General features: G+C 71.2%; 113 protein-coding genes. 50 read left to right on the top strand and 63 right to left on the bottom strand.

All coding sequences use genetic code 11. The features are described from left to right. The first annotated feature begins 38 nt into the window (after positions 1 to 38). Together ACGFIS_RS28535 and ACGFIS_RS28530 are read left to right on the top strand one after the other, a co-directional pair. Entirely contained in the window at positions 39 to 1199 is a 1161-nt protein-coding gene (locus ACGFIS_RS28535) for a steroid 3-ketoacyl-CoA thiolase (protein WP_392973163.1), read from the top strand. A 67-nt stretch (positions 1200 to 1266) separates the two neighbouring features. Beyond that, positions 1267 to 2256 (top strand): MBL fold metallo-hydrolase, encoded by a 990-nt coding sequence (locus ACGFIS_RS28530; RefSeq protein WP_392901281.1) that lies wholly within the window; start codon positions 1267 to 1269, stop codon positions 2254 to 2256. 2 nt (positions 2257 to 2258) lie between these two features. Here ACGFIS_RS28530 and ACGFIS_RS28525 read toward each other — a convergent pair whose 3' ends face one another. Then, positions 2259 to 3902, bottom strand: a complete 1644-nt coding sequence (locus tag ACGFIS_RS28525; RefSeq protein ID WP_392901278.1) for an ABC-F family ATP-binding cassette domain-containing protein — start codon at positions 3900 to 3902, stop codon at positions 2259 to 2261. 345 nt (positions 3903 to 4247) lie between these two features. On the opposite strand from ACGFIS_RS28525, the gene ACGFIS_RS28520 reads away from it, so the two are divergent. The 5 genes from ACGFIS_RS28520 to ACGFIS_RS28500 are packed head-to-tail and all read left to right on the top strand — an operon-like array spanning position 4248 to position 10035. Continuing rightward, positions 4248 to 5504: a cytochrome P450 gene (locus tag ACGFIS_RS28520; protein WP_392901276.1), complete on the top strand. Its 1257-nt coding sequence runs from the start codon at positions 4248 to 4250 to the stop codon at positions 5502 to 5504. Between the two features lie 25 nt (positions 5505 to 5529). Further along, positions 5530 to 6777: a cytochrome P450 gene (locus ACGFIS_RS28515; protein WP_392901274.1), complete on the top strand. Its 1248-nt coding sequence runs from the start codon at positions 5530 to 5532 to the stop codon at positions 6775 to 6777. A 28-nt stretch (positions 6778 to 6805) separates the two neighbouring features. Beyond that, positions 6806 to 8113 (top strand): glycosyltransferase family 4 protein, encoded by a 1308-nt coding sequence (locus tag ACGFIS_RS28510; protein WP_392901272.1) that lies wholly within the window; start codon positions 6806 to 6808, stop codon positions 8111 to 8113. 43 nt (positions 8114 to 8156) lie between these two features. Beyond that, complete coding sequence (locus tag ACGFIS_RS28505; RefSeq protein ID WP_392901455.1) at positions 8157 to 8918, top strand: class I SAM-dependent methyltransferase; 762 nt, start codon at positions 8157 to 8159, stop codon at positions 8916 to 8918. After that, positions 8908 to 10035, top strand: a complete 1128-nt coding sequence (locus tag ACGFIS_RS28500) for a prenyltransferase (protein ID WP_392901270.1) — start codon at positions 8908 to 8910, stop codon at positions 10033 to 10035. The genes ACGFIS_RS28505 and ACGFIS_RS28500 overlap by 11 nt, the downstream gene beginning before the upstream one ends. 70 nt (positions 10036 to 10105) lie before the next feature. Here the strand turns inward: ACGFIS_RS28500 and ACGFIS_RS28495 are convergent, their stop codons facing one another. Continuing rightward, a complete protein-coding gene (locus ACGFIS_RS28495; RefSeq protein WP_392901268.1) occupies positions 10106 to 10831 on the bottom strand; it encodes a class I SAM-dependent methyltransferase in 726 nt (241 codons plus the stop codon). A gap of 172 nt (positions 10832 to 11003) precedes the next feature. On the opposite strand from ACGFIS_RS28495, the gene ACGFIS_RS28490 reads away from it, so the two are divergent. The 3 genes from ACGFIS_RS28490 to ACGFIS_RS28480 all read left to right on the top strand — a co-directional run bounded on the left by ACGFIS_RS28490 (position 11004) and on the right by ACGFIS_RS28480 (position 13530). Next, entirely contained in the window at positions 11004 to 11195 is a 192-nt protein-coding gene (locus ACGFIS_RS28490; RefSeq protein WP_392901266.1) for a ferredoxin, read from the top strand. 119 nt (positions 11196 to 11314) lie between these two features. Further along, positions 11315 to 13162 carry an endonuclease/exonuclease/phosphatase gene (locus ACGFIS_RS28485; RefSeq protein WP_392901264.1) on the top strand — a complete coding sequence of 616 codons (1848 nt, stop codon included), beginning with the start codon at positions 11315 to 11317 and terminating at the stop codon, positions 13160 to 13162. A 182-nt stretch (positions 13163 to 13344) separates the two neighbouring features. Further along, positions 13345 to 13530 carry a hypothetical protein gene (locus ACGFIS_RS28480; RefSeq protein WP_358454906.1) on the top strand — a complete coding sequence of 62 codons (186 nt, stop codon included), beginning with the start codon at positions 13345 to 13347 and terminating at the stop codon, positions 13528 to 13530. Between the two features lie 217 nt (positions 13531 to 13747). Here the strand turns inward: ACGFIS_RS28480 and ACGFIS_RS28475 are convergent, their stop codons facing one another. Both ACGFIS_RS28475 and ACGFIS_RS28470 read right to left on the bottom strand, forming a co-directional pair. Then, positions 13748 to 16309 carry a hypothetical protein gene (locus ACGFIS_RS28475; RefSeq protein WP_392973161.1) on the bottom strand — a complete coding sequence of 854 codons (2562 nt, stop codon included), beginning with the start codon at positions 16307 to 16309 and terminating at the stop codon, positions 13748 to 13750. Positions 16310 to 16420: 111 nt separating this feature from the next. After that, positions 16421 to 16987 carry a DUF1707 domain-containing protein gene (locus ACGFIS_RS28470; RefSeq protein ID WP_392901259.1) on the bottom strand — a complete coding sequence of 189 codons (567 nt, stop codon included), beginning with the start codon at positions 16985 to 16987 and terminating at the stop codon, positions 16421 to 16423. A 202-nt stretch (positions 16988 to 17189) separates the two neighbouring features. Here ACGFIS_RS28470 and ACGFIS_RS28465 point away from each other — a divergent pair, with 202 nt between their 5' ends. From ACGFIS_RS28465 to ACGFIS_RS28455, 3 genes are all read left to right on the top strand, one after another. Beyond that, the gene (locus tag ACGFIS_RS28465; protein ID WP_392901257.1) at positions 17190 to 17774 is read left to right on the top strand and encodes a Uma2 family endonuclease; all 585 of its coding nucleotides are present in this window, start codon (positions 17190 to 17192) and stop codon (positions 17772 to 17774) included. Between the two features lie 18 nt (positions 17775 to 17792). After that, positions 17793 to 18122: a helix-turn-helix domain-containing protein gene (locus ACGFIS_RS28460; RefSeq protein WP_392901255.1), complete on the top strand. Its 330-nt coding sequence runs from the start codon at positions 17793 to 17795 to the stop codon at positions 18120 to 18122. 216 nt (positions 18123 to 18338) lie between these two features. After that, entirely contained in the window at positions 18339 to 18908 is a 570-nt protein-coding gene (locus tag ACGFIS_RS28455) for a peptide deformylase (protein ID WP_392901253.1), read from the top strand. Positions 18909 to 19026: 118 nt separating this feature from the next. On the opposite strand, the gene ACGFIS_RS28450 is transcribed toward ACGFIS_RS28455, so the two are convergent. From ACGFIS_RS28450 to ACGFIS_RS28440, 3 genes are all read right to left on the bottom strand, one after another. Next, positions 19027 to 19290, bottom strand: a complete 264-nt coding sequence (locus tag ACGFIS_RS28450) for a DUF397 domain-containing protein (protein ID WP_392901251.1) — start codon at positions 19288 to 19290, stop codon at positions 19027 to 19029. Then, a complete protein-coding gene (locus ACGFIS_RS28445; RefSeq protein WP_392901249.1) occupies positions 19287 to 19493 on the bottom strand; it encodes a Scr1 family TA system antitoxin-like transcriptional regulator in 207 nt (68 codons plus the stop codon). The genes ACGFIS_RS28450 and ACGFIS_RS28445 overlap by 4 nt, the downstream gene beginning before the upstream one ends. 82 nt (positions 19494 to 19575) lie before the next feature. Continuing rightward, on the bottom strand, positions 19576 to 19815 hold the full coding sequence (locus ACGFIS_RS28440; RefSeq protein WP_392901247.1) for a helix-turn-helix domain-containing protein: 240 nt from the start codon (positions 19813 to 19815) through the stop codon (positions 19576 to 19578). Positions 19816 to 20208: 393 nt separating this feature from the next. On the opposite strand from ACGFIS_RS28440, the gene ACGFIS_RS28435 reads away from it, so the two are divergent. The 3 genes from ACGFIS_RS28435 to ACGFIS_RS28425 all read left to right on the top strand — a co-directional run bounded on the left by ACGFIS_RS28435 (position 20209) and on the right by ACGFIS_RS28425 (position 21909). Next, positions 20209 to 20574: a hypothetical protein gene (locus ACGFIS_RS28435; protein ID WP_392901246.1), complete on the top strand. Its 366-nt coding sequence runs from the start codon at positions 20209 to 20211 to the stop codon at positions 20572 to 20574. Then, positions 20571 to 20843 carry a hypothetical protein gene (locus ACGFIS_RS28430; protein ID WP_392901244.1) on the top strand — a complete coding sequence of 91 codons (273 nt, stop codon included), beginning with the start codon at positions 20571 to 20573 and terminating at the stop codon, positions 20841 to 20843. Before ACGFIS_RS28435 ends, ACGFIS_RS28430 begins: the two co-directional genes overlap by 4 nt. Before the next feature lie 370 nt (positions 20844 to 21213). Continuing rightward, positions 21214 to 21909, top strand: a complete 696-nt coding sequence (locus tag ACGFIS_RS28425; RefSeq protein ID WP_392901240.1) for a cupin domain-containing protein — start codon at positions 21214 to 21216, stop codon at positions 21907 to 21909. Between the two features lie 138 nt (positions 21910 to 22047). Here ACGFIS_RS28425 and ACGFIS_RS28420 read toward each other — a convergent pair whose 3' ends face one another. From ACGFIS_RS28420 to ACGFIS_RS28355, 14 genes are all read right to left on the bottom strand, one after another. Beyond that, on the bottom strand, positions 22048 to 23052 hold the full coding sequence (locus tag ACGFIS_RS28420; protein WP_392901238.1) for a sugar phosphate isomerase/epimerase family protein: 1005 nt from the start codon (positions 23050 to 23052) through the stop codon (positions 22048 to 22050). A 1-nt stretch (position 23053) separates the two neighbouring features. Then, positions 23054 to 24193 (bottom strand): Gfo/Idh/MocA family protein, encoded by a 1140-nt coding sequence (locus tag ACGFIS_RS28415; protein ID WP_392901236.1) that lies wholly within the window; start codon positions 24191 to 24193, stop codon positions 23054 to 23056. Between the two features lie 71 nt (positions 24194 to 24264). Then, positions 24265 to 25341 carry an ABC transporter substrate-binding protein gene (locus ACGFIS_RS28410; protein WP_392901234.1) on the bottom strand — a complete coding sequence of 359 codons (1077 nt, stop codon included), beginning with the start codon at positions 25339 to 25341 and terminating at the stop codon, positions 24265 to 24267. A 38-nt stretch (positions 25342 to 25379) separates the two neighbouring features. After that, positions 25380 to 26531: an ABC transporter permease gene (locus ACGFIS_RS28405; RefSeq protein WP_392901232.1), complete on the bottom strand. Its 1152-nt coding sequence runs from the start codon at positions 26529 to 26531 to the stop codon at positions 25380 to 25382. Then, a complete protein-coding gene (locus ACGFIS_RS28400) occupies positions 26528 to 28057 on the bottom strand; it encodes a sugar ABC transporter ATP-binding protein (RefSeq protein ID WP_392901230.1) in 1530 nt (509 codons plus the stop codon). Before ACGFIS_RS28400 ends, ACGFIS_RS28405 begins: the two co-directional genes overlap by 4 nt. A gap of 25 nt (positions 28058 to 28082) precedes the next feature. Continuing rightward, entirely contained in the window at positions 28083 to 29270 is a 1188-nt protein-coding gene (locus ACGFIS_RS28395; protein ID WP_392901228.1) for an ROK family protein, read from the bottom strand. 196 nt (positions 29271 to 29466) lie between these two features. Next, positions 29467 to 30066, bottom strand: a complete 600-nt coding sequence (locus ACGFIS_RS28390; RefSeq protein ID WP_392901226.1) for an ATP/GTP-binding protein — start codon at positions 30064 to 30066, stop codon at positions 29467 to 29469. After that, positions 30047 to 30448: a DUF742 domain-containing protein gene (locus ACGFIS_RS28385; RefSeq protein WP_392901224.1), complete on the bottom strand. Its 402-nt coding sequence runs from the start codon at positions 30446 to 30448 to the stop codon at positions 30047 to 30049. Before ACGFIS_RS28385 ends, ACGFIS_RS28390 begins: the two co-directional genes overlap by 20 nt. Position 30449: 1 nt before the next feature. After that, a complete protein-coding gene (locus ACGFIS_RS28380) occupies positions 30450 to 30896 on the bottom strand; it encodes a roadblock/LC7 domain-containing protein (RefSeq protein WP_392901222.1) in 447 nt (148 codons plus the stop codon). Continuing rightward, positions 30893 to 33505 carry a nitrate- and nitrite sensing domain-containing protein gene (locus ACGFIS_RS28375; RefSeq protein ID WP_392973158.1) on the bottom strand — a complete coding sequence of 871 codons (2613 nt, stop codon included), beginning with the start codon at positions 33503 to 33505 and terminating at the stop codon, positions 30893 to 30895. Before ACGFIS_RS28375 ends, ACGFIS_RS28380 begins: the two co-directional genes overlap by 4 nt. A gap of 78 nt (positions 33506 to 33583) precedes the next feature. Then, entirely contained in the window at positions 33584 to 34222 is a 639-nt protein-coding gene (locus ACGFIS_RS28370) for an ATP/GTP-binding protein (RefSeq protein ID WP_392901218.1), read from the bottom strand. Then, complete coding sequence (locus ACGFIS_RS28365; RefSeq protein WP_392901216.1) at positions 34203 to 34583, bottom strand: DUF742 domain-containing protein; 381 nt, start codon at positions 34581 to 34583, stop codon at positions 34203 to 34205. The genes ACGFIS_RS28370 and ACGFIS_RS28365 overlap by 20 nt, the downstream gene beginning before the upstream one ends. Before the next feature lie 3 nt (positions 34584 to 34586). Beyond that, entirely contained in the window at positions 34587 to 35045 is a 459-nt protein-coding gene (locus ACGFIS_RS28360) for a roadblock/LC7 domain-containing protein (RefSeq protein ID WP_392901453.1), read from the bottom strand. Continuing rightward, positions 35045 to 37723, bottom strand: coding sequence for a nitrate- and nitrite sensing domain-containing protein (locus ACGFIS_RS28355; protein ID WP_392901214.1), 2679 nt, complete (start codon positions 37721 to 37723; stop codon positions 35045 to 35047). The genes ACGFIS_RS28360 and ACGFIS_RS28355 overlap by 1 nt, the downstream gene beginning before the upstream one ends. A 436-nt stretch (positions 37724 to 38159) precedes the next feature. Between ACGFIS_RS28355 and ACGFIS_RS28350 the strand changes: the two genes are divergently transcribed. After that, the gene (locus tag ACGFIS_RS28350; RefSeq protein ID WP_392901212.1) at positions 38160 to 39002 is read left to right on the top strand and encodes a sirohydrochlorin chelatase; all 843 of its coding nucleotides are present in this window, start codon (positions 38160 to 38162) and stop codon (positions 39000 to 39002) included. 55 nt (positions 39003 to 39057) lie between these two features. On the opposite strand, the gene ACGFIS_RS28345 is transcribed toward ACGFIS_RS28350, so the two are convergent. Beyond that, positions 39058 to 39855: an enoyl-CoA hydratase/isomerase family protein gene (locus ACGFIS_RS28345; protein WP_392901210.1), complete on the bottom strand. Its 798-nt coding sequence runs from the start codon at positions 39853 to 39855 to the stop codon at positions 39058 to 39060. Positions 39856 to 39859: 4 nt separating this feature from the next. Next, on the bottom strand, positions 39860 to 40762 hold the full coding sequence (locus ACGFIS_RS28340) for an SDR family oxidoreductase (protein WP_392901208.1): 903 nt from the start codon (positions 40760 to 40762) through the stop codon (positions 39860 to 39862). Between the two features lie 260 nt (positions 40763 to 41022). Between ACGFIS_RS28340 and ACGFIS_RS28335 the strand changes: the two genes are divergently transcribed. The 7 genes from ACGFIS_RS28335 (at position 41023) to ACGFIS_RS28305 (ending at position 49777) form a co-directional block, all read left to right on the top strand. Beyond that, entirely contained in the window at positions 41023 to 42090 is a 1068-nt protein-coding gene (locus tag ACGFIS_RS28335; RefSeq protein ID WP_392901206.1) for a dihydrodipicolinate reductase, read from the top strand. Between the two features lie 78 nt (positions 42091 to 42168). After that, positions 42169 to 43080, top strand: a complete 912-nt coding sequence (locus ACGFIS_RS28330; protein ID WP_392901204.1) for a glutathione S-transferase family protein — start codon at positions 42169 to 42171, stop codon at positions 43078 to 43080. A gap of 61 nt (positions 43081 to 43141) precedes the next feature. After that, positions 43142 to 43813, top strand: a complete 672-nt coding sequence (locus ACGFIS_RS28325) for an AIM24 family protein (protein WP_392901202.1) — start codon at positions 43142 to 43144, stop codon at positions 43811 to 43813. Positions 43814 to 44048: 235 nt separating this feature from the next. Continuing rightward, positions 44049 to 47774: a multifunctional oxoglutarate decarboxylase/oxoglutarate dehydrogenase thiamine pyrophosphate-binding subunit/dihydrolipoyllysine-residue succinyltransferase subunit gene (locus ACGFIS_RS28320; RefSeq protein WP_392973156.1), complete on the top strand. Its 3726-nt coding sequence runs from the start codon at positions 44049 to 44051 to the stop codon at positions 47772 to 47774. Between the two features lie 132 nt (positions 47775 to 47906). Further along, the gene (locus ACGFIS_RS28315; RefSeq protein WP_392901197.1) at positions 47907 to 48086 is read left to right on the top strand and encodes a DUF6104 family protein; all 180 of its coding nucleotides are present in this window, start codon (positions 47907 to 47909) and stop codon (positions 48084 to 48086) included. A 94-nt stretch (positions 48087 to 48180) separates the two neighbouring features. Continuing rightward, the gene (locus ACGFIS_RS28310) at positions 48181 to 49005 is read left to right on the top strand and encodes a DUF4097 domain-containing protein (RefSeq protein WP_392901195.1); all 825 of its coding nucleotides are present in this window, start codon (positions 48181 to 48183) and stop codon (positions 49003 to 49005) included. Positions 49006 to 49015: 10 nt separating this feature from the next. Next, positions 49016 to 49777, top strand: a complete 762-nt coding sequence (locus ACGFIS_RS28305; protein ID WP_392901193.1) for a PadR family transcriptional regulator — start codon at positions 49016 to 49018, stop codon at positions 49775 to 49777. Positions 49778 to 49813: 36 nt separating this feature from the next. On the opposite strand, the gene ACGFIS_RS28300 is transcribed toward ACGFIS_RS28305, so the two are convergent. The 3 genes from ACGFIS_RS28300 to ACGFIS_RS28290 form a co-directional block, all read right to left on the bottom strand. Then, positions 49814 to 50782: a zinc-binding dehydrogenase gene (locus ACGFIS_RS28300; RefSeq protein WP_392973154.1), complete on the bottom strand. Its 969-nt coding sequence runs from the start codon at positions 50780 to 50782 to the stop codon at positions 49814 to 49816. Positions 50783 to 50947: 165 nt separating this feature from the next. After that, entirely contained in the window at positions 50948 to 51145 is a 198-nt protein-coding gene (locus ACGFIS_RS28295; RefSeq protein ID WP_392901189.1) for a DUF397 domain-containing protein, read from the bottom strand. Next, positions 51142 to 51945, bottom strand: a complete 804-nt coding sequence (locus tag ACGFIS_RS28290) for a Scr1 family TA system antitoxin-like transcriptional regulator (protein WP_392901187.1) — start codon at positions 51943 to 51945, stop codon at positions 51142 to 51144. Before ACGFIS_RS28290 ends, ACGFIS_RS28295 begins: the two co-directional genes overlap by 4 nt. 139 nt (positions 51946 to 52084) lie before the next feature. Here ACGFIS_RS28290 and ACGFIS_RS28285 point away from each other — a divergent pair, with 139 nt between their 5' ends. The 5 genes from ACGFIS_RS28285 (at position 52085) to ACGFIS_RS28265 (ending at position 54144) form a co-directional block, all read left to right on the top strand. After that, positions 52085 to 52504: an ATP-binding protein gene (locus ACGFIS_RS28285; RefSeq protein WP_392901185.1), complete on the top strand. Its 420-nt coding sequence runs from the start codon at positions 52085 to 52087 to the stop codon at positions 52502 to 52504. A 56-nt stretch (positions 52505 to 52560) separates the two neighbouring features. Then, positions 52561 to 53049, top strand: a complete 489-nt coding sequence (locus tag ACGFIS_RS28280; RefSeq protein ID WP_392901183.1) for a hypothetical protein — start codon at positions 52561 to 52563, stop codon at positions 53047 to 53049. Between the two features lie 104 nt (positions 53050 to 53153). Beyond that, the gene (locus ACGFIS_RS28275; protein ID WP_392901181.1) at positions 53154 to 53393 is read left to right on the top strand and encodes a hypothetical protein; all 240 of its coding nucleotides are present in this window, start codon (positions 53154 to 53156) and stop codon (positions 53391 to 53393) included. Continuing rightward, positions 53390 to 53812: a hypothetical protein gene (locus ACGFIS_RS28270; RefSeq protein ID WP_392973152.1), complete on the top strand. Its 423-nt coding sequence runs from the start codon at positions 53390 to 53392 to the stop codon at positions 53810 to 53812. Before ACGFIS_RS28275 ends, ACGFIS_RS28270 begins: the two co-directional genes overlap by 4 nt. Positions 53813 to 53940: 128 nt before the next feature. After that, positions 53941 to 54144, top strand: coding sequence for a BldC family transcriptional regulator (locus ACGFIS_RS28265; protein ID WP_392901177.1), 204 nt, complete (start codon positions 53941 to 53943; stop codon positions 54142 to 54144). A 66-nt stretch (positions 54145 to 54210) separates the two neighbouring features. On the opposite strand, the gene ACGFIS_RS28260 is transcribed toward ACGFIS_RS28265, so the two are convergent. The 3 genes from ACGFIS_RS28260 to ACGFIS_RS28250 all read right to left on the bottom strand — a co-directional run bounded on the left by ACGFIS_RS28260 (position 54211) and on the right by ACGFIS_RS28250 (position 56868). After that, the gene (locus ACGFIS_RS28260) at positions 54211 to 54963 is read right to left on the bottom strand and encodes an amino acid ABC transporter ATP-binding protein (protein ID WP_392901451.1); all 753 of its coding nucleotides are present in this window, start codon (positions 54961 to 54963) and stop codon (positions 54211 to 54213) included. A gap of 83 nt (positions 54964 to 55046) precedes the next feature. Then, positions 55047 to 55955, bottom strand: a complete 909-nt coding sequence (locus tag ACGFIS_RS28255) for an amino acid ABC transporter permease (RefSeq protein ID WP_392901174.1) — start codon at positions 55953 to 55955, stop codon at positions 55047 to 55049. 4 nt (positions 55956 to 55959) lie between these two features. Then, entirely contained in the window at positions 55960 to 56868 is a 909-nt protein-coding gene (locus ACGFIS_RS28250; protein ID WP_392901172.1) for an ABC transporter substrate-binding protein, read from the bottom strand. Positions 56869 to 57238: 370 nt separating this feature from the next. Between ACGFIS_RS28250 and ACGFIS_RS28245 the strand changes: the two genes are divergently transcribed. Continuing rightward, positions 57239 to 58429 (top strand): NADP-dependent malic enzyme, encoded by a 1191-nt coding sequence (locus ACGFIS_RS28245; protein WP_392901170.1) that lies wholly within the window; start codon positions 57239 to 57241, stop codon positions 58427 to 58429. Positions 58430 to 58640: 211 nt separating this feature from the next. Continuing rightward, positions 58641 to 59204, top strand: coding sequence for a CGNR zinc finger domain-containing protein (locus ACGFIS_RS28240; RefSeq protein ID WP_392973150.1), 564 nt, complete (start codon positions 58641 to 58643; stop codon positions 59202 to 59204). Here ACGFIS_RS28240 and ACGFIS_RS28235 read toward each other — a convergent pair. After that, positions 59105 to 59578, bottom strand: coding sequence for a S24 family peptidase (locus tag ACGFIS_RS28235; RefSeq protein ID WP_392901166.1), 474 nt, complete (start codon positions 59576 to 59578; stop codon positions 59105 to 59107). The genes ACGFIS_RS28240 and ACGFIS_RS28235 overlap by 100 nt on opposite strands. A 156-nt stretch (positions 59579 to 59734) precedes the next feature. On the opposite strand from ACGFIS_RS28235, the gene sodN reads away from it, so the two are divergent. Then, a complete protein-coding gene (gene sodN, locus ACGFIS_RS28230; RefSeq protein WP_392901164.1) occupies positions 59735 to 60169 on the top strand; it encodes a superoxide dismutase, Ni in 435 nt (144 codons plus the stop codon). 63 nt (positions 60170 to 60232) lie between these two features. On the opposite strand, the gene ACGFIS_RS28225 is transcribed toward sodN, so the two are convergent. The 12 genes from ACGFIS_RS28225 to ACGFIS_RS28170 all read right to left on the bottom strand — a co-directional run bounded on the left by ACGFIS_RS28225 (position 60233) and on the right by ACGFIS_RS28170 (position 74245). Next, entirely contained in the window at positions 60233 to 60703 is a 471-nt protein-coding gene (locus ACGFIS_RS28225; protein ID WP_392901162.1) for a GNAT family N-acetyltransferase, read from the bottom strand. 9 nt (positions 60704 to 60712) lie between these two features. Then, complete coding sequence (locus ACGFIS_RS28220; RefSeq protein WP_392973148.1) at positions 60713 to 61948, bottom strand: enolase C-terminal domain-like protein; 1236 nt, start codon at positions 61946 to 61948, stop codon at positions 60713 to 60715. 32 nt (positions 61949 to 61980) lie between these two features. Further along, positions 61981 to 65097, bottom strand: a complete 3117-nt coding sequence (locus ACGFIS_RS28215) for a glycoside hydrolase family 38 C-terminal domain-containing protein (protein ID WP_392901158.1) — start codon at positions 65095 to 65097, stop codon at positions 61981 to 61983. A gap of 30 nt (positions 65098 to 65127) precedes the next feature. Then, positions 65128 to 65982, bottom strand: coding sequence for a carbohydrate ABC transporter permease (locus tag ACGFIS_RS28210; RefSeq protein ID WP_392973146.1), 855 nt, complete (start codon positions 65980 to 65982; stop codon positions 65128 to 65130). Beyond that, positions 65979 to 66953 (bottom strand): carbohydrate ABC transporter permease, encoded by a 975-nt coding sequence (locus ACGFIS_RS28205; RefSeq protein ID WP_392973144.1) that lies wholly within the window; start codon positions 66951 to 66953, stop codon positions 65979 to 65981. The genes ACGFIS_RS28210 and ACGFIS_RS28205 overlap by 4 nt, the downstream gene beginning before the upstream one ends. Positions 66954 to 66960: 7 nt before the next feature. Further along, positions 66961 to 68232: an ABC transporter substrate-binding protein gene (locus ACGFIS_RS28200; protein ID WP_392901152.1), complete on the bottom strand. Its 1272-nt coding sequence runs from the start codon at positions 68230 to 68232 to the stop codon at positions 66961 to 66963. A 165-nt stretch (positions 68233 to 68397) separates the two neighbouring features. After that, positions 68398 to 69099, bottom strand: coding sequence for a FadR/GntR family transcriptional regulator (locus ACGFIS_RS28195; protein ID WP_392901150.1), 702 nt, complete (start codon positions 69097 to 69099; stop codon positions 68398 to 68400). A 30-nt stretch (positions 69100 to 69129) separates the two neighbouring features. Next, a complete protein-coding gene (locus ACGFIS_RS28190; protein WP_392901148.1) occupies positions 69130 to 70092 on the bottom strand; it encodes an alpha/beta hydrolase in 963 nt (320 codons plus the stop codon). Between the two features lie 116 nt (positions 70093 to 70208). Beyond that, positions 70209 to 71519, bottom strand: a complete 1311-nt coding sequence (locus ACGFIS_RS28185) for a DUF5005 domain-containing protein (RefSeq protein WP_392973142.1) — start codon at positions 71517 to 71519, stop codon at positions 70209 to 70211. Positions 71520 to 71623: 104 nt separating this feature from the next. Further along, a complete protein-coding gene (locus ACGFIS_RS28180) occupies positions 71624 to 72421 on the bottom strand; it encodes an SDR family NAD(P)-dependent oxidoreductase (RefSeq protein ID WP_392901144.1) in 798 nt (265 codons plus the stop codon). Beyond that, a complete protein-coding gene (locus ACGFIS_RS28175; RefSeq protein ID WP_392901142.1) occupies positions 72418 to 73467 on the bottom strand; it encodes a DUF4432 family protein in 1050 nt (349 codons plus the stop codon). Before ACGFIS_RS28175 ends, ACGFIS_RS28180 begins: the two co-directional genes overlap by 4 nt. 10 nt (positions 73468 to 73477) lie before the next feature. Further along, positions 73478 to 74245: a phytanoyl-CoA dioxygenase family protein gene (locus tag ACGFIS_RS28170; RefSeq protein ID WP_392901140.1), complete on the bottom strand. Its 768-nt coding sequence runs from the start codon at positions 74243 to 74245 to the stop codon at positions 73478 to 73480. Between the two features lie 149 nt (positions 74246 to 74394). Here ACGFIS_RS28170 and ACGFIS_RS28165 point away from each other — a divergent pair, with 149 nt between their 5' ends. From ACGFIS_RS28165 to ACGFIS_RS28155, 3 genes are all read left to right on the top strand, one after another. Continuing rightward, on the top strand, positions 74395 to 75369 hold the full coding sequence (locus ACGFIS_RS28165; protein ID WP_392973140.1) for a sugar kinase: 975 nt from the start codon (positions 74395 to 74397) through the stop codon (positions 75367 to 75369). A 145-nt stretch (positions 75370 to 75514) separates the two neighbouring features. Next, complete coding sequence (locus ACGFIS_RS28160; RefSeq protein ID WP_392901136.1) at positions 75515 to 75943, top strand: anti-sigma factor; 429 nt, start codon at positions 75515 to 75517, stop codon at positions 75941 to 75943. A 62-nt stretch (positions 75944 to 76005) separates the two neighbouring features. Then, a complete protein-coding gene (locus ACGFIS_RS28155; RefSeq protein ID WP_392901449.1) occupies positions 76006 to 76764 on the top strand; it encodes an RNA polymerase sigma factor SigF in 759 nt (252 codons plus the stop codon). A gap of 51 nt (positions 76765 to 76815) precedes the next feature. On the opposite strand, the gene ACGFIS_RS28150 is transcribed toward ACGFIS_RS28155, so the two are convergent. Next, positions 76816 to 77397: a hypothetical protein gene (locus tag ACGFIS_RS28150; protein ID WP_392901134.1), complete on the bottom strand. Its 582-nt coding sequence runs from the start codon at positions 77395 to 77397 to the stop codon at positions 76816 to 76818. Between the two features lie 100 nt (positions 77398 to 77497). On the opposite strand from ACGFIS_RS28150, the gene ACGFIS_RS28145 reads away from it, so the two are divergent. Further along, positions 77498 to 78439 carry a diacylglycerol/lipid kinase family protein gene (locus tag ACGFIS_RS28145; protein ID WP_392901132.1) on the top strand — a complete coding sequence of 314 codons (942 nt, stop codon included), beginning with the start codon at positions 77498 to 77500 and terminating at the stop codon, positions 78437 to 78439. 316 nt (positions 78440 to 78755) lie between these two features. Continuing rightward, positions 78756 to 79010, top strand: a complete 255-nt coding sequence (locus ACGFIS_RS28140) for a WhiB family transcriptional regulator (protein ID WP_358454760.1) — start codon at positions 78756 to 78758, stop codon at positions 79008 to 79010. 197 nt (positions 79011 to 79207) lie between these two features. Here ACGFIS_RS28140 and ACGFIS_RS28135 read toward each other — a convergent pair whose 3' ends face one another. Next, positions 79208 to 80863: a sensor histidine kinase gene (locus ACGFIS_RS28135; protein WP_392901129.1), complete on the bottom strand. Its 1656-nt coding sequence runs from the start codon at positions 80861 to 80863 to the stop codon at positions 79208 to 79210. Between the two features lie 75 nt (positions 80864 to 80938). Between ACGFIS_RS28135 and ACGFIS_RS28130 the strand changes: the two genes are divergently transcribed. The 3 genes from ACGFIS_RS28130 (at position 80939) to ACGFIS_RS28120 (ending at position 83742) form a co-directional block, all read left to right on the top strand. Next, positions 80939 to 82111 (top strand): 8-amino-7-oxononanoate synthase, encoded by a 1173-nt coding sequence (locus ACGFIS_RS28130; RefSeq protein WP_392901127.1) that lies wholly within the window; start codon positions 80939 to 80941, stop codon positions 82109 to 82111. 112 nt (positions 82112 to 82223) lie between these two features. Continuing rightward, on the top strand, positions 82224 to 82952 hold the full coding sequence (locus ACGFIS_RS28125) for a GntR family transcriptional regulator (protein ID WP_392901447.1): 729 nt from the start codon (positions 82224 to 82226) through the stop codon (positions 82950 to 82952). A gap of 133 nt (positions 82953 to 83085) precedes the next feature. Then, positions 83086 to 83742, top strand: coding sequence for a Uma2 family endonuclease (locus ACGFIS_RS28120; protein ID WP_392973138.1), 657 nt, complete (start codon positions 83086 to 83088; stop codon positions 83740 to 83742). Positions 83743 to 83774: 32 nt separating this feature from the next. On the opposite strand, the gene bioB is transcribed toward ACGFIS_RS28120, so the two are convergent. Further along, positions 83775 to 84770, bottom strand: a complete 996-nt coding sequence (gene bioB / locus ACGFIS_RS28115) for a biotin synthase BioB (protein ID WP_392901123.1) — start codon at positions 84768 to 84770, stop codon at positions 83775 to 83777. Between the two features lie 3 nt (positions 84771 to 84773). Then, entirely contained in the window at positions 84774 to 85499 is a 726-nt protein-coding gene (bioD, locus tag ACGFIS_RS28110) for a dethiobiotin synthase (RefSeq protein WP_392901121.1), read from the bottom strand. 123 nt (positions 85500 to 85622) lie between these two features. On the opposite strand from bioD, the gene ACGFIS_RS28105 reads away from it, so the two are divergent. Continuing rightward, positions 85623 to 86417 (top strand): hypothetical protein, encoded by a 795-nt coding sequence (locus ACGFIS_RS28105; RefSeq protein ID WP_392973136.1) that lies wholly within the window; start codon positions 85623 to 85625, stop codon positions 86415 to 86417. A 1-nt stretch (position 86418) separates the two neighbouring features. Here the strand turns inward: ACGFIS_RS28105 and ACGFIS_RS28100 are convergent, their stop codons facing one another. Beyond that, entirely contained in the window at positions 86419 to 88131 is a 1713-nt protein-coding gene (locus ACGFIS_RS28100) for a carotenoid oxygenase family protein (RefSeq protein WP_392973134.1), read from the bottom strand. Positions 88132 to 88205: 74 nt separating this feature from the next. On the opposite strand from ACGFIS_RS28100, the gene ACGFIS_RS28095 reads away from it, so the two are divergent. Then, positions 88206 to 89870, top strand: coding sequence for an acetolactate synthase (locus ACGFIS_RS28095; protein WP_392973132.1), 1665 nt, complete (start codon positions 88206 to 88208; stop codon positions 89868 to 89870). Next, a complete protein-coding gene (locus ACGFIS_RS28090; protein WP_392901112.1) occupies positions 89863 to 90357 on the top strand; it encodes a GNAT family N-acetyltransferase in 495 nt (164 codons plus the stop codon). Before ACGFIS_RS28095 ends, ACGFIS_RS28090 begins: the two co-directional genes overlap by 8 nt. Before the next feature lie 10 nt (positions 90358 to 90367). Here ACGFIS_RS28090 and ACGFIS_RS28085 read toward each other — a convergent pair whose 3' ends face one another. Then, positions 90368 to 90565 (bottom strand): hypothetical protein, encoded by a 198-nt coding sequence (locus tag ACGFIS_RS28085; RefSeq protein ID WP_392901110.1) that lies wholly within the window; start codon positions 90563 to 90565, stop codon positions 90368 to 90370. Further along, positions 90558 to 91922: an acetyl/propionyl/methylcrotonyl-CoA carboxylase subunit alpha gene (locus ACGFIS_RS28080; protein WP_392901108.1), complete on the bottom strand. Its 1365-nt coding sequence runs from the start codon at positions 91920 to 91922 to the stop codon at positions 90558 to 90560. Before ACGFIS_RS28080 ends, ACGFIS_RS28085 begins: the two co-directional genes overlap by 8 nt. Positions 91923 to 92326: 404 nt before the next feature. Between ACGFIS_RS28080 and ACGFIS_RS28075 the strand changes: the two genes are divergently transcribed. Both ACGFIS_RS28075 and ACGFIS_RS28070 read left to right on the top strand, forming a co-directional pair. Beyond that, entirely contained in the window at positions 92327 to 93280 is a 954-nt protein-coding gene (locus ACGFIS_RS28075) for a hypothetical protein (RefSeq protein WP_392973130.1), read from the top strand. Continuing rightward, positions 93277 to 93711 carry a DoxX family protein gene (locus ACGFIS_RS28070; protein WP_392901103.1) on the top strand — a complete coding sequence of 145 codons (435 nt, stop codon included), beginning with the start codon at positions 93277 to 93279 and terminating at the stop codon, positions 93709 to 93711. The genes ACGFIS_RS28075 and ACGFIS_RS28070 overlap by 4 nt, the downstream gene beginning before the upstream one ends. Positions 93712 to 93858: 147 nt before the next feature. On the opposite strand, the gene fusA is transcribed toward ACGFIS_RS28070, so the two are convergent. Further along, positions 93859 to 95895, bottom strand: a complete 2037-nt coding sequence (gene fusA, locus ACGFIS_RS28065) for an elongation factor G (RefSeq protein WP_392973128.1) — start codon at positions 95893 to 95895, stop codon at positions 93859 to 93861. A 110-nt stretch (positions 95896 to 96005) separates the two neighbouring features. Continuing rightward, positions 96006 to 96674 carry a GntR family transcriptional regulator gene (locus tag ACGFIS_RS28060; protein WP_392901098.1) on the bottom strand — a complete coding sequence of 223 codons (669 nt, stop codon included), beginning with the start codon at positions 96672 to 96674 and terminating at the stop codon, positions 96006 to 96008. A 45-nt stretch (positions 96675 to 96719) separates the two neighbouring features. On the opposite strand from ACGFIS_RS28060, the gene ACGFIS_RS28055 reads away from it, so the two are divergent. Beyond that, entirely contained in the window at positions 96720 to 97481 is a 762-nt protein-coding gene (locus ACGFIS_RS28055; RefSeq protein WP_392901096.1) for a DUF1932 domain-containing protein, read from the top strand. Here the strand turns inward: ACGFIS_RS28055 and ACGFIS_RS28050 are convergent. The 5 genes from ACGFIS_RS28050 to ACGFIS_RS28030 all read right to left on the bottom strand — a co-directional run bounded on the left by ACGFIS_RS28050 (position 97478) and on the right by ACGFIS_RS28030 (position 102388). Then, a complete protein-coding gene (locus ACGFIS_RS28050; protein ID WP_392901094.1) occupies positions 97478 to 98425 on the bottom strand; it encodes a catechol 2,3-dioxygenase in 948 nt (315 codons plus the stop codon). The two genes, ACGFIS_RS28055 and ACGFIS_RS28050, sit on opposite strands and share 4 nt — an antisense overlap. Then, positions 98422 to 99474 (bottom strand): 4-oxalomesaconate tautomerase, encoded by a 1053-nt coding sequence (locus ACGFIS_RS28045; protein WP_392901091.1) that lies wholly within the window; start codon positions 99472 to 99474, stop codon positions 98422 to 98424. Before ACGFIS_RS28045 ends, ACGFIS_RS28050 begins: the two co-directional genes overlap by 4 nt. Further along, complete coding sequence (locus ACGFIS_RS28040; RefSeq protein WP_392973126.1) at positions 99471 to 100166, bottom strand: 4-carboxy-4-hydroxy-2-oxoadipate aldolase/oxaloacetate decarboxylase; 696 nt, start codon at positions 100164 to 100166, stop codon at positions 99471 to 99473. Before ACGFIS_RS28040 ends, ACGFIS_RS28045 begins: the two co-directional genes overlap by 4 nt. Beyond that, positions 100163 to 100903, bottom strand: coding sequence for a PIG-L deacetylase family protein (locus ACGFIS_RS28035; protein ID WP_392901087.1), 741 nt, complete (start codon positions 100901 to 100903; stop codon positions 100163 to 100165). The genes ACGFIS_RS28040 and ACGFIS_RS28035 overlap by 4 nt, the downstream gene beginning before the upstream one ends. 270 nt (positions 100904 to 101173) lie before the next feature. After that, positions 101174 to 102388 (bottom strand): YncE family protein, encoded by a 1215-nt coding sequence (locus ACGFIS_RS28030; RefSeq protein WP_392973124.1) that lies wholly within the window; start codon positions 102386 to 102388, stop codon positions 101174 to 101176. A 138-nt stretch (positions 102389 to 102526) separates the two neighbouring features. Here ACGFIS_RS28030 and ACGFIS_RS28025 point away from each other — a divergent pair, with 138 nt between their 5' ends. Next, a complete protein-coding gene (locus ACGFIS_RS28025) occupies positions 102527 to 103174 on the top strand; it encodes a TetR/AcrR family transcriptional regulator (protein WP_392901083.1) in 648 nt (215 codons plus the stop codon). Positions 103175 to 103334: 160 nt separating this feature from the next. Then, positions 103335 to 104225, top strand: a complete 891-nt coding sequence (locus ACGFIS_RS28020; protein WP_392901081.1) for an alpha/beta fold hydrolase — start codon at positions 103335 to 103337, stop codon at positions 104223 to 104225. Here ACGFIS_RS28020 and ACGFIS_RS28015 read toward each other — a convergent pair. Together ACGFIS_RS28015 and ACGFIS_RS28010 are read right to left on the bottom strand one after the other, a co-directional pair. Beyond that, the gene (locus tag ACGFIS_RS28015) at positions 104211 to 104672 is read right to left on the bottom strand and encodes a tetratricopeptide repeat protein (RefSeq protein ID WP_392973122.1); all 462 of its coding nucleotides are present in this window, start codon (positions 104670 to 104672) and stop codon (positions 104211 to 104213) included. The two genes, ACGFIS_RS28020 and ACGFIS_RS28015, sit on opposite strands and share 15 nt — an antisense overlap. After that, entirely contained in the window at positions 104645 to 105493 is an 849-nt protein-coding gene (locus ACGFIS_RS28010) for a tetratricopeptide repeat protein (RefSeq protein ID WP_392973120.1), read from the bottom strand. The genes ACGFIS_RS28015 and ACGFIS_RS28010 overlap by 28 nt, the downstream gene beginning before the upstream one ends. On the opposite strand from ACGFIS_RS28010, the gene ACGFIS_RS28005 reads away from it, so the two are divergent. After that, the gene (locus ACGFIS_RS28005; RefSeq protein WP_392901077.1) at positions 105432 to 105731 is read left to right on the top strand and encodes an SLATT domain-containing protein; all 300 of its coding nucleotides are present in this window, start codon (positions 105432 to 105434) and stop codon (positions 105729 to 105731) included. The genes ACGFIS_RS28010 and ACGFIS_RS28005 overlap by 62 nt on opposite strands. A 14-nt stretch (positions 105732 to 105745) precedes the next feature. After that, entirely contained in the window at positions 105746 to 106243 is a 498-nt protein-coding gene (locus tag ACGFIS_RS28000) for a hypothetical protein (RefSeq protein WP_392901075.1), read from the top strand. Between the two features lie 6 nt (positions 106244 to 106249). On the opposite strand, the gene ACGFIS_RS27995 is transcribed toward ACGFIS_RS28000, so the two are convergent. The 5 genes from ACGFIS_RS27995 to ACGFIS_RS27975 form a co-directional block, all read right to left on the bottom strand. Next, positions 106250 to 107047: a VOC family protein gene (locus ACGFIS_RS27995; protein WP_392901073.1), complete on the bottom strand. Its 798-nt coding sequence runs from the start codon at positions 107045 to 107047 to the stop codon at positions 106250 to 106252. A gap of 98 nt (positions 107048 to 107145) precedes the next feature. Then, the gene (locus tag ACGFIS_RS27990) at positions 107146 to 107700 is read right to left on the bottom strand and encodes a hypothetical protein (RefSeq protein ID WP_392901071.1); all 555 of its coding nucleotides are present in this window, start codon (positions 107698 to 107700) and stop codon (positions 107146 to 107148) included. A gap of 94 nt (positions 107701 to 107794) precedes the next feature. Beyond that, entirely contained in the window at positions 107795 to 109045 is a 1251-nt protein-coding gene (locus ACGFIS_RS27985; protein ID WP_392901069.1) for an alpha/beta hydrolase-fold protein, read from the bottom strand. A gap of 144 nt (positions 109046 to 109189) precedes the next feature. Further along, positions 109190 to 110791: an FAD-dependent oxidoreductase gene (locus ACGFIS_RS27980; protein WP_392901067.1), complete on the bottom strand. Its 1602-nt coding sequence runs from the start codon at positions 110789 to 110791 to the stop codon at positions 109190 to 109192. A gap of 310 nt (positions 110792 to 111101) precedes the next feature. Continuing rightward, a complete protein-coding gene (locus ACGFIS_RS27975; RefSeq protein ID WP_392901065.1) occupies positions 111102 to 111581 on the bottom strand; it encodes a hypothetical protein in 480 nt (159 codons plus the stop codon). Between the last annotated feature and the right edge of the window lie 694 nt (positions 111582 to 112275).

Below are 112275 nucleotides of genomic sequence, written 5' to 3'. Positions count from 1 at the left end.
TACAGTTGTAAGCGAATCTCATTCTAGAAGGAGACCGCATGGGCACCCCGGTGATCGTCGAGGCGGTACGCACACCGCTCGGAAAGCGCAACGGCCGGCTGGCGGGCATGAAGGCCCAGGCCGTCCTGGCACACGCCCTGAACGCCGCCGTCGGACGCTCCGGCATCGACGCCGCCGAGGTCGAGCAGGTCTTCGCGGGCTGCGTGACGCAGGCCGGCGAGCAGGGCGGGCACGTGGGCCGCTACTCCTGGCTGTACGCGGGCCTGCCCTGGCAGACCGGGGTCACCACGATCGACGCCCAGTGCGGGTCGGCGCAGCAGGCCGTCCACCTCGCCGCGTCGCAGATCGCCGCCGGCGTCGTGGACGTCGCGATCGGCTGCGGCGTCGAGGTGATGAGCCGCGCGCCGCTCGGCAGCAACGTCCTGCCCGCCAACCCGCGCCCGGACGACTGGTCGATCGACATGCCGAACCAGTTCGAGGCCGCCGAGCGGATCGCCGCCCGCCGCGGCGTCACCCGCGCCGACCTCGACGCGTTCGGCGCCCGCTCGCAGCAGCTGGCCGCCAAGGCGTGGGCGGACGGCCGCTTCGACCGCGAGATCGCCCCGATCACGGCGCCCGTCCTGGACGCCGAGGGCAACGTCACCGGAGAGACCCGCGAAGTCACCCGCGACCAGGGCCTGCGCGAGACCACCGCCGACGGCCTGGCCAAGCTCAAGCCCGTCGCGGGCCCCGAGGGCCTGCACACGGCGGGCACCTCGTCCCAGATCTCCGACGGCGCCGCGGCCGTCGTGCTGATGTCGGAGGAGAAGGCGAAGGCCCTCGGGCTGCGTCCCCGCGCCCGCATCAAGACCCAGGCGCTGGTCGGCTCCGAGCCCTACTACCATCTGGACGGCCCGGTGCAGTCGACCGAACGCGTACTCCAGAAGTCCGGCATGACGATGAACGACATCGACATCACCGAGATCAACGAGGCGTTCGCATCGATCGTGCTGTCGTGGGCATCGGTCCACAAGCCGGACATGGACACGGTCAACGTCAACGGCGGCGCGATCGCCCTCGGGCACCCGGTCGGCGCGACCGGCTCGCGGCTGATCACCACGGCGCTGCACGAACTGGAGCGCCGCGACGCCGGGACGGCCCTGGTCACCATGTGCTGCGGCGGCGCACTGTCGACCGCGACCATCCTCGAACGGATCTGACCGGAACACGACCACGGCCCCGGCCTCCACCGCCGGGGCCCTTTCACAGGCGCGAAAGGCGGTCTCCTTGCAGCCCGAACCCGAAGACCTGGGCGGAGGACTCTGGAGCGTTCCAGTTCCGATCCCGGACAATCCGCTCGCCTACACGCTCGTGTACGCGGTGGAGAGCCCGCGGGGCCCCGTCCTCATCGACGCCGGCTGGCAGCACGAGGACGCCTGGACGGCCCTCCGCGACGGCCTCGGCACGTTCGGCATCGACGTCGCCGACGTCCGCGGGGTGGTCGTCACCCATTACCACCCCGACCACGCGGGACTGGCCGGCCGCGTCCGCGAGACGTCCGGCGCCTGGATCGCCATGCACCACCTGGACGTCGACATCGTCCGGCTCTTCCGCTCCACCGACCAGGGCGGCCGCCGCTCCTTCGAGCTGACGGCCCTGCGCCGCGCCGGAGCGTCCGAGCCGGAGCTGGCCGCGCCCGCCGAGAGCCGCCGGGTCGATCCGCCCGCCCTCCCGGACCGCGAACTGTCCGACGGCGACCTGATCGACCTGCCGGGACGCAGACTGCGGGCCATCTGGACGCCGGGCCACTCCCCCGGCCACATCTGCCTGCACCTTGAGGACGGCGACCGCATCTTCACCGGCGACCACGTCCTGCCGCGCATCACCCCGCACATCGGCCTCTACCCCTACGACATCCCGGACGTCGACCCGCTCAGCCAGTTCCTCGGCTCCCTGGACAAGGTCTCCGCGATGTCCGTGGACGAGGTCCTGCCGGCCCACCAGTTCCGCTTCAACGGCCTCTCCGGCCGCGCCCGGGAGATCATCGACCACCACGAGGAGCGCCTCGCCGAGGTGACCGCCCTCCTGTCGTCGCGTCCCACCACCCTGTGGGACATCACGGCGGCCCTGACCTGGCGCAACCCGTGGCCGGAGATGTCGCAGTTCGCCCGCCGCATGGCCGCCGCCGAGGCCGCCGCCCACATCCGCACCCTGGAGACCCGGGGGGTCGCCCGCCGCGAAGGCACGGACGACCCCCTGCGCTACACACTCCGCTAGGGCTAGGCCCCCGGCCCATCGGTGGCGACCGGAAGGCGGGGCCAGGCTGCGGTGTCCCGCTGAAGCCGCCGGTCGTGGGTCGCGAGGACGACGGCCGCTCCGGTGGCGTGCAGCGCGTCGGTCAGCTCGTCCACCAGGGCGATCGACAGGTGGTTGGTCGGCTCGTCCAGCAGGAGGACGTGCGGACGCGCCGCCAGCGCCATCGCCAGGTCGAGCCTGCGCCGCTGCCCCATCGACAGCTCGCCCACCGGCCTGCCCAGGTCGGCGGGCGACAGCAGGCCGAGAGCCGAGAGCGGGACCGCCTCGTCCTCCGTGAGGACGCCCGTGGTGATCAGGCGCCCGACGTGCGCGGCGAACACGTCGTGGGCGCGCCTGCCGCCGGCGTGCGGCGACTCCTGCGCGAGAAGCTGCACGCGGACGCCGGGAGCGCGTCGCGTCGTCCCGCTCGTGGGGGTCAGGCGTCCCGCGAGCACCGCCAGGAGCGTCGACTTCCCGGCTCCGTTGGGGCCGGTGACGACGAGGCGCGAGCCCGGCTCCAGGGACAGCGACACCTCCCGGTGCAGCCGTGACTCCACGCGAACGCCGTCCGCGGTCAGCAGCGCGGCGCCGGGCCGGGCGGGAAGTTCCGGCATCCTGAAGCGCTGCGGCGGCACCGGCGCGGTCACCGCGTACTTCTCCAGGTCGTCGCGGCGCCGGTGCACGGCCCTGACGACGCCGGGGGCGCGGGTGGCGCGCTGGTGCCTCCCGGTCCCCTTGTCGGGCCGCCAGCTCGTCACGAGCCGGTTCTGCGCCTCCGACAGGTCCCGGGACAGCCGCGCGTGCTCGGCCCTCTGCTGCTCGTATTCGGCCTCCCAGCGCCGCAGTTCCGCCTCGCGGCCCTCCCGGTAGCCGGCGAACCCGTCCCCGTAGACGCGCGGCCGGCCGTCCCGGCTGGGGTCGAGGTCGAGAATCGTCGTCGCCACGTCGGACAGCAGCTCCCGGTCGTGGCTGACGACCACGACACCGCCCGGATGCCCGCGCAGCCTCGCGGTGAGGAATTCCAGGCCGGCCGCGTCCAGGTGGTTCGTCGGCTCGTCCAGGAGCAGGAAGTCGTGCTCGGCGCCGAGCAGGCACGCGAGCCGGACCCGGTAGCGCTGCCCGACGGACAGTTCGGCCAGCGGCCTGCTCCGGTCGGTGACCGCGCCCAGGCTCTCCAGGGCGAGGTCGACGCGCCGGTCGGCGTCCCAGGCGTCGAGCGCCTCCGCGGCGTCCAGGGCACGGACGTAGTCCTCCCCGGCGCCGGGGCGATCCTCCGCCAGGGCCTGCGTGGCGTCGTCGAACGCCTTCAGCGCCGCACGCGCGTCGGCGAGTTCCGTGTCGATGGCCTCGCCGACCGTGGCGCCGGCGCCGGCTTCCATGGCCTGCTCGGCGACCCCGAAGGTTCCGACACGCTGGACGTCGCCTTCATCGGGCACCAGGGCGCCGCTCAGTACGTGGAGCAGAGTCGTCTTCCCTCGGCCGTTCTCTCCGACGACGCCCCAGCGTGCCTGTGGGGAGACCGTGAGGTTCACGCCGTCGAGAACGGCACGCCCACCGCGGACAACGCGGATGCCCTCGGCGGTGAGCTGCGCGCGAGCGCGCGCGGGCAGGGTGATGGAGATGGTCATTCTTCCTCCGGACGGAGGCGCGCACGTGGAGACACGTGTACAGAGGCGCCTTCGAGCTGATCAGGGCAGCGTCAGACCGCCCGCGGCTCGCTCGGCGCGAGGGACGGGCCGTCCGGAGTGGGATCAGAGAAAGAACAGGCGTGGCACGCGATCGAGGTTACCGGCCGTGTCCGAGGACCTCGCAACCCATTTCCGGCTCGGTGGATCAGCTCATTGGGTGTGCCGTGACCCTTGATGAGACTGGAGTCTCATGTTAGAACGTGTTCTAGGTCTGCAGGCCAAGCAAGCGCTCTGTTCACAATCTTGTCGCCTCGAGTTCCGGCGCCGGCACGAAGGATCTTCCCCATGGCACTTGCGACGTCCACCGCCTCGGCAACCCGGACGTTCCGAGCTCCCGAGATCGACATCATCGACCCCGGCGTGTACGAGCGCGGAGGGATCCCGCACCGGCAGTTCGCGTGGCTGCGCGACAACGATCCCGTCCACTGGCATCAGGACCCGAACGAGGGGGTGCCCGGGTTCTGGGCGGTGACCCGGCACGAGGACGTGGTGCAGGTGTCGCGGCGCGCGGACCCGTACTCGTCGCACGCGCGGACGGCGATGTTCGAGGAGTTCACCGACGACGACATCGCCCTGTACGGGCAGATGATGCTGTTCCAGGACCCGCCGGACCACACCCGCCTGCGGGCCCTGGTGAACAAGGGGTTCACCCCCCGCATGATCGGCAAACTGCAGGACCACATCCGGCAGATCTGCCATCAGCTCATCGACGAGGCGGCGCCTTTGGGCGAGTGTGACTTCGTGGAGTACTTCGCCGCGCCGCTGCCCCTCTACACGATCTGCGAGCTGCTCGGCGCACCGCTGGAAGCCCGTCAGAAGATCTTCCACTGGTCGAACAAGCTGGTGGCGTTCAACGACCCGGACTACATCGGGGACCGGACGGAGTCGCAGGTGTGCGCGGCCGAGTTCGCCGGCTGGGCCGGGGAACTGGCGCGCAGCCGCGAGTCGACGCCGCGCGACGACATCGTGACCAAGCTGCTCACGCCGGACGCCGACGGGACGCGGGTCAGCGAGGAGGAGTTCCAGCTCTTCGTGATCATGCTGTCGATCGCCGGGAACGAGACGACGCGGACGGCGACGGCGGGCGGCATGCAGGCGTTCTTCGAGCGGCCCGAGCAGTGGGCGCGGCTGAAGGCCGACCGGAGTCTGCTGCCGGCGGCGGTGGAGGAGATCGTCCGCTGGGTGAGCCCGATCAACCAGTTCCGCCGGACGGCCCTCACCGACGTCGAGCTCGGCGGCAAGCAGATCAAGGCCGGCGACAAGGTCGTGATGTTCTACGGGTCGGCCAACCGGGACGAGCGGGTGTTCGACGACCCGTTTGCGTTCGATGTGGGCCGCGACCCGAACCCGCACCTCGGATTCGGGGGCGGCGGGCCGCACTTCTGCCTGGGCACCCATCTGGCCCGGATGAACCTGAAGATCATCTTCGAGACCATCCTGGACCGGATGCCCGATATCGCGCCGGCCGGCGAGCCCCGCCGGCTCCGGTCGAACTTCGTCAACGGGCTCAAGGAGCTGCCGGTGCGCTTCACCCCGTCCTGATCTTCAGGGACCCGAGGAGGTTCAGGTGACCGCGACCCCCGACATCACCCCCGACATCGAGCTGGTCGATCCCGGCGCGTACGAGCACGGAGGCATTCCCCACGGGCAGCTGGCCTGGCTGCGCGAGCACGATCCGGTGCACCGGCACCACGGGGACCCGGGCAGGGACTTCCCGCCGTTCTGGGCGATCACCCGGCACGAGGACGTCGTGCACGTGTCGCGGCACCCGGAGCTGTTCTCCTCGTGGCGGCGGCTCGCGCTGTTCGAGGAACCGGAGGAGGAGCATCTCGCCCTGCAGCGGATGATGATGCTCAACCAGGACCCGCCGGAGCACTCGCGCAAGCGGAGCATCGTCAACCGGGGCTTCACCCCGCGTGCCATCGGCGCGCTGGAGCAGCACATCCGGGAGATCTGCCGGGAGCTGGTCGCCGAGACCGTGGAGCGGGGGGACGAGGCCGACTTCGTCCGGGATCTGGCGGCCCCGCTGCCGCTGTACGTGATCTGCGAGCTGCTCGGCGCCCCTCCGGAGGACCGGGAGAAGATCTTCCACCTGTCGAACACGCTGATCGGCGGGGACGACCCGGAGTTCCAGCGGACGCCGGAGGAGGGCCAGGCCGCCGCGACGGAGCTGTACACGTACGCGAACGTCCTGGCCGCCGACCGGAGGGAGAACCCGCGCGAGGACATCGTCACCAGGCTGCTCCAGCCGGACGCCGACGGGGAGATCCTGAGCGGGGACGAGTTCGAGCTGTTCGTGATGCTGCTGTCGGTCGCCGGCAACGAGACCACCCGCAACGCGGCGACCGGCGGCATGCTGGCACTGCTGGAGCATCCGGAGCAGTGGGAGCGGCTGAAGGCCGACCGGTCCCTGGTCCGGACGGCGGCGGACGAGATCGTCCGCTGGGTCACCCCGGTCAACCTGTTCAGGCGGACGGCCACCCGGGACACCGAGATCCGCGGCCGCAAGATCGCCGAGGGCGACAAGGTCGTGGTGTTCTACGCGTCCGCCAACCGCGACGAGGCCGTGTTCGCGGACCCGGGCACCTTCGACGTGGGACGCGACCCCAACCCCCACCTGGGGTTCGGCGGCGGCGGGCCGCACTTCTGCCTCGGGTCCCACCTCGCCCGACTCGAGCTCAGTGTGCTTTTCGAAACACTTTTGGACACTGTGCCCAATATTGAACTCAACGGTAACGTACGGAGGCTAAGGTCTAGTTTCATCAACGGCATCAAGGAGATGCCGGTACGCGTGCGGCCGGCGTTCCTCGACTGACGGGAGTGGTGCGTGGGCAGGGGATGGCGTGGGTGAAGCAGGCGAGCCGGGCGGTGATCCACTGAGCCCGGCCGGTTCGTTGCGGATCGCCCTGCTCTCGTACCGGAGCAAGCCGCACTGCGGCGGCCAGGGCGTGTACCTCCGGCATCTGAGCCGGGAACTGGTCGATCTCGGCCACACGGTGGAGGTGCTGTCCGGCCAGCCGTATCCGGAGCTGGACCGCGAGGAGATCGCCCTCACCAAGATCCCGAGCCTGGACCTGTACCGGGACGAGGACCCGTTCCGCATCCCGGCCCTCGGCGAGTTCCGCGACTGGATCGACGTCCTGGAGTTCGCGCACATGAAGACGGGCGGCTTCCCCGAGCCGCTGACCTTCAGCCTGCGCGCGCTGCGGCTCCTGAAGCAACGCTGCCGCGACTTCGACGTCGTGCACGACAACCAGGTCCTCGGCCTCGGCAACCTCGGCATCGCCCGGCTGGGGCTGCCGCTGGTGACCAGCATCCACCACCCGATCAGCGTCGACCGTCGGATCGAGCTGGAGGCGGCGCGCGGCATCAAGCAGAAGCTCGGCAAGTTCCGCTGGTACGGCTTCGTCGGCATGCAGTCGCAGGTGTCGCGGCGGATCGGCCCGGTCATGACGGTGTCGGAGTCGTCCAAGGTCGACATCGTCAAGGACTTCAAGGTCGACCCGCGCGACATCGAGATCCTGCCGCTCGGCGTCGACACCCGCGTCTTCCACCCGCGCGGCGAGCGCGTCCCCGGCCGGATCGTGGCGATGGCCAGCGCCGACGCGCCGATCAAGGGCGTGGACGTGCTGCTGCGCGCGGTCGCCAAGCTCGCCACCGAGCGGGACGTGCACGTCATCGTCGTCAGCAAGCCGCAGAAGGACGGCCCGACCGAGAAACTCGTGCGGGAACTGGCCCTCGGCGACCGCGTCCGGTTCGTCAGCGGCATCAGCGACGGCGACCTGGGCGACCTGCTGGCGTCCGCGGAGATCGCCGTCGTCCCGTCCCGCTACGAGGGCTTCTCGCTGCCGGCCGTGGAGCACATGGCGTCCGGGACGCCGCTGGTCGCGAGCCGCGCCGGCGCGCTGCCGGAGGTGGTCGGCGACGCGGGCGTCCTCGTCCAGCCCGGGGACGTGGAGGAGCTGGCGGCGACCCTGCGCCGGCTGCACGACTCCGCCGGCGAGCGCGCGCGTGCCGGCGCCGCCGGCCTGGCCCGCGTCCAGGAGCGTTTCGCCTGGCCCGCGGTGGCCAAGGCCACGGTGGAGCACTACCGGGCCGCCATCACCCAGCAGAACTACCTGCGGCTCGCCGCGGGCAAGGCCAAGGGCTGAGGGACGTCCCGACGGCGTTCCCCTGTATGGAAGGAGCACGACCCTGCTGACCGTGGATTTCCAGCGGTTCCGCGTCACCCCCGGAGACCGCGTCCTCGACATGGGATGCGGCGCCGGACGGCACGCTTTCGAGCTGTACCGCCGGGGTGCGCACGTCATCGCCTTCGACCAGGACGCCGAGGAGCTGTCCGCCGTCGAGAAGATGTTCGGGGCGATGAGCCTCGAAGGCGACGTGCCCGAGGACGCGACCGCAGAGACCGTGCAGGGTGACGCGCTCGACCTGCCGTTCCCCGACGACCACTTCGACGCGATCATCGCGTCGGAGGTGCTGGAGCACATCCCCGACGACATGCGGGCGATGCGCGAGCTGCTGCGCGTCCTGAAGCCGGGCGGCAGGCTCGCGGTGACGGTGCCGAGCTGGCTGCCCGAGCGGGTGTGCTGGGCGCTGTCGGAGGACTACCACACCGCGCCCGGCGGGCACGTGCGGATCTACACCCGCGCCGAGCTGGAGGCCAAGCTGAAGTCCGTCGGCTTCCGGGTCGGCGGCCACCACCATGCGCACGGGCTGCACGCCCCGTACTGGTGGATCAAGTGCGCGGTCGGGGTGAACAACGACGGCAACCCGCTCGCCAAGGCCTACCACCAGATCCTCGTCTGGGACATCATGAAGCGCCCCCTCGCCACCCGGCTGGCCGAGCGCGCACTGAACCCGGTGATCGGCAAGAGCGTCGTCGTCTACTTCGCCAAGCCCGCGGCGCCGGGCACGCCTGCGGCTCCGGCCAAGGAGACCGCGGATGCGGTCTGAGACCGGCCCGCCTTCCGTGAGCGGGGTCCTGTCGACGGACGACGTCGTCGCGACGGCCCAGAGCATCGCCGCGCAGCAGGAGGAGTCCGGCGCGATCCCCTGGTTCTCCCCCACCGGCGGCGTCCCGGGGCACGTGGACGCCTGGAACCACATCGAGGCCGCGATGGCGCTGTCGGCGGCCGGGCTGGGCGCGGAGGCCAGGCGGGCGTACGAGTGGCTGCGGAGCGTCCAGCGGCCGGACGGGTCGTGGCCCGCGAAGTGGGTGCTGGGCGAGGTCACCGAGCCGGGCGGCGAGTCCAACCACGCCGCCTACTTCGCGGTGGGCGTCTGGCACGAGCTGCTGATGACCGGGGACGAGGAGTTCGCGCGGCGGATGTGGCCCGCGGTCCGGCGGGCGATCGAGTTCGCCCTCGGCCTGCAGACCCGGCGCGGGGAGATCATCTGGATCCGGCACGAGAACGGCGAGGCGTCCGACCACGCGCTGCTGACCGGCTGCTCGTCGATCCACCAGTCGCTGCGGTGCGCGGTCGCGCTGGCCGAGCATCTCGGCGAGCACCAGCCGGAGTGGGAGCTGGCCGCCGACCAGCTCGGGCACGTCGTCGCCGCGCATCCGGAGGCGTTCGCCGACAAGAGCCGCTGGTCGATGGACTGGTACTACCCGGTGCTCGGCGGCCCCGTCCGCGGTGAGGACGCGGCACGGCGGTTCGACGAGGGCTGGGACACGTTCGTCGTGCCGGGCCTCGGCTGCCGCTGCGTGTCCGACCAGCCGTGGGTGACGGCGGCCGAGAGCTGCGAACTGGTGCTGGCGCTGGACGCCGCCGGCGAACGCGACCGGGCGCTGGAGCTGTTCCGCACCATCCAGCATCTGCGGCACGAGGACGGCTCGTACTGGACGGGCTGGCAGTTCGAGAACCGGCGGCACTTCCCCGGGGACCGTTCCACCTACACGGCCGCGGCGGTCATCCTGGCGGCGGACGCGCTGGCGGACGCCTCCCCCGGCGCCCGGCTGTTCAAGGAGATCGCGGGACGGCCGCTGGGGCCGTCCGAGGCGTCCGACCCGCTCGCGTGCGGCTGCGCCCTGGTCTCGGTCGCCAACCCGATGCGAACGAACCTCTAGGACGGTCCGAGAGCCGCGAAGGGCCGCACCGGACTCCCGTGCGGCCCTTCGCCGTGGCCTTCGTCCAGCGTCAGGCGTCCGGGCGGCGGGGGTGGACCGGGTCGGTGTCGTTGACGCGTTCCAGGACGCGCAGCGAGCCTTCGGCGCGGCGTTCCTCGAACGCGCCGCTCTCCAGTGCCCGCAGGTACACGTGGTACGGCGGCTGTCCGCCGTCCTCGGGGTCGGGGAAGACATCGTGGATCACGAGGGCCCCGCCGACGGCGACGTGCGGGACCCAGCCCTCGTAGTCGCCCTGCGCGTGCTCCTCGGCGTGGCCGCCGTCGATGAACAGCAGCGCCAGCGGTGTCCGCCAGAAGGCCGACACGGTGCGGGACTGCCCGACGACGGCGACGACCTCGTCTTCGAGCCCGGCGGCCGCGATCGTCTTCCGGAAGGCGGGGAGCGTGTCCATCCGCCCTGTGCTCGGGTCGACGAGGGAGGGGTCGTGGTGCTCCCAGCCCGCCTGGTTCTCCTCCGAGCCGTGGTGGTGGTCGACGGTGACCAGGATCGTTCCCGCCGCCCGGGCCGCGGCCCCCAGGTAGACGGCGGACTTGCCGCAGTAGGTGCCGACTTCCAGCATCGGGCCGGCGCCGGCGAGGCGCGCCCCGTACTCCAGGGCCGTCTCGTACAGCGCGAGGCCCTCGCCGTCCGGCATGAAGCCCTTGGCGTAGCGCGCGGCCCGCAGCAGGTCGGCGGGGATTCCGGGGGTGGGCGTGCCGGTCGTCCCCGGGCCGGTGGACGCCTTGGTGTGGGTCATCGATTCCTCCCAGTCCGGCACCTTATCCGAGATCCGCTCAGTGGGACCCGCCCTTGCCGCCCCATATGGAACCTGTTCTACTTTCGGGGTCGGGAGACCACCCCGAATCACATTCGGTAAGTTGGCGGGCGAAGGTGGTACCGGCATGCTCACGGCGGGAACGGAGAAGGCGATGAGAGTACGAGTCGATCCTCTGGTGTGCGAGGCGAACGCCGTGTGCGTCGGGCTCGCACCCGAGGTCTTCGACCTGAACGAGGATGACGAACTGGAGATCCTGAAGCCGGACGTCCCGCCGGAGGAAGAGGACCGCGTCCGGCATGCGGTCCGCTCGTGCCCGAAGGCCGCGCTGACGCTGGAGGAGTAGGCCCCGGCGGCGCGGTGTGCCGCCCCGGGGCGCGTTCACGAGGGCGGCACGCGGTGCCGGGACGCACGCGTATCATCCTTGTCGTTCGGTCGGACTCCCTAGTCGATCATGGAGCGCGGGTGGTGCACGGTCTCCGGAGGCTCCTGGCCGCGAGCGTCCTCGTCGCACCGCTGGCCGCGCCGGCCTCCGCGCACGCCGCGGCGCCGTCGGTGCGCATCCGCGACATCCAGGGCGCCGCGCACATCTCGCCGCTGAACGGCTCCGCCGTCGCCCGGGTCCCCGGCGTCGTGACCGCGCTGACCGGCAACGGGTTCTGGATGCAGGACCCCCGCCCCGACAAGGATCACGCGACGTCCGAGGGCGTGTTCGTCTTCACCCGGACCCGGCCGGACGTGGCGGCGGGCGACTCCGTCCGGGTGGACGGCGAGGTCGCCGAGTTCCGTCCGGGCGGCGCCTCGTCCGGCGGGCTGACCCGCACGGAGATCGACGCCACCGCGACCACCGTCGAGGCGCACGGCACGGCGCCACCGCCACCGGTCGTCATCGGCCCGAAGGGCCGCAGGCCGCCCGGGCGGGTGATCGACCGCGGGTACGGCAACGTCGAGCGGGGCGGCGCGTTCGATCCCCGCCGCGACGGCATCGACTTCTACGAGTCCCTCGAAGGGATGCGGATCGAGATCCGCGACGCCGTCGCGGTGGGCCCGTCCCGCTACGGCGAGATCCCGGTGCTGCCCGCGAACGGCGCCGGCTCCGGGACGCGGACGCCGCGCGGCGGCATCCTGCTCCGCGACGGCGACGCCAACCCCGAGCGGATCATCCTGGACGACGCCCTGGCCCCGCTGCCCGGGATGAACGTCGGCGACCGGCTCCCCGGCGCGAACCGCGGCGTCCTCGACTACGAGTACGGCGACTACCACCTGCTGCTCACCACGACCCCGCGCCGCGCGTCCGGCGGGCTGCCCCGCGAGGTCACCCGCCCGCAGAAGCCCGGCGAACTCGCCGTCGCCACCGCCGGGCTGGACGGGCTGAACCCGGACGCGCCGCCCGCGCGGTTCGCCGGGCTCGCCGGCGACATCGTGACCGGGCTGCGCTCCCCCGACCTCATCGCGGTCAGCGGCCTCGGCGACAACAGCGGACCCGACGACGACGGCACCGTCGCCGCCGACCAGACCGTCGCCCAGCTGATCACGGCGATCAGCGCGGCGGGCGGCCCCGCCTACGACTGGCGGTCGGTCGCCCCGCGCGACAACGCCGACGGCGGCGAGGAGGGCGACAACCTGCGGGGCGGGTTCCTGTTCCGCACCGACCGCGGCCTCGCGTTCGTCGACCGCCCCTCCCTCACCGAGCCGCTCCCGGACGAGCCGCCCGAGGGCCCCGACCCGGCCGTGACGCCGGTCCGCGCCGTCCGGCACGGCGGGGCGGCCGGGCTGTCGCTCAGCCCCGGCCGCATCGCGCCGGGCGACGCCGCGTGGGCGGGCACCCGCAAGCCCCTCGCCGGGGAGGTCACCTGGCAAGGCCGCCGCATCATCGTCATCGCCAACCAGTGGTTCCCCCGCACGACCGACGACCAGCCGCTGTTCGGCCGGCACCAGCCGCCGGCCCGCCCCACCGAGTGGCGGCGTGCAGCGCAGGCGCGCATGGTGGCGGGGTTCGTGCATTCGGTCCGGAAGGTGGACACGGACGCACGGGTGATCGTCGCGGGTGAGCTCAACGACGGTGAGACCTCCTCCCCCGTCCGCACCCTCGTCCAGGGCACCGGGCTCACCGACCTGCCGGCGCGGCTGCCCCCGGGCGACCGCTACACGGCGGTCACCGGCGGCAACTCCGAGGTCCTCGACCACATCCTGCTCAGCCCGTCCCTGCGCAAGGACCGGCACGAGTTCGACGTGGTGCACCGCAACGCCGAGTTCGCCGGCCCGGACGACCGCGACCCCACCGTCGTCCGTATCAAGGTGTCGGGCGAATAGCCGCGGCCGCGATCGCGGCATTTCCGGAGAGTGAACACCCACGTTCACACGGTTACGGCAGTCCAATTTGGGATGTGCCAAAAAGATCGTCTGGGACCGGCCCTGAATGCCGCCGGTGTTTTCTCCCGGACCCCCGGGGCAGCGAGTGATCGTCAGACCCCCACCGGGAGGAGACGCCTTACATGGCGACCCGATACCGGCCGCACATCAGCCTGGTCGGCCTCATCTACATCATCATCGGCGTGTTCATCGCCTGGGACCGCGGTTACATCGACGAAAGCCTGATCCGCCGCGTGGGCAGCGCGCTGCTGGCCATATTCCTCTGGGTCCTGATCCTGCTCGGCGTGGACCTCCACATCGACGCCTGAGCCGCGAGCCAGGCACGGGCCGTCCCGAGTTCCCCGCCACGGGACGGCCCGTGTCCTGCACGACAGAGTCACCTCGCGCCGACGGTCATAGACCGCACAGTGCGGCGGACGGTACTTTCCGCGCATGACGAAAAAAGACTGCAGTTGCGGACACGGCGGCGGATGCTCATGCCCGAAGGGATGCTCCTGCGGCTGCAACGGCTGACCGCCCCCGCCGCTACCGCGGGACGCGGGCCTTCCAGAGAAGCGGGATCTCCGAGCGCGGGCCGTCCGTGACTCCTGTGGCCAGGACGGCGGGACCCATGGCGGTCAGGACGGTGAGCCGCTGGTCGCCCGCCCCGGACAGCCCGGGAACCGGGAGCCGCCGCCACGTGCCGCCGTCCGCGGACGCCAGGACCACCGCGTTCCGCGCCGAGGTGACCGCGGCCACGACGAAACCGTCCGGCGTCGACGTGATCGCGGTGGCGTTGAAGTCGCCGCCGAGCCCCCGCGCGCCCCAGGTCGTCCCGCCGTCGGCGGAGACCAGCGGGGCACCGTCCGCGCCGATCGCCACCAGGATGTTCCCGTGGGCGGCGACATCGGTGAGCGGCCCGGTGGCGAGACCGGCCGGAAGTTCGGCGGCCGTCCACGTCACGCCGTCCGCCGACGTCCAGACGGCCGGCGCCTCCCCCCGGGCACCGACCGCCACGTACTTCGCGGCCGCCGCCGCCACATCGGACGGGGCGCCGTCGAGGTCGGTCCGCTTCCACGTTTTGAGATCGGCCGTGCGCCACATCGCACCCGCTCCGGCCGCGACGTAGCCGGCCGGCCCGGTCACGACGGCCACGGGCGGAGGTCCGGCGGGGAACGCGGCCTTCTGCCAGGACGCCCCATCCTGCGAGGTCATCACGAGCGGTGCGGGTTTCGCGCCGGACGTGCGGCCCACCGCGAGCCATCCCTTGCCGCCGTGGACGACGTCCGAAAGCCAACCGCCGGCGCCGGGGAACCGGGCACGCTGCCAGGTGCGGCCGTCCGGGGCCGTCCAGATCGCCGCGCCGCCATTGGTGCCGCCCACCGCGACGGAGCGGCCCGGAACCGCCGCGAGGGACCTGATGGCACGTTCCGGGCGGACGGCCCCCGGCACGGTCCGCAGATCCACGCCGTGCAGGTAGGCGTCGTCGCCCTGCCCCCCGGAGATCGCGATCGTGCCGCCCGAGGCGACCGTCAGCCCGCTGCTCCGCACGGGCGCGGCGACGGTGCCGCCCGGCTTCCAGGTAGCGCCGTCGGTGCTGCGCAGAATCCTGCGGGCGCCCTTCTCGCCCTGCACCAGCACCGCGAAACCGGCCCGCGTCCCACCGAACAGCTCGATGCCGTACCCCGGGAAGCGGCTCGCGACCCGCCACTTCAGGCCGTCCGCCGACGTGAGCAGAACCCCGGAGCGCGCCGTCTTGCGGCGCTTCTTCGGGCCGCTCGTGCGCTTGGCCTCGCGGACGGTCGCGAACCCGCCGGGGCCGGACGTGAGGCCCTTCGCGGGCCCGTAGGAGCCCTGCGCCTGGGGGATTCTCACGCCGGTCCACGTCCGGCCGCCGTCCGTCGAACGCCAGGTCCCGGGGGTGGGCACCGTGCGCGTGACCTTCTTCCCGCGCCGCTTCCGGGTGACCTTCCTCGGGTACGTCCCGTGGGCCACCAGGACCGTCCCGGAGGACGCAACGCGATCAAGGCCGCTGATCCCCTTGAGGCCCTCGACGCGCTGCCAGGCGCCGCCGTCCGCCGAGAGCCAGGCGACGGCCCGGCCGTCCGCGGCGCCGACGGCCACGAAGCCGTCGCCGGTGCGGGTCACGTCGTTCATGGTGTCGGACGACCGGAACGCGGCGCCGAGGGTGTGCCTGGTCCAGGTCTTGGCGTCCTGGCTCGTCCACGCCACCGTGCCGCCGTCGGACGACCGTCCGAGCGCCGCCCACAGGCCGTTGCCGCCGGAGACCATGCCCGGGTCGTCGCCGAACGGGAGTTCCGAGCCGTCCGGCGTGGCGATCCGCCCCAGCGACCAGGCGTGGCCTCCGTCGACGGAGAAGAGGAACCGGGTCCGTTCCCGTCCCGGGACTCCGTCGCTCTCGGTGCCCGCGGCGACCAGCGTCCCTCCGGCGGCGGCGACGGTGGCGAGGTCCTGGACGAGCCCGTCGGTCGTGGCGGCCGGGTCGGGCGCGAAGAGTGCGTCCGCCGCCACCGGACCCGGGATGCCCGGCTCGTCCGAGCCGCTCTCCTCCTGGGACACCGTGAAGATCACGCCTCCGGCGACCAGGACGAGCCCGGTCACGACCGCGAGCCGCGAACGCAGCCGGCGCGCCGGGCGCGGGGGCGGCGCCTGCTTCCGTGCGGCCATGCCGGGCCCGGCGACCAGGACATCGTCGGGGTCGGGCGCGGCCTTCCGCGGCGCGGGCTTCTTCGGGGCGGCCTTCTCCGGTGCGGGCTTCGTGCTCTCGGTCTTCGCCGGGACCGGCCCGGCGGGCTCGGGCTCCGTCGTCGCGTCCGGACCGGTCTCCGGCGCCTCCGCCAGGCGGACCGCGTTGACGCCCGCCGCGTCGCCGACGGCCCGTTCGCGGGGCGGGGCACCATGGCCCCAGCTCAGCCCGGCGGCCCGCCACGCCTCGTACGCGCGCTGCCAGGGTGACAGCGCCGTCCGCATGCCGGCGAGGTCGCCGGCGACGCCGAAGGTCAGCCGTCGCCGGACCTGGCGGGAGCCGCCCGTTTCCTCCTCGGCCGTCCGCCGGGCCTCGTCCCGCTCCGGGGTCCTCGCCGTCACACGCGCTCCTTCACGGTCCTGTCGGACCACCATCGAATCGCGCCACGCGGGTGCCTGTACGGACATCCTGGTGACCGGCGGCCAATGGGGCCGCGGGAGCGTTCTATCACCTCAGGCCCGGCGTATTCGATCTTTCGCCTCGATCGTTCCCTTGTAGGCATAACCCCGGACATGCACGACCGGTGAACCGGCGGACGGAACGCCGTGGACCTCGGTGGAGACGCCCACACCGTCGGTCTCCACGCGAACACCCGGAGGCACGATGATCTCCACCGAGGACTTGTAGGCCAGGATCCGGAGCGTGGTGACGGGCCCGTCCAGCTCGGCGGCCCGCAGGTCGAGCAGGCTCGTCCCCTTGTAGACGACGGTGGTGAACCGCTCGGGCAGCCGCCAGCGGCCGGCGCGCGTGATCGAGCTCTTGTAGGCGACCTGGAACCGCCCGGCGGGTCCGGAGCCCTCCGCAACCGCCCGTCGCCCGTCACCGGGCAGGTCGGCGGCCACGGCCCCGAGGTCCTCATGGGTGACCGCGGCCAGGACCAGGTCGATGCGCTCGTCGAGTTCGGCCTCGCTCAGCCGCCCCTCGGCGAAGGAGGTGTGCAGCCGGACGAGCATCTCGTCGCGGTCACGGTCCGAGGCGCGCAGCGCGGGCGCGGTCTGGGGATGCTGCTCGACGCTCATCGCATGTCTCCTTCGGGACGGTCCGCCTCCGCAGACTCGTCCCTCCCCCTGGTGGAGGGTCAAGTCCAAGACACGATGTATCTTAACCTGCCGCCCCTCTGCTTTCGAGACATTGGCCGCATCCCGACGCGCGATCTTGCCTGCGGCCCCGCCGGACCTCCGTCCGCTAAATTCGGAGAAGCCGAGGTTAGGGGGATGATCCATGGGCGGGACACTCGGCCGCGCACATGGTCCGTACACGCTGTACGACCTGGACGCGCTGCCCGAGGAGGGCCGCCGCTACGAACTGGCGGACGGGTGGCTGAACGAACTGCCGGGCGACCTGTGGCACGACCACGCCGCCGAACGGCTCAAGGGCATCCTCAAGGACGCGGCCCGCCAAGCCGCCGCCGACGTCCACGTCGCGGGGGCCCCGCAGGACGTGACCACCCCCGCGGGCATCCGGAAGCCGGACGTCTTCGCCGTGACCCGCGACGTGGCCCGCGCCGCCCTGGAACGCCAGACCCGCACCTACTACGGCCCGGACCTCATCCTCGTCGCCGAGGTCGTCACGCCCCGCACCGTCAACGAGCAGACGGACCGCGTCCGCAAGGTGAGCGAGTACGCCCTGACCGGCATCCCCCACTACTGGCTGGTCGACCTGGAACCCCGCCCGACGATCACCATGCTGGAACTCAGGGACGACCACTACGAGGTGGCCGCCAAGGCCCGCTCCGGCGAAACGATCACGCTGGACCGCCCCTACCCGATCGTCTTCGACCCCGCCCGCCTCTCCGAAATGGACTGACCATTCATGATGGTGACCATGACCAGCGGTGCGGCGATTGAGAGCGCCCGCGTCGCCGCGGGCCTCAGCCAGCGCGCCCTCGCGGACACGACCGGAATCTCGCAGTCCACCCTGTCGCGGATCATCTCCGGGGACCGTGCGCCGAAGATGCCGGAGGTGGTGGCGATCGCGTGGGCGACAGGGCACACGGTCGCCCAACTCACGGGGGTGGGGACGGCGGCCGACCGAGCGCAGTGTGCGGCACGGGCTGCCAACGCTTCCGATATGGACCGGATGCGCGAAGCCCTCCTGGACTTCCTGGAACTGGACGACTTCCTGCACGACCAGGCCGTCCCCGCCACGATCTGACGGACGGACAGAGGGACTCGTTCACGAAGAACCTTCTCCGATTTGGCAGAGCTGCCCGCCATGATCAGCACACGAGCGCAGTCCTCCGTCTGGATCACACGGTGAATTACGGCAATTCACGTGGATCACAACTACACCCGCCCTGCACGCTCGGTACCGGCTGAAGTGGCGGTTTCGGGCACGGACCGAACGCGACACTGATCAAGGGGAGTTCAGGTGATTGACGTGCGGCCCAGCCAGCAGATGCGAGACCTCGGTGTCGTCCAGCACGGCGCCGGCATCCTCGCCGAACCGGTCCGCGCCTTCGACCTGCCCGCCGAGCGCGACGAGGCCGAGCGCGTCACGGACGAACTGTTCGCCGCCATGGAGCGGATCGAACAAGTCCACCCCTTCGCCAAGGGCATGGGTATCGCGGCCCCGCAGATCGGCATCGGACGTGCCGTGGCCGTCGTCCAGCCGCCCGGCGACGCCCCGGCCATCATCCTGTTCAACCCGCGGATCACCGACCATTCCGAGGAGATAGACGAGCAGTACGAGGGCTGCCTGAGCTTCTTCGACGTCCGTGGTCTGGTTCCCCGCCCTTTGAAGATCACCGTCGAGGCCACGGCTCTGACCGGCGCAAGGGTGACCATCGAGTACACGCGCGGCCTCGCCCGCCTCATCCACCACGAGATCGACCATCTCGACGGCCTGCTGTACACCGCCCGGATGCGAACCGGAGTCGACCCGATCCCGGTGGAGGAGTACCGGCAGACCGGCCGAGCCTGGGTATACGAGGGTGCGTGATCGCCCTCCGTCCGCCTGGTGGAGGTCATCCTCGCGGTTGCCGCGCCCTGACGTCCGCCCCGCCCGCGGTCGCGGTCCGCAGGCGCGGGCGAACGACCGGCCAAGGCCGGCGCCTCGGTCAGAGGTCCAGGTCGCCCGCCTTGACCTTGACCAACAGGTCACCGAAGGCGGTGCGGTCCATGGCGAGGTGGCCGCCCTCCGGGTTCTTGCTGTCCCGGACACCGACGGCGGCCGCCAGCTGCGCGACCTCGACGCACTCCTGGTCGGAGTTGCTGCGAGTGCTCTTGCGCCAGGCCATGCCCTGCGCGATCTCGACGCAATCCTGGTCGGAGTTGCTGCGGCTGCTCTTGCGCCAGGCCGCAGCCGTGAAGCCGGCATTCATCGTCCGTCCATCTCCCTTGCTACTCGCAGGAACAGCGCCGAACTCTCGTCCTCCGGGAGAGCGTCGTTCCATATGACCGCGAACGCGTCGGCGTAGCGGTCGATCTCGTGGGGTTTGTCAAGATACAGAGCCCCGGTGAAGCCTTGCACGTACACCGTGGGCGGCTCGTGGCTGCGGCCGTCTCCAGTGGTCAGGAACCGCATCAGGATGAACGGTCCGGTGTCGAGCCCCCGATGGGCGCCGGCCGAGCTCGGGCGAGTAATGCTCAAAGGTCTGTGCCGCTTCCTAAAGGCCGATGTAGAGGTCGAAGCTGTCCGGGATCACGTCGCCGTAGGCGTTCCACCATCCCTTTTCCTTGGTCTCCCTGGCGAGGCCCATCAGGGCCGCCTTCAGGTCGCGGGGCGCTCCGTACACCCGACACATGAGCTCCACATCGTGGGACCGCAGCGACGTCTGCCCGGTCTCGATGCGCCACATCTTCGCCTCGGACCATTCGAGCGCATTCGCGGCTGCTTGTACCGTCATGCGCGCATCTGTCCGCAGTTGGCGCAGATGGCGGCCGAGTTGCCTTCGGGGGACGGTCGATCCGGTCGGGGGCGCCGGCATTTGACATCACCTCTATTCGGGGTCGTCTTTCACTCGAAATGAAAGCATCGGTCGGCATGATCTGCAACATGGGCCCTGACCTGCGAATTCTTCATTAGCAAATTCGCTTTAAGTCTTGCAGTTCGCGTCTTCATGGTGCTCTACTCGACCTCGCCGCAGAGGTGACTCGAAATATTCTCCCCCTCGAACAAGAAACTCGATCACCTCCGGCAGAGCAATTCATCCCAGACATGAAATATGTCCGAATACACAGGCGGAGGATGATCCTGAGAATCACGACCCCCACTCGCCGGATCCCTGGAGGGTGATCACGTGGGAGCGCACGAACGGCGTTCCGGGGGACGCGTCATCCCGCCGCCCCCTCCAGAGCCGCAGGCCGCGCGCCGTCCTGGTGCGCCGGTCCCGCAGAGGGAGCGGATCACCTTCCTGGTCCGGCTCAACGAGAGGTTCGTCCGGGTCGCGGGGTTGCTCACGGCCTTCACGTCGGTCGACGGTTATCCGGTCCTCAACGTCATCCCGCACAAGGTCCCCGGACGTGCGGCCACGGTCGGGTGCCTTTACCGCGACGGGCAGTGGTGGTTCTACGACGTCCGCACCAGCGCGCTGATCCGTCCCGCGAACGAATTGGACGCGGCGGCGTCCCAGATCAGGGTGGCCATCACACGGGCGGCACGGTGACCGAGCCGACACCCGCGGGCCCGCCGCGCAAGATCTTCGTCTGGGACGTCCGGGGCCGGGACGCCGGGTGGGCCGGAGTGACGGACGACCGGGACGCCGCGATGCGCAACGTCCACCAGGTGCTCCGCGACGGCGGTCCCGACGGCTGGGGGACGGTCCGCCGCGTCGCGCTCGACCCGCTCGGCCGCGTCCGCTACGTCCACCTCAGGACGGTCGCCGAGGCATGGCGGGACGAGGGAACCGGCGCCGTGGTGTGGTGGGACGCGTGAACGCCGCACAGTACCTCGCCGCCCTCGCCTCCGCACTCACCGCCACCGGCTGGTCGGCTCGTCTTGAGGACCCGGAAAAGCTGCGGATACTTCCGCCCGACCTGGCACGGCGCGGACAAAGCATCCAGGTCAAAGCCGGAGTCGGTGGCGTGCCGTGGTTCGTCACGTCGACCGGTGACCCGCTGCGGCCCTGCCATGACCTCACAGGCGCGGTGGCGGCCATCGGCGCGCAGCCCGTGCCGCACCACACGAGTCAGGCGTGGAGGCGACGTCGGAAACGGAACGGCCTGCCTCGGGGCTGCTTCCGTTGACTTCGGGATGCTTCGGGCGGGTCACCGGCAAGATCGTCTTGACCGTCTAGGCTCGATGAGTGCTGCTGCTGACGACGCTTGACGCCTGGCGGGCCCAGCCCGGCCCGCGGTTCGTTCTGTCCGAGGCCGGGGCGGTGTGGGCACCGGACGACGCCGCCGCGCTGGCCGTCGCCGACGACGTGTTCGGGGACGGGCAGGTCGTCGCCGTCACGCTGGATCCGGCGCCGGGTGCCGTGCCGGGACGCGGGGTGATCGACCGGACGACGGCGGTCCGCGTCCGGTACCTGCGGCGCGGCCCTGACGGGCGGCACGTCGCGATGCTCGATCGTCCCGCGACGGCGGAGGCCCTCGATCTGCTGCCGCACCCCGAGGGCGGCTGGTACCGGGAGACGTGGCGGTCGGACGTGGCGTTCACCCCGGGCGGCTATCCGGGCGAGCGGGCCAGCGCCACCGGCATCTACTTCCTGCTGCCGCCCGGCGAGGAGTCCATGTGGCATGTCGTCCGGTCGGCGGAGGTGTGGCTGTGGCATCGGGGAGGCCCGCTGGCGCTGTTCCTCGGCGGCGGCGGCGAGTGGCCGTCCGCGACCCCGGAAACGGTCACGCTGGGCGCGGACGTGGCGGGCGGGCAGGTCCCGCAGGCCGTCGTGCCGGCGGGCGTGTGGCAGGCCGCCCGCCCGTCCGGCGGCGAGGAGGTCCTGGTCAGCTGCGTGGTCTCCCCCGGCTTCGACTTCGCCGACTTCCGCGCCCTGCCCTGACCCCGCTCAGCGCACCGGCTTGCGGCGCGGGCGCACCGTCTGCTCGGCCCGGGACGGCGCCCGGGTCGCGTCGTGAAGGTGCGGTGCGCCGGCCCCGTGCGTGGCCTCACGGGGCCGGCGCACCGCAGGTCCATGGACTCAGTCGGACGAGAACGCCGAATCGAAGGACGACGCCGGGATCTCCATCGCGTTGAGGGCGCGGACGAACTCCAGCGCCTCGGGGGCGCCCTGCAGGCGGTCCATGCCGGCGTCCTCCCACTCGACCGAGATGGGGCCGGTGTAGCCGATCGAGTTGAGGGCGCGGAAGACGTCCTCCCAGGGGACGTCGCCGCGGCCGGTGGAGATGAAGTCCCAGCCGCGCCGCAGGTCCGCCCACGGCAGGTGGGACGAGAGGCGTCCGCGGCGGCCGTCGCCGGTGCGGACCTTGGTGTCCTTGCAGTCGACGTGGTAGATCCGGTCGCGGAAGTCGAACAGGAAGCCGACCGGGTCGAGTTCCTGCCAGACGAAGTGGGACGGGTCGAAGTTGAGGCCGAACGCGGGACGGTGCCCGATCGCCTCCAGCGTCCGCACGGTCGTCCAGTAGTCGTAGGCGATCTCGCTCGGGTGGACCTCGTGCGCGAACCGGACGCCGACCTCGTCGAACACGTCCAGGATGGGGTTCCAGCGGTCGGCGAAGTCGGCGTAGCCGCGTTCGACCATCGCCTCGGGGGTCGGCGGGAACATCGCGACCGTGTGCCAGATCGAGGAGCCGGTGAAGCCGATGACGGTGTCGACGCCGAGCTTCGCGGCGGCGCGGGCGGTGTCCTCGATCTCGGCGGCGGCGCGCCGGCGGATCCCCTCGGCCTCGCCGTCGCCCCAGATCCGCTCCGGCAGGATCGCCTGGTGGCGCTCGTCCGGGTTGTCGCAGACGGCCTGGCCGACGAGGTGGTTGGAGATCGCCCAGACCTTCAGGTCGTGCTTGGCGAGCGTCTCCAGTCTGCGCGGGATGTAGGTGTCGTCGGCGAGGGCCTTGTCCACCTCGAAATGGTCGCCCCAGCAGGCGATCTCCAGTCCCTCGTAGCCCCAGCCGGACGCGAGCCGGCAGACCTCCTCGAACGGCAGGTCTGCCCACTGGCCGGTGAACAGGGTGATCGGTCGTGCCATGTCAGTCGCTCCCTTCGATGTCGACCCAGCGCCGGGACGCCGCACTGTCGGCGACGGCGGCGAGGACGCGCTGGATCCGGAGGCCGTCGGCGAACGAGGGGCTGGGGTCGGTGTCGTCCGCGATCGCCGTGAGCAGGTCGGCCATCTGGTGGGTGAAGGTGTGCTCGTAGCCGAGCACGTGGCCGGGCGGCCACCAGTTCCCGGTGTAGGGGTGGACGGGTTCGGTGACGACGATGCGCCGGAACCCCGCGGTCGCCCCGTCCTCCGTCCCGTCGTAGAACCACAGTTCGTTCAGCGACTCCAGGTCGAAGTACAGGGCGCCGGACGAGCCGCTGACCTCGATGCGCAGCGCGTTCTTGCGTCCGGTGGCGGCGCGGGTGGCCTCGAAGGAGGCGAGCGCTCCGCCGTCGGTGCGGCCGATGAACAGGGCGGCGTCGTCCACGGTGACCTGGGCGGTGCCGCCCCCGGGCGCGGGGCGTTCCGGGACGAAGGTCTCCAGCGTCGCCGACACCCCCGTCACCCTGTGCCCGGTGATGAACTGCGCGGTGTCGACGATGTGCGAGGCGATGTCGCCGAGCGCGCCCGACCCGGCCCTGTTCCGGTCCATCCGCCAGTTGAACGGGGCCTGCGGGTCGGTCAGCCAGTCCTGGAGGTACTGGGCCCGGATGTGCCGGACGGTCCCGATCCGCCCGTCGGCGACCAGCCGGCGGGCGAGGGTGACCGCGGGGACGCGCCGGTAGTTGAACCCGACCATCGACCGGATGCCGCGCTCGCGGGCCCGGTCCGCGGCGGCGGCCATCGCCTCGGCCTCCGCGACGGAGTTGGCGAGGGGCTTCTCGCACAGCACGTGCTTGCCCGCGTCGAGCGCGGCTACCGCGATCTCGGCGTGGCTGTCGCCCGGCGTGCAGATGTCGACGAGCTGGACGTCGTCGCGGCGGAGCAGCTCCTTCCAGTCGGTCTCCACCGACGCCCACCCGAGCGACGCGGCGGCCGCGCCGGCGCGCTCGGCGGAACGCCCGGCCAGCGCGGTCATGACCGGGGTCAGCGGCGGCCCGAAGAACGGCCCGACGCTGCGCCACGCCTGGGAGTGGGCGCGTCCCATGAACGCGTGCCCGACCATCCCGACTCCGACGGTCGTCATATCCTGCTCACCTCTCTGTCTGGCCGGCGCGTCCACCCCGGACGGGGCGGACGCGCCGGCGCCCCCGTCGCTCAGGACTCGAAGCCGAGCGGCATGTAGCGGTCGACGTTGTCCTTGGTGATCGTCTCGGACGCCAGTGTGATCGACTGCGGCACCTGCAGCTCGACCAGGTCGGCCATCCCCTTGCCCTGCGCGATCAACCGGCCCAGCTTGATCGCGGAGGCCGCCATCGTCGGCGAGTAGGTGACGGTCGCCTCCAGCACGCCGCCGGCCTTGATCTCCCGCATCGCGTTGGCGGACCCGGCGCCGCCGACCATGAAGAACTCCTTGCGGCCGGACTGCTTGATCGCGGCGAGCACGCCGACGCCCTGGTCGTCGTCGTGGTTCCAGACGGCGTCGATCTTGCTGTGCGCCTGGAGGAGGTTGGAGGCGACCTGGTTGCCGGACTCGACGGTGAACTTCGCGTCCTGCTTGGCGGTGACGGAGAAGCCGTAGGACTTCAGCGCGTCCGCGAAGCCCTTGCTGCGGTCCTGGGTCAGCGGCAGCGTCGCGATGCCCTGGATCTCCACGATGACCGGGTCGGCGACGCCCTTGTCCTTGAGCTTCTTGCCGATGTAGTTGCCGGCGGAGACGCCCATGCCGTAGTTGTCGCCGCCGACCCACGTCCGGTACGACAGGTTGTCGGGGAAGACGCGGTCGAGGTTGACGACCGGGATGCCGGCGTCCATCGCCTTGCGCCCGACCTGGTTGAGCTGCTCGCCGTCGTTGGGCAGGATCACCAGGACGTTGACCTTCGCCCTGATCAGCGACTCAACGGCGGAGATCTGCTGGTTGATGTCGTTGGTCGGCTCCACCGGCTTGAACGTCACGTCGGAGTACTTCTTGGCCTGCGCCTCGGCGTTCTTGGCGATCGCCGCGATCCAGCCGTGGTCCGCGGCGGGCGCGGAGAACCCGACGGTGACCTTCTTGCCCGGCTTGTCGTTGTCGCCGGCCAGCGTGCCGGCCTGCGGGGACGTGCCGGAGTCGCCGCTCTCGGAGTTGCCGGTGCAGGCCGCGGCCAGACCGCCGGCCGCGACGACGGCGCCGCCGAACAGGACGCCTCTGCGGGTGGGACGGGGGCCCTGCTGATGCGGGCGCTGTTCACGCATGTCGTGCTCCTGATTGAGGGGTGGGCTGGCAGGGGGTGTCAGGTGGGCGAGCGAAGCCCGCGTCGCTGCAGCAGCACGGCGCCCACGATGATGGCGCCCTTGGCGATCAGCTGGTCGCTGGTCTGCAGGCCGTTCAGGATGAACAGGTTGGTGATGAGGGTGAACACCAGCACGCCGAGGATCGACCCGACGACGGTGCCGCGCCCGCCGGTGAGCAGCGTGCCGCCGATGATGACGGCGGCGATCGCGTCCAGTTCGTACAGGTCGCCGTGGGTGCTGGAGCCGGTGGTGGTCCGCGCCATGATGATGATCGCGGCGATTCCGCAGCAGAACCCCGACAGCGCGTACAGCGACAAGGTGTGGCGGCGGACGTCGATGCCGGCGAGCCGTGCCGCCTCGGGGTTGCCGCCGACCGCGAACGTCCGGCGGCCGAACGTGGTGCGGTTGAGCAGCAGCCAGCCGGCCAGCCCGACCGCCGCGAAGATGTACACGACCAGCGGCAACCCGAGGATCTTGGTCGTGGACAGCGCCACGAGGGCGTCGTTCTCGGGACGGATGAGCTGCGTCCTGCGGTCCGACATCCGCTGCGCCAGCCCCCGCGCCGCGACGAGCATCGCGAGGGTGACGATGAACGGCACCATCCGCCCGTAGGAGATCAGCAGCCCGGTCACGACGCCCGTGCCGGTCCCGACGAGGATCGCGCACAGGGCCATCACCGCCGGGCCGTACGACTGCGTCGCCACGGTCGTCGCCCACACCGACGCCAGCGCCATCACCGACCCGACGGACAGGTCGATCCCGCCACCGATGATCACGAACGTCTGGCCGACGGTGATCACGCCGATGGTGGCGGCGAGCACCAGGATGGCGACCATGTTCCCGGACGTGGCGAAGTTGTCGGGCTGGGTCGCCAGCCCGACTCCCGCGAGCAGCACCAGCGCGGCGGCCAGCCCGAGATGGTGGATCTCGCCGGGCCACCGCGCCGCGCCGCCGCCCCTGGCGAACGGCCGCCACGGCCCGCCGGCCCCGGCCTTCTTGGTCAGCGAGACGGGCGCCCCGCCGGACCGGGGGGTGTCCCCCTCGGAATGCCCCGTGTCCTTCCGGGGGGTCTGGGGGGTCGTCCCCTCGGAATGCCCCGTGTCCTTCCGGGGGGTCTGGGGGGTCGTCCCCTCAGAATGACGCGCGGTCACAGGGCGCTCCCTTCCATGATCATGTTGAGCACGGTGGCCTCGTCGAGGTCGCGGGCGTCGCCGGTGTGGACGACCCGCCCCTCGCGGATGACGAGGACCCGGTCGGCGAGCCCGAGCACCTCGGGGACCTCGCTGGACACCAGCAGCACCCCGATGCCGCGTCCGGCCAGTTCGCGGATCACCGCGTACAGCTCGGCGCGGGCGCCGACGTCCACACCGCGGGTCGGCTCGTCCAGGATCAGCAGCCGCAGATCGGCGGCCCCGAGCAGCCAGCGCGCCAGCACCACCTTCTGCTGGTTGCCGCCCGACAGCGTCACGACCGGGCGTTTCGGGTCGGGCGGGCGGATGTCGAGCGCCTCGATCTGGCGGCGCACGTCGGCGACCTCGCGGCGGCGGTTGAGCCAGCCGAACGAGGCGTACCGGGACAGGCCGGCGACGCTGACGTTCCCGGCGACGGTCTCGTTCATCAGCAGCGCCTGGCTCTTGCGCTCCTCGGGCGCCATGCCCATGCCGCGCCGCACCGCCGCGCCGGTGTCGCCGGGGCGGACCGGCCGGCCGTCGACGAGCACCCGCCCCCGTGCGGGACGCCGCGCGCCGTAGACGGTCTCCAGGATCTCCGAGCGTCCGGAGCCGACGAGCCCGGCGAGCCCGACGATCTCGCCGGCGCGGACGGTGAGCGACACGTCCTCGAAGGCGCCGGGAAGCGCCAGGTTCTCGACGCGGAGCACCTCGGGCCGGTCGTCGTCGCGCGGGGGCCTCGGGCGCTCCGGGAAGACGTACTCGACGTCCCGGCCCGTCATCAGCGAGACGATCCTGTCGGTGGACGTGGTCCGGGCGGGCAGCCCGACGGCGACGGCCCTGCCGTCCTTGAGGACCGTCACCCGGTCGCCGATCTCGCGGATCTCCTCCAGGCGGTGCGAGATGTAGATGACCGCGACGCCGGCGGAGGTCAGCTCCCGGATGATGCGGAACAGGTTGTCCACCTCGTCGTGGGCGAGCGCGGCGGACGGCTCGTCCATCACGAGGATGCGGGCCTCGTGCGACAGGGCGCGGGCCATGCTGACGACCTGCTTGCCCGCCGCCGGCAGCCGTCCCACCTCGCGGCGCGGCGGGATCTCCGCGTGCCCGAGCCGGCCGAGCAGCTCACGCGCGGCCTTCTCCGCGTCGCCGCGCCGGGTGAAGCCGAACGTGGCCTTCTCGTGGCCGAGGAAGATGTTCTCCGCGACCGACAGCCCGTCCACCAGGTCGAGTTCCTGGTAGATGGTCGCGATGCCGGCCCGCATCGCGGCTGTCGGCCCGGCGAGCCGCACCGGCTCCCCGGCGAACAGGATCTCGCCCTCGTCCGGCTGGTGCGCGCCGGCGAGCACCTTGATGAGCGTCGACTTCCCGGCGCCGTTCTGCCCGAGCAGGCAGTGCACCTCGCCGGGACGGACGTCGAGGTCGACGCCGTCCAGGGCGCGGACGCCGGGGAACTGCTTGACGATGCCGCGCATCAGCAGCAGGGGTTCGGTTTCGGGCGAGCCCATCGGGTCTCCTCGGTGGAGAAGTGGGTCAGGACGCGGAGAAGACGTGGTCGCTGATGAGTCGGGCGCCGCCGACCACGCCGGCGGCCCCGGCGAGTTCGGACAGCACGATCGGGAGGTTGCCGGTCGCGAGCGGGGCGGACCGGCGGTAGACGACGCTGCGGATCTCGGCGAGCAGCGCGTGGCCGAGACCGGCGACGCCGCCCGCGATGATGACGAGCCCGGGGTTGAAGAAGCTGACCAGCCCGGCGAGCACCTGCCCGACATGCCGGCCGCCCGCACGGATGATCTGCACGGCGACCGGGTCGCCCGCGGCGGCGGCCTCGCCGACGTGCACGGCCGACAGCTGCCCGTGGGTCTCCAGCAGCGCGGCGAGCTGCGGTGACCGGCCCGACCGGGCGGCCGCCTCCGCGTCCCGGGCGAGCGCCGCGCCGCCGAAGTAGGCCTCCAGGCAGCCGGCGTTGCCGCACGCGCAGATGGGGCCGTCGTCGTCGACGCGGATGTGGCCGATGTCGCCGGCGCTGCCGGACACGCCGCGGTAGATGGCGCCGTCCACGACGATGCCGCAGCCGATGCCGGTGCCGATCTTGACGAGCAGGAAGTCGTCGACGGAGCGGGCCAGCCCGGCATGCAGTTCACCGAGCGCCATGAGGTTCACGTCGTTGTCGACCAGCACCGGGCAGCCGAGCTCCTGCCCGATCGCGTCCCGCACCGGGAACCGGTCCCAGCCGGGCATGATCGGCGGGACGACCGGCATGCCGTCCCGGAAGCTGACCGGCCCGGGCACGCCGATCCCGGTGCCGTGCACCTGCGCGGTCAGGCCCTCGTCGCGCAGCTTGCCGAGCAGGTCGAGGGCCCGGTCGAGCACGACGGTCGCACCCTGCCGGACGTCGCACTCCTCGCTGACATGCCCGAGCACCTCCATGGTGCCGTCGGTCACGGCGACGTCGATCGAGGTGGCGCCGATGTCGAAGGCGACGAACCGCAGGTCCGGCGACAGCCGCACGATCCCCGACCGCCGCCCGCCGCGGGACGCGGCCAGCCCCGCGCCCTCGACCAGCCCGAGTTCGACGAGCCGGTCCAGTTCCACGGCCAGCTTCGACCGCGACAGCCTCACCACGTCGCCCAGCTCGGCGCGCGAGCGCGGGCCCTCGTCACGCAGGAGCCGCAGCAGGCGCGCCTGATGAACGTTCTGCGGACGAGCCGACATGCGCATCACGCCCGTCCTCTCGGAGCCGGTCCGGGGTCGTGTGACTCCGGTCTCATGGCGAGACCGTAACCGGCTTTCGCTGCTTTGAGAAGACCTTTCCTCTAGACCAATCGAACTTCTTCCACTCAAAGGACAAAGTCGCGGACCAGCGCACACACGAAGGCCCCCGGACCAGAGGGTCCAGGGGCCACGTGCTCAAGCGCTATGCGTACTGGCGGCCGCTCATGGTGCGCATGATGTGCTCGACGAGGGTGATGAGGACCCGCTTGGCGTCCTCCCTGTCGCGCACGTCGCAGGAGATCACCGGGATGTCGGGGGACAGGTCGAGCGCGTCCCGGACCTGCTGGGCCGTGTGCTGCCCCGACCCGTCGAACCGGTTGACGCCGATGATGAACGGGACGCCGCGCCGCTCGAAGTAGTCGACCGAGGCGAAGCAGTCCGCCAGGCGGCGGGTGTCCACGAGGACGACGGCGCCGAGCGCGCCCTTGGCCAGCTCGTCCCACATGAACCAGAACCGGTCCTGGCCGGGCGTCCCGAACACGAACAGCACCAGGCCGTTCGGCAGGGTGATCCGCCCGAAGTCCATCGCCACGGTCGTCGTCGTCTTGGACGCGACGGCCGTGGTGTCGTCGATCCCGATGCTCTTCTCGGTGAGCGCCTCCTCGGTGCGCAGCGGACGGATCTCGCTGACCGCGCTCACCAGGGTGGTCTTGCCGACGCCGAAACCACCGGCCACGAGAATCTTGACCGTCAGCGCGGATTCGCCCGGGGGGGCGACCGCGTCAGAGCGCACGGATTCCATCGATCACTTCCTTGAGTACGCGCTCGCCGGGGAACTGCGCCACCGGCGCGGGACGCCGGACCTGAATCAGCGAGTGGTCGAGCAGGTCGCCGAGCAGGACACGGACGACCCCGAGGGGAAGTTCCAGATCCGACGCTATCTCGGCGACCGACAACGGGGTGCGGCAAAGCTCCAAGATCATGTCATGTTCCGGCTCCTGCGCCCACGGGGACGCCGGAAGTGCGGGGCCGTCGTCGGCGGACGCCGGCGGGTCCGCCGCGACGATCAGTGCCACCAGATCGAACTCGACGCCGTCGTAGTGCGTCCGGCCACCGGTGAGCGCGTACGGGCGGACGACGGGCCCCGCGTCGTCGTCGTACCAGGCGCCGCCTCGCCCCTCCACCTCAGACGCCGCCGGGCTTGGCCGCGGCCACCCGCGGATTGGCCGACAGGTGCTGCCCGACGCGGGTGACGAGCATCGCCATCTCGTAGGCGATGACACCGAGGTCGGCGTCGGCGGAGGCGAGGACGGCCAGGCAGGCGCCGTGCCCGGCGGCGGTGACGAACAGGAACGACGACTCCATCTCCACGATCGTCTGCCGCACCGGTCCGCCGCCGAACGACTCCCCCGCCCCGCGCGCGAGGCTCTGGAAGCTGGCGGCCACGGCGGCCAGATGGTCGGACTCCTCGCGGGCCAGTCCGCTCGACGAGGCCATGCGGAGTCCGTCGCTCGACAGCACTACCGCGTTCTGCACCGCGGCGACACGCTGGACGAGGCCGTCGAGCAGCCAGTTCAGTTCACCGCCGGCTCCGCCCGGGACCTCCGCGCCGGGGTACTGGGCTTGTGTCATGGGGTGTCGTCCTCCTGGTCGGCTGGGTTTCGCACGGCCTCCGCCTCGGCGTCGGCCGCTTCCTGCCTGCCACGCTGCCAGCCACGCTGCATGGCGGACATCATCAATGCCATCGTGTCGGGCGAGCGCCCGTCGTCCACCTGCCGCTCGTCCACCTGCCGCTCGTCCGCCGGGCCCTCGTCCACCGGCACGGCGTCCATCGGCACGGCGTCCATCGGCACGGGTGCGGCGAGCGGCATCCCGGCCGCTTCCGGCGCGGACGGCGGGCCGGCGGGCTCCGGCGGCGGCGCGGGCTCCACGGGCGGCGGCATGCCCTGGGCGGCCAGGTGCTCGTCCACCCGCTTCTTCAGCTGGGGCGCCAGATGCTGCTGCCGCCTGCGCTTGGGCAGCCCACCGGGAGCCTCCGGCGCCGCGGGCTCCGGCGGCGCCTCGGCACTCGCCTCGGCGGGCTCGGGCGCCGGCTCCGGCTGGACGAGATCGGGCTGGACGGGCTCGACGAGCCGCACGACGCCGTCCGGCTCGGCCCGGCGCGGCTCGGCGGCGCCCGCCTCGACGGCCGGACGCACGGGCGCCGACAGGGCCACGGCCGGACCCGGGAGCGTCTGCATGGGCCCCGTGACGCGGCGCGCGACCGGCTCGGGCTCGGCGTCGGCGACGATGAGCGAGCCGGGAATCAGCGCGATCGCGGTCGTCCCCCCGTACGGGGACTGGCGGAGCGTGACCTGGATTCCGTGCCGCTGGGCCAGCCGCGCCACGACGAACAGCCCGAGCTGCGCACTGTCGGACGGGTCGAACTGGGGCGGACGGGCGAGCCGCGCGTTGGCGGTGCGCAGCGCCTCCTCGGTCATCCCGAGGCCGCGGTCCTCGACCTCGATCGCGAAGCCGTTGGCGACCGGGTGGCCGCTGACCCGCACCGGCGACTGCGGCGGCGAGAACGTCGTGGAGTTCTCCACGATCTCGGCGAGCAGGTGGATGGTGTCGGCGACGGCGGAGCCGAGCAGCGCGACGCGCGGCAGCGGCTGCACCCGGACCCGCGGATAGTCCTCGACTTCGGCGACGGCGCCGCGGACCACGTCCACGAGCGGCACCGGGCGGCGCCAGCCGCGGCCGGCCGTCTTGCCGGCGAGGATGACCAGGCCCTCGGCGTGCCGCCGCATCCGGGTGGCGAGGTGGTCGAGCCGGAACAGGTCCGACAGCTCCGACGGGTCCTCGGTGCGGCGTTCCATGGTGTCCAGCAGGCTGAGCTGGCGGTGCAGCAGCGCCTGGTTGCGGCGCGCGAGGTTGACGAACACCTCGCTGATGCCGCGCTGGGCCGCGACCTCGCCCTCGGCCGCCCGGACGACGGCCTCGCGGGCGCGGTCGAACGACCCGGCGATCTGCCGGATCTCGTCGATGCGGTAGTCGGCCGCGGGCTCCGGCTCGGGTTCGGCGGCCCGCCCGGCGCGGATGTCCTCGGCGAGCTTCGGCAGCCGCCGGTGGGTGAAGTCGACCACGCCGCCGGCGAGCGCGCGGCATTCGCGCACCAGCCGCCGGGAGACCCGGACCGCGATGAAGGACGACAGCACGATCGCGACCAGCCCGAGGCCGCCGGCGAGGGCGAGCCGCGTGAAGGTGCCGACCGCGACGCCCTGGGCGTGGTCGGTGACGTCGTCGAGGACGTCGTTCTCCAGCTCGAAGAGCCGGCCGTTGACGGTGTCGGCGACGGAGCGCCAGTCGGAGGGCTCGATGACGGGCTCGTCGCGCGCGCCGGCCTGCGCCGGCTGTGTGCCGCTTCCCTGCGTCCCTCTCGGGGAGCGGGCCCTGCGCTCGGCGGCCGCCGGCGGCTCGGCGCCGTTGATGACCTGGTTCTCCATCTTCATGAGCTGCACGAAGGCCGTCGAGGCCATGAGCCGCTCGAAGTGGGCGCGGTGCGCGTCGGGCAGGTCGCGCCCGTTGTCCGTGTGGATCGTGTGGTGCGCCCCGACGAGCTTGGCGAACTCGGTCCGTTCGGCGTTGGTGATCCGTCCGGCGGCGAGCGCCCCGGTCAGCAGGGCGTCCTCGCGCGCCAGGTACTCGCGGGCGCGGCCGAACGAGGTGAGCGTGCGGGCGCGCGCGGTGATGGACCCCTCCGACGGCGTGGTCGCGCTGTACATCGCGAAGCCGGCGTCGATCAGCACGTTGTACTCGCCCAGCACGTGGGCGCGGCCGGCGGCCCGCTGGTCCACGCTGCGGCGCAGCTGCCCGAGACCGTCGAGCTTGTCGACGAGCCCGTCCAGCCGGGCGACGACCTCGGGCAGGATCGCCTCCCGCATGCCCTCGTGCCGGCTGCCCGCGCGGACCTCCTCGGCCGCCTTGTCGGTCGCCTGCCGCCGCGCCCGCATCGCTCCGGGATCCGCCGGCCGGGCGCCGCCGAGCACGGCCATCGACAGGCGCCGCTCGTTCTGCAGTCCGTCGATGAGCCGCTGCGTGGGCAGCACGGCGTTCTGCTGGAAGGTCCTGCTCTGCAGGAGCTGGTGCGCGTCGCCGTAGGTGATGCCGGTGACGAACACCCACAGCGAGGCCAGCGCCAGCAGCGGCACGAGGACCAGCAGGGTGATCCTCGCTCGGATGGAGGAGAGACGCGGGGCCATCACAGCTTCGGCGCTCGTGGGCGGAACATGCGGGGGAAACCTCCCGATGCGTGGAGTACGGGGGTGTGCGGGAGCCTACTACGTAGCGGGTTCCCGGTGGTCCGGAGATCGGGCGCCGTCCTGCTCCTCGGGCGGGTCGGGCCAGCTCAGGACGTGCTCCATCAGCGCGACCAGAACCTGCTTGGACGACTCGCGGCGCCGGACGTCGCACAGCAGCACCGGGACGTCCGGGTCCAGGTCGAGCGCGATCGCGACGTCCTCGGGCCTGTGCGAGCGGTGCCCGTCGAAGCAGTTGACCGCCACGACGAACGGGAGGCCGCGCCGCTCGAAGTAGTCGATGGCGGGGAAGCAGCCGGTCAGCCGCCGCGTGTCCGCCAGGACGACCGCGCCGATCGCGCCCGTCGCCAGCTCGTCCCACATGAACCAGAACCGCTCCTGGCCGGGCGTACCGAACAGGTAGAGGAGCAGTTGCTCCGACAGGGTGATCCGGCCGAAGTCCATCGCGACGGTCGTGGTCGTCTTCGCGCCGACGCCGGCCACGTCGTCGACCCCGACGCCGCGCTCGGTCAGCGGCTCCTCGGTGTGCAGCGGCCTGATCTCGCTGATCGAGCCGACCATCGTGGTCTTGCCGACGCCGAACCCGCCGGCGATGAGGATCTTCGTCGTGACGAGGGGGCGCGCGCTCGTGCCGGTCTCCTCAGAGGGCGCGTAGGCCATTGAGCACCTCCCTCAGCACTCCGTTGGGTGGACGGCGGCCCCGCGCGGGTTCCACCGCGGCGACCACCGTGATCAGGCCCTCGTCCCGCAGGTCGCCGAGCAGGACCCGGACGACGCCGAGGGGCAGGCCGAGGTCGGCCGACAGGTCGACGACCGGGACGGGACGCGCGCAGCCGCGCAGCACCCGCGTGTGGTCGGGGCTGTAGCGCAGCCGGTTCCCCGGCGGGGTGCCGGTGGCCGCCACGACCGCGATCAGCTCGAAGCCCGCACCCTCGGGACGGGTCCGTCCCCGGGTCATGGCGTACGGACGCACGACCGGACCGGCCTCCCGGTCCAGCCACCGCTCTGCCGACGGGGACATCGGTCACAGACCCCTCGGCGAGGACCCCCCGGCGCCCCCGAAGCCCTCACCCGCCGCTTCGTGCCCGGCTCCGAATCTGGGGGTCGCCTGCAGATGCTGGCCGACCCGCTTGACCAGCACCGCCATCTCGTAGGCGACGAGGCCCGCGTCGGCCTCCGCCTCGGCGAGCACCGCGAGGCAGGTGCCGTCGCCGGCGGCGGTCACGAACAGCAGCAGCGCGTCCATCTCGATGATGGTCTGGCGGACGTTCCCGCCGGCGAAGTGCCGGCCCGCGCCGCGCGCGAGGCTCTGCACCCCGGAGGCCAGCGCGGACAGGTGCTCGGCGTCCTCACGGCCGAGCTCGGTGGACGCGGCGATCGCCAGCCCGTCCCGGGACAGGATCACCGCCTGCCGCACCGCCGTCACCCGCTCGGCGAAGTCGTTGAGCAGCCAGTTCAGCTCGCCGGTCACGGTGTCGTGCATCATCGCGTCTCCTCATCGCCCACGTCCGACGCGCGTCCGCGCCGCCATCCCTGTTGTATCGATGCCATCAGCGAACGTGCCTCCTCGGGCGAGCGTGCGATGCCCCCGGACACGCCTCCGCCCATGCGCGGCGGGGGTGGCGGGGGTCTCTTGCGCAGTTGGGGAGCCAGGTTCTCCTGCCGCACCCTCCGGGGCAGGCCGGCGTGGGTTCCCGCGGGCTCCCAGTCCTCCTGGGCGTCCGCGTCCACCACCGCATCGGCGTCGACGACTTCTTCAGCGTCCACGATGTCGTACGCGTCACCCCGGGAACGGGCGGCGTCCCCGGACGGCCGGGACGGCTCGTCCCGCGGAAGCGGGACGGCGTCGTCCGACCACGGGTTCGGGGCCGGGCCGGGCGGGACGCCGGGCGCGGTGTTCCCGGGGAGGTCCCACGGCTTCGCGGGCCCGGCGAGCTCCGGCAGGACGGGCGGCGCCTCAAGGTCTCCGGCGTCCGCGGGCCGGCGGCGCCGGTGCGGCTCGTCCGCGGGCAGGGAGGCGACCCGCCCGGCCGGCTCGGCCTCGCGCAGCGGGACGACCGCATCGGAGCGCGGCGCGGTCGCCAGGACGGGCTCCTGGACCTCGCCGGTGAGCGTCCCGCCGCCGGCCGCCGGGTCCGCGCCGCCGTCGTGCGCGCGGTCCTCATCGGGCTCGGGCCCTGGCGGCAGCATGGCCGCCGCCATGTGCTCCGCGGGTACCACGAGCTCGTGCGGCAGCAGCACGATCGCCGTCACGCCGCCGTACGGGGACCGCTGCAGGGACACCGAGACGTTGTGCCGGGCGGCCAGGCGCGCGACGACGAACAACCCGAGCTGGTCGGTGTCGACCAGGTCGTACTCGGGCGGCTCGGCGAGCCGCCGGTTGGCCTCGTCGAGCAGCTCGGGCTTGACGCCGAGGCCGCGGTCCTCGATCTCGACGGCGAATCCGGTGCCGACGCGCTCGGCCATCACCCGCACCTCGGTGCTGGGCGGGGAGAACGACGCCGCGTTCTCCAGCAGCTCGGCCAGCAGGTGGACGACGTCGGTGACCGCCGCGCCGATCAGTCCGTCCTCGGACTCGGTGAGGACGGTCGCGCGGGTGTAGTCCTCGATCTCCGAGACGGCGGCGCGCAGCACGTCGGCGATGCGCACCGGATGCCGCCAGCCGCGTCCCGGCGTGGCGCCGGACAGGATGATCAGGCTCTCCGCGTGCCGCCGCATGCGGGTGGTGAGGTGGTCGATCCGGAACAGGTCCTCCAGGTCGTCGGCCTCGGCGCGGCTCTCCAGCCCGTCCAGCATCGTCAGCTGGCGGTGCAGCAGCGACTGGTTGCGGCGGGCGATGTTGAGGAAGAGGCGGCTGACGCCGGCGCGCAGCTCGGCCTGGCCGACGGCGGCGTCGACGGCGGTGCGCTGCACTTTGGAGAACGACTCGGCGAGCCGGGCGACCTCGGTGGTGCGGCCGGTGCCCAGGGGCGGCGCCTCCGCGTCGACGTCCACGCTCTCGTTGCGGCTCAGCCGGTCGACGAGGTCGGGCAGCCGGCGGTCGGCCAGTTCCTCCGCGGAGCCGCGCAGCCCGACGAGCTCGCGGACGAACCCGCGCGCGAACCGCAGCGACATCAGCACCGACAGGAGCACCACCAGCAGGCCGAAGCCGCCGACGAGGACGACCTCGATGTAGGCGTCCCGGCCGGCCTCGTCGGCGCGCTCGGCCGCGCGCTCGGAGTTGCCGAGCACCATGTTGTTGATCATCAGCACGAGCGGCTCCGCGGTGCGGCGCCACTCGTCGTTCCCGACGGGGAGCGGCTTGCGCGGGTCGGCGTCGGCGATCCGGTCCTCGATCTCCCGGAGGCCCTGGTACGCCGGGGACGCGAACACCTGCGCGGTCCCGGTCGCGTAGACCTCCGGGTCGAGCAGCGAGCGCTGCTTGATCCACTGCCAGCGCTGCTCGCCCACCATCTCCACGAACAGCCGGTGCTCGGCCGCCGTCAGCCGGCCGTCGGTGACGAGGGCGGAGGCGATCAGCGCGTTCTCGCGCTGCAGCAGCTCCAGGCCGCGCTGGGCGTGCCGGGTGGACAGCGTCCAGTTGTAGATCTCGGAGTCGTCGATGACCAGCAGGCCGTCGTACAGCCGGTGCATGTCGTCGACCATCGTGCTGAACCTGTTGATCGCCGTCAGCCGCTCGATGGACCGGTCGTCGACCGCGGACCGGATCCCGGGGAGCCCGCCGAACGCCTCCAGGACGTCGGAGACGCGCTCCTCCATCTCCTCCGTGGTGGCGTCGCGCGCGGCCTCGGAGGCGGCCTCGCGGCGGAAGTGCGCGATGGCATCGTCCACGCGGGTGCGCTGCAGGACGAGCGCGTTGGGCGCGGACGGCGCCTCGGAGCGCGGGGTGCTGAGGAACACGGCGGATACCTGGCGTTCCTTCGCCAGCTCCACCAGGACGCGCTGGCCGCTCGGCGAGAACGTGCGGTCGATCGTGTGGTAGCTGCGCTGGGCGAGCGCGTCGCGTGCGGTGACGGTGGAGGCGTGCCCCCACAGCGCGACGAGCGACAGCAGCGGTACGAGGAGCAGCGCGGTGGCCTTCGAGCGGATCGAGCGCGTGCGCCGGCGGCCGGCACGCGCGTCCGGGCGGCGGAGCGGGCCGTGACGCCCATCGGTCTTCACCGTGGGCTCCTGGGGGGTGTCCCCCCTGGATGGGGCGGATTCCATGTGACCTCGAACGTTCCGGCGCGGAGGATCCCTGGATCATAAAGGCGGTGCGCGACCGGCCCGCAACCCCTTTGGCGCCTTTTGGACGCATTGCCGTCATTCCGTGTCACCTGCGGGTATGCGCCCTGCCGCGCCATGGACACCGAACCTCCACAAAGAGATAGCGGCAAACCCGGACAATTTACTTCATTTCCCCCTGTTACCCGGGGGTGGTTGCGCCATACTGTGCTGCTTCACCCACCGCTCGCGTCGCGGCCGGCACGGGAAGGAGACCACGATTCATACAGGCAACGACGGCGGCTGGAACGAGGGCGCCCGCATCGGGCCGCCGAACACGTCCGGCGGGGCCGGGAGTCCGACTTCCGGGCCGCGGGGCGTTACGATGCCCGCCGTGAGTCCCGAAAGCCAGGCATCCGAGGCACTTCCGTCGCGACGGCGCCGCACACCCCGCGGCGGCCGGCACCGCGGCGACGAATCCTTCCTGCTGCCGCACGGATCCCCCACGCTCGTCCTGGCCGTTCCCGGCCCCGCCCGGCAGGCCGGTACCGAGATCGCCGCCGAGCTCGCCAGGCTCGTCGAGATCGAGCACACCGGCCAGCCCGCCCACATCGCGCACCTGGAGGGGGACGAGGCGAACCTGCACGCGGTCCTCGCCGGGCTGCGCCAAGAGGAGGACCGGCTAGCCGCCGTGGTCGTCCCGCTGTCCACCGGGCCCGACCCGGCACTGGACGCGGCCGTCCACGCCGCGGTGACGGCCGCCCCGGTGCGCGTGGTCGCCGCCGAGCCGCTCGGCCCGCACCCGCTCATCGCCGAGGCACTGCACGACCGGCTCGCCGACGCCGGCCTCGCCCGCGCCGACCGGATCAGGCTGATGACGATGGTGACCGCCGCGTCCGGCGTCATCGTGGCCACGCCGGGGGACGCCACGGCCGTGCGGCAGGCCGAGGTCACCGGCGTGCTCCTCGCCTCCCGGCTCGCGGCCCCCGTCTTCACCGCCTCACTGAACGACGAGGCGTCCGTCAAGGCCGCCGCGGAGCAGTTGCGCGCGGCCGGCGCCACGTCCATCGCCGTCGCCCCGCACCTGATCGGCGCCGAGCCCGAGGGAGCCCTGGTCGCGCCCGCGGCGTCCATCGTGGGCGCCGCCTACTCGGCTCCCCTGGGCGCCCACCCCGCCCTGGCGAGGCTCGCCGCGCTCCGCTACGTCGAGGCGCTCTCGCTGGCACTGTCCGACTAGCCCGGGCCCAGGGGGCGCGGGCCCCCTGGGCTGACGGACGACACCGGCGGACGACTCAGCGGTTCTTGAACTCGGGTGGGCGTTTCTGGACGGTGGCGGTCATGCCTTCGGCCAGGTCCTCGCTGAAGAAGGCGAGGGCCTGGACGGCGGTCTCCGCCATGAGCTGCCGCCGGAGCCCGGGCGCGTCCAGGGACGCGTTGAGCAGTTCCTTCGTGCGGCGCAGGCCGTACGGGGATTTGGTGAGCAGCTCGTCGGCGAGGGCCTGCGCGGACTCCAGGTCCGCGCCCTCGGGGGCGATCTCGGTGATGAGGCCCAGGGCGTCGGCGCGTTTCACGTCCAGGCGCTGGGCGCGGTAGCAGATCTCCGCGGCCTTGGCCGGGCCGACGAGGCGGGGCAGCAGCCAGGACAGGCCGCAGTCGCCGGCCGACAGGCCGAGGTTCACGAACGGCGGCACGAAACGGGTCGTCGGATCGGCGACCCGCATGTCGGCGGCCAGCGCCCAGGAGACGCCCATGCCGGCGACCGGCCCGCGCAGTGCCGCGATCACCGGCTGCGGGATCTCCCGCAGCCGCGCGGTGACCTCGCCGCCGCGGGCGATGCCCCGGTAGAGCCGCTGGACGCGGCCCTCCGAGCTCTCCTCGCCCGGGTCGCCGCCCTGGATGTCCATGCCCGAGCAGAACCCGCGGCCCTCGCCGGTGAGGACGACGACCTGGGTGTCGGGGTCGCGCGCCAGCCCGTGGAGGACGTCGAGCATCTCCTCGGTGAGCGCGCCGTCGACGGCGTTCAGACGCTCCGGGCGGGACAGGGTGATGGTGAGCACCCCGTCCCGCCGGCCGAGCTTGATCCCGCCCAACGTCTCAGGAGGTGAGCTGCTGGATGAGGGGGCCCATCTGCTCGCCCACGTTCTTGAACACGGTCATCGGCTCGGCCGCGTTGATGGCCGCCCAGTTGTCGCGGACGTCCTCGACCGACAGCGTCGCCTTCTGCCCGTAGCCGGGGCCCTCCGCCACGAAGATCTTCGCGATGCGGCCGCCGCCGACGGTGTAGACCTCGCCGGAGTCCTGGTTGCCCTCGTGGACGAGGTAGGCGACGAGCGGCGTGACCTGGTCGACGCCGAGCTTGTCCGCGAAGTCGGCGGGCAGCAGGTCCTCGGTCATCCGGGTCCAGGCGACCGGGGCGATCGCGTTGGCTTTGATGTCGTACTTGGCGCCCTCCTGGGCGAGGGTCTTGGTGAACCCGACGAGGCCCATCTTGGCCGTGGCGTAGTTGGCCTGGCCGAAGTTGCCGAACAGGCCGGCCGGGGACGAGGTGTTGACGATCCGGCCGTAGCCGTTCTCCCGCAGGTGCGCCCAGGCGGCGCTGGAGACGAGGAACGAGCCGCGCAGGTGCACGGCGATGACCGAGTCGAACTCCTCCGGGCTCATGTTCTTGAACGACTTGTCACGCAGGATGCCCGCGTTGTTGATGACGATGTCGACCTTGCCGAACGTGTCCAGTGCGGTCTGGATGATCGCCTGCGCGCCCTCGGGGGTCGCGACGTTGTCGGGGTTGGCGACGGCCTCGCCGCCGTTCTTCTTGATCTCGTCCACGACCTCCTGCGCGGGGCCGGCCGAGGCTCCGAGCCCCGACCGGTCGCCGCCGAGGTCGTTGACGACGACCTTGGCACCGCGCGCGGCGAGCTCCAGCGCGTGCTGGCGGCCGAGGCCGTGGCCCGCCCCGGTCACGACCGCGACACGGCCGTCGTAGCGCAGTTCCGACATCTCTGTCTCCTCACATCGCACCGACTGCGAACCCCGGACGATCACCCGGGGGTTACCAATTGGTACCAGTAAACCGAATCCCGCTCGGCCGCGGTGCCCGGGGGCTCGTTCCATCCTGGACGCCCGGCCGGTCCTGCGTACGATGGGACGTGGGAGGAAGTTGCGCCGAATGCCGCATTTCGCTGGTATCGCGGCGTAGTCTCCTCCCCTACGCAGGTTCACTCATCGAAGCCGCGAGGAGCAACGGAGGTCTCGTCTCGATGAGCACCGCCGCCGCTCTCACGCCGAGCCGCCGCACCTACCGCGTCGTGCAGTGGGCGACCGGCGCGGTCGGCCGCACCGTGATCAAAGGCGTCCTCGACAGCGACGACATGGAACTGGCCGGCGCCTGGGTGCACACGCCCTCCAAGGCCGGTGTCGACGCCGGCGTCCTCGCCGGCCGCGATCCGATCGGCGTCGCCGCGACCGGCGACGTCCACGACATCCTCGACCTGGACGCCGACTGCGTCCTCTACGCCCCGAGCCCGGCACGGGACCGGTTCGCCGAACTCGACCTGATCTGCTCGCTGCTGTCGTCCGGCAAGAACGTCGTCTCCCTGAACGGCCTCCTCTACCCGCAGGCGCACGGCCCGCACTACGTGAACGAACTGGAGCAGGCCTGCAAGCGCGGCGGCGTCTCGGTCCACGGCAGCGGGATCAGCGGCGGCTTCATGGCCGACGTCATGCCGCTGACGCTGGCGCGGCTGTCCCGGCGGATCACCCACGTCTACGTCAGGGAGGTCTCCGACTTCGCCCGGCACCCGTCCTGGCAGATGGTCCACCACATGCTCGGCTTCGGGAAGACCGAGGAGGCGTACGGGCGCGCGCTGCGGCCCGCCCGGACCGCGATGCGGGCGCTGTTCTCCGAGAGCCTGCACCTGGTCGCGGCCGGGCTCGGCGTCGACCTGGACGAGATCGACGTGGACGTGGAGCACCGGCTCGCCCGCACCGACCTGGCCCCCGCCGCCGGGCCGATCCCGCGCGGCACGGTCGCGGCGGCCCGCTGGACGTTCAGCGGCCTGGCCGCCGGACGGCCCGTGATCACCATCGAGGCCGTCCACAAGGCCGACGCCTCGCACATGTGCGAAGAGTGGGGACGTCCGGGATACTCGCTGCGCGTGGACGGCCGGCCCTCCCTCACGATGGCGACCGACGAGGGGTGGGTCTCCGACGTGATCTCCGCCGCCGCGGCCCACGCGCTCAACTCCGTCCCGGTCGTCTGCGCCGCCGAGCCGGGCATCCGCACCTACCTGGACCTGCCGGTGATCGGCGGCCGGATGCGGGTCTGAGCGGCCGCACCACCGTTCGAGCCGGGGATCCGGCGGTTATCGTGGGCCCTGGGACCACGGCGTCGGGAGGAGTACGGCATGAGTGTCCAGGAGGTCGAGGGGGGACGGTTCGTCCGGCAGGCGAACCGGTTCACCGGCCGGATCACCGCCGACGGGTCGAGCGGCCTGCCCGCCGAGCCCGGCCGCTACCGGCTGTTCGTCTCCTACGCGTGCCCGTGGGCGCAGCGCAGCCTGATCGTGCGGCGCCTGCTCGGCCTGGAGGACGCGATCAGCGTCGCCGTCGTCGACCCGATCCGGGACGAGCGGGGCTGGCGGTTCCCCGACCGCGACCCCGTGACCGGGGCGGTGTTCCTCTCCGAGCTCTACCTCGGCACCGACCCGTCCTTCGAGGGCCGCTACACCGTCCCGTGCATCTGGGACACCGAGACGAAGCGGCTGGTCACCAATGACTTCCCGAACATCACCACGATGATGGAGACGGAGTTCACCGCCCACCACCGTCCGCCGGGCGCGCCCGACCTGTACCCGGAGGCGCTCCGCCCCGAGATCGACGAACTGAACGACCTCGTCTACACGACCGTCAACAACGGGGTCTACAAGGCCGGGTTCGCCACCTCCCAGGGCGCGTACGAGGAGGCCGTCGACGCCCTCTTCGCGACCCTCGACCGGCTCGAAGAGCGCCTCGCCGGCCGGCGCTACCTGTTCGGCGACGAGATCACCGAGGCCGACGTCCGGCTCTATCCGACGCTCGCGCGCTTCGACGCCGTCTACTACTCGCACTTCAAGTGCAACGTGCGCCACCTCACGGACTACCCGAACCTGTGGGCCTACGCCCGCGACCTGTACTCGGTTCCCGCGTTCGGGGAGACCACGAACTTCGACCACATCAAACGCCACTACTACGTGACGCAGCGCAACATCAACCCGTCGGGCGTCGTCCCCAAGGGCCCCCTCGTCGACTGGACCGTCCCGCACGGCCGGGACAGCTGACCTCGTCACATCGTTATGCTGGCGAACCTCCAGTAATCCCCATGAGAGGCACGACCCGACCATGCGTAGCCAGTTCTTCGGAAACATGGACCAGGGGCAGCAGCTCCCCGGTCACTTCGCCCTTCAGAACTCCAAGATGCTCCGGATCCACCTCAACGGGGACGTCCTCGCCCGTCAGGGCTCCATGGTGGCCTTTCAGGGCCAGATGGAGTTCGACTACGAGGGCTCCGGCGGCATCGGCAAGTTCATGAAGAAGGCCCTGACCGGCGAGGGCGTCCCGCTGATGCGCGTCAAGGGCCAGGGCCTGCTGTTCGTCGCCAACAACGCCGACGACATCCACCTGTTCTACCTGGAGAACGAGGGCCTCACGGTCAACGGCTCCAACATCCTCGCCTACGACTCGCACCTGCAGTCCGACATCCAGCGCGTCCAGGGCGCGGGCATCGCCGCGGGCGGCCTGTTCAACACCACCCTCACCGGCACCGGCTTCGTCGCCCTGACCACCCACGGCACCCCGGTCATGCTCGACTGCGGCCGTGCCCCCACCTTCGCCGACGGCCAGTCCGCCGTCGCCTGGAGCACCAGCCTCCAGGTCGGCGTGAACCGCACCTTCAAGGCCGGCGCCCTCATCGGCCGCGGCAGCGGTGAGGCCATGCAGCTCGCCTACCAGGGCCAGGGCTTCGTCCTCATCCAGGCCAGCGAAGGCCCGACGGTCGCCCCCCACACCCACTGATCCCGACGCCGAAGGCGGGATCGGCGGAGGACCGCCTTCGCGGGTGACGCGCGTCCAAGGAAATCGGACCTGGTGAACACTGCCGAAGTCACGGTCCTGACTTCGGCATGTTCGGCCATATTGGCGCGGCGCGGGCGCGACGCCCAGCGTGCTGGCTTGGGGGGCGAGCAAGAACGAGTAGCCTTGATGCGTCTTAGAAATTACCTGCGAGCTGCGGAAGAGGGCGATCTCCGCCGTGTCGACAGAGTCGTCGCAAACTAGTGCCGACCCAACGATGACAGACTTCGGTGCCAACGAGTGGCTGGTCGACGAGCTGTACCAGAAGTACCTCGAGGACCCCAGCTCGGTTGACGAGGCTTGGTGGAACTTTTTCGCGGACTACCGGCCGGACAGCCGGCCCGGGTCCGTGACGCCGGCGTCCCCCGGGGCGCCCCAGGCCTCAGCCCAGAGCGCGGCGCCGAACGGCACGGGCGCTCCGCCGACACCACAGCGGCCGGTCGAGCCCCCCAAGGCCTCCGCGCCCGGGGCCAAGGCCGCCCCGAAGGCGGACAAGAAGGCCGCGAAGAAGCCGGCGCCTCCGCCGGTGCCGGCGGGCGCCGAGGAGGTCAGGCTGCGCGGTGTCGCCGCCAGGACGGTCACCAACATGGAGTCCAGCCTGAGCGTGCCGACCGCGACGAGCGTGCGCACCATCCCGGCCAAGTTGCTGATCGACAACCGCATCGTCATCAACAACCACCTGAAGCGCGGGCGCGGCGGCAAGGTCTCGTTCACCCACCTGATCGGGTACGCGATCGTCAAGGCGCTCGCCGCGATGCCGGAGATGAACACCGCCTACACCGAGGTGGACGGCAAGCCGGTGATGATCCGGCCGGAGCACGTCAACTTCGGCCTGGCGATCGACCTGCAGAAGAGCGACGGCTCGCGGCAGCTGGTGGTGCCGAGCATCAAGGCCGCCGACACGCTGGACTTCCGCCAGTTCTGGGCCGCCTACGAGGAGATCGTCCGCAAGGCGCGCGGCAACAAGCTCACCATCGAGGACTACCAGGGCACCACGATCAGCCTGACGAACCCGGGCACGATCGGGACGGTGCACTCGGTGCCGCGGCTGATGGCCGGCCAGGGGACGATCATCGGCGTGGGCTCCATGGAGTACCCGGCCGAGTTCGCGGGCGCGTCCAGCGACACGCTGTCGCGGATGGGGATCAGCAAGGTGATGACGCTGACCTCCACCTACGACCACCGGATCATCCAGGGCGCGCAGTCCGGCGACTTCCTGCGCCGCATCCACGAGTTGCTGCTCGGCGCGGACGGCTTCTACGACGAGATCTTCGAGGCGCTGCGCATCCCGTACGAGCCGGTGCGCTGGGTCAAGGACATCTCCGCGAGCCACGAGGACGACGTCGCCAAGGTCGCCCGGGTGCACGAGCTGATCCACGCCTACCGGGTCCGCGGCCACCTGATGGCCGACACCGACCCGCTGGAGTACAAGCAGCGCCGCCACCCCGACCTGGACATCCTCCGCCACGGCCTGACGCTGTGGGACCTGGAGCGCGAGTTCGCGACGGGCGGGTTCGGCGGCAAGCCGACGATGAAGCTGCGCGAGATCCTCGGCGTGCTGCGCATGGCCTACTGCCGGACGGTCGGCATCGAGTACATGCACATGCAGGACCCGGAGGAGCGGGCCTGGATCCAGGAGCGCGTGGAGGTCCCGCACGACAAGCCGTCGCGCGAGGAGCAGCTGCACGTGCTGCGCCGGCTGAACAGCGCCGAGGCGTTCGAGACGTTCCTGCAGACGAAGTTCGTCGGGCAGAAGCGGTTCTCGCTGGAGGGCGGCGAGTCGGTCATACCGCTGCTGGACTCGGTGATCTCGGCGGCGGCGAAGGACAGCCTGGACGAGGTCGTCATCGGCATGGCGCACCGCGGCCGGCTGAACGTGCTGGCCAACATCGTCGGCAAGTCCTACGGGCAGATCTTCGGCGAGTTCGAGGGCAACCTCGACCCGCGCAGCGCGCAGGGCTCCGGCGACGTGAAGTACCACCTCGGCGCGTCCGGTGACTTCGTCGCCGACGACGGCTCCAAGATCCACTGCGAGCTGGTCGCGAACCCGTCGCACCTGGAGACGGTCGACCCGGTGCTGGAGGGCGTCGTCCGCGCCAAGCAGGACCTCCTCGACGTCGGCGAGGCCGGCTTCAGCGTCCTGCCCGTGCTGCTCCACGGCGACGCCGCGTTCGCGGGGCAGGGCGTGGTGGCCGAGACGCTGAACCTGTCGCAGCTGCGCGGCTACCGCACCGGCGGCACCGTGCACGTGGTGATCAACAACCAGGTGGGCTTCACCACCGCCCCCGAGTACTCGCGTTCCAGCGTCTACTCCACGGACGTGGCCCGGATGATCCAGGCGCCGATCTTCCACGTCAACGGCGACGACCCGGAGGCGTGCGCGCGGGTGGCGCGGCTGGCGTTCGAGTACCGGCAGACGTTCAAGAAGGACGTCGTCATCGACATGGTCTGCTACCGGCGCCGGGGCCACAACGAGGGTGAGAACCCGTCGTTCACCCAGCCGCTGATGTACGACCTGATCGACGCGAAGCGGTCGGTCCGCAAGCTGTACACCGAGGCCCTGATCGGCCGCGGCGACATCACGGTCGAGGAGGCCGAGCAGGCGCTGCGCGACTACCAGGAGCAGCTGGAGCGGGCCTTCACCGAGACCCGCGAGGCCGTGAAGCGGCCCCAGGAGCCGGGTTCGGTCGTGAAGCCGGACGTCGAGGAGCGGATCCCGATCGACCACGGCAAGGCCGGGTCGGCGATCCCCCAGGAGACCGTCAAGCGGATCATCGAGTCGCAGGTCAGCCTGCCGGAGGGCTTCACCCCGCATCCGCGGCTCCAGCCGATCCTGCAGCGCCGCGCCCAGATGATCGAGGACGACGCGATCGACTGGGCGACCGGCGAGCTGCTGGCGATGGGCTCGCTGCTGATCGACGGCCGCCCGGTGCGGCTCGTCGGACAGGACACCCGGCGCGGGACGTTCGGCCAGCGGCACGCGGTGCTGGTGGACCGCAAGACCGGTGAGGAGTACACACCGCTCAAGCAGTTCGGGCAGGGCGTGTCGAAGTTCTACGTCCACGACTCGCTGCTCAGCGAGTACGCGGCGATGGGCTTCGAGTACGGCTACTCGATGACCCGCCCGGACGCGCTGGTCGCGTGGGAGGCCCAGTTCGGCGACTTCGCCAACGGCGCCCAGAGCATCGTGGACGAGTACATCTCGTCCGGTGAGCAGAAGTGGGGCCAGCACTCCGGTGTGGTGCTGCTGCTGCCGCACGGCTACGAGGGGCAGGGGCCCGACCACTCGTCCGCCCGCATCGAGCGCTTCCTGCAGCTGTGCGCGCAGGACAACATGACGGTCGTGTACCCGACGACTCCGGCGAACTACTTCCATCTGCTGCGCTGGCAGGTGCTGTCGGGCCGCAACAAGCCGCTGGTGGTGTTCACGCCGAAGTCGCTGCTGCGGCTGAAGGCGGCCACGTCCCCGGTCGCGGAGATCACCGGCGGCGCGTTCCTGCCGGTGATCCCGGACGCCGATCCGGCGATCGACCCGGCGGGCGTGCGGCGGGTGCTGCTGACCACCGGCAAGATCTACTACGAGGTGATGAAGTCCCGGGAGGCGGCGGGCGCGAACGACACCGCGGTCGTGCGGGTCGAGCGGCTGTACCCGCCGCCGGTGGACGAGATCAAGGCGGAGCTGGCGAAGTACCCGGCGGACGCCGAGGTCGTGTGGGTCCAGGACGAGCCGGCCAACATGGGCGCCTGGCCGTTCATGGCGCTGAAGCTGTCGCACCACATCGAGGGTCTGCGGATGTCGCGGGTGTCGCGCCCGGCGTCCTCGTCCCCGGCGGTGGGTTCGGCGAAGATGCATCAGGCGGAGCAGGAGGCGCTGCTCGCCCGCCTGTTCGGCGAGCAGAGATAGGCGGCCGGGGGGAACCCCGGCATCACGGATCAGAACGACGTAGACCCGAGGGCTCCGGTGCGCTGCGCCGGGGCCTTCGGCGTCCGCGCGCGGAATCGCAGCGGGTGGAATCGCAGAGAGTGGAATCAGGCCATGTACTTCACCGATCGGGGCATCGAGGAGCTGACGGACCGGCGCGGCGAGGAGGAGGTCAGCCTGGCGTGGCTGGCGGAGCGGCTGCGCGAGTTCGTGGACCTCAACCCCGAGTTCGAGACGCCCGTCGACCGGCTGGCCACCTGGCTCGCCCGCCTGGACGACGAGGACGACGATTGACCGTCGCCGTGAACGCGATACATCTTGACTTTTCAAGAACGCGACATATCGTGTTTACTGGTCAGAGGACGCTCGGACGAAGGGGCAGATCCCGATGTCGCGCTGGACGATCGACGAACCGACCACACTCGACTTCGACGGCGCGGTCGCGCTGCGGGCCACCCTGATCGCGGGGAACATCTCGGTGCTCGCCTCCGACGAGCGGCCGTCCATCATCGTCGGCGACGTCGAGGGCCCGCCACTGGTGATCACTCATGAGGCCGGCATGCTCACGATCACCCACGAGAAGCTGTGGGAGGGCGTGCTGACGTGGCTGCGCACGCAGCGATGCCGCGCCTCCATCACCGTGACCGTCCCGCACGACTGCCCGCTCACCCTGAACCTGGTGTCGGCGGACGCCGTCGTGACCGGCATGACGGCCCGCACGTCCATCAAGAGCGCGTCCGGCGACGTCACGCTCGACGAGGTGGCCGGCGCGATCGACGCCAACACCGTCTCCGGCGCGATCGAGGCACAGGGCCTGGACGGGACGGTGTCGTTCACGTCCGTGTCCGGCGACCTGTCCCTGGCCGGCGGGTCCCTCGACCACCTGGCGGCGCGGGCGGTCAGCGGCCGCATCGCCGCCGACGTCAGCCTGACCGGCGACAGCAGGGTCGACGTCAACACCGTCTCCGGCGAGGTCGCGCTGCGCATCCCCGAGTCCGCCGGCGCCCAGGTCACGCTGAACTCGGCCGCCGGGCGGATCGAGACGTCCTTCCCCGAACTCGGCCGGCAGGAGCGGCCCGTGGCGCACAGCGTCGCCGGCAAGCTCGGGGACGGCTCGGGGCGGCTCACGGTCAACACGGTGTCCGGCCCGATCACCCTCCTCGGCCGCGACGACGCCGAACCGGAGATCACCGCACCCCGAACGCAGAAGTGAGGAACCCAACGTGAGCCCCGTTTTCGGCCACGGCAGGCTGCGGCTGTACCTGCTGAAGCTGCTGGAGGAGAGCCCGCGGCACGGCTATGAGGTGATCCGGCTGCTGCAGGACCGGTTCCTCGGGGTCTACTCGCCCTCCCCCGGCACGATCTACCCGCGGCTGGCCCGGCTGGAGTCCGAGGGCCTGGTCACCCATGAGGTGATCAAGGGCAAGAAGGTGTACTCGCTGACCGACAAGGGCCGCGGGGAACTGGAACGCCGGATGGACGAGCTGGCCGATCTGGAGGAGGAGATCGCCGCCTCGGCGCAGGAGTTCGCGCGCGGCGTGCAGGAGGACGTCCGGCAGACCGTCCGGTCGCTGCGCGAGGAGCTCACGCAGGCCGCCCGGACGATGCGCGACGAGGGCAAGGCCACGTCCAAGGAGGCGTGGAAGGAGACCGCCGACCGGCAGAAGGACGAGTGGCGGCGGCTCTGGCGCGATCAGAAGCAGGCGTGGAAGGAGGAGTGGCGGCAGAACTGGGACGAAGCCTGGAAGACGGCGACCGGTTCGCGCGAGGACATCGTCCGGCTCAAGCTGGAGCGCCTGCTCCGCACGTTCGTCGAGGACGTCCGCAAGGCCGCGAAGCACTCCCGCCTCGACGACGACGGCCTCGCCGCCGCCCAGGCGATCCTGGAGGAGGCCCGCGCCCGCCTCAAGGACGAGGTCCTCCACCGGAACGGGCATGGCACCGGCAAGGACGAGCACGCCAAGGACGAGCACGGCGGGCCGTGACCGGGACGCCCCCGGCCACGGCCCGCACCACCCGGCTCAGGGCGTGAAGACGATCTTTCCGAAGAGGTCGCCCTCGGCCATCGCGGCGAAGCCCTCGCGGGCCCGGCTCAGCGGCAGCATCCGGTCGATCGGCGGCCTGGTGCCCGTCTTGACCAGGAACCGCGCCAGCCGCTCCAACTGGTCGCGCGTCCCCATCGTGGAGCCGATCACCTGGAGCTGCAGGAAGAACACCCGGTTCAGCTCCGCCGGCGGCACCTGGCCGCTGGTGGCGCCCGACACCACGATCCTGCCGCCGGGCTTCAGCGACTTCAGCGAATGCGACCAGGTCGCCTGCCCGACGGTCTCGATGACGGCGTCCACCCGCTCGGGGAGCCGCGCGCCCGTCTCCAGCGCCGCGTCCGCCCCGAGCTCCTGCGCCCGCTTGCGCTTGGCCTCGCTGCGGCTGGTCGCGTAGACGCGGTAGCCGGCCGCCGACGCCAGCGCGATCGCGGCGGACGCGACGCCGCCGCCCGCGCCCTGCACCAGGACGGACGCGCCCGGCTGCAGGCCGGCCTTGTCGAACAGCATCCGGTAGGCGGTGAGCCACGCGGTCGGCAGGCAGGCCGCCTCCTCGAACGACAGCTCGGCGGGCTTGGGGACGAGGTTGCGGCGCGGCACCGCGACCTTCTCGGCCAGCGTCCCCGGATGCGTCTCCGAGAGCAGCGACCGCTTCGGGTCGAGGGTCTCGTCGCCGCCGCCCCGCGCGGGGTCGCCGATCACCGAGTGGACGATGACCTCGTTGCCGTCCTCGTCCACCCCGGCCGCGTCGCAGCCGAGGATCATCGGGAGGCTGTCGGCGGACAGCCCGACCCCCTTGAGGGACCACAGGTCGTGGTGGTTGAGCGCGGCGGCCTTCACCGTGACGGTCGTCCAGCCGTCCGGGACCTCGGGTTCTGGCGCCTCCCCCGCCGTCAGCCCGGTCAGCGGATTGTCTGCGTCGATCTGCGTAGCCGTGACAGCGAACATGAACGCACACTAACCGCCCGCCCGGCACCCCGAACGGCCCGCCCCCGGTCCGAGGGGTTGTCCTTGCGTCCCGCAGCGCAGAACGCTCGGCTGGGAAAACCCAGCCGAGCGTCTCGCCAAGCTCGATGAAGCGGAAAGTGCGGCCCGAAGAGCCGTCAACCGGCCCTAAAAGTCCAGTTCCCCGGCCTTGATACGACCGAGAAGGCTCGACAGTGCCTCCCGGCCGACAGCGAGGTGGGGGGTGCGGGGGTTCTTGCTGTCTCGGATACCGACAGAGCCGCCCAGCGAGGCCAGCTCAACGCACTGACCACCTTCCCCGCCGCTGTAGCTGCTCTTGCGCCACTGCGTGGCCTGCTTGTTCATCCACTCTCCATCAACGAACGGATCAGAGCTTCGGAATCGGCCGCTGTCAGGGCTGATTCCCTGATTACTTCGAACCCTACTCCAAGCTCTGTGACCTGCGAGCCCGCCTCCAGTAGGCGACCTCGCCCCCCAACGGACTCCTCGTACCCCATATCGGGATCGCTGTCGAAGGATAGGACGGTAAAACTACTCTCCGGGAAGACCTGGGCATTGGCCGGGATGACGTAGATGGCGATGTTGGGCTCTTGAATGAGCTTCAGCAGGTGAGAGAGCTGCTGCCGGGTGATCTCGGGGTCACCTGCCATCTTCCGGAGGACTCCCTCCTCCAGAAGGACGACGACGTTCGGGGGAACATCCCGTTGCAGGATCTCCTGTCGTTCCATTCGAGTCGACACCAGCTCCTCGACCCTGTCGGGACGCCTGCCGACCTTCACGACGGCTCTGGCGTAGTCCTCGGTTTGGAGTAGGCCCGGGATGTAGTTCTGGTTGTACATCCGGATCTGGGAGGCCCGGGCCTCCTCCTCGACGTACTCCCAGAAGCCGGGCGGGAGACCGGCCTCCTCGGCGATGCGGGGGAGCAACGCCTCGAAGAACTTCTTCATGCCGAACAGTTCGTCCATGGCGGCGGAGAGCTTCACGTTGGGACGGCGCCTCTTGGTCTCCACGAGCCCGATGAACTTCCCCGTGTAATCGACTTTGGCGCCGAGGGCCTCTTGAGAAAGGCTCCTGGCTTCTCGTAGCCGCTTCATATGGAACAGGTAGAGGTCGAGAGCCGATGCCATGGGGTCAATGTCCGGCATGTCCGAACCTCTCTGGCCTGCCTACAGCGGACTGTAGGCGTAGGGGGGCATGCGTAGGCGCAGTTCCCTAGCAGAGGGTAGCCCGGCGCTTGAGGATATGTGTCAGACAGCACAAGGCCACGACGAATTCGGAAGCATCATGCACCCCCAGAGCCACTCGAATCCCCACAAAGACGACTTCGACCTCACTCTGAAACCCGTTCGCGAGTCGGTGAAGATCGCCCGGGATCTGGTCGCCGTGGCCTGGGACCACTGGGGACTGGGGGACGACTTCGTTCCCCGTCTCGTCGCTTCCGAGTTGGTAACGAATGCCATACTCGCCTCCGAAAAGTACGGGGTCACCCAGGACATCCGCTTCCGCTGCCATCTGGAGGGCCGCCGCCCGGTCATCGAGGTCTGCGACAGCATCCCGGAACCGGCCATTCTCATCCCCATGTCGGACCGTTCCGAAAGCGGTCGGGGTCTCCCCCTGGTCGCCGAACTGTGCGCGCGGTGGTGGATGCGCTGGGAAGACGATGACCGGAAAGTCATCGGCGCAGAGCTGACGGTGTCGGCGTGACTCCTGATCTCTGGTCGCCGGCCTGGCCCATCCTGCCTCAAGTTCGGAGAAGGCACATGACACCCGCAGTCCAAGCCCCTGCCCGCAACCCCCGGGAGCTGATCTCCTCTGACCTGTTCGACCGGCTCGTGGGGCGTCTTCGGGACGAGTATCTGTACGTCGCCCGCTTCTACGCCGAGTCAACGGTGGAGCAGATGCTCTGCTTCCTCGCGACGACCGCCGAGTACGACCCGTCCAGCCCGCCCGAGGGCATCGTGCAGGACGAGGAGGAGTTCAACCACCTCACGCCGTCGAAGGAAATCGACGACGCCTTGCACGCTTTCCTGGACCTGACCGCGGACTACCGGGAATTCTGCAAGAAGCTGACGGGCGACCGGTTCATCGACCACGTCCCGGTCACCAACTCATCCATCACCAGCGGCCGGTCGGTCGCCATCACCGTCCGGGCGATGCGCCACTGCGGATGGCCGGTGGACGACCGGTTCTGGGAGACGGGAACGAGCTGCTGCTCGGACATCTGCCAGGGCCGCCTCACCAAACTGTAGGGACATATGAACCGAAGCGACTGGAATGACCGAACGTCCTCATCACCCCCGGAGACGCGGTCTACATCGTGGACTGGGCCTTCGTCAGCCATGGAGCCCCGTGGGTGGAGATGGGACAGATGATCCCCTGGCTGCTGTCGGCCGGGCATACCCCCGCCTCGGCCGAGGAGTGGCTGCACCAGTTCCCCGCCTGGCGGGAGGCAGAACCCGCGTCCATCGACCAGTACGCCCGATCGCACACCGCCGTGTGGACCCGCCGCCACAAGATGATCTCCGCGGAGTGGATCGGCCCCTACCTGGCCGATGTGCGGCGCTGGGCAGAGTACCGAGGAGTCCTGCGATGAGTCAGCAGAACCCCCACACGTCCAATGCCGTTCAGGTACACACCTTCGAGATGCTCACCACACCGGGCGGTGAGCACGTTCAGATCGACTGGCGGATGGTGCCTCTCGTCCAAGCGCTCTGGGACACGGGCATCGGGACCTTCCAATGCTGCGAAGACGTCGGCGCAAGCATCTACGGCGGAGGGTGGCTGTACCCGAAGCCGCGCAGGATCCGCTACGCCGCTTTCTGGGATGGCTTCGCCTGGCTGCAGATGCCCCTTGAAGACGCCGAGCGGCTCGTCGCCCTGGCGGCGGACATCACCGCGGGACAGGGCTGGGAGTGCAGCAGCCCGATCACAGCTCTTGGGCGTCGGCCCGGCGCGGACCCGTACTTTCCCGCCCGGCAAATCGACCAGGTACTCGCCTTGCTCATGACGTGAGGCGGATCCCTGCCGTCCCGAAGTGAGGGTAGGTGGTCTATCGGCTTAGCGAACGGCACAAGACGTGAACCATGGAGGCCCCGCGTGGCGTGGGGCCTCTTCACGTGCACGACAGGAGACCCCGACACATGGGATCGAAGACGACGGAGTTCGATGCTCTCCTCACCCCGGCTGAGGTGGCGATGATGTTCCGCGTGGACGCCAAGACGGTCACGCGGTGGGCGCGGGCGGGGAAGCTCTCCACCGTCCGCACGCTCGGGGGACACCGCCGCTACCGAGAAGCGGAGGTTCGGGCACTGCTCGCGGAAGCCTCGCGGCGGCGAACGGAATAGGCGATGGTGACGAAGGGGCCCCAGATGAAGTGGGGCCCCTTCGCCGTGGAAGAAACCGGAGGGCGATCAGAGAACCTTGGAGAGGAAGTCCTGGGTGCGCCGGTGCTGCGGGTTGGCCAGGATCTCGCGGGGCGTGCCCTTCTCGACCACGACGCCGTCGTCCATGAAGACCAGCGAGTCGCCGACCTCGCGGGCGAATCCCATCTCGTGGGTGACCACGACCATGGTCATGCCGTCGAGGGCGAGCTGCTTCATGACCTCCAGGACCTCGCCGACCAGCTCGGGGTCCAGGGCGGACGTCGGCTCGTCGAACAGCATCAGCGCGGGCTCCATCGCGAGCGCCCGCGCGATCGCCACCCGCTGCTGCTGCCCGCCGGACAGCTGCGACGGGTAGGACTGCGCCTTCTCGCTCAGCCCGACCCGTTCGAGCAGGGTGATCGCCTGCTGCCGGACCTGGTCCCTCGGCAGCCCCTTGACCCAGATCGGCGCCCCCATGACGTTCTCCAGCGCCGTCCTGTGGGGGAAGAGGTTGAAGCGCTGGAACACCATGCCGATCTCGCGGCGCTGCGCGGCGACCTCCTTGTCGCGCAGTTCGTAGAGCTTGCCGCCCTGCTGCCGGTAGCCGACCAGGTGGCCGTTCACCCACAGCCGCCCGGCGTTGATCTTCTCCAGGTGGTTGATGCAGCGCAGGAAGGTGGACTTGCCCGACCCGGACGGGCCGACGACGCACATCACCTCGCCCTGCCGGACCTCCAGGTCGATGCCCTTCAGCACCTCCAGCCGGCCGAACGACTTGTGCACCCGCTCGGCCTTGACCATCAGGCCGCCGCTCTCGGCCGCGGGAGGCCGCTTGGCGAGGGGGTCGCTCACCTTGTCGTCACCCACGATGTCGTCACCTCCGCTCATTGGCCGCCGCCTCCGCCCCGGAAGCGGATCCGGTGCCCGCGCGGCGTCGTTCCCTTGCCGACTCCCCGGCTGAAGTAGCGCTCAAGGTAGTACTGGCCGATCATCAGGACCGAGGAGAGCAGCAGGTACCACAGGCACGCCATCACCAGCATCGGGATGATCTTGTAGGTGCTGGCGTAGATGGTCTGCGCGGTGAAGGTCAGCTCGGAGAACGGGATGGCGGCCACCAGCGAGGTGTTCTTCATCATGGAGAGCACTTCGTTGCCGGTCGGCGGGACGATGACCCGCATCGCCTGCGGCAGCACGATCCGGCCCATGGTCTGCATCCGGGACATGCCGAGGGCGCTCGCCGCCTCCTGCTGGCCCTCGTCCACCGACAGGATCCCGGCCCGGACGATCTCGGCCATGTAGGCGGCCTCGTTGAGGATCAGTCCGAGCCCCGCCGCGAGCATCGGGGTGACCAGCGCCTGCGTCTCCCAGGTGTGGAACTCCGGTCCGAACGGGATGCCGATGCCGACCGTCGGGAACAGCGAGCCGATCGCGCCCCAGATGAGCAGCTGCGTGTAGAGCGGCGTGCCGCGGAAGAACCACAGGTAACCCCAGGCCGCACCGCTCAGCAGCGGGTTGGCCGACAACCGCATCAGGGCGAGGACGGTGCCGAGCAGCATGCCGCCCACCATCGCGGCGACGGTCAGCGCGATGGTGCGCCAGACGCCCTTGAGCACCGCTTCGGAGGTGATGTACTTGCGCTGCTCCGGCCAGTCCAGCGCATCACTGGTCACCAGGAAGTGGACGAACATCGCGATCAGCACGACCACGACCGCCGCCGCGACCCAGCGGCCGGGATGCCGGACGGGGACGGCCCGAATCGCTTCGGGCCGCCCCTTCTCGACGTCGACCGTCATGCGATCAGCTCTGTGCGGCGTTGATCGCCGGTTCGGTGATCGCGCCGCTCTCCACGCCGTACTCCGTCAGAATCTTCTTGTAGGTGCCGTCGGCGATGAGCGCCTTCACCGCGCCCAGCACGGCGTCCTTGAACTGGCCGGAGTTCTTGCCGAAGGTGTAGCCGTACGGCGCGGTGTCGTAGACCTCGCCGATGATCTCCAGCTTGCCGGTCTTCTTGACCGCGTCACCGATGATCGGCGAGTCTGCGGCCATCGCGTCCACCTTGCCGGCGACCAGGTCGTTGTTGACCTCGGTCTGCTGCTTGCGGACGACCTGCTTGATGGCCGGCTTGCCGGCGTCCGTGCACTCCTTGCTCTTCGCCGTGAGGTCCTCGACCTGCACGGTGCCCTGCTGAACGCCGATGCTCTTGCCGCAGGCGTCCTCGGGGTTGACGCCCTTGGGGTTGCCCTTGAGCGCCGCCCAGGCCGTCCCGGCCGAGTAGTAGGTGACGAAGTCGACGGCCTGCTCGCGCTCCTTGGTGTCGGTGAACGAGGAGATGCCGGCCTCGTACTTGCCCGACTGGACACCGGGGATGATCGTGTCGAAGCCGGCGTTGTTGTACTGGGTCTTCAGGCCGAGCTTGGCCGCGACGGCGTCGAAGAGCTCGATGTCCCAGCCGACGATCTTCTGGGTGGCCGGGTCGACGGACTCGTTCGGCGGGTAGGACGCGTCCGTGCCGATGACGATCTTGCCATCGCTCTTGATCGCGTCCGGGACCATGGCCGCCAGCTTCGCGTCCGCGCTCGTGTTCGAGCCGGAGTCGCCGGAGTCTCCCGAGTCGTTACTGTCGCCACATGCGGACAGGGCGAGTGCGCCCGTCAGCACGAGCGCGCTCGCCGCGACGGCGCGACGGCGCAGAGAACCGATGCTCATGGTCCCCCTCCAAGTGGTTGCGTTCGGATCCGTACAGATCCGAAGGTCAGGTGCATATTTTGGCGTACAACCTCCCTGATCTGGATAAAGGGTCCGAAACAATCACGCAACGACGGAGCGCCGGAACCGTACGCCACCCCCGTCCCGCGTGTACCCTCTGCGACCGGCCTGCCACATGTGGCGACCGTCCCCAGCCCCCACGTGACGGTCACCACCACCCCGGCCGCCGGGTCGGCGGGGGGCGGTATGAGAGAATCGCACAACGGGTGACCCCCGTACGTCGCGAGATGACCTCCAGGTGACCGGCCACCACGCCTCCACCACCGCGGCGGCATCGCAAGAAAGCCAACTTTCACTGACAGGGGTCGCTGTGGCTGCTGAGCCCATTCCCACCGAACCATCCTCGCTCGACGATGATCCGGCCTTCTCGCTGCACCGCGGCGGCAAGCTGGAAATGCGGTCGACCATTCCGGTCCGCAACAAGGACGATCTTTCGCTGGCCTACACGCCGGGCGTCGCCCGGGTGTGCACCGCGATCGCCGACCGCCCCGAACTGGCCTACGACTACACCTGGACGTCCAGGGTCGTCGCCGTCATCACCGACGGCACCGCCGTGCTCGGCCTCGGCGACATCGGGCCGGCCGCGTCCATGCCGGTCATGGAGGGCAAGTCCCTGCTGTTCAAGGAGTTCGCCGACGTCGACTCCGTGCCGATCGCGCTGAACTGCACGGGCGTGGACGAGATCGTCGACACCGTGATCCGGATGGCGCCGAGCTTCGGCGGCATCAACCTGGAGGACATCAGCGCCCCCCGCTGCTTCGAGATCGAGGACCGGCTCCGCGCCGCGCTCGACATCCCCGTCTTCCACGACGACCAGCACGGCACCGCGATCGTGGCGCTCGCCGCCCTCAAGAACGCGGCCCGCCTGGTCGGCAAGCCGCTGTCGGAGCTGCGCGCGGTCGTCGCCGGCGCGGGCGCGTCCGGCATCGCCGTCTCCAAGATGCTGATCGAGGGCGGCATCGGCGACATAGCGCTGTCGGACAGCAAGGGCCTCATCTACGAGGGCCGGGACGGGCTGAACCCGGTCAAGACGCAGATCGCCGCGATCACCAACCGGTCGCACCTCAAGGGCTCCACGGAGGAGGCGCTGCGCGGCGCCGACGTCTTCATCGGCCTGTCCGGCGGCACCGTCCACGAGTCGTGCGTCGCCACGATGTCGGAGAACGCGATCGTCTTCGCGCTGTCCAACCCCACCCCCGAGGTGCACCCCGAGGTGGCGCGGCGGCACGCCAAGGTCGTGGCGACCGGCCGCAGCGACTACCCGAACCAGATCAACAACGTGCTGGCGTTCCCGGGCATCTTCCGCGGCGCGCTGGACGTCCGGGCGCGCTCGATCACCGAGGGCATGAAGCTGGCCGCGGCCAACGCGCTCGCCGACATCGTCGGCGAGGACCTCACCGCCGACTACGTCATCCCCGGCCCGTTCGACGACCGCGTCGCCCCGGCCGTCACCCGTGCGGTGGCCGAGCAGGCCCGCACGGAGGGCGTCAACCGGATCTGATCCGGGCCGCATTCCCGATCTTGCATTGCGGACGGCCCGCGTTCCCGCCGTGGAACGCGGGCCGCGCCGATGATCGCGAATTCGTTCGGTTTCGTTTCGCCGGCATCCCCTGGTCACGGCCCCTTTTCCCAAGAATCCGTGTATTTTCCGCCACGGGGGAATAACACCTGGCCAGTTCGTCCGATCAGGTCGAGTCCGTCAGGGAGCGAAAGTGAACCTCGCCTCGTACGCAGACTTGGCGATCGATCTCGTGAACACGCAGCGCGACCGGGAGGACGACCTGCGTGATCTCGAAGGGCTGCGGGCCCTGCTGGTGCACCGGCCGCATCTCGGGGGGCGGATCGCGCACCGCGATCTCGACGCCATGCGCGAACTCCGCGCGCAACTCCGCGCGATCTTCGACTCCGCCGCACGCGGGGACGAGGACGACGCCGTGGACCGCCTCAACACCCTGCTGATCCATCATCCGGTCCATCCGAAGGTCTCCCGCCACGACGGCCAGGACTGGCATCTGCACTTCAACGAGGCCGGGTCGATACCCGACCGTTATGCGGCCCGTGCGGCGATGGGCCTCGCGGCGAAGATCGCGTCCCGGGGCATCGACCGGCTCGGGCTGTGCAAGGCGGACGGCTGCGAGCAGGTGTTCTTCGACACGACCGCGAACCGCTCGCGCCGCTACTGTTCCGACCGCTGCGCCGGCCGGCCGAGCGTGACCGCCGCCTGCGACCCGAGTGCGCCCCGCGTGACCATCCCGGCGCGCGAGGGCGGCCAGTAGCGGGCGACGACCCGCCCGACCACCAGTGCGTCGGGCACGGCACCGAAGTCCCAGCTGTCGCGGCGGCCCGGGGCGCCCTGGTTGTCGCTCTCCAGCCACCATCCGTCCCCCGACCGGTGGCCGGCGCGTTTGACGATGAGGAGCCCGGGACGCTCCGGATGCCGCGCGACGACGATGTCGCCCGGCACGAGACAGGCCCCGGCGCGCACGAGCAGCCAGTCCCCCGGCCGCAGCCCGGGCAGCATCGAGTCGCCGGCGACCTCGACGGCCGGCAGCCGCCGCAGCGCGACCACCGCGGCCACCGCCGCGGCGGTCAGTCCCCACACCACCGGGCCCCACACCACCGGGCCCCACACCACCGGGCGCACCCGCATGATCCTCCTCGTCGGCCCGCATAGATCGGCGGGCGGCGGTCATGAACACTGCTGGAAGGGTTCCGGACCGCGCCGCGGCCCGGGTCTTAGGGCGAAATACCGAGCGCCCTGGCCGGACGTGCCCGGGAGCACAAGGGTAATGTCGGTGCCCTGACCATGATCCGCAACGAGGGAAGGGATTCGCAGGTGTTGCTCAAGCTTCTGCGCCCGAAGACGACGGTCTCCGCGCACTGCGACCTGCCGTGTGGCGTCTACGACCCGGCGCAGGCCCGGATCGAGGCCGAGTCGGTCAAGGCGATCACTGAGAAGTACGCCGCCAACGAGGACCCCGAGTTCCGCGCCCGGGCGATCCTGATCAAGGAGCAGCGCTCGGAGCTGGTCAAGCACCACCTGTGGGTGCTCTGGACGGACTACTTCAAGCCGCCGCACTTCGAGAAGTACCCGCAGCTCCACCAGCTGTTCAACGAGGCCACCAAGCTCGCCGGCGGTGGCGGCGGCACCAAGGCCACCATGGACACCAAGGTCGCCGACGACCTGCTCGCGAAGATCTCCGAGATCAGCGACATCTTCTGGGAGACCAAGAAGGGCTGACCGGCCCGGACTATGAGGCCCAGCCCGGGACCGGGCTGGGCCTTGTTCATGCTCGGCCCGCCTTCAGGATCGGGCCGCCCTGGTGAGGGCGTCGCCGGTGAGGCGGTAGACCGTCCACTCGTCCTGCGGGCGTGCGCCGAGGGACTCGTAGAAGCCGATGGCCGGCGTGTTCCAGTTGAGGACGGCCCATTCGACGCGGCCGTAGCCGCGTTCGTCGGCGATGCGGGTCAGTTCGGTGAGCAGGGCCTTGCCGTGGCCGTGACCGCGGACGTCCGGGTCGACGTACAGGTCCTCCAGGTAGATGCCGTGCGTGCCGTTCCACGTGGAGAACGTGAGGAACCACAACGAGACCCCGACGACCCGGCCCTCATGCTCGGCGACATGAGCGAAGACCTTGGGGTCGTCGCAGAAAAGACTCTCGCGCAGTTGCTCCTCGGTGGCCTTCACCTCGTGCAGGGCGCGCTCGTACTCCGCGAGGTCGCGGATCAGCCGCAGGATGCCGGGGACGTCGTTCGGGGTCGCGAATCGGATCACATCGGAAGGTTATTCGAGCGGGGCGAGCGGCACGGACGGGTCGGCCCAGCGGTCGTTGGGGACGAGCGGGTACCAGCCGGGCCGGCCGGGGTCGCGGTCGTAGGGGTAGCCGCCGAGTTCCCGGTACAGCTCGGCGTACTCGGCGACCTTGTCGCGGTCCAGGCGGACGCCGAGGCCGGGGCCCGGCGGAACCGTGATCCTGCCGTCCGCGTAGCGCATCGGGCCGCCCTCGATGACGTCGTCGGTGAGGTGGTGGTAGTGGGCGTCGGCGGCGTAGGTGAGGTTCGGCAGGACGGCGCCGAGGTGCAGCATGGTGGCGAGCTGGATGCCGAGCTCGCCGGAGGAGTGCACGGCCACGCCGATCTGGAACGTCTCGCACACGGCGGCGGCCTTCACACAGGGACGGATGCCGCCCCAGAACGTGGTGTCGAGGAGGACGACGTCCGCGCTGCGGCGCAGCACGTTGGCGGCGAGCTGCTCGAAGTTCACGACGACGGTGTTGGTGGCGAGGGGGACGTTCACCCGCTCGCGCACGAGCCGGAGCCCCTCCAGGCCGAGGACGGGGTCTTCGAGGTAGTCGTTGTCGAGGTCCTCGATCGCCTTCCCGAACCGCAGCCCCTCCTCCAGGCTGAGCACGGAGTTGGGGTCGTAGCGGAAGCGGTCGCCGGGGAACGCGTCCGCGAGCGCCTTGTAGCACTCCAGTTCGTGGCCGGGCGGGAAGACGCCGCCCTTGAGCTTGTGGACGCCGAACCCGTGCAGGTCCTTGAGCGCGCGGGCGTGCTCGACGAGCTGGTCCGGGGTGCGGACCTCCGGTGCCCCGCCCGCGCCCGGATACCGGTAGAAGAGGTAGGACGCGAACGGAACGGAGTCGCGGATACGGCCGCCGAGCAGGTCGTGCACCGGGACGCCGAGGTACTGGCCGACGAGGTCCAGGCAGGCGAACTCGATCGCGGCGAGGATCTGCGTGCGGTTGTTGTAGAGGCTCGCCGTAGGGTTGGCGATCTTGAAACGGAGGGTCTCCAGCTCGAACGGGTCGTGTCCCTCCAGATGCGGCGCGAGGGCCTGGAAGGCGGCCTCGGCGCTCTGCCCGCCGCCGCCCATCTCGCCGAGCCCGACGAGGCCGTTGTCGGCCTCGACCTCCACGATCGTCCGGACGAAGCGGCCCCAGTGCGCGCCGTTGCTGTGCAGGAGCGGCGCCTCCAGCGGCACGGTGACCGTGGTGGCGCGGATACCTGTGATCTTCATGTGCTTCCGATCCATGCTCGACGCCGTGCCGTTCAACGCAGGACGGTGACGGTGACGACGCCGCACGCGGGCAGCCGTACCGTCATCGTGCCGTCCCGGACGGGCAGCTCCGCCGGGTCACGCTCCAGACCGCCGCTCAGCAGCGCGCCGGTGACGCCCGGCACGTGCAGGCGCGTCTCCACCGCGTCGGCGGCGAGCGACTGGAGCCGGATGGCCAGCCCGTCGCCGGCGCGTGCGCGGCCCACCGAGGTGACGAGCACGTCCGGGTCGTCCACGTGCAGGAACGTCCCGTTCGCCGGTGCGCTCGCCGCGGGCGGGTCGCCCGTGGCGAAGGTGGCGACGAACGGGTCGGTGAGGCCGGCGGCGGTGCGGGCGCCGAGCCTGCGGCCCGACCCGGCGGCGCCGGACGCGAAGGCGTAGCGGAAGGTGGTCTCGCCCTGCTGCTGGGACGGGAAGTTGGTGTCCCAGATGTTGTTCAGCGCCCACGAGTAGACGGTGCCGTCCTCGTTGTCGAGAGTGGGCGGGAACGGCGCGTACGGCATGTGGATGGAGCCGAACTGGACGAGCGGCGCCTCCAGCGTCGCCCACGCGACGGTCAGGCCGGGGTCCTCGAACGCGACCCAGTGCCGGATGGGCCGCATGTGCTCGGCCGATCCGGGGACGCTCGGGACCGCGGTGCCGCCGACGCCGCCGGTGAGCTCCCAGGCGGCCGGCGGCCCGTCCACGGCGAACGGGAACGCGAAGAACACCGCCTCCTTGGCCGCCGTGGGCTGCTTGCCCAGCTGGTAGCGGACGTCGACGCGCGGGACTCCGGCGTACAGGTCGATGGTGGTGCGCAGCCAGTCGACGCCCTTGCCGTGCTGCTCGATGACGAGCCGTTCGCCGGCGGGGGTGCGCTCGCACGCGGTGACGGTCGCGTGGGTGCCGACGGCCCGGTCGCCGAGCATGGTCTTGTCGTGGACGAGCATGTGCCCGGACATGTGGTTGAAGTGCGGCGCGGTCGCGTACCGGTCGTAGACGTACTGCCCGAACCCGGCGACGGAGCCGGAGTTCACCAGTTCACGGCCGGCGACCTTGTCGAACACCGAGCCGATGTGGCCTTCCCTGACGTCGTAGGCGACGCGGTAGAACTCGTTCTCGATCGTCCCGTCGGAGCCGAGGTCGATCGGCTCGGGCGCGGCGGCCCCGCCGCGGTCGGCGCCGGCGCGGACCACGTCGACGCGGACGTGCCCGTGGCCGGGGACGTCCGGTACCACCGCCTCCAGGTGGCGCCCGATGGGACGGGTGGGCCACTCGTCCGGGTCGACCTCCTCCTCGCGGTGCGGGACGGGCTCGCCGGTGCGGGCGTCCACGAGTGCGACCGGGACGTCCACGGCGACGACGTCGCGGGGCAGGAACGCGCGGGCCACGTCGGTGCGGGCGGCGGTGCCGGGGTTGACGACGAGGAACGACGCGAGCGCGTCAGGCGCCGCCCCGAACGTCGCGCCGAGCCGCCGGGCGCCGGACTGGAGCAGGTCGAGCGCGTCGTCGTGGGCCTGGTAGCCGACCTGCGACTTGCGGGTCCACTGCAGGCCGCCGGAGTCGCCGCCCTCTTCGGCGTCCTCCCACGGGTTCGCGGCGCCCCAGGTGTGCTCGTCGAACAGCGCGGCGCGGTCGTACGCCTCGTCGATCGCGGCGGGTGCGCCCGTGCGGTCGCCGCTGCGGTCGTCGGCGAGGGCGTGCAGCGTCTCGGCGGACCGCAGGATGTTCTGCGCGCGGCGGACGTGGCCGAGGGGGCGGGCACCGGAGCCGAGGCCGTCGGCCCACCAGTCGGTCCAGTCGCCCTCGTGGGTCTGGAGCCGGTCGCCGTGGTGCTCTTCGACGTACTCGAAGAAGTCGGCGTTGGTCGCCATCCGAAGCCGGGGGTACGCCCACGTCTCGTTCCACCGGTGCGCGATGTCGGCGGGGACGATCGACGGCCCGGCGTTGTCGGCGTGCGCGCCCTGCACGCGCAGGTGGACGGCGTCCAGGAAGTCGGGGTCCTTGGCGGCGCCGACCTGGCCGGGCGCGGCGTACCAGCCGAACGTCCCGGGCCCGTACGGGTAGGGGCGGTCGGCGAGGGAGCCGAGGTAACGGGGCAGCAGGTCCTCGGCGAGGTCGTAGCCGTCGACGAGCCCGACGGTGTTGCCCTCCATGTAGGCCATGCCGTGCGGGGTGTCGGTGAACCAGACGATCAGCTCGCCGCCGCCGGGCGACCGCCACCGGAACGGGCGGGCGAGCTTGTCGCCGCCCGTGATGTAGGGGACGGACCGCCCGGCCCAGTTGTGCGCCGCGGCCAGGTAGCGGACACCCGCCGCGTTCAGCGCGTCGACGGTCCCGGCGACCGCGCCCGGGATGTCGGTGTGCATGGCCGAGCGGACCTCGATGCCGTACTCGTGCCGCAGGTGCTCGACGAAGCGGAGCTGCCGGTACAGCTCTTCCGTCGAGCACGCCTCCGTGTGCAGCTGCATCGGGAACGCGGTGACCTCGATGGCGCCCGCGCGGACCCGCTCGGTGAACTCGGCGACCTGGTCGCCGGGTCGGGTCGCGAGCCAGCGCAGCGCCGGCATCGACGACTCCACCGACCACCGGAACCGGGCGTCGTCCGGGCGCCCGTCGGTCTGCCGCGCCAGCCGCAGCGCCGCGTCGAGGTAGTCCAGGTGGTGCCGCAGGACGGTGCCCTGCGTGTCGGTGTAGCCGATGTCCAGGTGCGAGTGGTGGACGACGAAGACGTTCCACTTGCGCTGCGGGAGGATGTCGAGCGGCGCGGCGCCCACGAGACCGTCCGCTCCGCCAGCGCCCGGCCGCCGCACCTCCAGGGTGACGCGGCGCGGGCCGTCCGCCTCGGGGACGAGCAGCGTGACGGTCTCGCCGGCGGCGGCGGTGGCGCTCGCGACGACGGTGTCACCGTCCTTGAGCGCCAGGTCCACGGGGCCGCCGCCGGCCGGTGTCAGCCGGACGGCCTGCCGGAGCTCGCCGGTCTCGTCCCGCTTGAACAGCGGCAGCACGGCGGCGCGGACGGACAGCCCCCGCACCGCGAGGACCTCGGTGGAGGTGTCCTCCCGCAGCGCTTCGCGGATCCCGTCATAGTCGGGCGAACCGAGGCTCGCCTGAAGCAGACGACTCGTCATCGTTATGCGTCACTCTTTCTCTGGGGAGCGTCAGAACTGGGCGAGGGTGAGCCCGCGGGTGAACAGCCGCTGCGTCGCGAGGAACAGCAGGACGGTCGGCAGCGAGACCACCAGCCCGGCGGCCAGCGCGATCGGCACGGGCGTCCCGGCGTACACGTCGGTGGTGAGCGCCGACAGCTCCGCCCACACCGGCCGGACGTTCTCCGACTGCGACAGCGTCAGGCCGAACAGCAGGTCGTTCCACACGAAGGTGAACTCCAGGATGAACACGGCGGCGAGGGCCGCCGAGGACAGCGGGAGGTAGATCCGCCAGAAGATGCGGAACGTGGACGCGCCGTCCAGCCGCGCCGCCTCGAAGATCGACATGGCGACGTTGCCGAAGAAGTTGCGCATCACGAGCGCGGCGAGCGGGACGTTGATCGCCGAGTAGATCAGGATCAGCCCGAGCCTGTCGTCGTACAGCGCGACCTTGCTGTAGCCGACGAACAGCGGGATCAGCAGCATCTGGAACGGCACCACGGTCCCCGCGAAGATCACGATGAACCAGGTGAAGCCGTGCTTGAGCCGCAGCACCACGATCGCGTAACCGGCGAGCGCGCCCAGCAGGACGGCCAGTAGCGGGGAGACGACGCTGTAGAGCAGGGTGCTCAGCAGCGAACTGCCGACGGCGGTCTGCTCCCACGCCTGCGAGATGTTGTCGAACAGCCCGATCGACGACGGCGGCGACACCGAGTCGGACGGATCGTAGTCGCCGGCGGGCCGGACGGCGTTCGCCACGATCAGGTACGTGGGGAACAGCCACACCACGCCGAGCACGGCCAGCACGGCGCGGCGCACCGTCCGGTTCAGCGCGCCCGCTCTCCGGCCGCCGCTTCGCTCCGTCACGACATCTCCTCCTTGCCGATCTGGCGGCGCAGGTAGACGTACGAGGCCAGGCCCGTGATGGTGGTCAGCAGCACCGCGACCGCCGAGCCGTATCCGTACTCGTTGGCGACGAACACGTCGCGGTACATGGTCACGGCGAGCGTCTCGGACGAGCGTCCCGGCCCGCCCTGCGTCATCACCCAGACGATGTCGAAGTTCTTCAGGCCCGCCACGAGCGCGAGGCCGAGCACGACGGTGGTGATGGGCCGCATCAGCGGCCAGGTGACGTGCCGGAACATCGACCATCCGGACGCGCCGTCGATGCGGGCGGCCTCGATGGGTCCCTTCGGGATCGACTGCAGGCCGACGACGAACAGCAGCATGTTGACGCCGAGCTGCTGCCACGTCCACACCACGATCATCACGAGGGTGTTGCGCGGGCCGTCCTGGAGGAAGGCGGTGTCGCCGCCGGGCATGCCGAGGGTCGTCAGGATCTGGTTCACCATGCCGTCCGGCTGCAGGATGAAGCCCCAGATCACGCCGAGGCCGGCGCCCGACATCGCGTACGGCAGCAGGAACGGCAGCCGGAACCAGCCGCCGCCCCTGACGTCGTAGGACAGCACGGCGACGAGCAGCCCGCCTCCCACCGGCAGCGCGACGGTCCCGACGACCCACAGCAGCGTGTTGCGGATCGAGATGAGCAGGGCATCGTCCTCAAGGAGCCGCCGGTAGTTGTCGAGGCCGGTGAACTCCGGCGACGCGAGCCCGTCGTAGGAGGTGAAGCTCAGGTACGCCGTCCACAGGAACGGCAGGTAGAGCAGGACGGCGACCAGCAGCACGGCCGGTGAGATGTAGACGTGCCGGAACCGGCCGTGCAGCGCGAAACCCTTCCCGGGACGGCCGCCGCGCGAGCCGCGGCGGCCGGTCCCCGGACGGTGCCCGCGCTCCACCGCCGGCGCCGGAGGGTCGGCGGTGGCCTTGTGCGTGCTCATGAATGGATCAGCTTCCGCCCTTGTGCGACTTCCAGTAGTCCTCGTTCACCTTCTGGATGTTCTTGAGGACGTCCATGTACGAGCCGGGCTCGTTGAGGAACTTGTCGAACCCGCTGAGCGCCTCGGTGAGGACGGGCGGGGGCGCCGCCTCGAAGTAGCGCAGGATGAGCCGGTTCTCGTTCGACGCGGCCTCCTTGGTGACCTTGTCCAGCTCGGGGTCGGCGACCTTCACCTTCGGGTTGCCGGACACGTCGCCGCGCGCGTTGGACCACTTCTCCTGCGCCGCGGGCGTGATCCACCACTTGAGGTACTTCGTGCTGGCCTCCGGGTCGGGGGCCTTGCGCAGCGAGCACAGCGGCCCGCTCTCGAAGATCAGTGACCGCTTCTGCAACTGCGGGTTCACGTTCGGGATGAAGAAGAACCCGTAGTCCTCGCCCTGCTTGAGGCCGCGCTGGGTCATGCTCGTGTTGAACCACGTCCCGTTGATGACCATGGCGGCCTCACCCGACTTGAAGTGGTCGGCGGGATCGGACTTGTCGCCCGGCTTGGTGAAGTAGCCGGCGTCGATCATCGACTTCCAGCGCTCCATCACCTTCACCACGCCGGGGTCGGTGTAGGACGCCTCGCCCTTCGACAGCCGGTCGTACAGGTCGGGGTCGCTGCCGGCGAGGAGCTGCTCGAACCAGGCGAAGGAGAACAGCGACGTCGGGGTGGTCTGGTTGAAGGGCACCTGGCCCTTCGACTTGAGCGTCCGCGCGACCTTCTCGAGCTCTGCCCAGGTCGTGGGCGGCTTCAGGTCGTGCTCGGCGAAGAGCTTCTTGTTGTAGAACATGCCCCAGTAGGCGGTGTTCAGCGGGACGCAGTACTGCTTGCCGTCGACCGTGTAGTAGGTCTTCAGTTCCTCGGTCAGGTCGCCGCTCTTGATGGCGTCCTGCCAGAGCTTCGTCGTCTCGGCGACCTGGTTCTGGTCGACGATCTCCTTCAGCCGCCCACCGGTCGTCCAGGTGAACAGGTCCGGTTTGACGTTGGTGCGGAACGAGCTCTTGATGAACGCCGTGTAGGTCGGTTCGTCGGTGTAGCCGACCGGTTTCATGTCGAGGCCGGTCTGCTGCTTGCCGAGCACGGCCATCTGCTCGAAGAAGGGCTTCCATGCGCCCTTGTCGTTGTAGAGCTTCAGTTCGGACTTGTCGCCGCCGCCGTCGCCGGATCCGCAGCCGGCGGCGAGCAGCAGCGCGCCCATGGTGAACGCGGTCACCCGCAGTCGCTTGGACGACAACATGGTGAGCCTCCTTCATCGGGTGGGTGCCCGATCGGGGTGGTCGAAGGATGAACAGACCGCGCGGCGCGTCCGCCGGGCGGCAGGGTGCGGGGGTGCGGGGGTGCGGTGATTACGGGGTGCGGGGGTGCGGGGGTGCGGGCTACGGGGTACGGAGATGCGGCTCGCTCAGCCGAGCCGCTGCTCGATCACGTGTTTGACGTCGGCGAGGTGGGAGCGCATGAGCTCCTCGGCCTCCCGTTCCGCTCCGGTCTCGATGGCACCGAGGATCGCCCGGTGCTCCTCGTAGTCCCGGGTGCGGTCGTCGAAGATCCGTTGTATCTCGCGCTGCTCGGTGGAGTGCACCATCAGCAGCGAGTCGATGACCTCGCAGAGGACGGAGTTGCCGGCGGCGCCGGCGGTGGCCCGGTGGAAGGCCATGTTGGCGTCGTGCAGCCGCGCCTCGGCCTCCTCGCCGGAGGTCAGGTTCCGGGCCGCATCGGCCAGGACGGTGCGGAGCCGTTCGAGGTCGCCGGGCTCGGACCGGTGGGCGGCCTGGGCGGCCAGCGGCGGCTCGATCAGCAGCCGGGCGTCCAGGAGCTGGAGCAGCCGGTCGCCGTCCAGCGTCCGGGCGTTCGGGTTCGGGATGATCACCCGTTCGAGGTCGGCGCCCACATAGATGCCCGAGCCGTGCCGGAGCTGGATCGCTCCGGTCGCCTCCAGCCTGCGCAGCGCCTCCCGCAGCGTCGGCGTGGTCACCGCGAAGCGCTGCGACAGCTCGCGCGCCGACGGCAGCCGGTCGCCGGCGCTCAGGCCGTCCGACCTGATCAGCTCCAGCATCCGCTCGGTCAGCGCATCCGCCAGGCTCGGCCGGGCCACATCGTGTGACATCGCCACCTCGTTCCCAAGAAGTAAAGTCATCTAATCACTTAGCGACTGGTCGTGTCCAGCCTTTCCTGCCAGGTCACCGGCGAGGTTCCGCCGCAGGACGGCCCGCTCCTCCTCGAACGCCAGCCGCCCCAGCCGCGCGGTCATGATGCCGTCGAACCCGTGGCACGCGCCCGGCACATGGTGAACCTCGGTGGAGACCCCCGAGACGATCAGGCGGTGCGCGTAGTCGAGATCCTCGTCCCGCAGCGGGTCGAACTCCGCGACCAGCACGTACGCGGGCGGAAGGCCGCTCAGGTCGGTGGCGCGGGCGGGCGCCGCATACGCCGGGACGCCGGCCCGCCCGCCCAGGTAGTGCCGCCACATGTGCTCGACGTCGGTGCGGTTGAACAGCGGCGGCTCGGTGAACGCCCGCATCGACGGGGTGTCCATGCGGTCGTCCAGGACGGGATAGAGCAGCATCTGGAACACCAGCGGCGGACCGCCCTCGTCCCGCGCGCGCAGCGCCACCGCGGCGGCCAGCGCGCCCCCGGCGCTCCCCCCGCCCACCGCGACCCGCTCCGGGTCGCCGCCGAATCCGGCCGCGTGCTCATGCGCCCACACCGTCGCCGCGTAGCAGTCCTCGAACCCGGCGGGGAACGGATGCTCGGGCGCGAGCCGGTAGCCGACCGACACGACCGCGATCCCGTCCTCGGCGGCGAACTTCACGCATCGGCCGTGCTCGTTGTCCAGGCCGCCGGTGACGAACCCGCCGCCGTGGAAGTACACGAGCACGGGCGCCGGACGCGCGGCACGCCCCGGACTGTAGATCCGCACCGGCACGGGAGGCGCACCCGGCGGCCCCGGGATCATCCGGTCCCGGATCTCGGCGCCCGCCCCGGCGACGGGTTCACTCAGGGCGGCGACGAGGTCGCGCATCGCCGTTCGGGCCTTGAGCGGGTCGGCCAGCCCGACATGGGGCATTCCGTCGAGCGCGGCGGCCAGGTCGGCGTCCATGGGACCTCCATGTCCGAAGGGGATGGACGCGCCCCCGGGCGGGAGGTCACCCGGGGGCGCGTGGGGAGCGGTACCGCCGTGGACGGAACGGCGATGCCGCGGCATTGCGGGCGGTGTCAGCCGGAGACCGGCAGGTTGACGTAGCGCGCCCGGTAGATGGTGACGTCCCGGTAGTTGTCGTTCTCGGGGCCCTTGGTGGCGTCCAGGCTGTTCACGTTGTAGGAGATGACCAGGTTGCCGCTGGACGACAGCGAGGCGTGCTGATGGGCGTTGTAGGTGTAGACGTCCGGGTCCCCGTAGGAGCCCCAGGCGCCGGTCTCGGGCGTCGAGTAGACGGTCTGCTCGGCGGTGAACGGCCCGCCTGCCGAGCAGGACAGCAGCACGTCGATCTCCGCACCGAAGGCGATCTTCGTGTCCTGGTTGACCATGATGTAGTGCGGGCCGCGCCGGGTGACGCTGAACTCGTTGGACACGCCGCTCATCAGCCGCGCCGACGCCGTCTCCGTCCACGACCAGCCGGCCGCCGTCCGGTACTCCCACCTGCCGCGCAGGTCGGAGCCGAGCACCCGCGCGACGTGCAGGTACTTGGTGTTCACCTTCGTTTCGGGGTCGGTGTAGTCCTCGGTGCCGTAGATGTAGGTGTGGCCGCCGTCCTTGAGCAGCGCCGAGCCCCACTGGACGCCGTCCGCCGAGGGCATCGCCCTCACCTGCGTGGGCTCGGACAGGTCGCCGGTGGAGAAGCGTGCGAGGACGTTGCCCTTGAACTTCATGTCCCACCCGGTGCCGTTCGTCGGGTCGGGGTCGTAGTACTCGCGGTAGACCTGCTGGATCTCCGAGCCGCTCTGGGTGAGGTCACCGGCCCAGTACCAGTGGGCCGGCTGCGGGGGCGGCATGACCGCCTCCGGGGCGGCGGCCGTCCCGCCGTGGACGGTGCTGAGCCCGCCGCCGGCGGACTGCACGACGAAGGAGCTGTTGATGAACGGGGTCGTCCCGCCGTCGTCGACGGTGAGCGGGCGGGAGCCGTCCGCGTTGACCTTGCCGAGGAACGTGTCGGAGTAGGCGTAGACGAGGCGCCCGTCCGACAGCTTCAGCGAGTACGTGGTGTCGGCGCCGGTCCAGTCGTCCAGGAGGGCGTTGCTGTTGCCGTAGGCGGTGAACTTGCCGTTCACGGCCGTGTTCGGCGCGGCCGTGCCGAACGTCGGCGCTGGGCGGCCGGAGCAGACCGGCCCGGCGGCGCTGTTCCCGGGGCCTTTGCCGTGCCCCTTCGCGTAGCCGTTTCCGGCCGTCCCGGCCGCGGCCGGGACGGCCGGAACGGTGGCCAGCCCGGCGCCGAGCACCAGGGCGGACGTGATGGCGGCGGCACGCGTCCGCCGCCGGCGTCGTGGCCGGGCGGGAGAGGAGGGCTGGGAGGGGACGGGATCCTGCATGGAAGCCTCCGCGAGCGCACACCGTGTGAACCAGGGGACGGATGGGGTTGGCGGTTCACACGCGGCCCGTGCGCCACATCATTATTCATTAGATGACTTGGTGTCTAGATCTCTGGGAGAGCGGCGGGGTTGCGGGCGAGAAGGCCGCCGTCCACGCGGTGCTCGGCGCCGGTCACGAACGACGAGCGCGGCCCGGCGAGGAACGCGACCATCTCGGCGACCTCGGCCGCGTTCGCCACCCGTCCGAGCGGATGCGCCCGTCCCCACTCGGCGACCTGCGCGTCCTGGCTCGACTCCCCGCGGAACAGGTCGGCGGCCCAGCGCAGCATCGGGGTGTCGACCGACCCCGGGCAGACCACGTTGGCGCGGATGCCGTCGGCGGCGTGGTCGAGCGCCATCGCCCGCGTCAGCGCGTTGATCGCGGCCTTGCTGGCGCTGTAGGCGGCGACCCGGTCCTGCGAGACGAAGGCCTGCACCGACGACATCGTCACGATCGCCCCGCCGCCCCGGCGCCGCAGCTCGGGGACGGCGGCACGGCAGGCGAGGAAGACGCCCTTGACGTTGACGCCGAGCACCTCGTCCCACAGCTCCTCGGAGGTCTCCTCGACCGTCCCGTAGCGCTGGACGCCGGCACAGGTCACCACCACGTCGAGCCCCCCGTGCCGGGACACGGCCGTCTCGACCAGGCCGCTCATCTGCGCGGCGTCGGTCACGTCCGCCACCGCGCCGGTGACCTCCAGGCCGTCCGCGCGCAGTTCCCGCTCCGCCCGCCCGACGCCGTCCGCGCCGAGGCCGCAGAACACCACCGCGGCGCCGTCCGCCGCGAGCCGCTCCACCACGGCCCGTCCGATCCCCAGCGACCCGCCGGTCACGATGGCGACCCTGCCGTCGAACTCCTTCATGTGTCCCCCTCGATCACGCCCGCGCTCAGCCGGAGCCTCCGGGTGCAGTGCGGCTCCAGCCGGAGCGCGGTCCCGTTGGCGGCCGCCGCCGCGAGCCCGTCCGTCGGATATCCGGCGAACGGTTCCAGGCCCATCACGTACGCGCGGCCCCACCACGGATGCCCGGTGGTCGCGCCGGACTCCTGCCACAGCCACAGATGCGGCAGGACGGACACGTCCCAGCGCACCCGCATCCCGAGGCCGCCGTCCGGATCGACGACCTCGTAGCGGCCCTCGTCCAGGCCGGCGAGGTAAACGATCTCACTCGGCGCACCGCGGCCGGGAACGACGTCGAGGTCGACGACCCCGCCGGTGTCGCCGGGGACACGCGGCCACGCGTGCGGCCCGCCTCCCGCGACGCGGCGGCCACCGGGCCCGATGGCGGTCTCGTGCGGGACGACCCGGGCGGCGCCGGGCAGCCTGATCCGGTGCCCCGGGCGCAGGAAGGGCGCGCCGAACACGATGTGGTGCCCCCACATCACGTCCAGCGGCACACCGGACTCGTTGGCCAGTTCCTCCTCGATGACCAGCTCGGGCTCGCCGGACCGGAGCCGGAGCGTCTTGACCAGCCGGAGCGGCATCCGCCTGGCCCGCACGCCGAGCCGGACGGCGACCTCGCCGGGGTCGTCGGCCACGATCTCGGCGTCCCACGGAAGGCCGGCGACCTCGCCGTGCTGGGCGAACGCGGCACCCCGGTAGGTGCTCGGGGCGCCGCCGTTCGGCAGGACCTCCTGCCACCCGCCCTCGTAACCGTCGAGGAACACGGCGGTGTCGTCCGCCGCGCCGCCGGCGACGTCCCGCGGGTTGCGCAGGCCGCCGGGCGACAGCCACACGAAGTCCATGTCGCGCGGCTTGAAGCAGAACTCGGCGATGTCGCCGCCCTTGCCCGCGAGGACGGTCACCCTCAGCAGTTCGTTCTCCAGCACCAGGGCGTCCACGCCCGCCCAGGTGATCTCGTGGACGCGGGCGCCCCAGTTCCGGGACGGCCGGTGGCGTCGATACGTCATCGGCGGCCGGTCAGCCCCAGGTCTCCGCGCCGCTGAAGGCGAAGTGCTCGCCGGGCGTGTAGCGGGGCCGCGGCTGGTACTCGTTCACGCCCGGCTCACCGCGCAGCAGCAGCGCGGACGGGAACGGCAGCGGCTCCTCGGTGATCCGGGTCGAGGTCGGGATGTAGCGGATCGTGAGGCCGCAGCGCCGGTGGGGCGAGTTGTTGGCGTTGCTGCCGTGCATGATGTTCGGGTGGTGGACCTCGACGTCCCCGGGTTCGAGGACGAGGTCCACGGCGCGGGACTCGTCCACCCCGACCGCGCTCTCCACGCCGAAGACGGCGCCGGCGTCGTCGCGCTCCCTGACCTCGTGCAGGTCGTCCTTGTGGCTGCCGGGGACGACGCGCAGGCAGCCGTTCTCCGGCGTCGAGCGGTCGATGGCGAGCCAGAGCGTCACGACGCGCATCGGTTCGAGCGGCCAGAACGCGCCGTCCTGGTGCCACAGGACCGCCTTGCCGGTGTAGGGCGGCTTGGAGATGTAGGCGGAGGCGAACAGGGCGATGTCGGGTCCGATGAACCGCTGCGCCACGTCCAGCAGCCGGTCGTCGGAGACGAGCCGCACCCAGAAGGGGTCCTTGGCGACCAGTTCGGTGGACAGGTCCTCACCGGTCCGGTCGGGGTGGCGCTCCTGCAGCCAGCGGACGTGCTGGTCGGCCTCGGCGATCAGCGCGGAATCGATGACGTTCCTGAAGATCGCGTATCCGTCGTCGTCGTAGCCTCGCATCGGATCGTCGTCCATGGGCGTCCCTTCTGTGTCCAGTCTGTGTCCGGCCGAGGGCGGGGTCTCGCGCGGGTGGTGTGCATCGGCACCCGCAGTCTTAGTCATCAGATCACTTGTTGTCTAGATGTATCGTCGCCCTATCGCGGCCGCCCCGCAGAGAGGACCCCATGAGCACGCTGGACACCGTGGTCCCGGCGAACCCCGGACGACCCGCCCGGATCGCCCTGATCGGCGAGTGCATGATCGAACTGAGCCATGTCGCCCCCGACCGGCTCGCGCTCGGATACGCCGGGGACGTCTTCAACGTCGCCGCCTACCTCGCCCGGAGCACCGCCCCCGGGACGGCCGACGTCCAGTTCGCCACCCTCATCGGCGACGACCCCTACAGCGCCTTGATGGCCGAGTCCTGGGCCGCCCACGGCGTCGGGGCACGGCACACCCGCGCCGTCCCCGGCGGGCAGGCCGGCCTCTACCTGATCCGCACAGACGGTGACGGTGAGCGGACGTTCCACTACTACCGGTCGCAGTCGGCCGCCCGGGGCCTTTTCGGGCCTTCCCAACCGGACGAGGTCGACGACGCCCTCGCCGGTCACGACCTCGTCTACCTCTCCGGGATCACCCTGTCGATCATGACCGGCCGGGCACGGGAACGGCTGCTCGCCGTCCTGGACGAGACCCGGCGGCGCGGCGGGCTGGTCGCGTTCGACGGCAACTACCGCCCGGCGGGGTGGTCCTCGCCCGCCGCCGCGGCCTCCGCCATGTCCGCGGTCCTGTCCCGCACCGACATCGCGCTGCCGACCCTCACCGACGACCGCGCCGTCTTCGGGGACGCCTCCGCCGCCGACTCCGTTCGCCGTCTGCGAACGGCCGGGGTGGCCGAGATCGCCGTCAAGACCGGCGAGCGCGGGTGCGTGATCGCCGACGGCGACGTCCAGGAGTCCGTCCCGGCCGTGCCCGGCGTGGCCGTGGTCGACACCACGGCGGCGGGCGACGCGTTCAACGGCGGCTACCTCGCGGCCAGGCTCGGCGGCGCCGGGCGGCGGGCGGCGGCCGAGACGGCCTGCGTCCTCGCCGCCCGCGTCATCGCCCACCGGGGCGCGCTGCTGCCCGCCGAGCCCCGTCCGGCCGGGTCGCACACGTGATGCACGCCTCCCTCGCAGGAGGTTTGGAACACGTCGTTTCACGTCGGCGCGGACATTGGTGAGAAAGCCACGCGCGCCGGAGTCTCCCACAGTGCTTCGCAGGCGGTAGTTTCGAAGCAGCGGGACCATCCTGCGAGGGAGTGACGTGACCGAGGAAACCGCTGCGATGCCGACCAGTACGAAGTTGTCCGTCCGCGACGTGGTGACGGTGAAGCTGCCCGCCGCGAGCGCCTACCTGTCCGTCCTGCGGACCGCCACCGCGGGGCTTGCGGCCAGGCTGGACTTCACGCTGGACGAGATAGAAGACCTGCGCATCGCCGTCGACGAGGCGTGCGCGATGCTGCTCGCCCAGGCCGTCCCTGGGACGGACCTGGTATGCGAGTTCGAACTGACCGGGGACGCCATGCGCATCTCCGTGTCGGTGCTCACCGTGGACGGCGAGGAGCCCAGCCGCGACACCTTCGCCTGGACGGTCCTCTCGTCGCTGGCGGGCGAGGTGGACGCCCAGGTGGGCGCCGACGACAGGGTCACCGTGACGCTGCAGAAACGGCGCGGTACGGCGGGGTCCCCGTGACGGAGAAGACGACGACGGAGCAGACGGTCGCCGACGTGAGCACCGAGCGGACCGAGAGCGCGGTGCCCGACCGGGCCCGTGCACGTGCCCTGTTCGAGCGCCTTGCAGTGCTCCCCGAGGGCGATCCGGAGCGCCAGCGCATCCGCGACCAGCTCGTGGAGCTCCATCTGCCGCTGGTGGAGTACCTCGCCCGCCGCTTCCGCAACCGCGGCGAGTGGCTGGACGACCTGATCCAGGTCGCCACCATCGGCCTGATCAAGTCCATCGACCGGTTCGACCTGGAACGGGGCGTGGAGTTCTCCACCTACGCCACCCCCACCATCGTCGGCGAGATCAAGCGGCACTTCCGCGACAAGGGCTGGGCCGTGCGCGTCCCGCGCCGGCTGCAGGAGCTCAAGCTGTCGCTGACCAAGGCGATCAGCGACCTCGCCCAGCGCGAGGGCCGGGCGCCAACCGTCAGCGAACTCGCCGCGCACCTGCAGATGAGCGAGGAGGAGGTGCTGGAGGGCCTGGAGTCGGCGAACGCCTACTCCACCGTGTCCCTGGACGCCCCCGACTCCGGTGACGAGGACGCCCCGGCGGTGGCCGACTCGCTCGGCATGGTCGACGAGTCGCTGGAGGGCGTGGAGTACCGCGAGTCCCTCAAGCCGCTGCTGGAGAAGCTGCCCGCCCGGGAGAAGAAGATCCTGCTGCTGAGGTTCTTCGGCAACATGACCCAGTCGCAGATCGCCGCCGAGCTCGGCATCTCCCAGATGCACGTGTCGAGGCTGCTCGCCCGCACCCTGGCCCAGCTCCGCGAGGGCCTCACCGCCGACGAGTAGCCGACGGTGCCGGACGGTGCCGAGGGGCCTTGCGGCTCCCTCGGCGCCCGATCACTTCTTCGTGTCGTCGACCTTCAAGCGGTCCTTGAGGCGTTGCCCCAGAGAGCGCGATTCCGTGGGCGGCGCCTCCGCGGCGGCGGAGCGTTCGCCGCCCCCGCGGCCTTCGTCCCCGTCCCCTTCGTTCCCGTGGCCGTCGGCGCGGTCGCCTTCGTCCCCGTCCCTCTCGTCCCCCGCGTCCGGTGCGTGTTCCTCGTCGTGGTCCTCGATGAGCCAGGCGGTGCTGGGCGGGCTGAGCACGGCCACCAGGGCGAGGACGGCCATCGCGGCCATCGGGATCGCGATGGCGGGACGTTCGCTCTGCCACAGCGACCATGCGACCGGCAGCGCGAACAGCTGGGTCAGCACCGTGGGCGCGCGGCTCCACTGGTCGGCGCGCAGCAGCCCCCGGGCGCAGGCCAGCATCCCGAGGCCGCCGGCGAGGGACAGGACGGTCACCCCGATCGCGCTGGCCGGATCGACGGCTGCGCCGCGGGCGGTCTCCACGCCGGTGTAGACGCCGAATCCGACGGCGGCGACGCCTTCCGCGGCTTCGAGAGCGGCGGCGGCCTGCACGGTGAAGGGACGCTTCGACACAACCCGAAACCCTACTCCCGTGCCGCGCCGCCCCCGTGCGCACCCGGATCGGAGGCGAACGCCGGGCGAACGCATCCGGAACGCTCGGTACGCTGACGCCGTGCGCGCCATGCTCATCGCCAATCCCAAGGCGACCTCCACCTCCCGGCGGGCCCGCGACATCCTCATGCGGGCGTTCACCGGCGACCTCGACCTCGTCCTCGCCGAGACCGGCCACCGCGGCCACGCGACCGAACTGGCCCGGCGGGCGGCCGTGGACGGCTACGACGTCGTGATCGCGCTCGGCGGTGACGGCACGGTGAACGAGGCGGTCAACGGGCTGCTCGCCGACGGGCCGTCCCCCGATCTGCCGGCCCTGGCGGTGCTGCCGTCCGGCAGCGCGAACGTGTTCGCCAAGACGCTCGGCCTGCCCGCCGACCCGATCGGCGCGACGAAGTCGGTGCTGGAGGCGCTGCGGGCGGGCCGGTACCGGACGGTCGGGCTCGGGACGGCGAGCCATGACGGCGGCGCCGAACGCTATTTCACGTTCTGCGCGGGCGTCGGGCTGGACGCGGAGGTCGTCCGGGAGGTGGAGCGCCGCCGCGCCGCCGGGGCCACGGCCTATACGTCGCTGTACGTCCGGACGGCGATCCGGCATTTCTTCTCCGGTACGGATCGGCGGCGTCCCGCCCTCACTTTGGAGCAGCCCGGACGTCCCCCGAAAACGGGGCTGTTCCTGGCATTTATCTCCAATACCTCTCCGTGGACTTACATGGGCCATGTCCCGGTGAATCCGAGCCCGAGGGCGAACTTCGCGCGCGGCCTGGACGTGTTCGGAATCCGTTCGCTGGAGGTGGGTCCGACGCTGGGGGCGGTGGCGCAGATGCTGACGGCCCGCGCCCGTCCCCTCCAGGGCCGCCACGTGGTGAACGTGCACGACGCGTCGGAGGTGACGCTGCGCGCAGACCGTCCGGTGGCGTTTCAGCTGGACGGCGACTACCTCGGCGAGCAACGCAGCGTGACGTTCCGGTCCGTTCCCAAGGCGATACGCGTCGTCATTTAAGGCGCGTCCTCTCACTCCGCAGGGTCATGGTGTGCCAGGTGAGAGCCAAGTAACACGCCCGTCCCGCGGGTGTGACACATGCGACACCCATACTTTGAGAATCCTTTCTCAAAGGTCTTGCGTCCGCCTGCGCCGCCCTGACAGGCTCAAAGTGCGTTTTCCGAGACAGGAGCCCCAACGCCGTCGGCTTCCCTGCTCGCAAGCGCCGCCGAACATTCACCCCTGGACCTGGCTACCGCCACCCTGGGAGTTCGCGACATGTGAAATCGTTCACAAAAGTGGAGCAACTCCACCACCTGACGAAGGAGTGGACCGCATGGACTGGCGCCACCGCGCAGCCTGCCGTGACGTGGACCCCGAGCTGTTCTTCCCGATCGGCAACACCGGGCCCGCGATCCTGCAGATCGAAGAGGCCAAGCAGGTGTGCCGGCGCTGCGACGTGACCGACGCCTGCCTGCGCTGGGCACTGGAGTCCGGCCAGGACTCGGGCGTCTGGGGTGGAATGGGCGAAGACGAACGCCGCGCCCTCAAGCGCCGTGCCTCCCGCATCCGAGCCCGCACCAGCCTCTGACCCACGCCCGGCCTGCCCCCCGGCCGGCCCCGTAGCGGCGCCGCCTCCGAGCCTCCCGGCCGGAGAGCGAACCGCCCCCATGAGACTCTCCCGAAGCACCCGTGACCACCACCGGCCGCGGGTGCTTCGCCGTCCCCGCCGAGAACGGAGCCGCCTCCCGAGCCCCGGGCCAGGCTCCGGGGAGGAGGGAAAGGCGATCAGACTCTGGGGCGGTGGTGGTCCAGGGGGACGTCCACGACGACCTCCGTGCCGCCGCCGGGGCGGGGACGGAAGTCCAGGCGGCCGCCCAGTTCCCCCACGATCAGGGTGCGGACGATCTGAAGGCCGAGGCTGTCGCTGCTCTCCACGTCGAAGTCCGCCGGGAGCCCGACGCCGTCGTCCGCGACCACCGTGACGAGACGGCGCCCGGCGGGCTCCTCGACGGGGGCCTCGCGGGACTCGTGATCGCCGGCCGCCGGCCATTCACCCCAGACCGCCACACCGCCGCGCTCGCGCGCCTCGCCGCCCTCGCCGTGGCGTTGCGCGACGACCTCCAGGGTCCCGAACCGGCTGGCGAAGCCGTGTTCCAGGGCGTTCTGCAGCAGTTCGGTGAGCGCCATCGCCAGCGGCGTCGCCACCTCGGCGGGCAGGACGCCGAAGCTCCCGGTCCGCTTGGGCGTGACCTTCGTCTCCGGGGTGGACACCTCCGCCGCCATCGTGATCACCCGGTCCGCGATGTCGTCGAAGTCGATCAGCTCGTCGGGGGTGTGCGACAGCGTCTCGTGCACGATCGCTATGGATCCGACGCGCCGGACCGCCTCGTCCAGCGCGGCCCGTCCCTCCGGGACCTGCAGCCGCCGCGCCTGGAGCCGCAGCAGCGCCGCGACCGTCTGCAGGTTGTTCTTCACCCGGTGGTGGATCTCCCGGATGGTGGCGTCCTTGGTCAGCAGCTCCCGGTCCCGCCAGCGCAGCTCGGTCACGTCCCGGCACAGCACGATCGCGCCGATCCGCGTCCCTCCGACGACCAGCGGGATCGTCCGCAGCTGCATGATCGAGCCGCGTGACTCGACCTCCACCTCGCGGGGCGCGCGGCCGGACAGGACGACGCTCAGCGCCTCCTCCATCGGCTCGCCGGTGTCGCACAGGTCGGCGGTGACCTGCCCCAGCGCCTCCCCGACCAGGTCCGCCGGGTAGCCGAGCCGCCGGTAGGCCGACTGGGCGTTGGGGCTGGCGTAGGTGACCCGGCCCGAGCGGTCCAGCCGCATCAGCCCGTCGCCGACGCGCGGCGAGCGGACCATGTTCGGCTCGTCCCCCGGCACCGGGAACCGCCCCTCGGAGATCATCGTCGCGAGGTCGCTGGCGCTCTGCAGGTACGTCAGCTCCAGCCGGCTCGGGGTGCGGGCCGAGCTGAGGTTCGTGCTGCGCTGGATCACGCCGAGGACCTTGGCGCCGCGCCGCACCGGGATCGACTCCTCCCGGACGGGGATGCCGCTGCCCCACTCCGGGTCGCCCTCCCGGACGATCCGCCGCTCCCGCCACGCAACGTCGATCAGCCCGCGCCGTCCCGTCCGGACGACCTTTCCGACGAGGTCCTCCGGGTAGGCGGTCGGCCCGGTCGTCGGCCGCATCTGCGCGATCGCCACCCAGCCCGGCACGGTCGCGCCGGTGTCGATCGCGCCCCGCTGCCCCCGGCCCCCGCGGGAGGCCGCGTCGGCGGGCAGCGCGTCCGCCGACCGCAGCGGCACCCAGAGCAGCAGGTCGGCGAACGACAGGTCGGCGAGGAGCTGCCAGTCCGACACGAGCGCGTGCAGCCACTCCAGGTCGGCCTCGGTGAGGTCGGTGTGATCGCGGACCAGATCGGTCAAGGTAGGCACGCGACCATCATCGCCGATCGCCTTTGGCGCCGGGCCCGGTCCCCCTGCCCGCGGGCGGCCTGACAGGATTCTCGGATGACCGCAGGACGAGACTCTCTGGCCCGGCTCCGGGACGCGGCCGCGCGGCGCGCCGAGGCCGGGCTGCGGCGGACGCTGCGTCCCCGTCCCGCCGGACCCGGCGGACTCGCCGACCTGGCGTCCAACGACTACCTCGGGCTCTCCGGGGACCCGCGCTTGGTCGAGGGGGCCGTCGCCGCGGCCCGCGCCTGGGGCACCGGCTCCACCGGCTCGCGTCTCGTCACCGGGACCACCGAACTGCACGCCGAGCTGGACCGGCGGCTCGCGGCGTTCGCCGGCAGTCCCGCGGGGCTCGTCTTCTCCTCCGGCTTCCTCGCCAACCTCGGCGCGGTCACGGCCCTCGCGGGGCCCGGCGCGCTCGTCGTGTCCGACCAGGTCAACCATGCCTCCATCGTGGACGCGTGCCGGCTGTCGCGATCCCGCGTGGTGATCGTCCCGCACCGGGACGTCGCAGCCGTGGAGCGGGCGCTGGCCGGACGCGAGGAGGACGACGCCGTCGTCGTCACCGACGCGGTGTTCTCCGTGGACGGCGATCTCGCTCCGCTGGGGGCGCTGCACAGGGTCGTCCGTGCGCACGGTGCGCTGCTGGTGATCGACGAGGCGCACGCGCTCGGCGTCGTCGGCGACCACGGCCGGGGTGCGGCGCACGCCGCCGGCCTCGCGGGCGAGCCGGACGTCATCCTCACCCTGACCCTGTCGAAATCGCTGGCCTCCCAGGGCGGCGCGGTCCTCGGCGCCCCCGAGGTGATCGGAACGCTGGTCGACACCGGCCGGTCGTTCATCTTCGACACCGGCCTGAACCCGCCCGCCGCGGGCGCAGCGCTCGCCGCCCTCGACGTCCTCGAGTCCGACCCGGAACTGCCCGCCCGCGCCCGCGGCCGCGCCCGCCGCATCGCCGGGCTCGCGGCCGGTTCCGGCCTGGAGACCCGCGAACCCGGCGCGGCCGTCGTCCCGGTCTTCCTCGGCGAGCCGCACGCCGCCGTCCGCGCCGCCGGGATCTGCGCGGAGCACGGGCTTCACGTCGGCTGCTTCCGCCCGCCCTCGGTACCGAAGGGCCGCGCCTGCCTCCGCCTCACCGCACGCGCCACGCTGCGGGAGTCGGACCTCACACGCCTCGGGGAGGCCCTGGCGGATGTGGCGTCTTCTACCGCCCGTAGTCTTCACGCATAACATCGGGGAAAACCGATGGTGAACGTGAGGAGATGCCGTGACGGAGGTCAGGGGCGGGCCCCGGCACGGGGGCGGATTCGAGCACGGATTCGATCGGGCCTCGCTCGGCGACATCGGTAAGCGCCACCCGAATCAGGCACCCCGTATCCCCAAGTACTACAAGCTCAAAGAGCTCCTCGTCGAGCTGATCCAGTCGCTCCCGCCGGGCAGCCCGCTGCCGCCCGAACGGACCCTCGCCGAGAAGTACGAGACCTCCCGCACCACCGTCCGCCAGGCCCTCGCCGAACTCGTCGTCGAAGGCCGCCTGCAGCGCATCCAGGGCAAAGGCACCTTCGTCGCCAAGCCGAAGGTGTCGCAGGAACTCCAGCTCGTCAGCTACACCGAGGACATGCGGCACCACGGGCTGCGCCCCGAGACCCGCATCCTGGAGGCCGGATACGTCAGCGCGGACGAACAGCTCGCCACCCTCCTGGCCATCCGCCCCGGCGGCCGGGTGCTGCGCATCCACCGACTCCGCCTCGCCGACGGCGAGCCCATGTCGATCGACACCTCCCACCTCCCCGCCCGCCGCTTCCCCGGCCTGCGCCGCGAACTCCCCCGCCACCGCTCCCTGTACGAGACGCTCGCCACGGCCTACGACGTCCACCTGACCGAGGCCGAGGAAACCATCGAGACCGTCCTCGCCACCCCCCACGACGCCCAGCTTCTGGGCGTGGACGTCGGCCTCCCCATGCTGCTGCTCTCCCGCCACGCCTTCGACACCACCGGCCAGCCCGTCGAATGGGCCCAGTCCCTCTACCGAGGCGACCGCTACAAGTTCATCACCCGCCTCCGCCGCTGACCTCCGGCCTCGTCCCGCCTCACCCTCGGCGCCCTCACGATTCTCGACCACAGGTTCGAAGGATCTGGCTACGCTGGGTGCATCCCTTCTCTACGCTGACTGGGAGCAGATCGTGAGGGAGGAGTCACGGATCGTGAGAGTCCTGTCTGAAGACGAATTGTCGAAATTGCCCGACACGCCCTACAACCTGTGGGCACGCGGTGAACTCGATGACTACGTCGACGCCCCCGAAGGATCCCGGATCGAGGTCATCGGAGGAAAGGTCGTCGTGTCACCACCGCCCGGGCTCCCGCACAACGCCATCGCTGGGGACATCAACTACGCCCTGGTTCGTGCACACGTGCTTCAGCCCGACTACGTCTGGAAAACGGACCAGGGGACCGGTATGTCCCTCGTTGGTGTCGGTGAAGGGTTCGTCCCGGACCTGATGATCGCGGACCAGGACGTATATCTGGCCGCGCGACGCTCCGGGGTGCGGACGCTCGTGCCTGACCAGGTCGAGCTGGTCGTGGAAGTGACCTCGCTCAGCAACGCCGAGTACGACCAGCAGCCCGCCAAACGCCGGCACGACAACAACAAATGGAACGGCTACGCCGCTGCCGAAATCCCCTACTACCTCCTGGTCGACCGCTCCCCCAAGGTCGCGCGCTCCATCCTGTACTCCATTCCGGACCAGAGCTTGGCCGCATACCTGCACCAGGAGTCCTGGGAATTCGGAGAGACGATCCATCTCCCCGACCCGTTCGACATCGAGATCGACACCGCCGAATGGAAGCCCTGGGACGACTGAGCCCAGCGGAGGCATCCGACCAGTGACTCGCCCTACAAGGTCTGGCTTAGGGCCTTGATGGGCATTTGCAGGTCGGTGAGGAGTTCCAGGTCCTTCTCTGCGGGGCGGCCGAGGGTGGTCAGGTAGTTGCCGACGATGATGGCGTTGATGCCGCCGAGCATGCCGTCGCGGGTGCCGAGGTCGCCGAGGGTGAGTTCGCGGCCGCCGGCGTAGCGGAGAATGGTGCGGGGCAGGGCCAGGCGGAACGCGGCGATGGTGCGGAGCGCGTCGGCGCCCTCGACCAGCGGGAGGTCGGCGAACGGAGTACCGGGGCGGGGTGCGAGGAAGTTCAGCGGGACCTCGTCGGGCTCCAGTTCGGCGAGCTGTGCTGCGAACTCGGCGCGCTGCTCGATGGTCTCCCCCATGCCGACGATTCCGCCGCAGCACACCTCCATGCCGGCGTCCTTGACCATGCGGAGGGTGTCCCAGCGTTCCTCCCACGAGTGGGTGGTGACCACGTTCGGGAAGTAGGAGCGGGCCGTCTCCAGGTTGTGGTTGTAGCGGTGGACGCCCATCGCGGACAGCTCGTCCACCTGCTCCTGGGTCAGCATCCCGAGCGAGCAGGCGATGTTGATCTCTACGGCGTCGTTGATGGCCTTGATGCCGTCGCGGACCTGCGACATGAGGCGCTCGTCCGGTCCGCGGACGGCCGCGACGATGCAGAACTCGGTGGCGCCGGTCTTCGCGGTCTCCTTCGCGGCCTCGACGAGTTCGGGGATGTTCAGCCACACCGAGCGGACGGGCGACTCGAACTTGCCCGACTGCGAGCAGAAGTGGCAGTCCTCGGGGCAGCCGCCGGTCTTGAGCGACACGATCCCCTCGACCTCGACCTCGGGTCCGCACCAGCGCATCCGGACGCCGTGGGCGAGCGCGAGGAGGTCCCCCACCCGGTCGTCCGGGAGGGTCAGGCATTCGAGGACCTGGTCGGCGGTCAGGCCCCTGCCCTCGTCCAGCACCTGACGGCGGGCTACGTCGAGGATGTCGCTCACGTACTACTCCTTGTCGAGGCCGAAGCTGTCGCGGAACGCGGCGGCGTCGAAGCCGCCGCCGAACGAGGGGGCCAGGCCGCGGTGTGCGGCCAGGAGGAACTCCGCCGGGTCCAGCGCGCCCGCGCCGGCGGGCAGGGCGCCCGACAGCGGCCGGGCCGCGATGGTCTCCAGGTCGCGGATGTTGCTGCGCATCGCGAGGTCCGGGTCGTCCGGCCATTCGCCGATGACGACGCCCGCGAGCTGCACGCCGCGGTGCGCCATCGCCTCCAGGGTGAGGGCGGTGTGGTTGAGGGTGCCGAGGCCGGGGCGGGTCACGACGACCACGGCGGCGCCGAGCCAGCGGGCGAGGTCGGCGATCGTGGTGCCCTCGTCGTCGTAGCGGACGAGGAGGCCGCCCGCCCCCTCGATCAGCACCAGGCGGCGGTCGCCGGACAGTTCCCGCACGCGTTCGGCGACGTGGGGCAGCCGGACGGGTGGGACGCCGGCGCGGCGTGCCGCGGCGGCGGGCGACAGCGGGTCGGGGAAACGCGCGAACTCGTGGACGTCGTCGAGGCCGGCGAGCCTCCGGACGTCGTCGAGGTCGCCGGGCTCCCCGTCGCGGGTACCGGTCTGGCCGGGCTTGACGACGGCGATGGGCGCGCCGCGCGTGGCGGCGACCGCGGCCAGAGCCGCGGTGACGACGGTCTTGCCCACGCCCGTACACGTCCCGGTGACCACGAGCACACTCACAACGCGTGACACTAGCGCGGGGCCGTCGCGCGGACGGTCGCCGAATCCCACAGTCTTCCGCGGCCGTTTTTGTAAGAGGTTCGGTGGGCGGAACCCAGGGGGTGGGGCGCGCGTCCAACTGTCATGGCCGGTCCGTACACGCGTACCCGCCGGGCGCCGTTGCTCGCCTGCACGGCCTTGGCGGCCTGCATGGCGCTGACCGCGTGCGGCGACGACTCCGGGACCGCAGGGCCGCCGCCCCCGTCCCCCGCACCGACCTCGTCCTCGTCCCCCGCCAAGGAGCCCGCCGGTGAGCAGCTCGTGCTGCGCTGGCGGAAGACGGGCGGCATCGCGGGCATCGGCGGTCCGGGAAGCGTCCCCGACTTCTCCCTCTACTCCTCGGGACGCGCGGTCGCCGCGTCCGAGGGGGCGCGGGGCGGGCTGACGGAGTACCGCCTGAAGCCGGAGGCGCTTCAGCGGCTCCTGGACGGGGCCCGCGCGGCCGGTTTCGGCCGTTCTCACACGGTCGGCTCCGACCGGATCGCGGACGCGATCATCACCGTGGTCACGATGGGCGAGGCGAAGACCCGGATCATCCAGCCCGAATCCCAGGCGGGCGCCGAGTCGGCGTTCCTGAAGCGCCTCGACCCGGCGGGCTGGCCCGCGTCCGACCAGGCCGCGCCGCCCGAGCCGTACACGCCGGGGAGGACGGCGGTGCTGGCGGGCGAGACCCTCGGGACGGGAACCGTCAAGGAGTGGCCGCTCGGCCCGCTCGGCGACGGGGTGGAGGCGGCGGGCGGCATCTGCACGCTGGTCCCGTCCGGGAAGGTCCCCGAGACCCGCCCGGGCATCGCCTGGCGCAGCGGGGGCAAGACGTACTCGGTCCGGCTCCGCCCCCTCCTCCCCGGCGAGTCGTCCTGCCGGGACCTGAACACCTAGGTCAGCGGGCGTCGAGGTCGGCGGCCACCTCGTGGGCGGTGGCGGCCAGGTCGGGGTCCAGCTGGTCGAGGCGGGCGTCCAGGTCGTCGGCGAAGCGATGCCGTTCCAGGTCGGGGGCGGGGACGGCTTCGGGCATCCATGCGGAGTGGATCAGGAACGGCATCGTCGTCCCGCCGGGCGGTGCCAGGACGGCGACGGGGCCTCGCCCCACGTCGGCGGCGTCGAAGAGTTCGATGCGGAACCGGTCGTCGTTGTGGACGGCCACGACCAGGTATCCCTCGTGGCCGCCGGGATTCGCGCCGGCATAGCGGGTTCCGCCTCGGCCGCGTGGGACGAACGACGGGGACGTGGGGTAGTCGTCCACGGAGAACGTCCACTCGGACAGGGCCTTGAGGTCTTCGCGGTCGTGGGTGACCAGGACGGCCGGCGTTTCCTCCGCCGGGAACAGCGACGGGTCTATGCGGCCCTCGTAGTTGCTCATGGCCCGCCGGTTGACGGCCTCCGGGTGGAAGCCGAGGTAGACGAGGTGGTGCCGGGTCGGGTCGGTCTGGCCTTCGATGCTCCAGTCGATGGCGGACAGCTCGGCCTGCCACCACCGTTCCGGATCGCGGGCGCGGGCTCGTTCCCGCACCCGGCCGGTTTCGGGGTCGAACTGCAGGACGGTCGTGAGCGCGGGTGTCATGCCGTGGCAGTACATGCCGCGCAGCGCCGGGTCGATCGGGTGGCCGTGCACGTCGATGTCGTCTTCGCGCAGGTACATCCCGATGTCCACGCCTTCGCTGTGCTCCATCACGACCTGGACGCCGTCGGTATCGTCGTAGCGGGCGTAGAAGTGGTTGACCTCGGGGGCGATGCGGAACTCCTTGCAGGTGACGGTTCCGCACCCCGGGGCCAGGTCGTCCTTGCGGATGAGCAGCACGGGACCGTCGGGGTTGTTGGCGACGGTCCGCTCGCCGCCGAACACCTCCTCGGGGTCGATCTTGTAGGCGGTGTCGGCGAGGACGAGCCAGTCGCGGGTCTGGGTGATGGTGTGCGTGGCCTGCGGAAGAGCCGCGTTCTCGACGTCCCAGCGCTGGACGCGGGTTCCCGTGCCGTCGTATCTGATCACGGAGACGGCGCCGGACAGCACGTCCCGGCTGATGCTCCACAGGCATCCGCGCTCGGGGTCGACGACCGGGTGGGCGGTGGTGGAGATCAGCGGCAGGACGGCCTGGTCCATGGCGGGTTTCCAGTCGTCGCGGTGCCCGACCTCGGCGACGAACTCCAGCGTGACGGGGTCGACCTCGACCGGGCGGCCCGCGTCCCAGGTCGCGAAGAGCCGGTCGCCCCACGGCAGCGGCGCGGTGTTGGCGGCGTTGACGAACCCCCACGGTGAGCTGGTGCCGACCGGACCGGCGGTGAAGAGGTCGGGACGTTTGGCCCGCAGCCGGACCGACGGGGTGTCGACGACGCGGGCGCGCCAGGCGAAGCGGCCGGCGGGCGCGCCGTCCGTGCCGGGCCGGAGGGACAGCCTGGCCATGATCCCGTCGCCGAAGAACGCGTGCAGGGGCCGGGTCCGCTGGTCGGACGTGCTGACGACGTAGTGGCCGCGGACGTCGTCCGGCCATGAGCCGGCGACGACGTCCAGGTCCATGTCGGCGACGTCCTGCCTGCCGAGGATCGAGCGCGGGACCGGCATCGGCACCTCCAGGGGGTCGGCTTCCCCGCCAATCAATCGTGGGACGGTGTTGGTCGTCAACCCTCTAACTACTAATGCACGAGTAAGCAACTGCTTGTTACGGTGCGTGCATGACGGCTCGGCACGGCGGCGACACGGCGATCGCGGAGATCCGCAGGCACGGCGTCGAAACGATGTTCACGCTGTCGGGCGGGCATGTGTTCCCGCTGTACGACGGCGCGGTCGGCGAGGACGGCGCCAAGACGGCGGCGGACGCGGCGCCCCGCATCCTGGACGTCCGGCATGAGCAGACCGCCGTGTTCGCGGCGGAGGCGACGGCGCGGCTCACCCGGCGCACCGGCCTGGCCGTCCTGACGGCGGGCCCCGGCGTCACGAACGGTGTCAGCGGGATCACGACGGCCCACTTCAACGGGTCCCCCGTCGTCGTGCTCGGCGGCCGGGCGCCGCTGGGCCGGTGGGGCGCGGGCGCGCTCCAGGAACTCGACCAGCCGCCGCTCCTCGCGCCCGTCACGAAGCTGGCGATGACGGCGGGTGGGCCGGACAGCCTCGCCTCCGACGTCGCCCGCGCCTTCGCGACGGCCGCCGCCCCGCACCGCGGGCCGGTGTTCCTCGACGTCCACATGGACCACCTGTTCGGCCCCGCCGGCCCGGGCGGCGGCGCCGACAAGATCCCCGAGCCGCCGGAGCGCCCGGCCGACCCGGCGGCGCTGGCCCGCGTCGCCGCGCTCCTGAAGGCCGCGCGCCGCCCCGTCCTCGTGCTGGGCTCGGACGTCTGGATGGACGGTGCCGACGAGGCCGCCCGCGCGTTCGCCGAGGAACTGCGGCTGCCCGTGGTCGCCAACGGGCAGGGGCGCGGCATCCTGCCCGCCGGGCACGAACTGCTCGTCACCCGTGCCAGGGGCGCCGCGTTCGGCGACGCCGACCTCGTCATCGTCGCGGGCACGCCGCTGGACTTCCGCCTCGGCTACGGTTCGTTCGGTGACGGGACGGCCAAGGTCGTCCACCTCGCGGACGCGCCCTCGCAGCTGGCGTCCCACCTCCGCCCCGCCGGGTCCGCGGCGGGGGACCTGTCCCTGCTGTTCGCCGACCTCGCCGCCGCATGCGCGAAGGCGGGCGTGTCCCCCACCGTGTACGCGGAGTGGAAGGACGGCCTGCGCGACGCCACCTGCGCCGCCATCGCCGACGACATCGACCTGCTCGCGTCCGGCGCCGACCCGATCCATCCGCTGCGGATCTACGGGGAGCTGTCCAAGGTCCTCGACGACGACGCCGTGGTGATCGGGGACGGCGGCGACTTCGTCTCCTACGCGGGCAAGTACGTCGAGCCGCGGCGGCCCGGCGGCTGGCTCGACCCCGGCCCGTACGGCTGCCTCGGCACCGGGCTCGGCTACGCGATCGCGGCGCGCCTCGCCCGCCCGGCCGCGCAGGTGGTGCTGCTGCTCGGCGACGGAGCCGCCGGCCTGTCGCTCATGGACGCCGATAGCCTGGTACGGCACGGCCTGCCGGTCGTCATGATCGTGGGCAACAACGGATCCTGGGGGCTGGAGAAACACCCGATGCGCATGCTGTACGGCTATGACGTGGCCGCCGACCTGCAGCCGCACTGCCGCTACGACGAGGTCGTGAGGGCGCTCGGCGGCGCCGGTGAGCTCGTCACCGACCCGGACGAGATCGGGCCCGCCCTGCGCCGCGCGTTCGACTCGGGCGTCCCGTACCTGGTCAACGTCGCCACCGACCCGGACGTCTCCTACCCGCGCAAGACCACCGGTGTCTGACCCGGTGATCGTCCGCCCGGCCCGCCCGGACGAGTACGGCCTGATCGGCGACCTGACCGCGGAGGTCTATGTGGACGGCGGGCTGGTGTCGCCCACGTCCTCGTACGTGAGCACGCTCCGGGACGCCACCGCCCGCGCCGCCGAATCCGAACTGCTCGTCGCCGAGTTCGGCGGCGGGGTCGCCGGGGCCGTCGCGTACTGTCCGCCGGGCAGCCTCTACGCCCAGGTCGCCGGGCCGGACGAGGCCGAGTTCCGCATGCTGGCCGTCCGGGAGAAGGCCCGCGGCAGGGGCGTCGGCCGCGCCATGGTCCGGGCGTGCGCCGACCGTGCCCGCGCCGCCGGGCTCACCGGCCTGCGCCTGTCGACCGGGCCGGACATGGCCGCCGCGCACCGCCTGTACGAGCGCATGGGTTTCGTCCGCACTCCCGACCGCGACTGGGCGCCCGTCCCGGGCGTGGACCTGATCACCTACGCCCTGGCGCTCTGATCGAGGACGTCTAGGACGCGGTGCCCGGTTCCAGCACGCCGTGCTCGGAGCAGCGGGCCGTCCAGCCGAGCGGCGTGACCTGGACGATCATGCGGCGGCGGCAGCGCGGGCAGTAGCGCGGCGGCTCCATCAGGCGGGCGGTGCGGCAGGCGGCGTGGTCGCCGCCGGCGGCCGGCTCACCGCACCGGTCGCAGTAGCGCTCATCCATCGGCGTGCCCTTCCCGCATGCGGGCCACCAGCCCGATGTCGTAGGTCCCGTCCGCGAATTCGGGACGGTCGAGGATTTCGCGCAGGAAGGGCAGGTTCGTCGCGGGTCCCTCGATGCGCAACGCCTCGAAGGCGGCCCTGGCCCGGCGCAGCGCGTGGTCGCGGTCGTCGCCGTGGACGCACAGCTTGGCGAGCAGCGGATCGTAGTGGGGGGTGACGGTGGTGCCCTCGGTGTATCCGGCGTCGATGCGGATGCCGTCGCCGACGGGCTCCTCCCACACCTCGATACGGCCCGACGCGGGGAGGAACCGCTGCGGATCCTCGGCGCGGACGCGGAACTCGACGGCGTGGCCGCGCGGCGCCGTGCCGGTGAACGAGACGGGCTCCCCGGCGGCGACGCGGAACTGCTGCTCGACGAGGTCGATGCCGGTCACCGACTCGGTGACGGCGTGCTCTGCCTCCAGGCGGGCGTTCATCTCCAAGAAGTAGAACTCCTGCGCGCCGGGGTCGACGAGGCATTCGACGGTGCCGGCGCCGCGGTAGCCGACCGCCTCGCCCGCGCGGACGGCGGCGGCGAGCATCCGCTCACGCAGCGCCGGGGTGACGCAGGGCGACGGGGCCTCCTCCACGATCGGCCGGTGGCGGATCTGGACGGAGCATTCCCGCTCGCCGAGCGCCACGACGGTGCCGTCGGCGAGGCCGAGGATCTGCACCTCGACGTGCCGGGCGCCCGGCACGAACCGTTCGATCAGTACATCGTCCCCGCCGGTGGAACCCGGCCCGAACAGGCGCTCGGCGCCGGCGCGGGCCGCCGTGTAGGCCTCGCGCAGCGTCTCCTCGTCGGCGGCGACGCCCATGCCGATGCCGCCGGTTCCCGCGGCGGGCTTGACCATGACGGGGTAGCCGATGCGCTCGGCCTCCTCGACCGCGGTCCGGACGTCCGGGACGGGCTCCCACACGCCGGCCGCGACGGGGACGCCCGCCTCCTTCACCAGGTTCCGGGAGTTGATCTTGTCGCCCATCCGGGCGATGGCCAGCGGCGGCGGCCCGATCCAGACGCGGCCGTGGTCGGCGACCGCGCGGGCGAACGCGGCGTTCTCGGCGAGGTACCCGTCACCGGGATGGACGGCCTGCGCGTTCGTCCTGCGCGCGGCCTCCAGGATCGCGGGGACGTTGAGGTAGCTGCGCGCGGGATCGGCGGGGCCGATGAGGACGGCCTCGTCCGCCTCGGACACGAACGGAAGGTCCGCGTCGGCCTGCGAGTACACCGCGATGGCCTTGAGTCCCATCGCGCGCGCCGTGTGGATGACCCGGCTGGCGATCTCGCCGCGGTTCGCCACGAGCACCGACTCGAACACCTGCGGACTCCCCCCTCGCGGATCGGCCGGGGCCGGTGCCCCGGTCAGCCGAGACTAGCGGGGGCGGTGTCCCCGCGTCCGGCCGCGTGCCCGGAAGGTCCCGGGTCGCGGACGTGTGCATCCCGGCCGCCCGCCGCCGCCTCCCGGCCCGCGGGAATATCGGCGAAATCACCGGTCTGTTTTCCGGCGTTTCGGTGAACTCACTGCTCAGCGGTCCAGGGCGGCCCGATTGTGCGGGGGCACAATTGACTTCGAGTCGAACCCGGTTCACCGTGTGGACGTCGCGGCCGACCGATTCCGCATTGACGCGGAATGATCTGTGAACCCCTTCATATCGGTCAGCCGCCGCATGCAGAAAATGCGCCGCGGTTCCCCGCTCGGCGCGGCTCCCCAAGGAGGAGACCTTGTCCCTCAGAAGATTCCTCGTCGTCATCGGCGCGGCGACGGCGCTGGCCGGCGCGGTGCTGCTCCCCGCCACCGCCCAGGCGGCACCGGCTGCGAAGACCGAACCGGCGGCGGCACAGTCGCAGACCGTGACGGTGCGGTACGGCCCCTACACCATTCCGGGGGCGGCCGACGGCGAGCACGGAATGCTGCCGAACCAGATCGACTTCAACATCGAGAAGCCCTGCGAGAACTGCTATGTCACGGGCTTCAAGCCGAATCTCGTCTACGCGGACGGAAGCAACGCCAACATCAACACCGGGCCGATGCTGCACCATGCGGTGATCTTCAATTCGGCCGCGCGGGACACCGTCTGCATGGGGCCCGAGCGCGTCCTCGCATCCGGCAACGAGCGGGTGGAGAGCGTGTTCCCGGCCGGCTACGGGTTCCGGATCGGGTCCCGCGACCGCTGGAGCCTGCTCGCCGACCTGATGAACCACGCGCACCAGGAGAAGACCGTCTACGTCGAGTTCACCTTCACCTACGAATCCGCGTTCGGCTCGCGCATCACGCCGGTCACGCCGCTCTGGCTGGACGTCGGCGGCTGCGCGGACTCGACCTGGGACACGCCCCCCGGGCAGGAGAGCGAGAACTCCCGGACGTGGCGCTCGACGATCTCGGGTGACCTCGTCCACATCCGCGGGCACGTGCACCACGGCGGCATCGCGGTGCAGACCGAGAACGTCACCACCGGGCAGTTGATGTGCCGCAGCGTGGCCGAGGAGGGCGGCACACCGGAGTTCATCGACCACCACGGCAACACCGAGATCTCCGACATGCCGTCGTGCGGCGGGAGCCCGATCGGCCGGATCGACCGGGGCGACACCCTGAAGATCACCGCGTCCTACCGGGCGTCCGAGGAGGGATTCAAGGGCGTCATGGGCATCATGACCGGCTGGGTGACCGAGAGATGATCTCGGTGGACCGGCTGGGCCAGCCGGTGCTCGCGCTGTTCCGCGCCGTCGTCGGGCTGCTGTTCCTGTGCCACGGAACGGCGTCGCTGTTCGGCGTGCTGGGCGGCAACCGGGGCAGCGGCCAGGCACTCGACTTCGCCGCCTGGCCGGGCTGGTGGGCGGCGCTCATCCAGTTCGTCTGCGGCGCGCTGGTCCTGGCCGGCCTGTTCACCCGCCCGGCGGCCGTCCTCGCGTCCGGTTCGATGGCGTACGCGTATTTCGTCATCCACCAGCCGGATGGGCTGCTGCCGATACGCAACGGCGGCGAGAGCGCGGCGATGTTCTGCTGGGCGTTCCTGCTGATCGCGGTGTTCGGACCGGGCGCGTGGGCGCTGGACTCCCTCCTCGCCCGCCGCCGCACCGAGCCGGCGGGGACCGCCTCGCGCACCTGATCCGCATCAGTGCGGAGGGGCCCGGCGACCCGCCGGGCCCCTTTCGGCGCGTCGTGCGCAGCAGTGGCCCGCCGGTCTGCGTGACCGTCCGAAGCCGACCGGGGCCGCACGGCCGGTATGGCCGGTGCGGCCCCGGCCGGCCGGGGCCTAGCCCGCCGAGATGATCTTCTCGGCGACCGGGGGCGGGACCTCGGCGTGGGCGTCGAACTGCATCGAGAAGACGCCGCGGCCGGAGGTCATGCCGCGCAGGGCCCCGACGTAGCCGAACATCTCCGACAGCGGGACCAGGGCGCGGACGACCCGGGCGCCGGCGCGCTCACCGGTGCCCTCGACCCGGCCGCGGCGGGCGTTCAGGTCGCCGATCACCGACCCCAGGTACTCCTCCGGTGTGGTGACCTCGACGGCCATCACCGGTTCGAGCAGCACCGGACGCGCGCCCCGGACCGCCTCCTTGAACGCCATCGAACCGGCGATCCTGAAGGCGAGCTCGGACGAGTCGGTGGAGTGGAAGTCGCCGTCGAGCAGGATGACCCGCACGCCCGTCATCTCGTGCCCCGCGAGGACGCCGGTCTGCATCGCCTCCTGGCAGCCCGCGTCCACGGACGGGATGAACTCCTTCGGGATCCGCCCGCCGGTGACCCTGTTGACGAACTCGTACCCGTCCTCGATGGGTTCGAGGGAGATCTGCACCTTCGCGTACTGGCCTTTGCCTCCCGTCTGCTTCTGGTGCTTGTAGCCGACCCGGTCCACGGGCCGCCGGATCGTCTCGCGGTAGGCGACGCGGGGCCGGCCCACGTTGGCGCCGACGCCGAACTCCACCATCATGCGATCGATGAGGATCTCCAGGTGGAGTTCGCCCATGCCGCCGATGACGGTCTGCCCGTTCTCGTCGTGGACCTGGAAGGACGGGTCCTCTTCGGAGAGCCGCTGGATGGCGGCGCCGAGCTTCTCCCTGTCGCCCTTGGACCTCGGCTCGATCGCGACCTCGATGACCGGGTCCGGGAAGTCCATGGACTCCAGGACCACCGGGTGCGCGTCGTCGCACAGCGTCTCGCCGGTCGTGGTCTGCTTCAGGCCCATGACCGCGACGATGTCGCCCGCGCCCGCCGACCCGATCTCCTCGCGGCTGTCCGCGTGCACACGGTAGATCTTGCCGATGCGCTCCTTGCGCGACTTGACGCTGTTGAGCACCTGGGCACCGGACTCCAGCCGTCCCGAGTAGACCCGGACGAAGGTGAGCCGGCCCAGATACCGGTCGCTCATGATCTTGAACGCGAGCGCGGCGAGCGGCGCCTCGTCCGAGGCGGTCCCGGCGTCCGGCTGCTCGACGTCCAGCGGCGACGGCAGGTACCGCACGACCGCGTCCAGGAGGGGCTGGACGCCCTTGTCCTTGAACGCGCTCCCGCAGAGCACCGGGGTGACCGCCGACGCGACCGTGAGCCGCCGGATCGCGGCGTGCAGCTGCTCCTGCGACGGCTCGGTGCCGTCCAGGTACAGGGCCATGACCTCCTCATCGTGCTCGGCGACCGTCTCGATGAGTGTGGCGCGCCATCGCCGGGCGTCCTCGGCGAGAGCCGCCGGGACGTCCACGACCGCGTACCCGCCGTCCGACCAGACGTGCGCCCGGAGGGTGACGAGGTCGGCGACGCCCTCGAACCCGGCCTCGGATCCGATCGGCAGCTGCATGACCAGCGGCACGGCCCCGAGCCGCGTACGGATCATGTCCACGCACCGGTGGAAGTCGGCGCCGGCCCGGTCGAGCTTGTTGACGAAGCAGAGGCGCGGCACGCCGTACCGGTCGGCCTGCCGCCACACCGTCTCCGACTGCGGCTCGACGCCCGCGACGCCGTCGAACACCGTCACGGCTCCGTCGAGGACGCGCAGGCAGCGTTCGACCTCGATGGTGAAGTCGACGTGGCCCGGCGTGTCGATGAGGTTGACGGTGTGCTCGGCGCCGTCGACCGCCCAATGGCAGGTCGTGGCCGCCGACGTGATCGTGATGCCCCGGTCGCGCTCCTGTTTCATGAAGTCGAGCGCGGCGGCGCCGTCGTGGACCTCGCCGATCCGGTGCGAGACGCCGGTGAAGAACAGGATGCGCTCGGCGGTCGTCGTCTTGCCGGCGTCGATGTGCGCCATGATCCCGATGTTGCGAACCTTGGCGAGGGCAAGGAATGTGGCTGTCATCGGGAGTCCTCCTTCGCTCTTGATGACGACCGCCGCCGGACAAGATCGTCCGTTTACGGCAAGCGCGACCGTAGCGGTGCGAGCCACACGAAGGCGAAGGGTTTTCGGGCCTAGGGGGTACGGTCCCGGTCGATCCGGGCGAGGGTCTCGATGACGCTGCGCAGGTGGGCGCGGGCGGCGCGTTCGGCGGCCTCCGGGTCGCGGGCGCAGATCGTCTCGATGATCTCCAGGTGCTGCGGAAGGGAGACCTGCGGGCGGCCCGGGTGCATGGCGAGCCTGAACTGGTGGCGGACGCTCTGGGCGCGCAGCCGTTCCAGGACGCCGGCGGCCGTCCGCTGACCGCTGATCTCGCGGACGCGGCGGTGGAGCCGCTCGTTCAGCCGCGAGTAGCCGAGGACGTCGCCGGACGCGACCGCGGCGCGCATCTCCGCACCGACCGCCTGGAGATCCGCGATGTCCTGGGCGGTGGCGCGCTCGGCGGCCTTGGCGGCGCACAGGCCCTCGACGACCATGCGGACCTCGGAGATCTCGACGGCCTCGGCGAGGGACACCGCGCGGACGCGGGCGCCGCGGTTCTGCATGCGCTCGATCAGCCCCTCGTTGGCCAGTTCGAGGAGGGCCGCGCGGACGCTGGCGCGGCTGGCGGCGAACTGCTCGGACAGATCGGCCTCGATCAGCCGCTGGTTCGGGACGAACTCGCCGCTGAGGATCGCCTCGCGGATCCCCGCCACCACGTCGCTCACGGCCGCTCCGAGATTGTCGCCAATTTTGTCGCTCATCTAAGGTAGCTCAGGCAGGGGATCCGTCGTGAAGAGGAGAACGGTATGCCGACCATCGCGGTGCTGGGGCTCGGCGAGGCGGGCGGCGCGATCGGGAACGATCTCGTCGCGGCCGGGGCCGTGGTCCGCGGATACGACCCGGCCGTCCCCGCCCCGGACGGGATGGTCGCGACCGGCAGCGAGGCCGAGGCCGTCGCCGGGGCCGACCTCGTGCTGAGCGTCAACAGCGCGCACGACGCCGTCGCGGCGCTCAGGGCGGGCCTCGGCGCGGTCGGCGGCGGTGCCGTCTGGGCCGACCTGAACACCGCGTCCCCCGGGCTGAAGCGGGAACTGGACGCCGTCGCCAAGGCCTCCGGGGCCCGCCTCGCCGATGTGGCGATCATGGCGCCGGTACCGGGACGCGGGCTGCGCACCCCGATGCTGGCCTGCGGCGACGGGGCCCGGGACGTCCGCCGGGTCCTCGCGCCGCTCGGCGCGTCCGTCGAGGTGATGGACGCCGGGGCAGGGGCGGCGGCGGGACGCAAGCTGCTGCGCAGCGTCTTCTTCAAGGGCCTGGCCGGGTCGGTCGTCGAGGCGCTGGAGGCGGCGCGGGCCGCGGGCTGCGAGGACTGGCTCCGGCAGAACATCGTCGACGAGCTGACGGCGGCGGGCGCGGGCACCGTGGAACGGCTCGTCACCGGGACGTACAAGCACGCCGCCCGCCGCGCCGCCGAGATGGAGGCGGCCTCGGCGATGCTGGACGAGCTGGACGTCGAGCCGACCATGTCCGCCGCCAGCCGCGACCTCCTGACCCGCCTCTCCCGTTAGCCGACGGGAGGGGTGCCGTGGGTGTGGAACGACTCGATCGTCTTCAGGCCCCATGCCTGGCCCTTCGCGCGCTCCGCCTCCGTCCAGGTGATCGTCTTCCAGTCCGGTGCCAGGACCAGGCGGGCGCACGGGTTGCACAGCTCGACGCGGTTGCCGCCCGGCTCGTAGACGTAGAGGAAGAACGTCTGCTGGATGGCGTGCTTGTGCGGTCCCGTCTCGATGAAGACGCCGTGGTCGAGGAAGATGTCGGCGGCGCGGAGGATGTCCTCGCGGGTGTCGGTCGCGAACGCGATGTGGTGCAGGCGGCCGTTGCCGCCCGTCCGGTCCCGCGTGTAGACGAGGTCGTAGGACTTGTTGGTGAAGGTGACCCAGCGTCCGGCGATGGTGCCGTCGTCGAGGCGGATCTGCTCGGTCGGGTGCCCGCCGAGCACGTCCCGCAGGAAGTCGGTGCTCGGCTCGACCTCGGCGGCCAGGAAGTTGACGTGGTCGAGGCGGCGGACGCACACGCCCATCGCCGGGTACGCCTGCGCCTGGTTCTTCAGCGACGGCGCCAGCTCCGGAGGCGCCTGGTACCACTCCGACTCCCAGTAGATCTCCAGCTCGTGGCCGTCGGGGTCGCGGAACACGTACGTCGGGCCGATGCCGGGGTCGCCGTCGCGCCAGCCGATGCCGAGCCCCGCGTCCTCGATCGCCCTGACGCGCCGGTCGAGCGCCTCCTGGCCGGACGCGCGCAGGCCGGTCCGCCGGATGCCCGACGTGCTGTGCGCGGTGAGCTTGAGGGTGTGGTGCTCATAGTCGTCCCACGTCCGCAGGTACACCGAGTCGCCTTCGGTGCCGTTCTCGGTGAGGCCCATGACGCGGGTGAAGAACCACAGGCTCTTCTCGGGTTCGGGTGTCAGCAGCTCGACGTGGCCGACGTGGGCGATCTCGTGCTTGATGGTCATGGTCTGCTCCGGGGGAAGACTGTTCCGTCGAAAAGCTTGCGGGCCGTCCGGACGACGCCGGCCCGCCGGACGGCCGTGCCGTCCAGCTCGACCCGCACGTCCAGACGGCCGGTGGGGTGCTCGATGCTCATCGGGACGCCCGGCGGCGGGAACTCGGCGAGGTCATGGCCGGCCGCGCCGTCGATCAGGACCGCGGTGGCGACGCTGACCGCGCCGAGCACGCCGATCGAGGTGTGCACGCGCAGCGGGATGAACGTGCGGGTGCAGATCATTCCACCGGCGCGCGGCGGCGCGACGAGGGTGGTCTTGGGCACCGGGGCGGCGCCGACGTCGCCGAGGCCCATCAGCTCACCGGCCTGGAGCCGCAGCGACTGGACGCGGTCGCGCAGCGCGCCCAGGTCGTCCGGGGTCTCGTACCCGGTGACGCCGAGGTCGGACGCGGCGGCCACCACCACCGGCATCCCGTTGTCGACGCAGGTGACCTCGACGCCGTCGATCACATCGCGGAGACGGCCGGTGGGAAGCAGCGCCCCGCAGGCCGACCCTTCCGTCTCCGCGAAGTCCAGGACGACCGGTGCGGCGGTGCCGGGCACACCGGAGACGGCGGTGTCGCCGTCGTAGTCGGCGGCGCCGCCGGGCGTGGGGAACGTCGCGGTAGCGATCCCGCCCGAGTTGAGCATCCTGATGCGGACGCTCGTGCGCTCGTCCCCCGCCGCGACCAGCCCGCGCTCGACGGCGAACGGCCCGACGCCGGCGAGCAGGTTGCCGCAGTTCTGCCGGGCGGAGACGACCGGTTCCTCGACGCCGAGCTGGAGGAACAGGTAGTCGACGTCGGCGGCCGCGTCGGCGGAGCGGGAGACGACAGCGACCTTGCTGGTGAGCGGGTGGGCGCCTCCGATCCCGTCGATCTGCCGGGGATCGGGGGTTCCCATGACGCGCAGCAGCAGGTCGTCGCGTCCGGCCGGGTCGGAGGGGAGGTCGCCGGCCAGGAAGTAGGCGCCCTTGGACGTCCCGCCGCGCATCAGCATGCAGCGAACGCCGGCGTTCACTCGGTGTACTCGACGTACTCGACGTACTCGATGCCCATCTCGGGCAGCCGGGCGCGCAACCCGTAGCGGTCGAGGCCGAGTTCGCCGCGCCGGAACGCCTCCCGGGTCGCGGCCTCCCTCTCCTCCCGGGCCTTGGATGCGGCGATCGCGTCCGGGACGCCGCCGCGCGGGACGCAGAGCACGCCGTCGTCGTCGGCGAGGATCACATCGCCCGGCCGGACGGCCTGCCCGCCGATCGTCACCGGGACGTTCACCGACCCCGGCGTCGCCTTCACGGTGCCCTGGGCGCTGACGGCGGCCGACCACACCGGGAAGCCCATCGCGTGCAGTTCCGCGACGTCCCTGACCCCGGCGTCGATGACCAGACCGCGCACGCCCCTGTGCTGGAGCGCGGTCGCGAACAGCTCGCCGAACATCCCGTCGGTGGACGGCGACGTGGTCGTCACCACCAGCACGTCACCGGGCCGGCACTGCTCGACCGCGACATGGATCATCAGGTTGTCGCCGGGCCACGACAGGACGGTCACCGCCGTCCCGCCGATGCGAGAGCCCAGGTGCACGGGACGGATGGACGGCCCGAGGCACCCCGTCCGCCCCATGGCCTCGTGGACGGTCGCGACCCCGTACCCGGCGAGCGCGTCGACCGAGGCGGCGTCGGCGCGCGGCGGGTTCGTGACGACGACCGTCCTCACACCAGGACCCCCGTGGTCTGCGGGTAAAGCCGGACGTACGCCTCGGCCATCGTGCTGTGCGGCAGGCCGAGGTTCGGGCCGGCGTTGCGCTTCAGCTGCACGCCCCGCCGCTTGGCGAGGTCGGTGTAGTAGTCCCACATGTGCTGCTGCGCGGGCAGGCACTCCATGGCCTTGCGCTTGCGGTCGAACACCGCCGTGATGTCGAGCAGCACGTCCGGCTTGAACTCGCACTGCTCCGGCTGGTGCGGCTCGAAGAAGAAGACCGGCGGCGCACCGAGCGGCTCGCCGGGCGCGTCGTATCCGATGGCCTGCGCCAGCACCCGCGCCTGGAGCGCCATCCGCGCCGCCGCCGGATGGTCGCCGTTGTAAGGGTCGGCGAGGGTGTGGGTGAGCACCACCGCCGGCTCGAACTCCCGGTACACGCGGACGAGCCGGTCCACCAGCTCCGGCGTCTCGACGAGCGGGTAGTCCCCGGCGTCCAGGAACTCGATCTCCGCGCCGAGTTCGGCCGCCGCGGCCTCCGCCTCGGCCCGCCGGATTCCCTTGATCTCCGCCAGGCCCTTGCCCGCACGCCACGCCTTCGCCGACTCGCCGCGCTCGCCGAAGCTCAGGCACACCACCTTCGCACGGTCGCCGCGCTCGGCGGCCAGGGCGATCGCGCCCGCCGCGCGCCAGACGAAGTCACCGGCATGCGCACTGATCACCAGAAGGGGACTGGACGGGGCGTCGCTGCTCATGGCAAACCACTCTGCGACGTGTCGCCCAAATTGTCAACAATCCTGAGAACATTAGCGGCGGCGGCTGCGGACCTGGTCGGGCAGGAGGCGACTGAGCCGCAGCAGTTCCTTGTACGGGTCCCAGAGGCCGCGACCATCATCGCGACGATGAGGACGGCCCGCGATCCCGAGCGTGTGACCCACCATGTATCTGACCACGAGGGCCACCACGTGGCCCGCCGGGGGTGTGGGTGTCCGGCGGGCCGCGCGATGGCCGGTTCGGGTGGCGGGTCAGCCGTTGCCCGGGTCCAGCGAGCCGACGGCCTCGGGGGTGAGCTTGGCGGCGCGCTCTCGCTGCGGGAACTCGCCGACGTCGATGCGCGCGACCTCCTCGGCCGTCCGGTAGTCGATCACCGAGATCTGGTTCTTCTCGGCGAGCGACACGTAGCAGTCGTGGCCGTTCGGGCCGGTCTGCGTCCAGTACGGCAGGGCGTCGGTGTCGTAGTGGACGGTCCCGTCCGTGGTCAGGCCGGGACGGGACACGACGGAGACGTAGTCGTCGATCGTCCCGGCGACGCACAGCTTGGTCTCGCCGGCGTTCATGGCCATGCCGTGGTGGGCGGAGTTCTGCGGGTAGTCGTCGGGGCTCAGCGCGGCGCCCTTGTCACTGAACGGCATCTCCACCGTCCGCGTGATCGCGCCGGCCGTCAGGTCGTACTCGACGAACCCGTTCAGGTAGGACAGCTGCGCGTACATGGTCTTGTTGTCGCGCGTGAAGACCGCCGGGCGGATCCCGTACTCGAACTCGTAGGTCCGCAGATGCTCGAACGTGTTCGCGTCCACCGCGGTGACCGACCTCGCCCCCTTGAGCCCGTTGAGGATCTTGGGCAGCGAGGTGATGCCGATGCTGGAGTTGTAGAGGATCGACCCGTCGGGCGAGTAGTCGTTGGCGTGCGGGTAGCCGCCGGTGGCGAAGACCGTCACCAGCTCACCCGTCGCGGTGTCGATGACCTCGGCCTTGCCGGCCGTGGTGGCGCTGACGACGAACTTCGTCCCGTCCGGCGACAGCGCGGCGTGGTCGGCTTTGAAGCCCTCCGTCTTGCGCCGCCACAGCATCCGCTTGCTCGCGATGTCGAACGCGACGGCGTCCGAGAGCACGCCCCGCGAGACGTAGAGGGTCGTGCCGTCCGGGGACACGGCCATGTCGTCGACGAGCTTGCGGTAGCCCTGGATGTTGTTGACGACCTCGTAGCCGATGCGCTCGACCACGTTCATCGCGTCCAGGCGCTCCTGCAGGTCCGGGACGACGTTGATCGAGCCGAGGTTCTCGTAGGTGGCGGTGTCGATGAAGCTGACGGTGCCGCCCTGGCCGTTGCCGACGGCCATCACGTCGCGCAACTGGACGGCCTCCGCCCTGGGGGCGAGGCCGCCGGCCAGCGCCGTCACCGCCGCCAGGAGGGCGCAGACGAGTATCGCGGCAGGTCTTCGGAGACTGAGGGAGGGCATGACTACCTCCTGTCGGGGGTTGGTCTCCAGTCTGAAAACGGCCGTATTCTGACTTGGTTACTGGACGGTAGGACAAGGGGGCGCTCGACACAAGGCCCATATGCGGGAAAATGCCGTCTCGGGTGTGGAGGGAGCGACGTGGCAGGCAGGCGCACGACGCCGACCGGCAGGTACGGCGGCCGCTCGGCCGCCGAGCGGCGCGCAGAGCGGCGCCGCAGATTCCTGGACGCCGGCCTGGAACTGTTCGGCCGCGGCCCCGGCTACCGGGCCACCACCGTCGCGGCCCTCAGCGAGGCGGCCGGCCTGTCCACCCGGCAGTTCTACGAGGAGTTCAGCACCCTGGAGGACCTGCTGGCCGAACTCCACCTGGAGGTCAACGACACGGCGGAGCAGGCCGTCCTCACCGCCCTCCCCGGCGTCGAGGGCCTCCCCCTGGCCGAACGCACGGCCCGCCTCTTCCGCGCCTACGCCGCCAGCATCACCGCCGACCGCGCCCGCATCCGGATCGCCTTCGTCGAGATCATCGGCGTCAGCCCCCGGATGGACCGCCAGCGCCTCGCCCGCCGCGCCCGCTGGATCGAGTTCATCTGCGCCGAAGCGGCCGCCGCCGCCGAACGCGGCGAGATCGCCGACCGCGACTACCGGATCGCCGCCGCCGCCTTCACCGGCAGCATCACCGGTCTCCTGCACGACTGGGACGCCGGCTGGGTCGAAGCCTCCCTCGACGAACTCATCGAAGAACTCGTCCTCCTACTCCTCGGCCGCCTCCACGCCGCCGACGCCTGACCCGGAATCGACGACCGCGTCTCACCCGTCCCCGTAAGGGATCGATAGAGCGCTCGTCAGCACGCCCTTATCAGGGTTGACGCATAAGGAGCGCTTCGGCTACAAGCGCAACGGGGGCCTTACAGTTTCACACCGGTGGTTCCGGGGACGGAGGACGATCTTGACGAGGGTCGTTTCCGCGGCGGACGGGCGAGAACTCGCCGTGGAGGAATGGGGGGTCCCGACCGGTTTCCCGGTCTTTCTCCTGCACGGCACACCCGGCAGCAGGCTCGGCCCCATCCCCCGGCCCATGGTCCTGTACCAACTCGGTATCCGGCTCATCAGCTTCGACCGCCCCGGTTACGGCCGCTCGGACCGGATGGCCGGACGTGTCGTCGCCGACATCGCCGCCGACGTGCGGCTGCTCGCCGACGCCCTGCACCTGGAGGAGTTCGCCGTCCTCGGACGGTCCGGCGGCGGCCCGCACGCCCTCGCATGCGCGGCACTGCTCCGCGGCCGCACCACCCGCGCCGCGGCGCTGGTCGGGCTCGCTCCCCCGCAGGCGGAAGGCCTGGACTGGTTCGAGGGAATGGCACCGGCCAACACCAGGGAGTACATGGCCGTCCGGGGGCAGGGACCGCTCGTCTCGGCCAGGCTGCGTTCGATCGCCGACCGGATCCGGGCCGACCCCGCCCAGCACGTCGCGAACCTCTTCGCCGGGCTGACCCAGTCGGACCGCCGGGTCATCCTCGAAGCCGGTATGCGCAGGATGCTGCTGGAGACCTTCACCGAGGCGTTCCGCACGTCCGCCGACGGCTGGATCGACGACCTGCTCGCGTTCTGCGCGCCGTGGGGCTTCGAACTCGGCGACATCGTCGTCCCGACGATGCTGTGGCACGGCGCGAACGACACCTTCTCGCCCGCCGGGCACTCCCGGTGGCTGGCCGACCGGATTCCGGGCTCGACCGTCGTCGTCCAGTCCGGTTCGGCGCACTTCGGGGCGTTCAACGTCCTTCCGGACGTGCTGACGTGGCTCACCCGGCCCGAAGGCCACCGCTCAGAGCGGCTGTAGTTCGAGGTCGCGGTCGACGCGGACACCATCGCGCGCCTCCGCGATGAGCGGATGCGGATGCCGCTCGGCGAGGACCAGCAGTCCGGTCACCGCCCGTTCGCGCAACTCCCCCGCTTCCGACACGCGGCCCATCCCCTCCAGCGTGATCGACAGGTTGGACCGGCAGGTATGGGTGTCGGGATGCTCGTCCCCCAGCACCTGGGACAGCCTGGCCAGCGCGTCGCGTTCCGTCGCCTCGGCCTCCTCGTAGCGCCGCGCGTCGCCCAGGCAGTTCGCGTGGTTCCCCGCGGCGAGCGGGACGAACGGGTGCTCGTGGCCGAGCAGCCGGCCGAGCGCCGCGACGGCCCCGGCGGTCAGGTCGCAGGCCTCGTCCAGGTCTCCGGTGCGGCGCAGGTGGTACCCGAGGTTGCTCTCGATCATCACGGTGTACGGGTGGTCGTCGCCCATCTGGGCCCGGTGCGTGGCGAGCGCGGCGCGGGTGCGGTCCCGGCCCCCCCGACCAGGTCGCCCATCTCCGCCATGCAGGCCGCCACCTCCAGGTCGGCGGGCAACGCGTCCGGCGACGTCGGGAAGTACCGCTGGTAGCGGGCGTAGGTCTCCTCCGCCAGCGCCAGCGCCTCCTCGCGGAGACCGGCCCTGCGCAGCGACCTCGCGAGGCTCTTGGCCGTCCGCAGCGTGTCGAGGATCTGGTCGCCGAGCACCTCCAGGTACCGCCGGTAGACGTCCCGCAGGATGGCGACGGACTCGTCGAAACGGCCGGCCTCCCGCAGATCCCGCGCCACGTTCGCCTCGGAGAACAGCGTGTAGGGGTGGTTCTCGCCGAGCTCGGGGGAGGCGCGGCGCCGCTCCAGGGTCTGCTCGTCGTAGCGGTAGGCGCTGCCCCAGTCGCCGGTCAGCCGGTAGTCGAGCGCCAGGTTGTGCGCGACCATCAACGTGCGCGGATGGTCCTCCCCCCACGGCGTCGCGGCCTGTTCGTACGTCCGCCGGTCCAGCGCGAGCGCCTCCCGGAACCGGCCCTTCGCCCGCAGGTCGGCCGCCAGGTTGCCAGCCGTGATGAGCGTGTGCGGATGAGTCGGGCCGAGCGTCGGCGAGCTCTGCTGCCGCTGCAGCACGTCGCCGTCCAGTTCGTACGCCTCGTCGTAGTGGCCCTGCGAACGCAGCAGCCGGCGCTCGGCCGAGCACGGGCACAGTGTCGCGCGCTGGTCGGTGTTCCTGGCCTCCCTGGAGGCGTTCGGTCTGGTCGCGGCCGTGCTCAACGCGGTGGGCATGCTCGGCCTCGACCTGCCGGGAATCGTGGCGGCCGTCGCGGCGGGCGGCCTCGCCTGGGTGCAGACCCGGCAGCATCAGCAGCTCGCAACCGCGTACGGCATCGCGGCGCAGGAACTCGCCGAGATCGCCTCACGCGTCGAGTGGCCGGATTCGGAAACCGAATGGGCGCACTTCGTCGACGAGGTCGAGGAGGCGATCTCGCGGGAACACACCCTCTGGTGGGCGTCCCACGTATGAACCATCGGAGGCACATGCGAATCGCCGTCACCGGGCACCGGGATCTCGACGGCCCGACCACCGCCATGGTGGACGCCGCGATCCGCGCGCGGCTGCGCAGGCAGCGCACGCGCGACATCGTTGGCGTGTCGTGCCTGGCCGCCGGCGCCGACCAGATCTTCGCCCGCGCCGTCCTCGACCTGGGCGGCCGGCTGGAGGTCATCGTCCCCGCCACCGGCTACGCCGCGGCGCTCGGCGTCCCGGCGCGGCGCGGCTTCGAGGAACTGAAAGCGCGTGCCTCCCGGGTCCGTGCTCTGAGGCATCACGTGCCCGGCCCCGGCCCCTACCGTGACGCCGGGCTGAAGATGCTCGACCGAGCCGACCACCTCATCGCCGTCTGGGACGGGGACCCGGCGCGGGGGACCGGTGGGACTGCGGAGGTCGTCGAGTACGCCCGCAGGGCGGGTGTGGTCGTGCACGTCATCTGGCCCGCGGGCGCTCGGCGCACCGGGACGGCGCGCGGTGGTGGCTGAGGGGGGTCAGAGGCGTCGGCCGACCTCGTACAGGCCGGAGGCGGCCGGGGTGATGACGGCCAGGCGGGCGCCGCCGGGGTCGGTCATGACGGCGAAGCGGCCGGGGCGGACGTCGGTCGGCGGGAGGTGGATCCGCGCCCCCAGTTCGGCCGCACGCTCGGTGGCGGCGTCGCAGTCGGAGACCCAGAAGTACGGGGTCCAGTGGGACGGGAAACCGGGCGGCCACCGTTCGTCCATGACGTGCATGCCCCCCACCGACCAGTCACCGATCTTCCAGTTGGTGTAGTGCGTCACGTAGTAGTCGCGTTCGACGGCCGTCCAGCCGAAGACCTCGCCGTAGAAACGGCGGGCCTCTTCGACGTCGGGGCAGGCCAGCTCGACCCAGCACATCGCGGACGGTTCGTTGAGGGCGCCTGCGCCTTTGAGGTTGTAGGCCTGCCAGAGGGCGAAGTAGGCACCCTGGGAGTCGGAGCACTGGGCCATCCGGCCGAGGTCGGCGATGTCCATGGGCTCGACGAGGACCTGGCCGCCGGCGGCGCTGACGGCGTCGAGCGTGGCCGTGAGGTCGTCGGTGCGGAAGTAGATCGTCCAGGACGAGCGCTGCGAGTCGTCGGCGAGTTCGTACATGCCGCCGATCTCCGGGCCCTGGATGTCTCCGAGGGTGAAGATCTCGTACTCCCCCATGTGGCCGGTCAGCGTGTAGGTGTACCAGCCGAACAGCTCGCAGTAGAAGTCCCTGGACGCCTCCAGGTTCCGGCTGGCCAGCTCGACCCACGACGCAAAACCGGGGGGAAATTCGGTCATCTCGGACATCGCAATCCCCTCGAAGCTCGCATGCCCTTCACGCTAGGAACGCGGGCGCAATCTCCGTTGTCGAAAACCGCCAAGCCCATCTCAATGTTTCAGATGCTGACCACGGTCTGGAGCAGGCCCCAGACGAAGCGGGCGACGAAGGTGCCGCCCGGTGTGGTGACGGTCGCGTGCCACCGGCTCGGCACGTCGCCGTCCTGGTGGGCCGCCGTCCCGAAGCACGCGTCGACGTCGCCGACCACGCACGACCACGGGACGAGGTCGTCGACGGTCTCCAGGCGCGGTACGGGAACGCCGTCGTCGCGGACGAGCCATTCGTGCGTGACCGACCCGTCCGGCGCCATCATGATCTCGAAGCACAGGCCGGGCCACAGGGGCAGCGGCGGCCACCGGGCGACATCGCAGGCGACATCGCCGAGCCGCCGCTCCGCGACCGCGGCGGGCGGGCCGAGGACGACCTCGTAGCGGCGCCGCCCCCGCGGGAACGCCCGCGACCTCAGGATGCGCTGCCAGCGGGCGTTGACCTCCCGCATCTCGGTGCGGGAGGCGCCCAGTTCGCGCATCGCGTCCTCGACGAGGCCCGGCTGGTAGTCGGCCATCCGGCGGAGCAGCACGAGCTGGAACTCCCGCCGCGCGAAACCCTTCATCACCGGTCATTATCGCCGGGCCGCCGCCTGCGGTACCGCGATCGCGGCCCCGGGGCCGGACATGCGGGGTCGGGGTGTGCCGGCTCCGGCGGCGTCAGGACTTGCGGGCGCCGATGGAGGCGGCGATGGCGGGCCAGCTGCGGACCAGCTCACGCCTCCAGTACTTCCAGTTATGCATGCCCGGCCCGTACAGGTTGGAGGTCACCGGGACACCCGCCTTCTTGGCGGCCGCGACGAAGTTCTCGGCCATCGTGCCCGAGAGTTGCTCGCCGATCCGGCCCGCGTCGTGCGGGGGCGCGTCCGGCGGGTCGAAGGGGCCGGGCTTCCCGTTGCCGGACGAGACGTAGACGCCGGTGCCCTTGAGCTTGGACACCATGACGGTCGCGTCGTGGGCGCGCCAGTTCGCCCGCGCGGTGATCGGGTCACCCCAGATCGCGGTGCCCGCTTCCCTGTTCATGGACGTCAGGATGATCGGCATGCCCGGGGCGGTGATGTTGAGGGCACCGCTGTAGGACGCGGCGTACTTGAACATCCCGGCGTGGCGCTCGGCGTAGGTGATGGCGCCCTGCCCACCCGACGACAGGCCGATCGCGGCGCGCACCGATCCGGCGTGGAAGTTGCGCTCCATCAGCGGGATGACTTCGCGGATGTGGAAGGTCTCCCACTCGGGGATGCCGCCCTTGCCGCCGTTGTACCAGTTGGTGTACGAGCCGTTCCAGCCGCCTTCGGGCATGACGACCATCGCGTTGTACGGGCCGATGACCTGCTCGATGTTGGAGTCCTTCGTCCAGGACGTGTACTTGTTGTTGCCGCCGTGGTAGGCGTACACGACAGGCCACGTCTTGGTGGTCTTGGACTTCCAGCTCTCCGGGACCATCACGCGCGTCTTCACCTCGGCACCGAGCGCCGGGGACGCGATCGTCACGTCGAAGATCCGCGAGTTGATCTTCTTGACACCGGTGATGGCGGCGCCGTCGGGGGCCTTGGCGTAACCGCCGGCGCCGGCGCCGGCGGGCAGCTTCGGCTTCTTGCCGCGGTTGGTGGCGTTGGTGTCGGGGTTGCCCGGAGCGGGAGAGCCGCCACCCGTCTTGAACGGGTTGGTGTTCAGCGGCACGGTGGGCAGTTCGGACGTCTTCGGCGACTTCGTCGGGGACGCGGCCCCGGGCGCCGACGGCTGCGTCGCGGGGCCGAACGAGGGCACCGGATCGGTGTTGCCGCTCGCCCCCGACAGCTTCTTCGGCACACCGACGCCGGCCTGCGCGAGGCCGACCATGACGGCGGGCAGCAGCACGGCCGCCGCCGCCGTTCCGGCGATGGCGATCTTCCTGTCGGTACGCTTCTTCATGGACTCCCCAGCCGGCTCAGGCCGCCCTGGGCCCGACGCTCCACTCGAACGTCGAAACTACTGTCCCCGCAGTCGCAGCCGCAAGTATTGTCAATGAATGCAATAAAGGCGAGATGTTCGTGACGCTGCGTCACGTGGCTCCGGTCACACCGCCTGGCCGGGACGGATCGACTGAGCGTGCCGGAACACGTTCAGCGGGTCCCAGTATCGCTTGATCTCCTGCAGTTTCGCGTAGGCGTCCTTGTAGTAGAGCGTCTCCCACGACTGACCGGACTCGTTCCACCGCTCGTCGTTCAGGTCGGTGTCCGGATACCCGATGTAACAGCCGTCCGTGACGTCGCCGCCGGCCACGGGTACACCGCCGGTTTCGGCGAACGTCGCCTTGTAGGTGTCGCGGATCCATGCGATGTGCGTGTCCTCGCCGGCGTCCTGCCTCGTCCAGTAGACCTGGTACTGGAGTTTCAGGATGGAATCGCGTTGCCGTACCGCCGTGTGGTGCAGGGGGCTGTTGATGGCGCTGCCGTACGAGTCGACCTGGATGAGCGCCTGCTTGTTCACGTAGTCGGTGTACTTTTCCTTGCCGAGGTAGGCCCACATCGCGTTCATCTGCTGTTCGGTGAACGGTCTCCGCAGATAAGCGGACTTGTATTTTCCGCAGCGGTTCTCCCCGCTGGCGTTCAGCGCCTGCGTGGCCGTCAGCCACGGCATCACACGGGGAATGTCCAGGTGGACGGAATGCTCGCCCATCACCGACCTCATTCTCGTCGCCGACGGCCCGATCCGGCCATCGACGGCCTTGATGAAGTCGGTCATCGCCTGCGGCCCGTCCGGGTCGTCCACGTCCACCTGCGCCAGCAGCCCGATCTGGCCGTTGCTGACGTGGTTGAGCTTGAGCAGCGCGAAGAGCTTGCCGGCCGCCGCGGACGCGTCCTGATGTGCGTGGAAGTACTCCCCGTACGCGGTCACGAGTGCGGTGAACTCGTCCTTGGTGAAGTCCTTCCAGTCCCAGGCGAGAGCGGTCAGCAGCACCTGCTTCGGCGGCTCGGGCAGACCGCGGAACCAGAACCGGGTCACCACACCGAAGTTCCCACCGCCGCCGCCGGTGTGCGCCCACAGCAGCTCGCGCAGCCGTTCGTCGTCGTCGTCGCGTCCGGCCACGACGAGCTTGACCGTCCTGTCCGCGTTCACCACCGCCACCTCCACGGCGTAGAGGTAGTCGACGGTCAGCCCGTGCTGCCGGGACAGGAGGCCGAACCCGCCCGCCGGTATGTGCCCGCCGAGGCCCACCGAATAGCACGACCCTCCCGGCAGCGCCTTCCCGCTGACCGGATACAGGTGGCTGTAGACGTGCCAGTTGGTCGCCCCGGCCTCGACGCAGTACGCCTGCATCCCGCTGTCGTACGACACTCCGCACATCGGGCTCACGTCCAGGATCACCCGCACGTCGCCGCCGCACACGAAGTCCTCGTAGCAGTGCCCGCCGGCCTTCACGGTGATCCGTGTCCGTTCCGGGTCCGCCGGGACCTCGTTCACCGCCTCGGCGAGCGCCACCCGGACCTCCTCGGGCGTCCGCACGAGCCGCACGTACTCCGGCTCGGCGATCCACCGCTGGTTGAACCCCCGGCTGAGCGCCGGATACCGCTTGTCACCGGGACGGACGACCGTCGTGGGCAGTGAGTGATGTTCATCCGGTCTGTTCCCGGAGACCAGTACGGCCGGATCCCACCGAGGATGAAAGTCATTCATTTGTTGAGATCTCGCTCATGGGAGCATCGCCTCCGCGCGCCTCGGAGCACCAACGCGAAGGTCCCTGCCCATACATCCCGATGAGCAATCAGGCGGTGACACACAGTTGACCTGCCGGAGAGGTCGCCGCCATGCCGGCGAGAGCGAACCTGCCATCGCCCCTCATGCGCCGCGGACGGGCACGGGCCTGGCCGGATCGGGCTCCAGGTTCACGCACCCGTGACCCCGGCGGGGTGGGAAACCGGGGTCACGGGTGCGAGGTCCGGCTCAGCAGACGTCGGGCCGGCCGGTCCTCGGGGTCGGGATGGGATCAGGCGAAGTCGTACGTGGCGGAGACGGTGGCGGAGCCCGGGCAGAGCCAGCCGCTGGTCTTGTTGACGGTCTGGTCGGCGAACTCGACCGTGACCGGCAGGTCGGTGCCGGTGAAGCCACCGCTCAGGTTCCCGCCGTAGGTGCAGCCGATGGCGCTCATCGCGAAGCCGTTGATGCTGGCGACGCCGTTGTCGAGGCTGCCGCTCCAGGGCAGGCCCTGGGGCGTGACCGTGACACCGCAGCCGCTGACCGAGGCCGATGTGATGGTGAGGTTGCCGGCACTGTCGATGGTGCCGCTCAGCGTGGAGCCGGTGCACTCGGCGGCGATCCCCGCGTCGATGACCATGGTTCCGTTGAGGGTGGCCGTGAAGTCACCGGCCGTCCAGGCCATGGCGGGGGTGGCCGTCGCGGCGATGGCGAGGGCGGCCGCGGCTGTGGTCGATGCGACCGCGGCCAGCTTCTTCGTGGTGCGGGACAAGGGAGTCCTCTTTTCGAACGGTGGGCGTCGCGCCTGCACCCGAAGGAACGGGGTGGGTGATCCTCGACCCATGCGCCGCCTCGCCCGTGGCCAATGGGCTGCGGGCGTCGCGAACCGAGGAACGGGAGCTGGGAAACCGTCGTGTCCGCATCGACGCGAGGCTTCCGAACAGCAAGTAGAACGCGTTCTATCGAGAACAATAGCAAAAGCGACGAGATGGTCAATACCCGGACAGAGATACACTTGGTGAGCCCGAAGAGTGCAGCGCAAACATGAGAACCTGTTACAGAGTCCGGTCGGGGCGCACGACCGGTATCCCGGAGAATGAATCGAATTCGGCCAGCCAGATCCCGCCCTTTCGGACATGTACACGGCGGGCGCGACCGCACAGGGGCGGTCGATCCGGGACTGAAATTTCACAATGGCCCTGATCTGCTTCGAATATTGATGTGCGGTGACCCGCCTTTGGAACTCTGGCCTGGTGTTTCGTGTGCCGGGCGGGCCTTTCGGGCGTTCCGGCGGGTGGCCGGCCGGGCATTGTCAGGCGGGCGGTTTCCGTTCATCGTGACGGCACCGCCAGCGTCCGTGAGCGTCCTTGACCTCGATCTTTCACGCTGCTGAAGCGTCTGCCTGAACGGCGTGACGAGCGTCCCCGGGAGCGGGTTTTCGGTGTCGGAGCATGCTGATGGCCCGG

The sequence above is a fragment of the Spirillospora sp. NPDC048824 genome, assembly GCF_043198455.1.
Lineage (GTDB): Bacteria > Actinomycetota > Actinomycetes > Streptosporangiales > Streptosporangiaceae > Spirillospora.
This window is presented reverse-complemented; position numbering and strand designations above follow the sequence as displayed.

Bases quoted from the DNA above. Each gene is read 5' to 3' on its own strand.
- ACGFIS_RS28535 (WP_392973163.1), top strand. From the start codon at position 39: ATGGGCACCCCGGTGATCGTCGAGGCGGTACGCACACCGCTCGGAAAG.
- ACGFIS_RS28525 (WP_392901278.1), bottom strand. From the start codon at position 3,902: ATGACCATCTCCATCACCCTGCCCGCGCGCGCTCGCGCGCAGCTCACC.
- ACGFIS_RS28520 (WP_392901276.1), top strand. From the start codon at position 4,248: ATGGCACTTGCGACGTCCACCGCCTCGGCAACCCGGACGTTCCGAGCT.
- ACGFIS_RS28500 (WP_392901270.1), top strand. From the start codon at position 8,908: ATGCGGTCTGAGACCGGCCCGCCTTCCGTGAGCGGGGTCCTGTCGACG.
- ACGFIS_RS28495 (WP_392901268.1), bottom strand. From the start codon at position 10,831: ATGACCCACACCAAGGCGTCCACCGGCCCGGGGACGACCGGCACGCCC.
- ACGFIS_RS28490 (WP_392901266.1), top strand. From the start codon at position 11,004: ATGAGAGTACGAGTCGATCCTCTGGTGTGCGAGGCGAACGCCGTGTGC.
- ACGFIS_RS28480 (WP_358454906.1), top strand. From the start codon at position 13,345: ATGGCGACCCGATACCGGCCGCACATCAGCCTGGTCGGCCTCATCTAC.
- ACGFIS_RS28470 (WP_392901259.1), bottom strand. From the start codon at position 16,987: ATGAGCGTCGAGCAGCATCCCCAGACCGCGCCCGCGCTGCGCGCCTCG.
- ACGFIS_RS28465 (WP_392901257.1), top strand. From the start codon at position 17,190: ATGGGCGGGACACTCGGCCGCGCACATGGTCCGTACACGCTGTACGAC.
- ACGFIS_RS28460 (WP_392901255.1), top strand. From the start codon at position 17,793: ATGACCAGCGGTGCGGCGATTGAGAGCGCCCGCGTCGCCGCGGGCCTC.
- ACGFIS_RS28450 (WP_392901251.1), bottom strand. From the start codon at position 19,290: ATGAATGCCGGCTTCACGGCTGCGGCCTGGCGCAAGAGCAGCCGCAGC.
- ACGFIS_RS28445 (WP_392901249.1), bottom strand. From the start codon at position 19,493: ATGCGGTTCCTGACCACTGGAGACGGCCGCAGCCACGAGCCGCCCACG.
- ACGFIS_RS28440 (WP_392901247.1), bottom strand. From the start codon at position 19,815: ATGACGGTACAAGCAGCCGCGAATGCGCTCGAATGGTCCGAGGCGAAG.
- ACGFIS_RS28420 (WP_392901238.1), bottom strand. From the start codon at position 23,052: ATGGCACGACCGATCACCCTGTTCACCGGCCAGTGGGCAGACCTGCCG.
- ACGFIS_RS28415 (WP_392901236.1), bottom strand. From the start codon at position 24,193: ATGACGACCGTCGGAGTCGGGATGGTCGGGCACGCGTTCATGGGACGC.
- ACGFIS_RS28410 (WP_392901234.1), bottom strand. From the start codon at position 25,341: ATGCGTGAACAGCGCCCGCATCAGCAGGGCCCCCGTCCCACCCGCAGA.
- ACGFIS_RS28400 (WP_392901230.1), bottom strand. From the start codon at position 28,057: ATGGGCTCGCCCGAAACCGAACCCCTGCTGCTGATGCGCGGCATCGTC.
- ACGFIS_RS28395 (WP_392901228.1), bottom strand. From the start codon at position 29,270: ATGCGCATGTCGGCTCGTCCGCAGAACGTTCATCAGGCGCGCCTGCTG.
- ACGFIS_RS28390 (WP_392901226.1), bottom strand. From the start codon at position 30,066: ATGGAATCCGTGCGCTCTGACGCGGTCGCCCCCCCGGGCGAATCCGCG.
- ACGFIS_RS28380 (WP_392901222.1), bottom strand. From the start codon at position 30,896: ATGACACAAGCCCAGTACCCCGGCGCGGAGGTCCCGGGCGGAGCCGGC.
- ACGFIS_RS28375 (WP_392973158.1), bottom strand. From the start codon at position 33,505: ATGGCCCCGCGTCTCTCCTCCATCCGAGCGAGGATCACCCTGCTGGTC.
- ACGFIS_RS28370 (WP_392901218.1), bottom strand. From the start codon at position 34,222: ATGGCCTACGCGCCCTCTGAGGAGACCGGCACGAGCGCGCGCCCCCTC.
- ACGFIS_RS28365 (WP_392901216.1), bottom strand. From the start codon at position 34,583: ATGTCCCCGTCGGCAGAGCGGTGGCTGGACCGGGAGGCCGGTCCGGTC.
- ACGFIS_RS28360 (WP_392901453.1), bottom strand. From the start codon at position 35,045: ATGCACGACACCGTGACCGGCGAGCTGAACTGGCTGCTCAACGACTTC.
- ACGFIS_RS28340 (WP_392901208.1), bottom strand. From the start codon at position 40,762: ATGTCGGAACTGCGCTACGACGGCCGTGTCGCGGTCGTGACCGGGGCG.
- ACGFIS_RS28335 (WP_392901206.1), top strand. From the start codon at position 41,023: ATGAGCACCGCCGCCGCTCTCACGCCGAGCCGCCGCACCTACCGCGTC.
- ACGFIS_RS28330 (WP_392901204.1), top strand. From the start codon at position 42,169: ATGAGTGTCCAGGAGGTCGAGGGGGGACGGTTCGTCCGGCAGGCGAAC.
- ACGFIS_RS28325 (WP_392901202.1), top strand. From the start codon at position 43,142: ATGCGTAGCCAGTTCTTCGGAAACATGGACCAGGGGCAGCAGCTCCCC.
- ACGFIS_RS28315 (WP_392901197.1), top strand. From the start codon at position 47,907: ATGTACTTCACCGATCGGGGCATCGAGGAGCTGACGGACCGGCGCGGC.
- ACGFIS_RS28310 (WP_392901195.1), top strand. From the start codon at position 48,181: ATGTCGCGCTGGACGATCGACGAACCGACCACACTCGACTTCGACGGC.
- ACGFIS_RS28300 (WP_392973154.1), bottom strand. From the start codon at position 50,782: ATGTTCGCTGTCACGGCTACGCAGATCGACGCAGACAATCCGCTGACC.
- ACGFIS_RS28295 (WP_392901189.1), bottom strand. From the start codon at position 51,145: ATGAACAAGCAGGCCACGCAGTGGCGCAAGAGCAGCTACAGCGGCGGG.
- ACGFIS_RS28290 (WP_392901187.1), bottom strand. From the start codon at position 51,945: ATGCCGGACATTGACCCCATGGCATCGGCTCTCGACCTCTACCTGTTC.
- ACGFIS_RS28285 (WP_392901185.1), top strand. From the start codon at position 52,085: ATGCACCCCCAGAGCCACTCGAATCCCCACAAAGACGACTTCGACCTC.
- ACGFIS_RS28280 (WP_392901183.1), top strand. From the start codon at position 52,561: ATGACACCCGCAGTCCAAGCCCCTGCCCGCAACCCCCGGGAGCTGATC.
- ACGFIS_RS28270 (WP_392973152.1), top strand. From the start codon at position 53,390: ATGAGTCAGCAGAACCCCCACACGTCCAATGCCGTTCAGGTACACACC.
- ACGFIS_RS28265 (WP_392901177.1), top strand. From the start codon at position 53,941: ATGGGATCGAAGACGACGGAGTTCGATGCTCTCCTCACCCCGGCTGAG.
- ACGFIS_RS28260 (WP_392901451.1), bottom strand. From the start codon at position 54,963: ATGGTCAAGGCCGAGCGGGTGCACAAGTCGTTCGGCCGGCTGGAGGTG.
- ACGFIS_RS28255 (WP_392901174.1), bottom strand. From the start codon at position 55,955: ATGACGGTCGACGTCGAGAAGGGGCGGCCCGAAGCGATTCGGGCCGTC.
- ACGFIS_RS28250 (WP_392901172.1), bottom strand. From the start codon at position 56,868: ATGAGCATCGGTTCTCTGCGCCGTCGCGCCGTCGCGGCGAGCGCGCTC.
- ACGFIS_RS28235 (WP_392901166.1), bottom strand. From the start codon at position 59,578: ATGCGGGTGCGCCCGGTGGTGTGGGGCCCGGTGGTGTGGGGCCCGGTG.
- sodN (WP_392901164.1), top strand. From the start codon at position 59,735: ATGATCCGCAACGAGGGAAGGGATTCGCAGGTGTTGCTCAAGCTTCTG.
- ACGFIS_RS28220 (WP_392973148.1), bottom strand. From the start codon at position 61,948: ATGAAGATCACAGGTATCCGCGCCACCACGGTCACCGTGCCGCTGGAG.
- ACGFIS_RS28215 (WP_392901158.1), bottom strand. From the start codon at position 65,097: ATGACGAGTCGTCTGCTTCAGGCGAGCCTCGGTTCGCCCGACTATGAC.
- ACGFIS_RS28205 (WP_392973144.1), bottom strand. From the start codon at position 66,953: ATGAGCACGCACAAGGCCACCGCCGACCCTCCGGCGCCGGCGGTGGAG.
- ACGFIS_RS28200 (WP_392901152.1), bottom strand. From the start codon at position 68,232: ATGTTGTCGTCCAAGCGACTGCGGGTGACCGCGTTCACCATGGGCGCG.
- ACGFIS_RS28195 (WP_392901150.1), bottom strand. From the start codon at position 69,099: ATGTCACACGATGTGGCCCGGCCGAGCCTGGCGGATGCGCTGACCGAG.
- ACGFIS_RS28190 (WP_392901148.1), bottom strand. From the start codon at position 70,092: ATGGACGCCGACCTGGCCGCCGCGCTCGACGGAATGCCCCATGTCGGG.
- ACGFIS_RS28185 (WP_392973142.1), bottom strand. From the start codon at position 71,519: ATGCAGGATCCCGTCCCCTCCCAGCCCTCCTCTCCCGCCCGGCCACGA.
- ACGFIS_RS28180 (WP_392901144.1), bottom strand. From the start codon at position 72,421: ATGAAGGAGTTCGACGGCAGGGTCGCCATCGTGACCGGCGGGTCGCTG.
- ACGFIS_RS28175 (WP_392901142.1), bottom strand. From the start codon at position 73,467: ATGACGTATCGACGCCACCGGCCGTCCCGGAACTGGGGCGCCCGCGTC.
- ACGFIS_RS28170 (WP_392901140.1), bottom strand. From the start codon at position 74,245: ATGGACGACGATCCGATGCGAGGCTACGACGACGACGGATACGCGATC.
- ACGFIS_RS28165 (WP_392973140.1), top strand. From the start codon at position 74,395: ATGAGCACGCTGGACACCGTGGTCCCGGCGAACCCCGGACGACCCGCC.
- ACGFIS_RS28140 (WP_358454760.1), top strand. From the start codon at position 78,756: ATGGACTGGCGCCACCGCGCAGCCTGCCGTGACGTGGACCCCGAGCTG.
- ACGFIS_RS28130 (WP_392901127.1), top strand. From the start codon at position 80,939: ATGACCGCAGGACGAGACTCTCTGGCCCGGCTCCGGGACGCGGCCGCG.
- ACGFIS_RS28105 (WP_392973136.1), top strand. From the start codon at position 85,623: ATGGCCGGTCCGTACACGCGTACCCGCCGGGCGCCGTTGCTCGCCTGC.
- ACGFIS_RS28095 (WP_392973132.1), top strand. From the start codon at position 88,206: ATGACGGCTCGGCACGGCGGCGACACGGCGATCGCGGAGATCCGCAGG.
- ACGFIS_RS28085 (WP_392901110.1), bottom strand. From the start codon at position 90,565: ATGGATGAGCGCTACTGCGACCGGTGCGGTGAGCCGGCCGCCGGCGGC.
- ACGFIS_RS28070 (WP_392901103.1), top strand. From the start codon at position 93,277: ATGATCTCGGTGGACCGGCTGGGCCAGCCGGTGCTCGCGCTGTTCCGC.
- fusA (WP_392973128.1), bottom strand. From the start codon at position 95,895: ATGACAGCCACATTCCTTGCCCTCGCCAAGGTTCGCAACATCGGGATC.
- ACGFIS_RS28060 (WP_392901098.1), bottom strand. From the start codon at position 96,674: ATGAGCGACAAAATTGGCGACAATCTCGGAGCGGCCGTGAGCGACGTG.
- ACGFIS_RS28055 (WP_392901096.1), top strand. From the start codon at position 96,720: ATGCCGACCATCGCGGTGCTGGGGCTCGGCGAGGCGGGCGGCGCGATC.
- ACGFIS_RS28050 (WP_392901094.1), bottom strand. From the start codon at position 98,425: ATGACCATCAAGCACGAGATCGCCCACGTCGGCCACGTCGAGCTGCTG.
- ACGFIS_RS28035 (WP_392901087.1), bottom strand. From the start codon at position 100,903: ATGAGCAGCGACGCCCCGTCCAGTCCCCTTCTGGTGATCAGTGCGCAT.
- ACGFIS_RS28030 (WP_392973124.1), bottom strand. From the start codon at position 102,388: ATGCCCTCCCTCAGTCTCCGAAGACCTGCCGCGATACTCGTCTGCGCC.
- ACGFIS_RS28015 (WP_392973122.1), bottom strand. From the start codon at position 104,672: ATGGGCGACGACCACCCGTACACCGTGATGATCGAGAGCAACCTCGGG.
- ACGFIS_RS28010 (WP_392973120.1), bottom strand. From the start codon at position 105,493: ATGCCCACCGCGTTGAGCACGGCCGCGACCAGACCGAACGCCTCCAGG.
- ACGFIS_RS28000 (WP_392901075.1), top strand. From the start codon at position 105,746: ATGCGAATCGCCGTCACCGGGCACCGGGATCTCGACGGCCCGACCACC.
- ACGFIS_RS27995 (WP_392901073.1), bottom strand. From the start codon at position 107,047: ATGACCGAATTTCCCCCCGGTTTTGCGTCGTGGGTCGAGCTGGCCAGC.
- ACGFIS_RS27990 (WP_392901071.1), bottom strand. From the start codon at position 107,700: ATGAAGGGTTTCGCGCGGCGGGAGTTCCAGCTCGTGCTGCTCCGCCGG.
- ACGFIS_RS27985 (WP_392901069.1), bottom strand. From the start codon at position 109,045: ATGAAGAAGCGTACCGACAGGAAGATCGCCATCGCCGGAACGGCGGCG.
- ACGFIS_RS27980 (WP_392901067.1), bottom strand. From the start codon at position 110,791: ATGAATGACTTTCATCCTCGGTGGGATCCGGCCGTACTGGTCTCCGGG.